Below are 83,467 nucleotides of genomic sequence, written 5' to 3' on the forward strand. Positions count from 1 at the left end.
GGTGTACCGGGGTCTTGCCGCCTCGGCCTTTGCCGGCCAGTTCGTTAGCGCGGCCTGCAATCACTTCGTTCGCGTTCATGTTGCTTTGGGTGCCACTGCCGGTTTGCCACACGACCAACGGAAATTGATCGTCGTGCTGGCCGTCAAGGACTTCATCGGCAGCCTGTTCAATCAGGCGTGCGATGTCGGCAGGCAAGTCGCCATTACGGTCGTTAACGCGAGCGGCGGCTTTTTTGATCAGCACCAGTGCATGCAGTATGGCCAGCGGCATTTTCTCGTTGCCAATGGCAAAGTTGATCAGCGAGCGCTGTGTCTGAGCACCCCAGTAAGCCTCATCCGGTACGTTCACTTCACCCAGGCTGTCGGTCTCGATGCGGCTCATCAGGTCGTTCTCCTAAAGGTTGATCAGTCAGCTTAGGCGCTCAATTGCCACCATGAGTTCAAACTTTAGTTTTATTGGCTTTTGTCGGGTTGCTGAGAACCACTATCAGTCTCGGGGTTGAGTGACACACTTTGTTAGGCGCAGAATGGTCGCCCCTGGGGTACGACCTCGCTCGCTAGATAAAGGAAACTCGATGACTCGTCTTCGCGCCATCTGTGCTGCAGTTGCTCTGGTATGCGCCAGCGGCCAAGTATTCGCCGACGCTGCCAGCCACGCTGCCAGTGCTGAAACGTTCCTCAAGCTGGCACATGCCGACAAACTGGGGACGCCGGTGTACATGCAAGTGCAGCAAATGTTTGCTCAGCGTTTTGAGCAAACCAAAGCGCCTGCTTCGAAAAAAGCGTTGCTGGAAACCTATCAGGCCAAAGCCAACACTGCCCTGGATCAAGCCATTGGCTGGAACAAGCTCAAGCCAGATATGGTCAAGCTGTACACCGCCAACTTCAGCGAGTCCGAGCTTAAAGATCTGGTGAAGTTCTACCAGTCGCCATTGGGTAAGAAAGTCTTGGAAAAAATGCCGCAACTGACTCAACAGTCTGCGCAAATGACTCAGGCCAAGCTGGAAAGCGCAGTGCCTGTGGTCAACAAGCTGTTGGAAGACATGACAGCCGAACTGACACCGGCAGCCCCTGCCAAGAAGAAGTAATCGGAGTCTGAATGAGCATGCAGCAACGTATTGAATCGACGCTGAACGCGTTGCAACCCGAGCATCTGAGCGTGCTAGATGAAAGCCATATGCACAGTCGCGGGTTGCAGACGCACTTTAAAGCTGTGGTGGTTAGCGAGCAGTTCGCCGGGCTCAACCGCGTTAAGCGCCACCAGAAGGTCTACGCTACGTTGGGTGATCTGATGGGCGAGTTCCATGCGTTAGCCTTGCACACGTATACGCCTGAGGAATGGGCGAAAATTGGCACAGCCCCGGCCTCGCCGACCTGTGCTGGCGGATCTCACTGAGTTGGCTTCCTAAGCTGGCTTTTTGCTAGAATCCGCTGCGCGCCGCTTAGTCGGCGCGTTTTTTTTGCATCCGGTTCACCCTTTACGAGGGTAGCCACCTGGAGAGATTCACCATGACTGCGTCAATTGTTGTAGCGGCATTGTATAAATTCGTCACCTTGGAAGATTACGTCGAATTGCGCGAACCCTTGCTCAAGGCAATGGTAGATAACGGCATCAAAGGCACGTTGTTGATCGCAGAAGAAGGCATCAATGGCACTGTTTCGGGGAGCCGAGAAGGGGTTGATGGGCTGTTGGCGTGGCTGAAGAACGATCCACGCATGATCGACATTGATCACAAAGAATCCTACTGCGATGACCAGCCGTTCTATCGGACCAAGGTCAAACTGAAAAAAGAAATCGTGACCCTCGGCGTTGAAGGCGTAGACCCGAACAAAGCCGTCGGAACCTATGTCGACCCCGAGAACTGGAACGCATTGATCAGCGATCCCGAGGTTTTGTTGATTGATACCCGTAATGATTACGAGGTTTCGATTGGCACCTTTGAAGGCGCGATCGACCCCAAAACCACGAGTTTTCGTGAGTTTCCTGACTACATCAAAGCTAATTTCGACCCAGCCGTGCACAAAAAAGTCGCGATGTTCTGCACGGGCGGCATTCGTTGTGAGAAGGCGTCGAGCTATATGCTCAGCCAAGGGTTTGATGAGGTCTATCATCTTAAAGGCGGTATTTTGAAGTACCTCGAAGAGGTGCCACAGCCAGAGTCCAAGTGGCAAGGTGACTGCTTTGTGTTCGATAACCGCGTGACGGTGCGCCACGACTTGAGCGAAGGTGAGTACGATCAGTGTCACGCCTGCCGGACACCGATTAATGCCGCCGACCGTGAATCCGAGCACTATCAGCCGGGCATCAGTTGCCCGCATTGCTGGGACAAACTGAGCGAGAAAACCCGCCGCAGTGCGATTGATCGTCAAAAACAGATTGAGCTGGCCAAAGCCCGCAATCAGCCACACCCGATTGGTCATAACTACCGTAAATCTGCTGAGGCCTAATATGTCTGCGCGCCTGCTCTATGTAATGGACCCGATGTGTTCATGGTGTTGGGGGTTTGCGCCTACCGCTCAAGCACTGATTGAGCAGGCGCAGGCTTCAGGTGTGCAACTGCACTTGGTGTTGGGCGGTTTGCGCACTGGCAGCGGTGCAGCACTTGAGCCGTCCACGCGGCGCTATATTCTTGAGCATTGGCAAGCGGTAGCCGACGCCACCGGGCAGCCATTCCAATTTGAAGGTGCTTTGCCTGACGGATTTGTCTACGACTGTGAGCCCGCCTGCCGCGCAGTCGTGGCCGCGCGCAGTTTGGCGCCGGACTGCGCTTGGGAATTGGTAAAGCTCATTCAGCATGGGTTTTATGCCGAGGGCCGTGACGTGACTCAAACCAGCGTTCTGCTTGAGTTAGCCGAGCAAGCCGGGTTGTCACGGGTTGAATTTGCGGCGGCATTTGACAGCGTCGAGCAGCAGGTGGCGACCGCCGCGGACTTCACGTGGGTTCAAGATTTGGGCATTGCCGGGTTCCCTACCTTGCTTGCCGAGCATAATGGCCAATTGGCCTTGCTGACCAATGGCTATCAGCCGCTTGAGCCATTGTCTGATCTGCTGGGCCGCTGGCTAGAACGTGCAGCGAGTGCGTGATTCTGAGGTTGAGCCGTCCACGACCCACACGCCAGATCGTCTGGGCTGGGCTGATATTCGTCGTTTGGCCCTGCGTCATAAAAAAGCGCTGTGGACAGCCAACGGCGTAGCGGTGCTGGCCACACTTTGCAGTGTGCCCATTCCGTTGTTATTGCCGTTGTTGGTCGACGAAGTGTTGCTGGGGCATGGCGACTCGGCGTTGAAAGTGATGAACCACTGGTTGCCAAATGCTTGGCAGACATCGGTGGGCTATATCGGATTGATGCTGGCGGTGACGTTGTTGTTGCGCGTTGGCGCGTTGTTATTCAACGTTCTGCAAGCGCGGCTGTTTTCGCGGTTGGCCAAAGACATTGTGTTTCGTATTCGGGTGCGTTTGATTGAGCGTTTGAAGCGCATTTCGCTGGCGGAATACGAAAGCCTAGGCAGTGGCACGGTGACGACACACTTAGTCACCGACCTCGATACCCTCGATAAGTTTGTCGGTGAAACCCTGAGCCGGTTCTTGGTGGCAATGCTCACCCTGTTCGGCACCTCGGCGATTTTGCTGTGGATGAACTGGCAATTGGCGCTGCTGATCCTGTTGTTTAATCCGCTGGTGATTTACGCCACAGTGCAGTTGGGTAAGCGCGTCAAACACCTGAAAAAACTCGAAAACGACAGCACGGGCCGATTTACCCAAGCGTTGACAGAAACCCTGGATGCGATTCAAGAAGTGCGAGCGGGTAACCGCCAAGGTTTTTTCTTGGGGCGTTTGCAGCAGCGAGCCCGTGAAGTCAGGGATTTTGCTTCGGCCTCACAGTGGAAAACCGACGCGTCTAACCGGGCCAGTGGTTTGTTGTTCCAATTCGGTATCGATATTTTCCGCGCTGCGGCGATGTTGACGGTGCTGTTCTCTGATTTGTCGATTGGGCAGATGCTGGCGGTGTTCAGTTATCTCTGGTTCATGATCGGCCCCGTCGAGCAGTTGTTGAATCTGCAATACGCTTTTTATGCAGCGGGCGGTGCCTTAACGCGAATCAACCAATTGCTGGCGCGCGCAGACGAGCCTCATTACCCAGGCGGCGTTAACCCGTTCGCGGGGCGTGAAACAGTGGGTATCGACATTCGCGACCTGAGTTTCAGCTACGGCGAAGAACGGGTTCTGGACAACCTCAATCTAAGTATTGCGCCCGGCGAGAAGGTGGCGATTGTTGGCACCAGCGGCGGCGGTAAAAGTACGTTGGTGCAACTGTTACTAGGGCTATACACCCCGCAGGCCGGAAGCATTTGGTTTGGCGGAGTTAAGCAGTCTGATATTGGCCTTGAAACCACCCGTGAGCACGTGGCGGTGGTGTTGCAACATCCGGCATTGTTCAACGACACGGTGCGCGCCAACTTGACCATGGGTCGTGAGCGAACCGACGAAGCCTGTTGGCGAGCACTGGAAATCGCTCAGCTTGACGGCACCATTCTGACTTTGCCCCAAGGTTTGGACAGCGTAGTGGGGCGCTCTGGCGTGCGTTTGTCGGGCGGTCAGCGTCAACGGTTGGCCATTGCGCGAATGGTATTGGCCGAACCGCGGATTGTGATCCTCGATGAGGCCACCAGCGCCCTTGATGCCGCGACTGAAAACAATTTGCACCGCGCGTTAGAGAAATTCCTAAGCGGGCGTACAACGTTGATCATTGCGCACAGGCTGTCTGCGGTGAAGCAGGCCGACCGGGTACTGGTTTTTGATGGCGGTTGCATTGCTGAAGAAGGCGAGCATCATCAGCTGATTGCTGAAGGCGGCCTTTACGCGCAGTTATATGGTCATTTGCAGCAAAGCTGAGGGCGATAAAAAATTCACCTGATGTGTATTTTGAGTGTTATTTAACGCTCTTAGACATCCCTTATGTCGTAAGTTGACCTAGTCTGAATGCTCTGAGGCTTTTTCTCTGGTGTTCATACCCCAGCTTGATGCAAAGGGAACTCATGAAGCTAAAACCTACGCTTGGGACGCCCCGTCTGCTGGGGATTGTTTGGCCCTTTATTGCGGTTGTACTGTTTCAGGCGTTATTGGGCTGTGTGAGTCTCTATATGCTCTCTGCGGTCAGAGGCTATGTGGCCGGTGAGAGCTTATGGTCCAAGGGGCAGAAAGATGCCATCTACTTTCTGAGTTTGTACGCCGACAACCGTAACCCCTCAGCTTACGAGCAGTATTTGCAGGCCATTTCGGTGCCTCAAGGCGGCCACAAGCTGCGAATAGCACTTGATAAAACGCCGCCGGACATGCAAGCAGCACGCGTAGGCATCTTGCAAGGCGGCAATCGCCCAGAAGATGTGTACGGGCTGATTTGGCTATACAAAAACTTCCGTCATTTTAGCTACATGGATCAGGCCATCCAGAAATGGAGTGTGGGCGATGAATATCTGGATAAGCTCGATAGTCTGGCCCAAGAGATGCATCGACTCATCAGCAGCGACCGAGCCTCAGAAGCCGATGTCGCGAACTGGCGGGCGCAAATCTACGCGATCAATAATGCAGTGACTCCAGCCGCCAAGGCTTTTAGCGAAGCCTTAGGCGAAGCTTCGCGATTTATTTTGAAGTTGTTGGTGATCATCAATCTGGCAATGGCGTTGGGGTTGATTTGCTTAGCATTGTTACGCACACACAAGATCCTAGTTCAGTGCCGTGTATACGCCGAAGCGCTTCAGAGGGAGAAAGAGCGCGTGCAAATCACCCTAGAGTCCATTGGTGATGGCGTTATAAGCACTGATGTCGATGGCGCTATCACCTACATGAATCCTGCAGCAGAACGTTTAACTCACTGGCTGTCTGCGCAGGCTCAAGGCGTACCATTGGGGGCCTTGTTCAAGTTGCTTGACGAAAATCGACCAGATGATGACCTCAGGTTGATTGATCATGTGCTCAATGGGCGTTTGGAAGGCAGCAGCGAGCACTCTGGGTTAATTCAGCGTGTGGATGGCAGCACGGTGGCCGTTACGCTGATGGGCGCGCCGATAGTGCATGCCGGCGAGCCCAGCGGGATGGTGTTGGTGCTGCACGATATGACCCAAGAGCGTCAGTACATCGCCAATTTGTCTTGGCAGGCAACCCACGATGCGCTGACGGGCTTGGCCAACCGACGCGAATTTGAGTATCGCTTGGAGCTGGTGCTACAAAATTTGGCCCGCCATCAGGGGCGGCACGCGCTGATGTTTCTCGATTTAGATCAATTCAAGCTGGTCAATGACACGTGTGGTCATGCCGCCGGTGATGAGTTGCTGCGCCATATTTGTACGTTGCTGCAGTCCGGTTTGCGCGAAGGCGACACGTTGGCGCGACTGGGCGGTGATGAGTTCGGCATCCTGCTGGAAAACTGCCCGGCCGAGATGGCCGAAAAAATTGCCGAAGGATTGCGCCATGCGGTGCAAAGCCTACATTTCGCTTGGAAGGGGCGGCCATTTCTGAACACCATCAGCATTGGCTTGGTGCACATCCATCACCCACCTGTAACGCTTGAGGGGGCTATGCGAGCGGCCGACATGGCGTGTTATATGGCCAAAGAGAAAGGGCGTAACCGGGTGCAGGTTTATCACGAAGACGACACAGAAGTGTCATTGCGCTTTGGTGAAATGACCTGGGTGCAGCGCCTTCACGTGGCCTTGGAAGAAAACCGCTTTTGCCTCTATTCACAAGCCATTGTGCCGCTGGGGCATGTGCAAGAGGGCAGCGGTCATATTGAAATTCTTTTGCGTCTGCAAGATGAAAATGGACGCATGATCATGCCCGACAGCTTCATACCTGCCGCCGAGCGTTATGGCTTGATGAGTTTGATTGACCGTTGGGTGGTTGAGAATGTGTTCAAGGTTATCTCCGAGTGCACGGCTCAGGATGCCGGTCGTGCGATGGAAATGTGCGCCATTAACTTATCGGGCACGACCATCGGTGATGATGAGTTTCTGGCGTTCTTGCACGAACAGTTCGAGTTTTACGGCGTCTCGCCTAAGCAGATTTGCTTTGAGATCACAGAAACCAGTGCTATCGCCAACTTGGGCAGCGCCATTCGTTTCATTAATGAGCTCAAGGCCTTGGGATGTCGTTTCTCCTTGGATGATTTTTGCGCAGGGATGTCTTCATTCGCGTATTTGAAACACCTGCCAGTCGACTTTTTGAAGATTGATGGCAGTTTTGTCAGGGACATGCTTGATGACCCCATTAATAGGGCTATGGTTGAGGTGATCAATCACATTGGGCATGTCATGGGTAAGCGCACGATTGCTGAGTTTGTTGAGTCTTCGCACATTGAGCAGGCACTGACCGAGATCGGCGTTGATTATGCGCAAGGTTACGCGGTCGAACGTCCCCACGAGCTGACCTGTGAAAGTGTATGGTTTCGACCCAAACGGCCCAGCCCTTTGGCGGTGAAATTGCCGGGGGCTTTGCGGTAAGTAGTACGGATTCAGGAAAATCACCCTGTCATAAGGAGCTTGGTAGTGACCGAGACATTCAATCGTACGGGGCCTCTGATGGAGGTCACCAGCTACCCCGCGTGGGCTCAGCAACTGGTCTTGGACTGCAGCGAAAGCAAGCGCCGGGTCGTGGAGCACGAAATCTACAAGCGCATGCGCGATAACACACTGAGCGAAAAGACCCTGCGTATTTTTCTGATCGGTGGCTGGCCAGTGGTCGAACAGTTCTCGCTGTATATGGGCCATAACTTGGGCAAAACCCGGTATGGCCGCCATCCGGGTGAGGACATGGCGCGTCGCTGGCTGATACGCAACATTCGAGTCGAGCTTAACCATGCGGACTATTGGGTGAACTGGGCTCAGGCACATGGTGTGAGCCTTGAAGACATGAATGCACAGGACATCCCGGCACCCTTTCAGGCGCTCAATGACTGGTGTTGGCATAGTTGCGCAACGGAGTCGCTGGCCGTGTCGATGGCCGCCACTAATTACGCTATCGAAGGCGCGGTTGGCGAGTGGGCGGCGGTGGTGTGTTCAACAAGTATTTATGAAGAGTCTTTTCCGCAGGAGGGTCGTAAGCGGGCCATGAAATGGCTGAAGATGCATGCTCAGTACGACGATGAGCATCCTTGGGAGGCATTAGAGATTATCTGCACGTTAGCAGGGATGAACCCCTCCCGTGAGCTGCAAAACGAGTTACGTAAAGCTATTTGCAAGAGCTATGACTACAAGTATTTGTTCCTGCAACACTGCCTTGAGTGCGAAGGTGCCCCCGTGATGCGTGAGCAGTGTGAACTCGCTGAGACCTAATGAGCGGTTATAAAAAACCGGAGGTTGCGCGAGCCCACCTCCGGTTATGGTGGGCGATTTATTGCGCGTTGAACGCCTGACCATTGATCCCTGTGCTGTCCGGGCCCATCAGGTACAGGTACACCGGCATGATGGCTGCGGGCTCTGGATTGTTTTGCGGGTTTTCTGCGGGGTAAGCCTGCGCGCGCATGCTGGTGCGAGTTGCGCCGGGGTTAATGCTGTTGGAGCGTACTGTCGAAACCGTTTCAACTTCGTCGGCCAAGGTTTGCATCAGGCCTTCGGTGGCAAACTTTGATACGCCATAAGCGCCCCAATACGCACGGCCTTTGCGTCCGACGCTGCTGGAGGTAAAGATCACCGAGGCGTCTTGCGACAGCTTGAGTAACGGCAGCAACGTACTGGTCAGCATGAATGTCGCATTCACGTTGATATGCATGACGCGATTAAAGTTGTCGCCGGACAACTGCTCCAGCGGCGTGCGAGGGCCGATGATCGAGGCGTTATGCAGTACCCCGTCAAGGCGGCCGAACTCGCTCTCAATCATCGCGGCCAGTTCATCGTACTGATGCGCTAGGGCGGTTTCTAAGTTGAAAGGGATGACGGCAGGTTTCGATTGCCCTGCGGCCTCGATCTCATCGTAGACCTGACTTAGATTGGCCTCTGTCTTGCCCAGCAGAAGTACGGTCGCTCCGTGCGCGGCATAAGCTTTGGCCGCTGCGGCGCCGATGCCGCGTCCGGCACCCGTCACCAGAATGATGCGACCTTGGAGCAGGTCGGGGCGGGCGGAGTAGTCAAACATAAAGCACCTCAAAAAAAGCCCAAAACATAGGCAGCGACTGCGTGTCAGCAGCTGCACATCGCGTTGTCCAAGACTTTGCGCAGCTCGGTCGGATGATCAACCACAACATCTGCGCCCCAATGGTCCGGGTTGTCGTTGGGGTGGATGTAGCCGTAGCGAACGGCGGCTGTTTTGGTTCCGGCATCGCGCCCCGACTCGATGTCGCGTAGGTCATCGCCGACAAACAGTACGCTGGCCGGGTCAAGGTCGAGCATTTTACAGGCCAGGATCAGCGGCTCCGGGTCGGGCTTGCTATGGGTCACGTGATCGGGGCAGATCAGCAGCGCTGAGCGTTCGGCCAACCCCAGCTGCTCCATGATTGGCTGGGCAAAACGCACCGGCTTATTGGTTACAACGCCCCATAGCAAATGCGCTTTTTCAATATCGGCCAGCAATTCGCCCATGCCGTCAAATAGCCTGCTGTGTACCGCGCAATCACGCTGATAGCGCTCAAGAAATTCAAGGCGCAACGCTTCGAAATCTGCTGATTCAGGTGAGATGTCAAACGTGGCGGCAACCATCGCGCGAGCGCCACCGGAAATTTCATCACGAATCAATTTTTCGGCAATCGGTGGCATGTCACGGTCAGCGCGCATGGCCTGGCAGATGGCAATAAAGTCTGGCGCGGTGTCGAGCAGAGTACCGTCCATGTCAAAAAGAACTGCTCTCAAACGCATGCGTTACTCCTCGCGAAGGGTCTGGATCATGTAGTTGACGTCTACATCGTCGGCCAATTTATAGTGCTTGGTCAGCGGGTTGTAGGTCAGGCCGATGATGTCTTTGACGTTCAGGCCCGCCTGACGACTCCATGCACCCAGTTCGGAAGGGCGGATGAACTTCTTGAAGTCATGGGTGCCACGTGGCATCAGTTTTAGGACGTATTCAGCACCAACAATCGCGAACAGATACGATTTTGGGTTGCGGTTAATGGTCGAAAAGAACACCTGGCCGCCGGGTTTGACCATCTGATAGCAGGCGCGAATCACAGAGGCTGGATCGGGCACGTGTTCAAGCATTTCAAGGCAGGTAACGACGTCGAATTGACCCGGCATTTCGAGTGCCAATGCTTCGGCGGTGGTTTGGCGGTATTCAACATTGACGCCAGACTCTAACTGGTGCAATTGCGCGACAGCCAGCGGCGCCTCGCCCATGTCGATACCTGTGACAGTCGCCCCGCGCTGAGCCATGGACTCGCTGAGGATGCCGCCGCCGCAGCCGACATCGAGTACTTTTTTGCCCGCCAACTGAACGCGTTCGTCAATCCAGTTAACCCGCAGTGGGTTGATGTCGTGCAGCGGTTTGAACTCGCTTTCACGGTCCCACCAACGATGGGCAAGCGCTTCGAATTTGGCGATCTCGGCGTGGTCGACGTTGCTCATGGGTAAATCCTCTAAAGCTTAAAAAACGGGGTAAAACTCAGGACCGCGGCCCTGAGATTTGTCATCAATGAGTATGGCTGTTTATGCGCTCGCCCCAGGCTTTGGCAGTTGCGCACAGTTGTTGTTCATCCAGCCGGGTCAGTTGGCGGTCATCGAGCAATTGTTTGCCGGCAACCCAGACGTGCTTCACGCACTCTCGGCCAGTGGCGTAGATCAACTGTGAGACAGGGTCATAGACCGGTTGCTGGGCGAGGCCGCTTAGGTCAAATGCCACCATGTCAGCCGCTTTGCCGACTTCGATCGAGCCAATTTCATTTTCAAGGCCCAGGGCGCGAGCACCATTGAGCGTTGCCATGCGCAGTGCGCGGTGCGCGTCCAATGCTGTGGCAGAACCCGATACGGCTTTGGCCAATAAAGCGGCGGTGCGGGTTTCACCGAGCAAGTCGAGGTCATTATTGCTGGCCGCCCCGTCGGTGCCAACCGCGACATTGACCCCGGCTTGCCACAGACGCTCTACCGGGCAAAAGCCGCTGGCCAGTTTCAGGTTAGATTCTGGGCAATGGATCACGCTGGAGTTGCTTTCTACTAACAGGCTCAGGTCGTCGTCATTGATTTGAGTCATATGAACAGCCTGGAAACGCGGGCCTAGCAAGCCCAAGCGGGCAAGGCGGGCAACCGGGCGCTCGGCATTGTGTTCGACGGCCTGTTGCACTTCAAAGGCGGTTTCGTGCACGTGCATCTGAACAGCGGCATCGAGTTCGTCAGCCATGACCCGGACTTTCTCGAGGTTTTCGTCACCGACCGTGTAAGGGGCGTGTGGGCCAAAAGCAATCTTGATGCGCGGATGGTGCTTCAGGTCGCCAAACAGCTCTACAGCCTGACGCAGGGATTCGTCGGCGGAGCTTGCGCCCGGAATGGGAAAATCAAGAATAGGGAACGCAATTTGCGCGCGGATGCCACTGTTGTGCACGCGCTCGCTGGCCACCTTCGGAAAAAAATACATGTCGCTGAAACAGGTAATTCCGCCTTTGATCTGCTCGGCAATGGCCAGATCGGTCCCGTCTCGCACAAAAGCTTCATCGACCCACTTGGCTTCGGCTGGCCAAATATGCTGTTCCAGCCATGTCATCAAGGGCAGGTCATCGGCCATGCCTCGGAACAAGGTCATTGCCGCATGGCCGTGAGCATTGATCAGGCCAGGGCTGAGCAAAGTATCGGTAAGCTCGCGGGTTTCTAAAGCCGTATGCTTCACGGTCAGCGCGCGCGGCCCAATGAACACGATGCGCCCGTCGCGGATGCCCACGCCATGATCCTTAAGCACGACTCCGGCGGGTTCTACAGGCACGAGCCAGGTGGGGAGTAGTAATAAGTCGAAGGTCAAGGGCTGGGTTGGCATCAAAAACGGCTTCCAGTGCATTATAAAAAGGACGCGAAGTATACCCGAGCGTGTTCTGGGCGGCCTCGCTATAATCGGCGGTTTTGTAGTTGGGTGATAGGGGAAGTCATGCGCGATCGACTGTTAGCCGCAGAAAAGGTGAAGGCTATTGATTGGCAGGGGCAAGCCCTGCATCTGCTGGATCAGCGCATTTTGCCTTTTGAAGAGCAATGGCTGGCCTATACCACTGCAGACGGTGTTGCTCAGGCCATTCGCGACATGGTGGTGCGCGGCGCGCCGGCGATTGGCATCGCTGCGGCCTATGGTGTTGTGCTGGCTGCGCGTGCTCGTCAGGCGGCAGGCGGTGACTGGGTTGCGGCGCTGGAGCAAGACTTCACTTTGCTCGCGAATTCGCGTCCGACTGCCGTCAACCTGTTCTGGGCACTCAATCGCATGCGCGACCGTTTGGCGCGCTGTCAAGACAGAGCCGACGCGTTACAAACACTGGAAGATGAAGCGATTGCCATCCATGAAAGTGATCGCGAAGCTAATTTGACCATGGCGCAGTTGGGTGTTGATGCTATTCGTCGACATCAGGGTAATGCTCAGACCGTTCTGACCCACTGCAACACCGGCGCGTTGGCCACAGGCGGTTTTGGCACGGCGTTGGGGGTGATCCGTGCCGCATGGCTTGAAGGCATGATCGAGCAAGTGTACGCCGATGAAACCCGGCCTTGGTTGCAAGGCTCTCGCTTAACGGCCTGGGAGTTGGCAAACGAAGGCATTCCGGTCATTTTGAATGTGGACTCGGCAGCCGCCCATATCATGAAAACAAAAGGTGTCACTTGGGTGATTGTGGGGGCTGACCGGATTACCGCCAATGGAGATGTCGCGAATAAAGTCGGCACCTATCAACTGGCGGTCAATGCGATGCATCACGGTGTGCGTTTCATGGTCGTTGCGCCGAGCTCGACCATTGACATGGAATTGGCCAGCGGCGACGACATCCCGATTGAAGAGCGTGCAGGCAGTGAGCTGCTAGAAGTCGGTGGTAAGCGTGTTGGGGCGAACGTTCAGGCGTTTAATCCGGTGTTTGATGTAACACCAGCCGATCTGATTGACATCATCGTGACCGAGAAGGGCATTGTTGAGCGCCCGGACGCCACGAAAATGGCTCAGCTAATGTGCCGTAAGCGGTTGCACTAAAGCAGATACAAGCAACAAGTGGTAACCGGCAAGCACGAAGCGAGGGTTGCGGCACTCTTAATCGTGCTATGCGCTGCACACTTGCAGCTTGTCGCTTGAAGCTTGTAGCTGCGAAGCACGCCAATTGTGATAACATCCGGCGGTTTCCAGGGCGCCCTCAAAGGGTTGCCCTTACTGCGCAAATCCGTAGCTTAACTCGTTGATTTGTCGTAAGTCGTTGCGTGGCACGTGGCCAGCGGCGGCGAGCTTCGTTCGTCCCGAATGGATGTGGCGAAGTTTCACCCGAAAAAGGAATCAGGCTTCTCATGGGCGAACTGGCCAAAGAAATCCTCCCGGTCAATATCGAAGACGAGCTGAAACAGTCCTACCTCGACTACGCAATGAGCGTAATTGTCGGGCGGGCACTGCCTGATGCGCGTGATGGCTTAAAGCCCGTGCACCGGCGTGTGCTGTTTGCGATGAGCGAACTGAGTAACGACTGGAACAAGCCGTACAAGAAATCTGCCCGTGTGGTCGGTGACGTCATCGGTAAGTATCACCCGCATGGTGATACGGCCGTTTACGACACCATCGTTCGAATGGCTCAGCCATTCTCCCTGCGCTACCTGCTGGTAGACGGTCAGGGTAACTTCGGTTCGGTTGACGGCGATAACGCCGCAGCCATGCGATACACCGAAGTGCGCATGACCAAGTTGGCTCACGAGTTGTTGGCCGACTTGCATAAAGAAACTGTGGATTGGGTGCCTAACTATGACGGCACAGAACTAATCCCGGCGGTCATGCCCACGCGTATCCCCAACTTGTTGGTCAACGGTTCCAGCGGCATCGCTGTGGGCATGGCCACCAATATTCCGCCGCACAACCTTGGTGAAGTTATCGACGGCTGTCTGGCGTTGATCGACAACCCGGAACTGAGCGTCGATGAACTGATGCAGTTCATCCCAGGGCCAGACTTCCCAACAGCAGGCATCATCAATGGCCGTGCTGGCATTATCGAAGCCTATCGCACGGGTCGCGGTCGCATTTACATGCGTGCCCGTTCGGTCATCGAAGACATCGACAAGGTCGGCGGTCGTCAGCAGATCGTGATCACCGAGTTGCCTTACCAGCTGAACAAGGCGCGTTTGATCGAGAAGATCGCTGAGCTGGTTAAAGAGAAAAAGCTCGAAGGCATTACTGAGTTGCGTGACGAGTCCGACAAGGACGGCATGCGCGTTGTGATCGAACTGCGTCGCGGTGAAGTGCCGGAGGTTATTCTCAATAACCTTTATGCCCAGACCCAGCTGCAAAGCGTTTTCGGGATCAACATTGTTGCCTTGATCGACGGTCGTCCGCGCATTCTGAACCTCAAAGATCTACTTGAAGCGTTCGTGCGCCACCGCCGTGAAGTGGTTACCCGTCGCACTGTATTTGAACTGCGCAAAGCCCGTGAGCGTGGTCACATCCTTGAAGGTCAGGCCGTTGCCCTCTCTAACATCGACCCCGTTATTGCGCTGATCAAAGCTTCCCCAACGCCGTCTGAAGCCAAAGAAGCGCTGATCAGCACGCCTTGGGAGTCGACAGCGGTTGTGGCAATGGTTGAACGAGCTGGTGCCGACTCATGCCGCCCTGAAAATCTTGACCCTCAGTACGGGCTGCGTGACGGTAAGTACTTCCTGTCGCCAGAGCAGGCTCAAGCCATTCTTGAGCTGCGCTTGCACCGCTTGACCGGCCTTGAGCACGAAAAGCTGCTGGCTGAGTACCAAGAAATTCTGAACCAGATTGGCGAGTTGCTCCGTATCCTGAACAGCGCTGTGCGCTTGATGGAAGTGATTCGCGAAGAGCTGGAAGTGATTCGTGCGGAATACGGCGATGTGCGTCGTACCGAAATCTTGGATCATCGTCTCGACCTGACGCTGGGCGATATGATTCCAGAAGAAGAACGTGTCGTGACTATTTCCCACGGTGGTTATGCCAAGACTCAGCCGTTGGCTGCGTACCAAGCCCAGCGTCGTGGTGGTAAAGGTAAGTCGGCGACGGGTGTGAAGGACGAAGACTACATCGCTCACCTGCTGGTTGCTAACAGCCACACCACGCTGTTGCTGTTCTCCAGCAAAGGCAAAGTGTACTGGCTCAAGACCTACGAAATCCCTGAAGCGTCCCGTGCAGCCCGCGGTCGCCCGCTGGTCAATCTGCTACCGCTGGATGAGGGTGAATACATCACCACCATGCTGCCAGTTGAGGACTACACCGAAGGTCATTTCATCTTCATGGCAACCGCTAACGGCACCGTGAAAAAGACCCCGCTGGAATCCTTCAGCCGTCAACGCAGTGTGGGCCTGATTGCCCTTGAGCTAGACGAAGGCGACGTACTGATCAGCGCTGCAATCACCGATGGTGAGCGCGAAGTCATGTTGTTCTCCGATGGTGGCAAAGTGACCCGCTTTAAAGAGTCCGACGTGCGTGCGATGGGTCGTACTGCTCGTGGTGTGCGGGGTATGCGCCTGCCAGAAGGCCAAAAGCTGATCTCGATGCTGATCCCTGAAGATGGCAGCGAGATCCTCACCGCTTCGGAGCGTGGTTACGGTAAGCGCACGGCCATCAGCGAGTTCCCTGAGTACAAGCGTGGTGGTCAGGGCGTGATCGCCATGGTCAGCAACGAACGCAACGGTCGCCTTGTTGGCGCGGTTCAGGTCCAGGATGGGGAAGAAATCATGCTGATTTCCGACCAAGGGACTTTGGTGCGCACACGTGTTGACGAAGTGTCGAGCCTAGGTCGTAACACCCAGGGCGTTACCCTGATCAAACTAGCCAGCGATGAAAAACTGGTCGGCCTTGAGCGAGTGCAGGAGCCATCGGAAGTCGAAGGCGAAGAGCTCGAAGGTAGTATCGAGGATGGCGTTGAGCTCAAGGGCGAAACCCTTCAAGTTGACCTTGACGACGAACAGCCACTAGAGGCTGACGCTGACGAAGAAGAACCGCGGGAATAAGCGGGCACACAGGGGGGCGGATGAAGATTCGCCCCCTTGTTGTATGTGTTGGAGCTGCGTAGCGTAACGAAGCACCGACTTTTGAGCCACCAACAGGTGCGTACCTAAAAGATCGCCGTCACGCTGTGTTGCGCAGGTCTTATTGATTTATTGCATGACCCACCAAATCAGAGTGAGAGTGGATGTGAGCAAACGAGCCTATAACTTCTGCGCAGGTCCTGCTGCGCTTCCTGAAGCCGTCCTGTTGCGTGCCCAGTCAGAGTTGCTCGACTGGCATGGCAAGGGTCTCTCGGTGATGGAGATGAGCCATCGCAGCGATGAGTTCGTGTCCATTGCAACCAAGGCTGAGCAGGATCTACGTGATCTGCTGTCTATTCCCTCGAATTATAAAGTCCTGTTTTTGCAGGGCGGTGCTAGCCAGCAATTTGCTCAGATTCCGCTGAATCTGCTGCCTGAAAATGGCTCGGCAGACTACATTGATACGGGTATATGGTCGCAAAAAGCCATTGAAGAAGCCTCGCGCTATGGCCATGTCAACGTGGCTGCAAGTGCTAAGAACTATGATTACTTCGCGATTCCTGGCCAGAACGAGTGGAGCCTCTCCAAAGACGCAGCCTATGTTCACTACGCGCCGAACGAAACCATCGGCGGCCTGGAGTTTGACTGGATTCCGCAAACTGGCGACGTCCCGCTGGTAGCTGATATGTCCTCGGATATTCTGTCGCGCCCAGTCGATATTTCTCGTTTTGGCATGATCTACGCTGGCGCCCAGAAAAATATCGGCCCAAGCGGTATCGTGGTTAACATCGTTCGCGAAGACTTGCTGGGGCGCGCACGCTCGTTATGCCCAACCATGCTTAATTACAAGGTCGCAGCCGATAACGGCTCTATGTACAACACGCCGCCGACGCTGGCTTGGTATCTTTCGGGCCTAGTGTTTGAATGGCTGAAAGAGCAGGGCGGGGTTGAGGCGATCGGCAAACTCAATGAAGTTAAAAAGCGCACGTTGTACGACTTCATTGATGCCAGCGGCTTGTATAGCAACCCGATCAACACCACTGATCGCTCCTGGATGAACGTGCCGTTCCGTCTGGCCGATGATCGCCTCGACAAGCCATTCTTGGTAGGTGCTGAGGCTCGCGGTCTATTGAACCTCAAAGGTCATCGCTCTGTAGGCGGTATGCGCGCTTCGATCTATAACGCCGTGGACATTGTCGCAGTGAATGCGTTGGTGGCTTATATGGCAGAGTTCGAGAAGGAGCACGGCTAATGTCCGAGCAAGAACTCAAGGCATTGCGCCTGCGTATCGACAGCCTGGATGAAAAGGTTCTCGAGCTGATCAGTGAGCGTGCCCGCTGCGCGCAAGAAGTTGCCCGCGTCAAAATGGGTTCGCTGGCTGAAGGCGAAGTGCCAGTTTTTTATCGTCCTGAGCGTGAGGCACAGGTACTTAAGCGTGTGATGGAGCGTAATAAGGGGCCGTTAGGCAATGAGGAGATGGCGCGGTTGTTCCGCGAAATCATGTCTTCTTGCCTGGCGCTGGAGCAGCCGCTGAAAGTGGCTTATCTGGGCCCTGAAGGGACCTTCACTCAAGCGGCGGCCATGAAGCATTTTGGTCACGCGGTTATCAGCAAGCCAATGGCTGCGATTGATGAAGTGTTCCGTGAAGTGGCTGCGGGCGCTGTCAACTTTGGTGTTGTGCCGGTGGAAAACTCCACGGAAGGCGCAGTCAATCACACGTTGGACAGCTTCCTTGAGCACGACATGGTGATCTGCGGCGAAGTTGAGCTGCGCATTCATCACCATCTGTTGGTTGGCGAAAACACCAAGACCGACAGCATTAGCCGTATTTACTCGCATGCCCAATCGTTGGCGCAGTGCCGTAAGTGGCTGGATGCGCATTACCCGAATGTTGAACGTGTTGCGGTGTCTAGCAATGCCGAGGCGGCGAAGCGGGTCAAGGGTGAGTGGAACTCGGCGGCGATTGCTGGCGATATGGCGGCAGGTCTGTATGGTCTGACGCGCTTGGCTGAAAAAATCGAAGATCGCCCGGACAACTCGACGCGCTTTTTAATGATTGGCAGTCAAGAGGTCCCGCCGACCGGAGATGACAAAACCTCAATTATCGTGTCGATGAGCAACCGTCCAGGTGCACTGCATGAGCTCTTAGTGCCATTCCATGAGAATGGAATCGACCTCACGCGAATCGAGACGCGTCCTTCGCGTAGCGGTAAGTGGACTTATGTATTCTTCATTGATTTTGCTGGCCATCACCGCGACCCATTGGTCAAAAGTGTACTGGAGCAGATCAGCCAAGAAGCCGTAGCACTGAAGGTGCTGGGCTCCTATCCGAAAGCGGTTCTCTGAGGCGATTCACATGAGCGGTGATTTTCTCGCCCTGGCGCAGCCGGGCGTGCAACAACTTTCGCCATACGTCCCGGGCAAGCCTGTGGACGAGTTGGCGCGTGAGCTGAATATTGATCCGGCGACCATCGTCAAACTGGCCAGCAACGAAAACCCTTTGGGTGCAAGCCCCAAGGCGCTGGCGGCCATTCGTGAAGAACTGGCTGAGCTGACGCGTTATCCAGACGGCAACGGTTTCGCCCTGAAAACCTTGCTGGCTGAGCAAACTGGCGTGCAACTGAATCAAGTGACGCTGGGTAATGGTTCTAACGACATCCTGGAGCTGGTTGCGCGTGCATACCTGGCGCCAGGCCTGAATGCCGTGTTCAGTGAGCATGCGTTCGCGGTGTACCCGATCGTGACCCAGGCCATTGGTGCGACGGCGCATGTCGTTCCGGCCAAAGACTGGGGTCATGACTTGCCGGCCATGCTGGGGGCGATAGACGAGAACACCCGCGTGGTGTTCCTCGCCAACCCGAACAACCCGACCGGCAGCTGGTTCAGCGCCGAAGCGCTCAACGAGTTTTTGCAGGATGTGCCTGAGCGCGTGCTGGTGGTTCTGGACGAGGCGTATATCGAGTACGCAGAAGGCAGTGAATTGCCGGATGGCGTGGAGTTTCTGTCGGCTTACCCTAACTTGCTGGTCTCGCGAACCTTCTCCAAGGCTTATGGCCTGGCTGCATTGCGGGTAGGGTACGGTCTGTCGAGCGCAGTCGTGGCCGACGTGTTGAACCGTGTTCGTCAGCCATTCAACGTCAACAGCCTGGCGCTGGCCGCGGCCTGCGCTGCGCTGCAAGATGCCGACTATCTGGCCGAAAGCCGCCGCCTCAACGAGGCGGGCATGCAGCAGTTGCAAGACGGCTTCCGTGAGTTGGGCTTGCAATGGATTCCATCCAAAGGCAATTTTATTGCGGTGGATCTGGGGCAGGTCGCAGCGCCGGTTTATCAAGGCTTGTTGCGTGAAGGCGTCATTGTGCGTCCGGTGGCCAACTACGGGATGCCGAATCACTTGCGTATCACCATTGGTCTGCCAGCGGAAAACACCCGCTTGCTTGAGGCGCTGGCCAAGGTTCTTGCTCGTGGTTGATGTTATATCGGTGAAACCTGTTGCGCCTATTGTAGGTCGGCTGGTGGTTGTAGGATTGGGCCTGATTGGTGGCTCTTTCGCTAAAGGTATGCGTGAAAGTGGCTTGTGCGCCGAGGTGGTCGGTGTTGATCTGAATCCGAAGTCGCGAGCCCTGGCAGTCGAGCTGGGTGTGGTTGATCGCTGTGAGGCTGATCTGGCGGTGGCTTGCCGTGGCGCCCACGTTATTCAATTGGCCGTGCCAATTCTGGCCATGGAGAAAATGCTCGGCTTATTGGCGGGCATTGATCTGGGTAATGCAGTATTGACCGATGTCGGCAGTGCCAAGGGTAACGTGGTGCGCGCTGCAGCTCAGGCGTTTGGTGCCATGCCGCCGCGCTTCGTACCGGGGCATCCAATTGCCGGGTCTGAGCAAAGCGGTGTCGAGGCTTCAAATGCCAGCCTCTTCGAGCGTCACAAGGTTATTTTGACGCCTGTGGCCGAAACCGATCCTGCTGCGCTGGCTCTGGTCGATACGCTGTGGCGCGCACTGGGTGCGGATGTTGAGCACATGCAGGTCGAACGCCACGACGAAGTCCTCGCTGCAACCAGTCATCTGCCGCACCTTCTGGCGTTTGGGCTGGTCGATTCTCTTGCCAAGCGCAATGAGAATCTGGAGATCTTTCGGTACGCTGCGGGGGGCTTCCGCGATTTCACAAGAATCGCCGGGAGCGACCCGGTAATGTGGCATGACATCTTCCTCGCTAACCGCGAGGCGGTGCTGCGCACATTGGATACATTTCGTAGCGACCTCGACGCCTTGCGCGACGCGGTCGATGCAGGGGACGGGCATCAATTGCTGGGCGTTTTTACCCGCGCCCGGGTTGCTCGAGAGCATTTCAGTAAAATCCTGGCCCGCCGGGCATATGTGGACCCTATGAATTCAAATGATCTGATTTTCCTGGCTGAACCAGGTGGCACTGTAACTGGCCAGATCCGTGTGCCAGGCGACAAATCTATTTCGCACCGCTCGATTATGCTCGGCTCGTTGGCCGAGGGCACGACGCAGGTTGAAGGTTTTCTTGAGGGCGAAGATGCTCTGGCAACGTTGCAAGCGTTTCGTGACATGGGGGTGGTCATTGAAGGGCCGCACCAAGGTCGCGTGACCATTCACGGTGTTGGCCTGCATGGCTTGAAAGCCCCGCCGGGGCCCATCTATCTGGGTAACTCGGGGACATCGATGCGCCTGTTGTCGGGCCTTTTGGCCGCACAGAGCTTTGACACGACGCTGACCGGTGATGCATCGCTGACCAAGCGCCCAATGAACCGTGTGGCTAACCCGCTGCGTGAAATGGGCGCTGTGATTGAAACCGCGGCTGAAGGTCGTCCGCCCATGACCATTCGTGGGGGGCATACGCTCAAGGGCGTTGATTACGCGTTGCCAATGGCCAGTGCTCAAGTCAAGTCCTGCCTGTTGCTGGCCGGTTTGTATGCGCAAGGCAAGACCTCTGTCACTGAGCCAGCACCAACACGTGATCATACCGAGCGCATGTTGCGTGGCTTCGGCTACCCGGTCAGCGTAGAGGGCGCTACGGCGTCGGTCGAGTCAGGGCACAAGCTCACAGCGACGCAAATCGAAGTCCCAGGTGATATTTCTTCGTCGGCGTTCTTCCTGGTGGCGGCCTCTATCGCTGAAGGTTCGGATTTGTTGCTTGAGCATGTTGGCATCAATCCGACTCGTACCGGCGTAATCGACATTTTGCGTTTGATGGGGGCAGACATCAACCTCGAAAACCAGCGCGAAGTAGGCGGCGAGCCGGTAGCGGACTTGCGCGTTCGGGCTGCCAAGCTCAAAGGCATCGACATTCCAGAAGAGCTGGTGCCATTGGCGATTGATGAGTTCCCGGTACTGTTCGTTGCCGCTGCCGTGGCAGAAGGTCGGACTGTTCTGCGCGGCGCTGAAGAGTTACGGGTGAAGGAGTCAGACCGTATTCAGGTGATGGCTGATGGCTTGCTGACGCTGGGCGTAAAGTGCGAGCCGACCCCGGACGGCATCATTATTGAGGGCGGTTCAATCGGTGGCGGTGTAGTTCCTGGCCATGGCGACCACCGTATTGCGATGGCATTCAGTATTGCTTCGTTACGCGCCACGGCGCCCATCCGCATTCATGATTGCGCCAACGTTGCGACGTCGTTCCCGAACTTCCTCACGTTGTGCAAGCAGGTCGGTATTCGTGTGTCAGAGGCGCAGTCGTGATGTCGGTGGCGCCAGTCATCACCATCGACGGACCTAGCGGTTCGGGCAAGGGTACTGTTGCAGGTCGCCTAGCCAAGCATTTGGGCTGGGCATTGCTGGATTCTGGCGCCTTGTACCGCTTGCTGGCATTTGCAGCCGTTAATCATGGTGTAGCGCTTGATAACGAGGCATTACTGAGTCAGTTGGCGGCTCACCTTGACGTGCAGTTCGTCGGGGCGACGGAAGGTCAGTCGGCAACTATCGTGCTCGAAGGTGAAAACGTTACGGACGCAATTCGTAATGAGACGGTTGCAAAGGGTGCATCGCAAGTGGCGGCTCTGCCCGCTGTCCGCGAGGCTTTGCTGCAGCGTCAGCGTGCGTTTCAGGAATTCCCGGGGCTGGTTGCTGACGGTCGTGATATGGGAACAGTGGTTTTTCCTGAGGCGCCACTCAAGATTTTTCTGACGGCCAGCGCCGAGGAGAGGGCCCGCCGCCGTTACTTGCAGTTGAAGGCCAAAGGGGATGATGTTAGTCTCCCGCGTCTGTTGGATGAGATACGTGCCCGTGATAAGCGTGACACGCAGCGTGCAATAGCCCCGCTTAAGCCGGCGGCTGATGCCATACAGCTCGACTCTACTGAGTTATCCATCGAACAGGTGCTAGAACGCATCAAGAGTGAAATCGCCCTGCGCGATCTCGCCGGATGATCAAGAGCGCGTGCAGGAGACCAGAAATAGTCCTGCATGCTTTCTTTTATATGAACGTAACCCACATTGTCTGGAGTGTGGTTGATGGGCGTATTCCTTCGCCCTTGAACAACAGGAATTAAAATGAGCGAAAGCTTTGCAGAACTGTTTGAAGAAAGCCTAAAAACCCTGAATCTTCAGGCTGGCTCGATCATCACCGCTATCATCGTTGATATCGATTACCAAGCTGGTTGGGTTACCGTTCACGCTGGTTTGAAGTCTGAAGGCCTCATCCCGCTGGAGCAGTTCCACAACGACGCTGGCGAACTGAACATCAACATCGGTGATGAAGTTCACGTTGCGCTGGACGCGGTCGAAGACGGCTTTGGCGAAACCAAGCTGTCCCGTGAAAAAGCCAAGCGCGCTGAATGCTGGATCGTTCTGGAAGCAGCCTTCGCAGCTGAAGAAGTGGTTAAGGGCGTTATCAACGGTAAGGTTAAAGGCGGCTTCACTGTCGACGTTAACGGCATCCGTGCGTTCCTGCCAGGTTCTCTGGTTGACGTTCGTCCAGTGCGCGACACCACGCACTTGGAAGGCAAAGAGCTGGAATTCAAGGTCATCAAACTTGACCAGAAGCGCAACAACGTTGTTGTTTCGCGTCGTAGCGTGCTTGAAGCAGAGAACTCGGCTGAGCGTGAAGCTCTGCTGGAATCCCTGCAAGAAGGTCAGCAGGTTAAAGGTATCGTCAAAAACCTCACCGACTACGGCGCATTCGTCGATCTGGGTGGCGTGGATGGCCTGCTGCACATTACCGACATGGCTTGGAAGCGCATTAAGCATCCTTCCGAAATCGTCAACGTTGGCGACGAGATCGATGTCAAGGTTCTGAAGTACGATCGCGAGCGCAACCGTGTTTCCTTGGGCCTGAAGCAACTGGGTGAAGATCCATGGGTTGCTATCAAAGCTCGTTACCCAGAAAGCACTCGCGTTACCGCTCGTGTAACCAACCTGACTGACTACGGCTGCTTCGCTGAGCTGGAAGAAGGCGTTGAAGGTCTGGTACACGTTTCTGAAATGGACTGGACCAACAAAAACATCCACCCTTCGAAAGTCGTACAAGTCGGCGACGAAGTGGAAGTTATGGTTCTGGACATCGACGAAGAGCGTCGTCGTATCTCCTTGGGCATCAAGCAGTGCAAATCTAACCCATGGGAAGATTTCTCTGGCCAGTTCAACAAGGGCGATAAAATCTCCGGCACCATCAAGTCGATCACCGATTTCGGTATCTTCATTGGTCTGGACGGCGGCATCGACGGCCTGGTTCACCTGTCCGACATTTCCTGGAACGAAGTGGGCGAAGAAGCCGTACGTCGTTTCAAGAAGGGCGACGAGCTTGACACCGTAATCCTGTCTGTTGATCCAGAGCGTGAGCGTATCTCCCTGGGTATCAAGCAGCTGGAAAGCGATCCGTTCTCTGAGTACGTACAAGAGAACGACAAAGGCGCAATCGTTAAGGGCATCGTGAAAGAAGTTGACGCTAAAGGCGCCATCATCACCTTGGCCAACGATATCGAAGCGACTCTGAAAGCCTCTGAAATCAGCCGTGACCGCATCGAAGATGCGCGCAACGTTCTGAAAGAAGGCGAAGAAGTAGAAGCCAAGATCATCAGCGTTGATCGCAAAAGCCGCGTAATCCAACTGTCTATCAAGTCGAAAGACGTTGAAGACGAGAAGGAAGCAATCCAGAGCCTGCGTGACAAGCCAGCTACCTCTGAGATCGCTGCTGGTCCGACCACTTTGGGCGACCTGCTGCGTGCACAAATGGAAAAACAGAACTAAGTTCTGATTGACCATAGAAAAAGGGCGACTTAGGTCGCCCTTTTTTGTGCCTGTTATTTGGATTTGATGTGCCTGCATTACTGGTTTGGATAAAGCGTGGTTGTAAGTGTGCCTCAGGCCGTTTGTAGCTATATGCCTGAGCACAGCTGTTCAGGCTATTGCTTAGAGATCTGCGAAGATAAGTCAAGATCTGGGCTGTTCAAATTCTTTCGATCATGCTAAAACCTTTGAAGCGCTGACCTAGCTGCTTGAAAAAGAAGGGAAAAATATGACGAAGTCGGAGTTGATCGAACGAATTGTCACCCATCAAGGGCTGCTCTCATCTAAGGATGTGGAGTTGGCTATCAAGACCATGCTCGAACAAATGTCACAGTGCCTAGCAACCGGAGACCGTATCGAGATCCGTGGCTTTGGTAGCTTTTCGTTGCACTACCGGGCACCGCGGGTAGGCCGCAACCCTAAGACCGGACAATCCGTAAGCCTTGACGGTAAATTTGTTCCTCATTTCAAGCCGGGTAAGGAGCTTCGAGATCGAGTGAACGAAGACGAGGAAGACAACATTTAATCTTTTGGGGAATGGGAGTTACAGATGAGTAGCGTTAAGCGTGCAGTTTTGGTGGCTTTTGCGCTTGTGGTCATTTTTGGAACACTGATTTTTGTTCTCGAAAACCAACAACCAACCTCATTGATTTTTCTAGGGTGGAGTGCACCTGAGTTGCCGGCATCAGTGATCTTTTTAGGCGCCTTGTTGCTTGGCATGCTGATTGGGCCTGCACTAGGCTTTATTGCTTACAAGCGAAAGGCGGCCAGACTGAAGCGCAGCTTGTTGCAATCATAAATAGACTAAAAAATTATTAGTCGCGAGGTGGGGAGACTTCCTGAGTATCGACTGGATTTGCTAGCTCTAGGAAAACTCCTACAGCAAGTGAGGCCGCGTATTCTATGTGCCATTTGGTAATACATGCAGAATGCGGCTAATCCTCGATTGCCAGCTTTTTCCGCGCTCATTCAGGCTCAGATATTTAATGTGCCTGCTAATTAGCAATGAATATTTCTGCAGCCGAGCCCGCAATTTCTCATTGAAGGCAGGCTTTGTTGATGAGCCGTACTCCCCCTATCGCCGAGGCGACTTCACGACGCGAAGTAGACATTCTTGATATTTTCCAGATCATTTGGCAGGGCAAGCATGTTGTCCTAATGCTAGGCGCATTGTTTGGCTTCTCTGCTTTTATGTATGCCAGTCTGGTTTCCTCTGAATATCGAGTGATAAGCGTGCTTCGTCCCGCTGCGCTTAACGAGCTAGACGCGCTCAATCGTTCTGGTGTTTACACACTCTCTCCTATTGAAGCTCTAAAAAAGGTGGGCTCAGCACTTGAGTCTTATGGGGTGCGTTTGGAATTTTTCAAAGCTAATCAGGTACTGTTCAGTCACTTGCAGCGACCGGGTGTTACGCTTGAACAAAGTTTTGAATCGTTCAATAAATCTTCGTTGAAGGTCATCGCGCCTGTAAGCGATAAAGCCGATTCGTTGAGTGCACTTGTCCGGTTGGAGTTGAGGTATCCCGAAGATCTAGACGGGGTACTAATCCTTAATAGCTTCGTTGATTACGCAATTAAGGTTGAACGCGAGCAAATTGAGGCTGACCTCAAAGTCATCATTGATAATAGGCTCGCGGAGCTCAAAGGTAAGATCGACGCTGCTCGCTCCGAATATGACATGGGTATGCAGGCTCGTATTGCGACATTGATAGAAACCGATGATGTAAAGCGTTCTATATTAAAGGATGAGCTCGTCGCCCTGCGTAAGCAGCTTAAAGTAGGGCGTATGGACCGTATTGCTCAATTGTCTGAGGCCATTGGTATTGCTCAATCGCTTGGTATACAAAAACCAACAACGCCTGCGGGCTTAGCAGAAAGCCATCGAGCCGGTGATAGCAGTGTCATATATACCGAGATCAACAATCAGCATATTCCGCTCTATTTTATGGGGGTCGAGACTCTAGAAGCTGAAAGGTCAGCCTTATTAAAGCGTAAAACGGATGACTTTACGGATGGGCGTATCGCCCAGATAGCCCGTGAAATGTTTATGCTTGAAAGCAATCGTGAAGTGGAAGTGCTTAACCAGCGTCAAAATGAAGAGGTCTTCTTGAGCGGAGTTCAACCATTTCGAGCTGATATAGTACGCTTGGGTAATTTGAGTAATCTTGAGATCAGTAATATTCAGTTAGTAACAATTGATCGCAAGGCGCTAGAGCCTTTATCCCCGATAAAGCCTAGGAGAATGTTGCTGTTGATACTGGGAGGATTACTTGGCGTTGGCCTGGGTGCTTTGGTTGTTTTATTGCGTAGCGCAGCTGTGGCACGCAGGGTCAACTTTCAAAGCGTAGAGAGTTCCGCAGCTTAACTGACGACGGCGAGCCTATGACATATCCCACTGTGATGCATCACGGTGCTATTAATGGCGTTACGGGGTCGTGCCATCAGCTGCAGATGACAGGCTCCAGCAGCATCTTGATCGACTGTGGGCTATTCCAGGGTGAGGAGGCACATTCTCAGTCCCCGGGCATCAGTTTCTCGCTAGTGGGTATAAAGGCCCTAGTCATCACACATGTTCATGCCGACCATGTTGGTCGGCTACCTTATTTGCTGGCTGCAGGGTTTAAAGGCCCTATCTTGTGCAGTCAACCGTCAGCAAAATTGCTACCCCTTATCTTGGAAGATGCATTCAAGCTAGAGGTGAGCCGAGAGCCGAAGACAATCGAGCGATATCTACAGCGTGTTAGCCAGCAGATAATTGCGCTGCCTTTTGACCATTGGTTCAGCATCGAACAAACAGAAACCCTTCATTTACGAATTCGTTTACAAAGGGCTGGCCACATACTGGGATCGGCGTATGTGGAGTGTGATCTGAAATATCTAAAAACTGGACTGGCGCGACGGATCGTTTTCTCTGGGGATTTGGGGGCACCGCATACACCTTTTCTACCTGCGCCAAAATCGCCAGAGAGTGCTGATGTACTGATCCTTGAAAGTACTTACGGTGATCGTTTCCACGAAAATCGTCTAACTCGACAAGAACGCCTAGAAAGAGCCATCGACAAGGCTTTATCTGATCACGGAACCTTATTGATTCCAGCGTTCAGTTTGGGTCGCACTCAAGAGTTGCTCTACGAAATCGAAGACATTCTCCATCGGAAGACTTTATCGGAAAGTGTTCGTCCTGCACCTGCTGATAATCAATGTCTACCTATTACTTGGCCCAAAGTACCGGTAATTCTTGACTCCCCATTAGCAAGCCGATTAACCAAGGTCTATCGTGAGTTAGAGGATTACTGGAACGCAGAGGCGAAAATTCGTCTAGGTAATGGCCGCAAGCCCTTGCATTTCGGGCAGCTAATCACTGTTGACAGTCATGCACAGCACATGCAGACCGTTAATTATTTAGCCAGTACTGGCCGACCGGCGATCGTCATCGCTGGGGGAGGCATGTGCTCAAGCGGACGAATTGTTAATTACCTGAAAGCCATGCTGACTGACAAACGGCATAATGTGCTTTTCACTGGCTACCAAGCCAAGGGAACCCTTGGAGCGTTGATACAAAAGTACGGTCCATCAGGTGGTTTTGTTGAATTGAAAGGTGAGCGCTGTATGATCCGTGCAGGCGTTAGCACGTTGGGCGGATATTCTGCCCATGCTGATCAGAAAGACCTGCTTAATTTTGTTTCAGGTATGTCTCAATGGCCTGAAGAAATACGTCTGGTACATGGCGAAGAACAGGCAAGAAGAGCATTGGCAACGGAACTGTTGAGCCTGTACCGAGCTCAAAATAAACGTGTCGATGTACTTGTCCCGTCAGACGTGAAGCCGCTTCTGGGAAGCAAGCTGCGATCATCATAGAACCCAGTTGCTTACCATTCGCATATGAGCGGCAGAATGGTAAACCACGGATGAATCCATTAATGAAGTTCCCATGCACATAACAGACACCACAGTCCCCTGCGAACCCAGCCTGCCGAAATCAGACGACTGGTACCTCGTGCAATGCAAGCCTAGACAAGACGAGCGCGCAGAAGAAAATCTCCAGCGCCAAGGCTACGAATGCTCACGCCCGGTTTGTCGACGCGAAAAGCTACTACGTGGCCAAATGAGCTGCGTGAAAGAGTCATTATTTCCAGGTTATTTGTTTATTCATATGCCTGAAGGCGCCAATTGGGCTCCCTTGCGCTCAACCCGTGGAGTTGCACGGATAGTAGCTTTCGGCGGCCGGCCCTTAGCCGTCTGCGAAGAGTTGATTCTCCAGCTACAGTCTCGTGCAGATACGCACATCATCTCCAAATTTAATGCTGGCGACAAAGTCAGCATTGTCGATCACGGCTTTGCAGGCATTGAGTCTATATTCATGTCTATGGACGGCGAAGAAAGGGTCATTCTGCTCATCAATTTAATGAACCGGCAGCAAAAAATTAGTTTGCCTATAACGAGTATTGCCACGCTGTAGGCTTTCGGAGGCAGTTAATTAGCCCATATAAATGAAAATCGTTCTCAGGAAATCGACGATAAATCCTGGGGCGGTAGCGTGTTTGAATTTCTTACTCCCTCTTTATTCCCATGAAGCCAGAGGGAGCGCACAGCAATCGCTAAGGAAGTACTCGCGACATGACCACCTTCCAACGTAAAGGCATCATCCTCGCTGGCGGTGCTGGTACACGTTTACATCCCCTGACACTAGGGGTGTCAAAGCAGATGTTGCCGATTTATGACAAGCCCATGATTTTTTATCCGCTGTCCGTGCTCATGTTGGCAGGCATCCGCGAAATACTAGTCATCTCAACACCTGAAGATCTGCCTAGCTTTAGAAAACTATTAGGTGATGGTAGTCAGTATGGCATTGAGCTGAGTTATGCGGAGCAACCGACTCCAGGCGGCTTGGCACAAGCTTTTATTATTGGTGAGACATTCATTGGCAATAATCCCGTCTGCATGATTCTTGGCGATAATATTTTTTATGGGCATTACTTCTCAGAGAACTTGAGAGTTGCAATGTCGAAAACCTCGGGTGCGACAATTTTTGGCTATCACGTTTCAGATCCTGAACGCTTTGGGGTAGTTGAATTTGACGAAGCGGGACGAGCTATCAGTATTGAAGAAAAGCCAGAAAAGCCGAAATCAAATTATGTGGTTGCCGGTCTGTACTTTTATGACAATCAGGTAGTCGATATCGCTAAAAGTATCCAGCCCTCATTGCGAGGCGAACTTGAGATAACGGATATTAATTGCTTTTACCTAAAGCACAATAAGTTATCGGTAGAAATCTTAGGTCGCGGCTTTGCATGGTTGGATACGGGTACGCATGAGTCATTGCTTGAAGCCAGCTGTTTTGTTCGTACAATAGAGCAGCGACAGGGTTTGAAGGTTGCTTGCCTAGAAGAGATAGCATTTAATTTTGGTTGGATAACGCCTGAACAATTAATGCGCCAAGCAGAAAAATATCATAGAACAGGTTACGGCCGTTATCTTTTGGAACTGTTATCTGAAAGGCATACGCCATGAAGTTTTCAAGTACGCCAATTTCTGGGTTGGTCGTCATTGAGCCCGAAGTGTTCCACGATGAACGTGGTTGGTTCATGGAGAGTTTTAATCTTCAGCGCTTTCGAAATGGATTACAGTCATTGAGTGTTGTGCCACCTGACTATTTTGTTCAGGATAATATTTCTAGCTCTAAAAAGGGTGTGCTCAGAGGGTTGCATTATCAATTAAAACCTTTTGAACAAGGGAAGCTAGTCAGTGTACTACAGGGCGCAGTCTATGATGTAGCCGTGGATTTGCGCACAGAGTCGTCCACTTATGGTGAGTGGTTTGCACTCGAATTAAATGACAGTAATAAGAAAATGCTGTGGATCCCTGGTGGGTTTGCTCATGGGTTTTTAGCATTGGAAGATGATACTCGAGTAAGTTATAAGGTGACACACTTTTATGATAAGGACTCAGAGCGTAGTGTGTTGTGGAGCGACAAAAAATTAAATATTGAATGGCCTGAAATGAGTAATTACTTTTTAAGTGAAAAAGACAGGGCGGCATCTGTATTGGATCAACTCCCTGAATAAAGATGTTGTGGGGGGCTAGACACGCTACGTATAAAGTGTTCACTGGAAAGTTAGATCGGAGTAGCGAAGTTGAAGAGTCACAAGGTTTCAGTGTGCGTTATTTTGTGTGCATGCCTATTGATAGTGCTTGGTGATGTGAGATTCATTATTGGTTCTACAGGTTATTGGATTGTCTGGGGGGCTGTGATATTTACGGGTTTGTTTTTTTCTTCATGTGTAATCAGTCGAAATATTAGTGTAGATTTATTTGTATATTTAACTGGTTTTTTGTTGGTTTTTTTATCGTTTATGTTAAGCGGTTTTGCTAATCAGGATGTGTACACAATTTATCAGGGGTTTAAAATATTCTTTATCGCCTTAGCCTTTTTTTGTATTTATTTGAATGTTCGTGACTTGAGTGAGGCAAGTGTTTATAAGATAAGTGTATTATGCATTGCGGTTGGGCTGGTTTTGTTTTTAATGTCAAAATACGCGCTGCGTGACTTGTATGTAGAGTTAGGTGATGGGCGGCAAGGTAGCCAATTTGCTTATCCAGGAGTACTTTGGAAAACCCCCGTATTTTTTATAGGGTTTGTGGTAGCGGGCATGGTATTTGGTGCTAGAAACAAAGTGGTCTCTCTGTTCGCTTTAGTCGGTGGTCTGTTTTTGTTGAAAGCAGATTCAAGTAGGACGGGTTTTATAATTTTAGCAATGGTAGTTTTACTGTTTGCTGTTCTATGTGCTTACCTAAGACCTAAAACAGCAATTATTTGTTCATTATTATTCTCATTGATCGGTATGGGGGCATTAATACTTTACAGTGGCGGATTTGTATTTTTCAGTCATTCAGAAGAGCCACTTGTATTAAACCGACTCGCTGCCGGAGATCCAATACGCAGTCAAATGCTCGCAGATGGTCTTTTGCATGTAAAACAGTGTTTTCCTCTAGGGTGTGGTTTTGGTACCGCGACCAGTGTGGTGGATGGTGCGGATATGGTGGTACACAATGCTTACCTCTCTTCGCTGGGTGATATTGGTATGTTAGGCTTTGTCGGGATAACAGTGCTTATCATATCGCCTATTTGTTTTTTTATTGCGAGACTCACTTCAGCTAGTTCTAGGGGCATCAGATCGACCTTGAATATTGCCTATTCGATTGCTGCATTTGGGGGCGTGCTAGGATTTGCACTTCTTTTAATGTTGCATCCTTTCAGTACTGAACTCTCTGAATGGGGGATTTGGATTCTGATGGTGTCTTTATTGTCTACCTTTTCTCAGCGAATAACTGCAGTAACAGATGATGAAAAGGTCGCTATATAAGATGATTTTGCAATTTAAAAATGTGAGCTTATTGTTCGTGGCTCAGTTAGTTAGCTATTTGATTCCAATCTTGGAAGTGCCAATTTTGGCCAGAGCCTTAGGTGTGGATGAATATGGTCATATATTACTTATTCAAACGACAGCGCTATTATGTTCGCTTGTGGTTGAGTATGGTTACTCTTTGAGTGGCTCACGGCAAGTAGCGCTAAGTGCGGGTGAAAGGCCATTGCTGTCGAAGATTTATAATGAGGTTATGTCAGCAAAAATAGTGTTGACATTAGCTGTGGTAATTGTATCGCTGTTCGTTTTTTATATCTTTAAGATTGATGTTAATCCTCTAACGGCTATATGGGGGTATCTTTATTTCTTTGCCTTTGGTTTTAGTACTATTTGGCTATTTCAGGGGCTGGAAAGAATAACCTTCCCAGTTGTATTTGAAGTGTGCCTGAGGTTTGTTGGGTTGCTGGTGTTGTATTTATTTATCAGTCAGCCTGAAGATGCTTCGAAAGCACTGATGATTATGTCATCGTTTGCGTTACTCAACACGGTGGTGGGTTTTTACCTTGTTTATAGAGTTCTTGGTAGATTTTCATTTAGTTTAAAAGGTGGGGTGACTCAAATAAAAAATGGTTTTCATAGTTTCTTATACAAGAGTTCTAATAACATTATGATGAGTGCTGGGCCGGCTTTAGTCGGTGTTATGTGCGGTCAGGCCGCTGTAGCAAAATTTGCACCGGCTGAAAAAATAATAAAGGCTTCAGTGGGTTTGGTTGGGCCAGTTCTGATCGGTATTTATCCTTATTTAAGTCGCAAGTTATTAAAAAGCACCTCTATTAATTTAAAACTATCAAGCTTTATCGTGGGGGGGTTGTTCCTTGCAGGCGTTCTAGGCGCAGGAGTTATTTTTGCGTTGGGCGAATTTCTAATAAGTATCATGCTAGGGCCAGGCTTCGAGGAAGCTATCGTGATCCTGCGTATTTTTGTCTTCATCATTCCTTTCAGGATGATGAATCAAGCGATTGGGTTGACGATATTTATGCCTTTAGGGAAAGATCGTATACTCAGTTTTCTATTAATAATTTTTTCAACGCTGTCACTGATTTTAGCTGCGGTGCTTTCGTACGCGTTTCAATTAAAAGGCATTGTATATGGGTTCGTGCTGTCTGAAATTGTTTTTTCAGTAGCGTTAATCTTATGTTCGATGAAAATCAAGCAGGTAGAGAACAGCGTATGCTGACAATTATCACCGCTACTTACAATAGAGCCTACACACTTCCAAGGTTGTTCGAGAGCCTATTAAAGCAAAATGAAATTAATTTCGAGTGGGTTGTAGTAGATGATGGTAGTAATGATGAAACAGATAGATTGTTGAAGGACTTTCAAAGCAGATCGCCCTTTCCTATGAAAGTCGTGAAGCAAATAAATTCTGGTAAACATGTCGCCATCAACACGGGTGTTAGAGCAAGTAGTCGCGAGTGGATCTACTTAGTGGATAGCGATGATGCTCTTCCTGTTGATGCAACAGAAGTTTTTGCAGCAACTTTATTTGAATATGACGATAAGCAAACAGTTGGATATTGTTTCAGGAAGGAGAAATTCTCCGGCGTTATCGTAGGACGACCTTGCCAAGGGGCATTCACAGATCATGACGTAATGACGCCTACTGAAGCGGGAGGTTTATATAGAGGCGATTTGGCATATATTTTTAAGCGAGAGGCTTTGATAAAATATCCCTTTCCTGTGTTTGAAGGTGAAAAGTTTGTTCCGGAGCTATTAATTTGGAATCGGGTATCAGATGAAGGTGTAATCAAGGTTTTTGGTAATAAAACTCTTTACATTTGCGAATATCTAGAGGATGGATATTCTGCAAATTTTTCAAGTTGTTTGCGCCGTAATCCACTCGGTTTTGGTTTGTACTACAAGTACCAGATTGCTCGTGAAAAAAAAATACATAGAAAAGTCAAATGCTTGATCAGATATTTACAGTGCCTAGTATTTAGAATGACTAAAGAGCGTGTTTCTTGACATGAAAATACTTTACATAATTACAGGCCTCGGCGTTGGTGGGGCTGAGCGACAAGTGTTGGACCTAGCGGATCGATTTAGTGATCAGGGGCATTCCGTCGAAATCTGCTACTTAACGGGGCCTGTTTTATTACAGCCGAAAAATAAAAGTGTTAAATTGATTGGGTTGGAGCTGGGTAAGTCGGTGGTTGGTTTTGTCAAGGGAGTACTGAATCTTAGAGCTATTATTAAAGCTTTTGATCCTGATGTTGTTCATGCACACATGTTACATGCCAATTTGTTCTCCCGCGTTGTAAGACTTATTTGCCCTATAAAAAGATTAGTTAATACGGCACACAGCACTAATGAAGGTGGGCGCGTTAGAATGTTGGCATACCGCTTGACCCATCCATTGGTCGATGTGTCTACGAATGTAACGCTTGAAGCAGTCAAGGTTTTTGAACAAAAAAAAGCTTGTCCCATTGGATCTATGCAAGCCGTATCAAATGGAATCGATACAGAGCTATTTAAGCCTGACTCTTTCGCTCGCAACCTTATCAGAACTTCTGAATGTATCAGTGACCATGAAGAGCTTATTGTCGCTGTGGGGCGTTTAGTTGATGCGAAAGACTATAGGAATTTATTGAATGCCTTTAATAATCTTTCGAAGAAACGGCCAAATATTAAGTTGTGGATAGTGGGTGATGGGCCTGAAAGAAAACAGTTGGACGATTTAGTAAGTCACTTAGGCATTGATCATCTTGTAAAATTTTTAGGCGTAAGGTCTGACGTCTCGCGTGTTTATAATGCCGCGGACCTATATGTTCTTTCTTCAGCCTGGGAAGGATTTGGGTTAGTAGTCGCCGAAGCCATGGCCTCAGAATGTGTTGTTGTAGTGACGGATTGTGGTGGAGTGAAAGAGGTCGTTGGTGATTTTGGATTTGTTGCGCCAGCAAAAAACTCTTCAGCTTTATTTAATGCGATGAATGATGCATTGAGTCTTTCGACAGAAAGTGCAGAGAAAATGACCAAAGCTGCACGAGATCGAATAGTCAATATTTACTCAATCGACAAAATAGTTGAGAAGTGGTCTGATATTTATCAAGGTTAGAATAGTCGTGTTTGTTGCTTCGCGTTTAATGCTGGTCAAATACTGGCTATTTAATGAGTTATTACGTCCGCCTTGTTTTTTTAGCAATATTTTTAGTGCGGGCTACGTAGTATTAAAAAAGTATTAATTTTAAGTTTATTAATTGTAATTGTTAGTCGAGTAATTTGAATGGTTAAAAGTATTGCACTAATTGGTACGCTTGCCTCTTGTGTGCTCGGTTTTCGTAAAGATTTAATCAAAGGACTGGTTTCGAAAGGTGTGAAAGTCTATGCTTTCGCTCTTGATTATGACGAAGTGAGTAAAAGTGAAGTAAGATTGCTTGGTGCCGAACCCGTCGACTACACTTTTAGCCGCTCCGGTCTGAATCCTATAGCTGATATTGTTGATACGCTTAAACTTGCGAAGTTAATTAAATCTATTGGGCCTGAATTGGTCTTCTGCTATTTTGCTAAGCCCGTAATTTTTGGAACTATAGCTGCTAAGATCGCTGGGGTTAGCAGGCGAATTGGTATGCTTGAAGGGCTAGGATATGTTTTTACAGATCAGCCTAGTGGTACTCGATTTAAAACTAAGTTTCTAAAAGCTGTGCAAGTTATGCTGTATAGAATTGCATTGCCGAGTTTAGAAAGATTGGTATTGCTTAATGAGGATGATCAAAAAGATCTTGTTGAAAAATACAAAATATCTGTTAAGAAAGTAAGTATTCTAGGTGGGATCGGATTAGATATTTCTCAATACCATTACTCACGGCCCCCCGTCTCCCCTATAACATTTATCTTTATAGGGCGTTTGTTGGCCGAAAAAGGTATTCATGAATTTATTGCGGCTGCAAAAAAAGTTAAAGCTGAATGCTTAGATGTAACCTTTGTTGTTCTGGGTGGTATTGATCATGATAATCCTGGTGCATTGACTGAGGGTGCTCTTGATGAAGTTATTAATAGTGGCTTGATCACTTATCCTGGGCATGTTGAGGATGTTGCAGTCTGGCTTAGAAGTTCGAGTGTTTTTGTACTTCCATCCTATAGGGAAGGGATGCCGAGAAGTACTCAGGAAGCTATGGCGATTGGGCGCGCAGTCATCACTTCTGATGTGCCTGGATGCCGGGATACTGTTGAAGATGGTGTTAATGGGTTTTTAGTAAAGCCCTGGTCTCCTGATGATATTTATTCGAAAATGATGTTTTTTGTAAAAAACAAAGATCAGGTAGTAAATATGGGATTGGCCAGTTATCGAATCGCTGTTAGTTCATATGACGTAAGCTTAGTTAACGAAAAAATTTATTCATATCTTAAGTGATTTTCTGGATTTATGTTTGGATTTGAATTTGTGATGCAGGATGAGCGCTTGCCGATGAAAAAAATTTTTATTACTGGCTCTAATGGGTTTGTAGGTAGTGCAGTGGTCGCACGGTTAGCATCTTCAAAGAACTATAATTTAGAAGTTCCGATGCGCCGGGAGGGCGAGTATGTTGTTGACGGTGTTGTACCTGTATATGTGGGGGCAGACTATCTCACCAGCGGCGACGTACCTTTAATCGGCGTAGATATCTTGGTGCATTGTGCAGCTCGAGTTCATATCATGGCTGATACCTCGACGGATCCGTTGAATGAGTTTAGAAAAATAAATGTCGAAGGTACATTAAAGCTTGCTCAACAAGCGGTGAAGTCGGGTGTAAAACGCTTTATTTTTATCAGCTCAGTTAAGGTTAATGGCGAATCAACAGCGCCAGGAATCCCTTTTTCAGCTCACGATGATCCCGCGCCTGCTGACGCTTACGGGGTTTCTAAGAAGGAAGCCGAGCAGCAGTTAATCTCATTTGGTCAGCGTACTGGACTCGAAATTGTAATTATCAGGCCTGTGCTTGTTTATGGACCTGGCGTAAAAGCAAACTTTCATAGTCTAATGAAGTTGCTCAATAAAGGATACCCATTACCATTAGGTGCGATTAATAATAAGCGCAGTCTAGTGGCTTTGGATAATCTCGTCGATTTGATAGTTACTTGTGTTGAGCATCCCGGGGCTGCGAATCAGACGTTCATGGTTAGTGATGATGATGACATGTCGACAACTGAGTTACTGGTTCGTATGAGCAAGGCCTTAGGTCGTAAATCATATTTGATACCAATACCTTCTTTGTTGCTGATTAAGGGGGCTGCATTGCTGGGGCGTGGCGCAATCGCCACACGTTTATGCGGATCTTTGCAAGTTGATATTAGCAAAACAAAGCATATGTTAGGATGGCATCCTCCCTTATCTGTTGAAGAGGCATTATTAAAGTGTGCTCAGCATTTTCAGGGGCACGCTCAGTAGATATGAATAAGTAGCCAGTATGAGTTTAATGGGATTTTTGATGAATTATTTAATATTGCTTGCTCCTGCTGCCGCGATCTTGGCACTTCTACTGACTGGGTTATTGCGCAGGTATGCCATAGCGCGAAGTATAATTGACGTGCCCACTGAGCGAAGCTCTCACTCTGTGCCAACGCCGCGAGGTGGGGGGGTGGGAATTGTTTTATCTTTTTTGGTAATGTTACCGTTATTGTCAATGTGGGACATTATTTCAAACAATATCTTATGGGGTTTCTTTGGCGCTGGTTCATTAGTAGCGTTAATAGGTTTTCTTGATGATCATGGCCATATCGCTGCTCGGTGGAGGCTACTTGGACACTTCAGTGCAGCAGCATGGATTCTTTATTGGTTCGGTGGATTTCCAAGTATAAATATTTTTGGTATGACTATTTATTTATCATGGCTTGGACATTTGCTCGCGGCTTTTTTTCTTGTGTGGATGCTTAATCTTTATAATTTTATGGACGGTATTGATGGTCTTGCTAGTGTTGAGGCAGTCAGTTCCTGTTTAAGTGCCAGTTTTATATATTGGCTGGTTGGCTATTCGGATCTAGCAGGGATGCCAGTAATATTGAGTATGTCTGTCTTAGGTTTCCTTTTTTGGAATTTTCCCCCAGCTCGGATCTTTATGGGGGATGCGGGGAGCGGTTTTTTAGGCATCATTTTAGCTGGTTTCTCAATACAAGCAGCTTGGCACGACACTAATCTGCTATGGATATGGCTGATCTTACTAGGCGTATTCATAGTCGACGCGACCCTCACTCTGTTTAGGCGTTTTATCAGCGGTTGCAAAGTTTATGAAGCTCACCGTAGTCATGCATATCAATTCGCTTCTCGAAAAGTTGGTAGCCACTTACCTGTGACATTTTCCATTTTAGCTATCAATATCTTTTGGTTATTACCTATCGCGCTATGTGTGGCCTTGCTTGGCTTGAATGGATTGATTGGACTGCTAGTTGCTTACGTGCCGCTTGTTTTTTTAGCCTTTAAATATCATGCAGGAGAATCCGAGCTGTCAGCCAGTTCGCGATAGGGTGACAATTAAACTTATGATTAAACTTTTAGGCGGTTTTTTCTTGTTTGCTGTTTTTCATAGTTATAGAAAGGGTGGCAAAATTTATGGATAGAATACGCTCTTGTTTACTGAGCCTCTCACGGAGGCAAAAGCGGGTTCTACAAGTTGTCACAGATATCGTGCTAGTTTGGCTCGCTTTGTGGTTAGCGTTTGTCGTTCGCCTTGGCCTCGACGATATGATTAACCCTGTCACAACACATGTATGGTTATTTGTTTTCGCACCCTTGGTTGCGATTCCGCTGTTTATTCGCTTCGGTATGTACCGTGCGGTCATGCGCTATTTTGGCAATGATGCTCTGATTGCAATCATTAAAGCGGTCAGCTTGTCTGCGCTGATTTTGGCAGTAGTGGTGTACTGGTACAGCAATCACGACAATGTTGTGCCGCGCTCTATCATCTTCAACTACTGGTGGTTAAGCCTGATTATGCTGGGCGGTTTACGTCTGGCCATGCGTCAATACTTCTTAGGTGACTGGTTTGCCGCTGCGCAACACGTCCCTTTCACCAGTCGTGACGATGGGCTGCCTCGGGTCGCTATTTACGGTGCCGGTGCTGCCGGAAACCAGTTGGTTGCTGCATTAAGGATGGGGCGTCTCATGCGTCCAGTGGCTTTCATTGATGATGATGAAAGTATTTCTGACCGCATTATTTCTGGGCTACAGGTTTTCAGCCCTGACAAAATTCAGCGGATGATTGATCGGACTGGCGCTCAGGAATTACTGCTGGCTATTCCGTCGTCACCCCGCGCACGGCGACGCGAAATATTGGGTTTATTAGAAGGTTTTCCACTGCATGTTCGAAGTGTTCCCGGTTTCATGGATTTGGCCAGTGGCCGGGTTAAGGTTGACGATATTCAGGAGGTAGATATTGCTGACTTGCTAGGGCGTGATGCTGTACCCGCTCAAGCAGAGTTGTTGGAGCACTGCATCAAAGGGCAATGTGTTCTGGTCACCGGAGCGGGGGGATCAATAGGTTCTGAGTTATGCCGCCAGATTCTGGCGCAGGGCCCGACAACCCTATTACTGTTCGAGCACAGTGAGTTCAATCTTTACAATATTCTTTCTGAGCTTGAACAGCAGGTCACTCGCGAGTCACTGTCAGTAAAGGTTTTACCTATATTAGGATCTGTAAGAAACTCGCAGCAACTGCTCGACTTAATGAAAACCTGGCACGTTGATACGGTTTACCACGCAGCTGCATACAAGCATGTGCCAATGGTCGAACACAATATTGCTGAAGGTGTTTTGAATAACGTCATAGGCACCCTCAACACGGCTCAAGCTGCACTCCAGGCGGGTGTTGCGAACTTTGTTTTGATCTCCACTGACAAGGCTGTGCGTCCGACTAATGTGATGGGCAGCACCAAGCGTCTTGCTGAGATGACGCTTCAGGCGCTAAGTCGTGAGGTGGCGCCAGTTTTATTTCGCGATAAGTCAAACGTGGTAAGGGTTAATAAAACGCGTTTTACCATGGTTCGTTTCGGCAATGTTTTGGGGTCTTCTGGCTCGGTAATACCGCTGTTCCACAAACAGATTCAAGCGGGTGGCCCTTTGACCGTCACGCATCCAAAGATCACTCGTTACTTCATGACGATTCCTGAAGCTGCGCAGTTAGTGATTCAAGCCGGCTCCATGGGGCAGGGCGGGGATGTATTTGTTCTAGACATGGGTGAGCCCGTTCGTATTGTCGAATTGGCCGAGAAAATGATTCACCTGTCTGGCTTTAGTGTCCGTTCCGAAAAAAATCTACATGGCGACATTGAGATTGAATTCTCGGGGCTTCGCCCTGGAGAAAAACTTTACGAAGAGTTACTGATTGGCGATAACGTGGTTGCGACACAACACCCAATGATCATGAGTGCTAATGAAGACCTGTTGTCTTGGGATGAGTTGAAGCAAAAGCTAACACAGCTGCTGGATGCCGTTGATCAGGACGACTATTCCCGAGTCCGTCAGTTGTTGCGTGAAACGGTGAGTGGATATGCTCCGGAAGGCGAGATTGTTGACTGGATTTATCTGCAGCACCGTGCAGAACCTCAGTAGTTACACACTCTGCAACCGACACATTTTTGACACCCTCTAACCATCGCCTACGTTTGGAATACAGCTCAGGAAAGCTGTTTCCACTTAACGATGTATTGGAGTGTCACCTATGCGTATTGCCTTAATTCGTTCTATGTTTTTGGCGTTGATGGTTGGTATTTCCGGTGTGGCTCATGCTACGCCCGTGGCGACTGGGAGCGAGCCTGTCGTAGCTGCTGCGGCTTCACCCGATGTACAAGTGATGACGATCAATCTTAATACGGCAGATGAGGCGACACTTCAGCGTGAGTTGTCTGGTGTGGGTGCCGCCAAGGCAAAGGCAATTGTCGCTTATCGTGAAGCTAACGGTGCTTTTGCATCGACCGATGAACTGTTGGAAGTAAAAGGTATCGGCAAAGCTATCTTCGATAAGAATAGGGATCGGGTTGCGGTCAACTAAGTAGAGCTTGACGTTGAAAGGGCCAGTCTTTGACTGGCCTTTTTAGTGTGTGCGGTTGGCGTTATTCGATTGATTGCTTGAGCGTAGTACGTGTCACCTCAAGAATTTTTTCTCTCAATGCATCGCTCTCAGCACTGCGGGCAAGCACCAATGCTCCCACCAAGCTTGCAAATATCATGATGCTCTGCTCATGTGCGTCAGGCCCTTGTAACGAGTTTTCGATCTGCTTGAGCCTTGCGCTGATCACTGCGTCAGTAGTCGGGCTAGCAAGCCCTTGCTGCGCCATTTCTGCGGACATGGTTGGCAGTGGGCATCCCTCGTGCGGTGAGGTTACGTGCCACTGCGAAAGGTAGGTATCAATAAAGGTGTGCAACGGCTGTGGCTGGCAGAAAATCTCGTCACATAGCCCATCAACCTCTGTAGCCGCCTGTTTCAGGGCTTTTTCTACCAGTTCGTTTTTAGAGCAGAAGTGTGCATAAAAACCACCGTGAGTCAGGCCCAATGATTTCATCAAAGGCTGAAGGCCGGTTGCTCCAATGCCATCTCGTCGAAACAGGGCGGAGGCTTCTTTGATAATGCGCTGGTGAGTCAGGGCTTTATGATCATGTGAGTAGCGCATATCTACTGCCTCTTAATAGCATGAACGCATCATAGCCCTGAGCTTTCAGTTTTTGCACAGATGCTTCACGCATTAAGAGAGGCGTTTGCCCCCAGAGCTCATTTTGAATGGGCTCTGAGGACTCTTCCCGCGTCCTACAGGTCCTTTGATTCTTTCGCGTCCATTTCAGCATTGCGTTCAGCGACGCGTTTACGCTGTTCATCGGTCAATTCAACTTTATCGGCAGTGTCCCGTAGAGTCATAAGGCCGCCAACGATGGCTCCGATGACGACGATGAGTATTAGCCAGCCATACCAGGGCATTTTTATCTCCTTGAAGGGCAAGTCACCGAGCAAAAAATTCGCAGGGCGTGTTGCTGTCTATCCTATAGAGTGCGTGAGTGGTCAGTGAATTCATTGTAGGTCGGTAATTTTTTCGTGCGCGCCTGTTCGCTTCTAAATGATTAAAGTCATGAAAATACGATCATCGGGTGCCGAGAGGCAGCGGGTTCCGCTACAATGCGCGCCGATTTCGACCAGCCCGAGAACCCGCTAATGTCCGACTGCCAGACTCCTATCATCGTCGCCCTGGATTACCCGACGCGTGACGCCGCATTGAAATTGGCTGATCAGTTGGACCCGAAACTGTGCCGCGTGAAAGTGGGCAAAGAGTTGTTTACCAGCTGCGCGGCAGAAATTGTCGGTACTTTGCGTGACAAAGGTTTTGAGGTGTTTCTGGATCTCAAATTCCATGACATTCCTAACACCACAGCGATGGCCGTTAAGGCGGCTGCCGAAATGGGCGTTTGGATGGTCAACGTCCACTGTTCTGGCGGCTTGCGCATGATGGCTGCGTGTCGAGAGGAGCTGGACAAGCGCACTGGACCTCAGCCTTTGCTGATTGGTGTGACGGTGTTGACCAGCATGGAGCGTGAAGATCTTGCTGCTATTGGTCTGGATATTGAGCCACAAGAGCAAGTCCTGCGCTTGGCCGCACTGGCTCAGAAGGCCGGTATGGACGGTTTAGTATGTTCAGCCCTTGAGGCGCAAGCATTGAAGGCTGCCCACCCCTCGCTGCAACTGGTGACCCCCGGCATTCGCCCTGCTGGCAGCGCTCTGGATGACCAGCGTCGTATCCTCACCCCACGCCAAGCACTGGATGCGGGCTCCGACTACTTGGTCATTGGGCGTCCAATCAGCCAAGCGGCAGATCCTGCTAAGGCATTGGCTGCTGTGGTTGCAGAAATAGCTTAAGTCTATTTCCCTATGTGCGAGGGGCGGTTTGCCTGTGATGCAAGCCGCCCCTGCCTGTCGCTGCTCGGTTAAACCTTGAGAATCAACTTACCAAAGTTCTCTCCGCTGAACAGTTTGAGCAGCGTTTCTGGGAAAGTCTCTAAGCCCTCAACTATGTGTTCTTTGCTTTTCAGTTGACCTTTGGCCAGCCATACGGCCATTTCTTGCGCGGCAGCGGTATAGCGGTCGGCATAGTCCATCACCACAAAGCCTTCCATGCGCGCGCGATTCACCAGCAGTGACAGGTAGTTGGCCGGGCCTTTAACGGCTTCCTTGTTGTTGTACTGACTGATTGCGCCACAGATGATGACGCGGGCCTTGACGTTCAAACGGCTCAACACCGCGTCGAGAATTTCTCCGCCTACGTTGTCGAAAAACACATCGACCCCCTTAGGGCATTCACGCTTAAGGCTGGCGAGAACGTCCTCATTTTTGTAGTCGATCGTTCCGTCAAAGCCCAACTCGTTAGTCAGATACGCGCATTTATCTTTCCCTCCTGCGATACCCACCACACGACAGCCCTTTAGCTTGGCAATTTGGCCTGCAATGCTGCCCACGGCACCCGCGGCGCCAGAAATAACCACCGTGTCTCCAGCCTTGGGCTGACCTACCTCAAGCAGTGCGAAGTAAGCGGTCATGCCGGTCATGCCCAGCGCCGATAAATACACGGGCAGTGGCGCTCGCTTTGGATCAACCTTGTAGAAGCCACGGGGCTGCCCGATGAAGTAATCCTGAACGCCCACCGCGCCATTAACGTAATCGCCTAGAGCAAAATCTGGATGCTTCGAGGCGACAATTTTGCCCGTACCCAACGCGCGCATGACTTCGTCCAAACCTACTGGGGCGATATAAGACTTACCTTCATTCATCCAGCCACGCATTGCAGGATCAAGCGACAGGTATTCATTTTTAACCACAATTTCCCCATCGGCAGGTTCTGCCACGGGGACTTGCTGGTAGGTGAATGTATCCCTGGTGACGGCGCCGACAGGGCGTTTGGCGAGAAGGAATTGGCGGTTAGTCTCGGCGATCATCGTAAGCACTCATCTATAAAACAAACAATGTTGATAGTCCTTATGGGCGTAGGCGGCAAGCGAATAAGGCTTCACGAATGCTTTTTCATCAATTGAGCTGATAGTGGTAGGCGGGCTTCTATCCGTTCGATAAACAAGGGAGGGCGCTGGGCATGACTAAGCTACGTACAGATTTTTCTTTTGAGGATAATAGTAATGAGCATGATCTTTTCAGGGCGAGTGGTAGTGGTGACCGGGGCTGCGGCGGGTATAGGGCGAGCCACCGCTTTGGCCTTCGCTGCTCAGGGCTTGAAAGTGGTCGTGGCCGATATGAATGTTGCGCACGGTGAAGAGACGGTCGAACACATCAAAGCCCTTGGCGGCACAGCGGTATTTGTGAGCTGTAATGTCGCGCTTGAGTCGGATGTTAAGCGTTTGATGGAGCAAACGCTGAGTACCTATGGCCGCTTGGACTATGCCTTCAATAATGCCGGTATTGAAATGGAACATGGCCGGTTGGCGGACGGTACCGAGGACGAGTTCGATGCAATCATGGGAGTGAACGTCAAAGGCGTTTGGTTGTGCATGAAGTATCAATTGCCGCTGATGCTTAGCCAAGGCGGCGGTGCGATCGTTAATACGGCTTCAGTGGCTGGCTTGGGCGCTGCGCCGAAGATGAGTATTTACTGCGCCTCAAAGCATGCAGTCATAGGTCTGACCAAGTCGGCTGCTATTGAGTACGCCAAGAAAAAAATCCGCGTGAATGCGGTTTGCCCGGGTGTTATTGATACCGATATGTTTCGCCGTGCGTATGAGGCTGATCCCAAAAAGGCCGAGTTTGCTGCGCGAATCCATCCTGTGGGTCGAGTCGGTACTGTCGAAGAAGTCGCGAGTGCGGTGCTCTATTTATGTTCCGATGGCGCGGCGTTCACCACGGGGCATGCTTTGACAATTGATGGTGGGGCATTGGCGATTTAATAGAACGTGGAATGCGCGGGTAGGCGCTGTCGAAGGCTGCAATCTTTTTATATCAAAAGGGATCGCAGCCCGCGCATGGGAAGGATCAGCGGGTTTTCCAGTTCAAAATCATCAATGTCAACACTCCAGCCACTATTCCCCAAAACGCTGAACCGACTGAGAACAAGCTCATCCCTGAGGCAGTGACCATGAATGTCACCAACGCCGCCTCCCGTTCTTTTGACTCCGTCATGGCTATGGTCAGACCGTTGATGATCGAGCCAAACAAAGCCAGTGCAGCAATCGACAGCACCAGCTCTTTAGGGAATGCGGCAAAAAGTGCAGCCAAAGTGGCGCCGAAAATACCGGCAATGCCATAGAAAATCCCGCACCACATGGCGGCTGTGTAACGCTTTTTGGGGTCTTCGTGGGCATGCGGTCCAGTGCAGATAGCTGCGCTGATGGCGGCCAAGTTAATCCCGTGTGAGCCAAAAGGCGCGAGCAGCAGCGAGGCGACACCTGTGGTGGTAATGAGTGGCGAGGCGGGCACCGTATAACCGTCAGCCCGCAGTACCGCCACGCCTGGCATATTTTGCGAAGTCATCGCGACCACAAACAATGGAATGCCGATGCTAATAGTCGCCGCCAGTGAGAATGAAGGTGTCGTCCACACTGGCACCGCCACCTCCAGGGCAAAACCACTGAAGTCTAGAAGCCCGAGTAAGCCTGAAATTAATATGCCAATGATTAAGGCGGCCAGTACTGCGTAGCGTGGCGAGAGACGTTTGATAATCAGATAAGTGAAAAACATCCCTACCACTAGGCCTGTCTGATGCTGCGCCGCAACGAAAATTTCGCTGCCGATTTTGAACAAGATACCTGCCAATAGAGCGGCTGCCAGTGAGCCCGGTATCCGTTTAACCAAGCGCTCGAAGCTGCCGGTTACGCCACAGATAATCACTAGCACGGCACAGGTGATGTAGGCACCGATTGCCTCGTGATAACTAACGCCGCCTAGACTAGTGATTAGCAGCGCTGCACCGGGGGTTGACCACGCAATAGTGATCGGCGTGCGATAGCGCAAGGATAAGCCTATGCTGCAAATAGCCATGCCAATTGACAGCGCCCAGATCCATGACGAGATTTGCCCGCTGGTCAAACCGGCTGCTTGGCCTGCTTGAAACATCAACACCAAAGAGCTGGTATAGCCGGTCATCATCGCGATGAAGCCTGCGACCACCGCAGAGGGTGAGGTGTCGGCCAGTGGGTGCAAGCGCGGCTGGGTGGCGTCGGTCATAAAACGCATTTCCTTGTTATGGGCAAAGTGCTTTGCAAACACTGTTCTTGAATAGAGTCTGAACAGAGGCCAAGCCTAAACGTAAAAGTAACATTTCATTGCAATACAGCCGTGGGCGTAAATGACCGTACAGTCGTGCATACACACAAGCTTGTGTACAATGCGGCCAGTTTTTTGCATTAATTCATTGCTTGCGACGCCCGTTCACGTATTAACGTGACGCCTAATCCGCCGCCGCTTCCCCATTCGAGTGCCCATGAACGAACAGTTGCAGCCTCTCAAGAAATCCTCCCGCACAGGCAAGGCCGGCCGCAGTGGAACCCAAGACGATATCGTCTACGCGCATATTTTCGAGGCGATCCTCGAGCAGCGTTTGGCGCCGGGTACGAAGTTGAGTGAAGAAGCACTGGGTGAAATCTTTGGGGTGAGTCGGACCATTATTCGTCGAGCACTGTCGCGCCTGGCTCATGAAGGGGTCGTGTTATTGCGCCCTAACCGTGGTGCTGTTGTGGCGAGCCCGAGTGTCGAAGAGGCGCGCCAAGTATTTCTTGCCCGACGCTTGGTAGAAAAAGCCATTACTGAGTTGGCCGTGGTCCATGCCACGGCAGATGATCTGTCTGAATTACGCAAAATGGTACAAGACGAGCGTGACAGCTTCTCGCGCGGTGATCGTGGGGCAGGTATTCGATTGTCAGGCGAGTTTCACCTCAAACTGGCAGAAGCGGCAAAAAATGCCCCTCTGATTAGCTTCCAGCGGAGTCTGGTATCGCAGACGTCGTTGATTATTGCTCAGTACGAAAGTGGCACTCGCTCCCACTGTTCCTACGACGAGCACATGCAGTTAATAGATGCCATCGAGGCTCGTGATGGGCCGCTGGCCGTGGATCTGATGATGCATCACATGGACCACATTGACAGCAAGCTTAACCTCGATGAAGAAGGCGCTTCAGACGATCTGCATGCGGTGTTCTCACACCTGCTGCAAATCAAAGGCAAGGGCCATCGCTGATCCGTAGCGGCTTGGAGCTGGCTGCGATCGTTTAAGATCAAAAGATCGCGAGCCAGCGCGCTTCTGCACGGTTTGCGCAAAGGCACATACCTTAACGTTGATGCACCAGATTGCCTGCCGCGTAAGTTTCTTCAACGGTGCGATCGTCACCCAAGGTCATCAACACAAACAACGTTTCGGCAATGTCTTTGGATTGCTGTATGCGATAGCTCATCAGCGGTGTAGCGTTGTAGTCCAGCACTACAAAGTCTGCGTCGGTGCCAGGTTTCAGGGTGCCGATCTTGTCCTCCAAGCGCAGCGCCCGTGCGCCACCCAGCGTGGCTAAATACAGCGACTTGAACGGGTTGAGCCGAATACCTTGTAACTGCATGACCTTATAGGCTTCGTTCAGCGTATTAAGCAGCGAAAAGCTGGTCCCTGCGCCTACGTCGGTGCCTAAGCCAACATTGAGTTTGTGCTTTTCTGCCATCGGCAAGTTGAACAGGCCGCTCCCCAAAAACAGGTTGGAGGTCGGGCAGAAGGCTACCGCGGAGCCCGTTTCAGCCAAGCGCGCGCATTCTTCGTCACACAAATGTACCCCGTGGGCAAATACCGAGCGTTCGCCCAATAGCTGGTAATGGTCATACACATCCAAATAACCTTTACGTTCTGGGAACAACGATTTAACCCACTCGATTTCTTGAAGGTTTTCACTGATATGGGTATGCAAATACACATCCGGGTATTCGCTTAACAGTTTGCCCGCCAGGGTTAATTGTTCTGGCGTACTGGTTGGCGCAAAACGTGGGGTCACGGCGTAATGCAAGCGGCCCTGACCATGCCAACGCTCAATCAACGCTTTGCTGTCGGCGTAGCTGGACTCTGGCGTATCAGTCAGGTAATCCGGTGCGTTGCGATCCATCATGACTTTGCCTGCGATCAGTCGCAGGTCCAGACGCTGCGCTGCCTCGAACAAAGCCTCTACCGATTGCGGGTGCACACTGCCAAAAACCAAGGCCGTTGTTGTGCCATTTCGCAGCAGTTCTTTCAGGAAAATATCTGCCACTTTATCCGCGTGTGTTGGGTCAGCAAACTTGCTTTCGCACGGAAATGTGTAGGTGTTTAGCCAGTCGAGCAACTGTTCGCCGTAGGCTCCAATCATTCCGGTTTGCGGAAAGTGGATATGGGTGTCGATGAAACCCGGCGTAATGAGTGCATCGCTGTAAAAAGTGATGTCGGTGTCAGCTGCCAATGTAGTGAGCAAATCAGTGGCATTGCCCAATGCGGTGATTTTGCCGTCTTCGACCACCAGCAAGCCATCCTCAAAATACTCGTAGGAGGCTTCGATCCCGACTTCGGCAGGGTCGGCAATGCTGTGCAAAATGGCGGCGCGATAGGCTTTACAGGTCATAACAACTCTCAGTGCGTGGCATGGCTGCGTCCTGAAGACGCCAGCAATTGTTTAAAGGTTTCAGTGCCAATCGGCTCGGCGCAGGTGGGGGGCTGGCCGAACTGGGCGTTATAGGTGGCGATGACTTCGCCGGCGATCGAGATCGCGATTTCAATCGGTAACTTGCCTTTCACTTCATTTAAGCCCATCGGACAGCGCATGCGCTGTAAGTGGCCGGCGCTGATGCCTCGTTCGTGCAGACGGTGCTCAAACTTTACGCGCTTGGTTTTAGAGCCAATCAAGCCGAAGTAGGTAAAGTCGTTGCGTTTGAGCAGGGCAGCGCTGAGTTCCAGATCCAGGGCGTGATTATGCGTCATGACGAGGCAGTAGCAACCCGCGGGCAGCGCGTCGATTTCTTCGACCGGGTCTTCAGATACGATTTTTCGTACGCCAGCCGGTATGAGTGACGGAAACTCTTGCTCCCGCGAGTCGATCCAGCGGACACGGCAGGGTAAGCTGGCAAGCAGAGGCACTAATGCGCGGGCCACATGCCCTGCGCCGAAAACGGCGATCTGCGCCTGCACTTGGCCCATGGGCTCAAACAACAGCACGGCCACGCCGCCACAGCATTGACCTAGGCTGGCGCCGAGGCTAAAGCGTTGCATGCGCGGCCCTTGAGTTTGATCCGTGAGCATTTTGCGGGCAATTTCCATGGCTTTATATTCCAGGTGCCCGCCACCAATGGTGTCGAAAATCTGATGAGCGCTGATGACCATTTTTGAGCCCGCATTACGCGGGGTCGAGCCTTGCTCTTCAATGATCGTCACCAGCACACTCGGTTCACCTTGTTGCTGCAAATCGAGCAGTGCGTTCATCCACTTATTCATGCTCACCCCCACGCAAACTTTGACGCATCTGCTCACACCCCCATAACACTCGCTCCGGCGTAGCGGGCGCATCAATATTGGGTTGCAGGCGATAGTCGGCTAGGCTCGCGACCGCATCTTTAATCGCGCACCATGCAGCGATACCGAGCATAAACGGCGGTTCACCTACGGCTTTGGAGTGAAACACCGTGTCTTCAGGGTTTTTGCGGTTTTCGACCAATTTAACGCGTAGATCCAGCGGCATATCGGCCACCGCTGGAATTTTGTAGCTGGCCGGGCCATTGGTCATCAGCTTGCCCTTGTCGTTCCACACTAACTCTTCAGTGGTTAGCCAGCCTGCGCCTTGAAGGTATCCGCCTTCAACTTGGCCAATGTCGATGGCTGGGTTTAACGAGGCGCCCACGTCATGCAGGATGTCGGTGCGGATCATTTTGTATTCGCCAGTCAGCGTGTCGACGATTACCTCGGCACAGGCGACGCCAAAGGCGTAGTAATAAAATGGCCGTCCGCGCGCTTGGCTGCGGTCGTAAAAGATTTTCGGCGTTTTGTAGTAGCCGGTACTGGACAGTGAAACCTGGCCGAAATACGCCTGTTGGATCAACGCGTCAAAGCTCAAAATCTGCTCCCCGACACGCACCAGTCCGTTATGAAAAACCACGTCTTGCTCACTGACCTGATGCTTGCTTGCGGCAAACTCAATCAGCCGCTGCTTGATGATTTGCGCCGCATTTTGCGCCGCTTTACCGTTCAGGTCGGCACCGCTGGAGGCGGCGGTCGGGGAGGTGTTGGGGACTTTTTCGGTATGGGTGGCGGTGATCTGAATACGATTGATGTCTACCGCAAAGACCTCGGCCACCACTTGCGCGACCTTGGTATTCAAGCCTTGCCCCATTTCGGTGCCGCCGTGGTTCAAGTGAATGCTGCCGTCGGTGTAGAGATGGATAAGCGCACCGGCCTGGTTCAGAAAACTTGCGGTGAATGAAATGCCGAACTTAACCGGGGTCAAGGCCAGCCCTTTCTTCAGGATTGGGCTATTGGCATTGAACGCCCTTATCGCCGCTCTTCGCTCAGCATACTGGCTGCTGGCCTCTAAGTCGGCGGTCATTTCATCGAGTAAATTGTGCTCCACCGTTTGGTAATAGTGAGTCACGTTACGGTCAGTTTTGCCGTAGTAATTGGCCTTACGCACCGCCAATGGATCCAAGTCTAAATGGCGCGCGATCCGATCCATGATCTCTTCAATAGCGACCATGCCTTGCGGGCCTCCGAAGCCGCGATAGGCCGTGTTTGAGGCAGTATTGGTCTTACAGCGATGGCCATTAACCGTGGCGTCACCCAAGTAATAGGCGTTATCGGCGTGAAACATGGCACGGTCAACAATGGATCCTGATAAATCAGGTGAATAGCCGCAGTTGCCAGCTAGATCCAATTGGATGCCTTGCAATCGACCGTTGTCATCGAAGCCGACGTCGAACTCACAGTAAAACGGGTGACGCTTGCCCGTCATCTGCATGTCTTCGACCCGCGGCAGTCGCATCTTGGTCGGTTGCCCGGTCAGATGCGCGACCACCGCGCACAAGCAAGCCGGGCTAGCAGCTTGAGTCTCCTTACCACCAAAGCCACCGCCCATGCGGCGCATGTCGACCACGACTTTGTTCATCGGCACCCCGAGTACCTCGGACACCAGTTTTTGGATCTCGGCTGGATGCTGGGTGGAACTGTAAACAATCATGCCGCCGTCCTCGGTGGGCATGACCGAAGAGATCTGGGTTTCTAGATAGAAATGCTCTTGTCCGCCGATATTCAGGTTGCCTTGCAGCCGATGAGTTGCTTGGCTGAGTGCTGCGCTGGAGTCGCCGCGTTGGTGAGTATGGCTATCGAGAACAAAATGTTTGTTGCGCAGCGCCTCAACCACGTCCAGTACCGGCTCAAGGTCTTCGTACTCGATCACTGCAGCCATAGCGGCCTTGCGCGCGGTGTCTAGGTCGCTGGCGGCTACCGCTAGCATGGGCTGCCCATAAAACTCGACGGTGTCGATGGCCAGTAAGGGGTCGCCGGGCAACAGTGGCCCGATGTCTTTGAGGCCGGGAATGTCTTCGTGGGTGATAACCAAACGTACGCCCGCAAAAGCCAGGCAGGGCGAGGTGTCGATTCGGGTGATTCGGGCATGGGCACGATCTGACAAGCGCGCATACAGGTGCAATTGATTAGGAAACTCTAACCGGTCATCTATGTACTGGGCTTCTCCAGTGACATGTTTGGCAGCACTTTCATGTTTGACGCTGTGTCCTACACCTGTTTTTAAGTCGTGTGCAAACAGCGCGCTAAGTTCGGCTTGGGACGGCTCGACTTTATGAAGGTTAGACATAATCCGTCACCCGTGTTTGAAGATCAGAGGTTTGCTGTTCGATGAAGTACTTGCGCAACAGGTTTTGTGCGCACAACAACCGATATTCCTTACTGGCGCGAAAGTCTGAGAGGGGGCTGAAATCCTGTGCCAAGGCGCTACACGCATGTTCCACGGTGGCTGTATTCCAAGGTGAGTTGTTCAGGGCTGCCTCGCAGGCGCTGGCACGCTTAGGCGTCGCGGCCATGCCGCCATAAGCAACACGGGCCTCGATGACCACCCCATTCTCAATGTGCACATTGAACGCAGCACAGACGGCGCTGATGTCGTCATCCAAGCGCTTGGATATTTTGTAAGCGCCAAACAGATGGCTAGACTTGGCGCGAGGGATGACAATTTTTTCGATAAATTCGCCTTCTGCTAGAGCCGTTACTCGATAGTCCAAGAAGTAATCTTCAAGCGCCATCGTGCGACATGCCCCGCCTTTGCGTAATACCAGTTGTGCGCCAAGGGCAATCAGCAGTGGCGGGGAGTCACCAATCGGCGAGGCGTTGGCGATGTTGCCGCCCAAGGTGCCCTGGTTGCGAATTTGTAACGAGGCGAAGCGCTGCAACAGTTCGCCGAAATCTAGGTATTCGGTCTTGAGCACCTGGTAAACGTCGGACAATGTCACCGCTGCACCGATTTCAATGCGCTCATCAAAGCGTTCAATACGCTTTAATTGCGTCACCTGCCCGAGATAAATCATGGTGGGCAGGGCGCGGTGTAGCTGAGTGACTTCTAACGCTAAATCAGTGCCGCCAGCCAGCAGGCGCGCTTGGGGATGCGCGTCATACAGGTGAGCCAAGTCGTCGATGTTGAGTGGCATTAGGCAGCGATTTTCGCCGTTATTGAGCTCATCAGCGCCGGCCGCGTTAATGGCCTTGAGCTTGGCGATAGTCGCCCCCTGTTGCGCATCAAATTGATCCGCGGGGGGCGAATCGCAGGTCTGGGCCGCGGCCGCCAAAATCGGTCTATAACCCGTGCAGCGACACAGATTACCGGCCAATGCTTCGTGGGCCTGATGTGTGTTGGCTTCTACACTGTTTTTTTGCAGTGCAAACAGTGACATCACAAACCCCGGCGTGCAAAAGCCGCACTGGGAGCCATGACAGTCGACCATTGCTTGCTGCGTGCTGTGGAGTTGACCTTGATGCTTGAGGTCTTCGACGCTGATCAATTGCTTGCCATGCAAGGCAGACACGAACGTCAGGCATGAATTTAGACTGCGATAGCGCAGACCTTCAGTGCCTTGATCGTCGGTGTACAGCTCGCCCACGACCACCGTGCAGGCGCCGCAGTCACCGCTGGCGCAGCCTTCTTTGGTGCCGGATTTGTGCAGGTGCTGGCGCAGATAGTTGAGCACCGTTAGATTCGGGTCTAGCGTGTGTTCGGTACGGACAGTTTGGTTGACTAAAAACTGGATCACGGTAGGCCTCGCACTGCATTGTTTTTTTTCGGGCGGGATTAATTGAATCTAGTCATTGCTGACTTTAGGGTCAAGAAATGTGAGTCAGTGATCCCGATGATTGATCGCTTACCGATTTATTTGCGTATTTCGTGCCAATTTCAGCGCCCTAGACACTCTGCTAGCACCGCGCAAGTGCGTTACACTCCGCCGCTTGCATTGATCGAAGATTTTGAAGGTAAAACATGACGTTCAAGGCGCCGGACAGCCTCGCCGAGCAAATCGCTCACCACCTCGCCGAACGGATCATTCGTGGCGAGCTCAAGCCAGGGGAACGCATTCAAGAACAGAAGGTAACGCTGGCACTTAATGTCAGCCGTGGCTCTGTTCGCGAAGCATTATTAATCCTCGAGCGCCGCCACTTGATCGCGATCCTCCCAAGGCGCGGCGCCCACGTCACCGAACTCACGGCGCACAAGGTGCAGAGCCTGTGTACCTTAATGAGCGAGATGTATATTTTGCTCGGCAATGCCGTTGCGCAGCGTTGGACCGTTCCGGCTGACTTAGGGCCGTTCCTGCAAATCCAGCAGCGCTTGGTCGACAGCTTTGAGCGTCAGGACATCAGCACTTTTGTTGAAGACAGCTTCAACGTGATGCGCGCCGCCTACCCATTTGCTGACAACCCGTACTTGCAGGAAACCGTCGAAAACCTACATCCGGCCATGAGCCGCGCCTATTACTTGGCTCTGGAGCAACGCAAAGCTGAGATGAGTGAGTTCTTGGCGCTGTTTGCAGAGTTGCTTGAGGCTGTTTTGGCGCGTGATTTTTCGCAAATTCGTGTAGTACTGAGCCGTTATGCTCAGCGCAGTTGTGACTTGGTGTTATCAGCCTTGACGGTTGCCTAAGCGTGCGCCTCAAGTGCATCAAGCTGGCGGGCTTCAAATCGTTTGTTGACCCGACAACCGTAAACTTTCCTAGCAATATGGCGGCCGTGGTCGGGCCTAACGGCTGCGGCAAGTCGAACATTATCGACGCCGTGCGCTGGGTGATGGGCGAAAGCTCAGCCAAAAACTTGCGCGGTGAGTCGATGACCGACGTCATCTTCAACGGCTCCACAAGCCGCAAACCTGTGAGTCAGGCCAGTATCGAGTTGGTGTTTGATAACACTGATGGAACGCTGCTCGGCGAATACGCGGCTTACGCTGAGATCTCCATCCGCCGTAAAGTGACCCGTGACAGCCAGACCACGTATTACCTCAACGGCACCAAATGCCGTCGGCGTGACATTACTGATATTTTCCTGGGAACCGGTCTAGGGCCGCGCAGCTACTCGATCATCGAGCAGGGCATGATCTCGAAATTGATCGAGTCCAAGCCCGAAGACCTGCGCAACTTTATTGAAGAAGCCGCCGGCATTTCCAAATACAAAGAGCGCCGTCGTGAAACCGAAAATCGGATTCGTCGCACTCACGAAAACCTCGCGCGTTTGACTGACTTACGTGAAGAGCTCGGGCGCCAGCTTGAGCGTCTGCATCGACAGGCTCAGGCGGCCGAGAAGTACCAAGAATACAAAGCCGAGGAGCGTCAGCTTAAAGCCCAACTGTCCGCGCTGCGTTGGCAAGCCTTAAACGAACAGGTTGGGCAGCGCGAGTCGGTTATTGGTGACCAAGAAGTCAGCTTTGAAGCGTTGGTTGCTGAGCAGCGAAACGCCGATGCCAGTATCGAGCGATTACGTGACGGGCACCATGATCTGTCAGAGCGCTTTAATTTGGTGCAAGGGCGGTTCTATTCGGTCGGTGGAGACATCGCACGCGTCGAGCAAAGTATTCAGCACGGTCAGCAGCGTTTGCGTCAATTGCAAGATGACTTGCGAGAGGCCGAGCGTTCACGACTCGAAACCGAGTCGCACTTGGGTCATGACCGGACCATGCTCGCCACGCTGGGTGAAGAACTCGACATGCTGGTGCCTGAGCAGGAACTGACCAGCGCGGCCGCAGAAGAGTCAGCGGCTGCCCTTGAAGAATCCGAAGTCACCATGCTCGCCTGGCAAGAGCAGTGGGAGGCTTTCAATCTGCGCTCGGCTGAGCCGCAACGTCAGTCTGAAGTCTTACAAGCGCGTATTCAGCAGTTAGAAACCAGCATGGAGCGAGTGGCCGAACGCCAGCGCCGCTTGGTGGAAGAGCGCGCCTTACTGGCGGCAGATCCCGAAGATGCTGCGATCCTTGAGCTGAGTGAGTTGCTGGCGACCAGTGAACTGACCCAAGAAGAGTTGCAAGCCAGCGAAGAGCAGCTAATCGAGCGTTTGGAGCAAGTACGCCACGACTTGCAGCTAGCGACCCACAACCAGCAGCAGGCGCAGGGTGAATTACAGCGTCTCAATGGTCGTTTGGCCTCACTTGAAGCATTGCAACAAGCCGCGCTAGACCCGGACGCAGGTGTTGCGCAGTGGCTGCGTGAACAGCAATTGGCTGAGCGTCCACGGTTGGCGGAAGGTTTGCGAGTTGAAGCAGGCTGGGAACTTGCGGTTGAGACAGTGCTGGGCGCTGACCTGCAAGCAGTCTTGGTGGATGATATTTCGCAAGTTGACCTGTCGGCCTTTGCGCAAGGTGATTTGCGCTTATTTAGCGCCGCGACCCAGTCAAACAGATTAGCGGGTAGTTTGCTGGACAAAGTCGACGCTGACTTTGACCTAGCGCCTTGGCTGGGGCAGGTCAAGCCGGTTGAAACCCTTGAGCAGGCGCTGGCTTTGCGGGCGCAACTGGCCGAGGGCCAAAGCCTTATCAGTCGCGACGGCTACTGGGTTGGGCGCAACTTTTTGCGAGTGCGTCGCGCCAGTGAGGCCGAAAGCGGCGTGCTGGCGCGTGGTCAGGAGATCCAGCGGCTGGGCAGTGAGCGCGAAGCGCATGAGACCGCCCTCGCTACCCTTGAAGACACGCTGCAACGCTTGCGTGAGCAACAAGTGGCTCAAGAGGACGCACGTGAGCAGATTCGTCGACGCTTGCAGGATGAAGCCCGTCAGCAAGGTGAGGTCAAAGCCAAGCTGTCTGCCAGTAAGGCCAAGGTTGAACAGCTAACCTTGCGTCGTCGGCGTCTGGACGAAGAGTTGGCCGAGCTTGGTGAGCAGCGTGAGTTAGAGCATGAGCACGTCGGTGAAGCGCGCTTGCGCTTACAAGACGCGCTGGATGCGATGGCAACGGACACCGAGCAGCGCGAGTTGCTATTAGCACAGCGCGACAGTTTGCGCGAGCGTCTAGACCGGATGCGTCAAGAGGCGCGCCAGCATAAAGATCATGCCCATCAGTTGGCGGTGCGTTTGGGTTCGCTAAAAGCACAGCACGACTCAACCCGCCAAGCGCTTGAGCGTTTAGAGCTGCAATCAGAACGATTGGCTGAAAAACGCGAGCAACTCACCTTGAATCTGGAGGAGGGCGAGGCTCCACTTGAGGAGTTGCGCTTAAAACTTGAGGAGTTACTCGACAAGCGGCTCACCGTTGATCAAGAGCTTAAAATTGCGCAGTTGGCCCTTGAAGACGCGGATCGTGAGCTTCGAGATGCTGAAAAGCGCCGAAACCAGGCGGAACAACAATCCCAGTTGATTCGTGGCCAGCTCGAGCAACAGCGCATGGAGTGGCAAGCACTGACGGTTCGACGTACTGCCTTGCAGGATCAATTGTTGGCAGATGGCTATGACTTGCACGGGGTGTTGGCTACGTTGAGCAATGAGCTCAATGAGCAACAGGCCGAAGAGGAGCTGGAGCGGATTGCTGCACGCATTCAACGTTTGGGTGCGATCAACCTCGCGGCCATTGATGAATATCAGCAGCAATCGGAGCGCAAGCGTTATTTGGATGCTCAAGATGCTGATTTGGTCGAAGCGCTGGATACCCTAGAAAACGTTATTCGTAAGATTGATAAAGAAACCCGGAGCCGCTTTAAAGACACCTTTGATCAGATAAATGGTGGATTACAGGCACTTTTCCCAAAAGTTTTCGGTGGCGGCAGCGCTTATTTGGAACTGACGGGCGAAGATTTACTCGATACAGGGGTGACTATCATGGCGAGACCGCCGGGCAAGAAAAACAGCACGATTCATTTGCTGTCCGGTGGAGAGAAAGCGCTAACGGCCTTGGCATTGGTTTTTGCCATTTTTAAACTCAATCCGGCGCCGTTTTGCATGCTTGACGAAGTGGATGCACCGCTTGATGACGCTAACGTTGGGCGCTATGCCAGGCTGGTCAAAGAGATGTCGCAGACGGTGCAATTCATCTACATCACGCATAACAAAATTGCCATGGAGATGGCTGATCAGTTGATGGGTGTGACGATGCATGAGCCTGGTTGTTCACGTCTTGTTGCGGTTGATGTTGAGGAAGCAATGGCAATGGTCGACGCATGAGCTATAAGCAAGTAAGGGTAAAATTTTCTTCACATAAGAAAATCCCTACAGACAAGACTGATGGTTTGTGAAGGTCGGTGGCCACAGAGGTTTAGCGCAAGGTGACAGACGGTGTAAAGTTATCTTTGGTCGTGTTAATTTAGCGTCTAATTTTTACACGTGGGTAAAACGCCATTCAGAACATAGAGTTGGCGCCACGTTTTAAAGGGCTTTAGGCTCTTCTTCATAGAATCATTTTTTTAGGGGCAAGGGATTACATGGAAATCGGTCTGCGCGAGTGGCTGATAGTCATCGGCATAGTGGTAATCGCCGGTATTCTTTTTGATGGCTGGCGCCGTATGCGCGGCGGCAAAGGCAAGCTCAAGTTTCGCCTTGATCGTAGCTTTTCCAATGCGCCCGATGAGGAAAACAGCGCCGAGCTATTGGGCCCGTCACGGGTTCTGGATACCCCGTCTCATAAGGAACCGCAGTTGGATGAGCATGATCTGCCATCGGTCAGCATGCCGCCCCGTGATAAGACCTCCAAGCGTGGCAAGCGCAGCGGTGAGCCTAGCCAAGGCGACTTGAACCTTAATCTTGATCTTGAAGATGACGGTCCGCACTTTAGTGCGCGTGACGATGATGCCCCGGCTGAAAGCAAGCCGCGTGGGCGCCAAGCACCAGCAGCAGCCGGTGTAGAAAGCAAAGAGCCTGCGCAAGCGGCAGAGGAAGTGCTAGTTATCAGTGTCATCAGCCGTGACCCTGCTGGCTTCAAAGGTCCAGCGCTGTTACAGAATATTCTTGAAAGCGGCTTGCGCTTCGGTGAGATGGATATTTTCCACCGTCACGAGAGCATGGCCGGTAACGGCGAAGTTCTATTCTCGATGGCCAATGCTGTGAAACCAGGCGTGTTTGATCTGGATGACATTGATCTGTTCAGCACGCCAGCAGTGAGTTTCTTTCTCGGCTTGCCGGGGCCACGTCATCCCAAGCAGGCCTTTGATGTGATGGTTGCAGCTGCCCGCAAGCTGTCACAAGAACTCAATGGCGAGCTCAAAGACGATCAGCGCAGTGTCCTGACGGCCCAGACCATCGAGCACTACCGTCAGCGTATCGTCGAATTCGAGCGTCGTGCACTGACTCAAAAACGCTGAGCCGCGGGGCCCTGTATTGGCGCCCGCTGAACGCGAAATGAATTAACACTTGAGCAGCTTCGGCTGCTCTTTTGCTTTGTGAGAGAACACCCAATGAACGCCGCCAACACCCGAATTCTAGAGCTGCGCGCTGAGCTGGATCTGCATAACTATCGCTATCACGTACTCGATGAACCGAGCATTCCAGACGCCGAGTACGATCGTCTGTTTCGTGAACTTAAAGCGCTGGAAGCTGAGCATCCGGAGCTGGTAACGCCTGATTCGCCGACTCAGCGCGTGGGCAGTGTGGCGTTGTCAGCATTCACCCAAGTACGTCACGAAATCCCCATGTTGAGCTTGGGGAACGCGTTTGATGAAGCGGATATGCGCGAGTTTGATCGTCGCGTCAATGAAGGCTTGGATTTGCCAGCGGGCGACTTGTTTGGCGGCGGTGTTGAAGTTCAATACAGCTGCGAGCCCAAGCTGGACGGTCTGGCGGTCAGCTTGTTGTATCAAAACGGGGTTTTGGTACGCGGTGCCACCCGTGGTGATGGCACCACAGGCGAGGACATTAGCGTTAACGTGCGTACCGTGCGCAATATCCCGCTCAAGTTGCAAGGCAGTGGCTGGCCTACAGTGCTTGAAGTGAGGGGCGAGGTGTTTATGTCCAAGGCCGGTTTTGATCGCCTGAATGAATCTCAAGCGGCGCTAGGCGGCAAAACCTTTGCCAACCCGCGCAACGCCGCGGCAGGCAGCTTGCGTCAGTTGGATTCAAAAATCACTGCCAGCCGACCGTTAGAGTTTTGCTGTTACGGTCTGGGGCAAGTCTCTGAAGAGTTTTCCGATACTCACATTGGCAACCTCAAACAGTTGCAGCAATGGGGTTTGCCCGTCAGTCATGAGCTAAAGCTGGCGAACGGTATTGCTGAGTGTTTGGACTATTACCGCGATATTGGCGAGCGCCGCGCCTCATTGGCTTACGAAATTGATGGTGTTGTTTTCAAGGTCAACAGCTTGGCTGCTCAGCGTGAACTGGGATTTCGCGCCCGCGAGCCGCGCTGGGCAATCGCCCATAAGTTTCCGGCAATGGAAGAACTAACTGAGTTGCTGGATGTTGAGTTTCAAGTGGGGCGCACAGGCGCGGTGACGCCGGTGGCTCGCCTCAAGCCGGTTAAAGTCGCAGGGGTTACGGTGTCCAACGCCACCTTGCACAACATGGACGAAGTGGCGCGTTTGGGCTTGATGATTGGCGATACGGTGATTATTCGCCGTGCCGGCGATGTGATTCCGCAGGTGGTGCAAGTGGTAGTGGATCGCAGGCCTGACAATGCGCGGCCCGTACACATTCCCGAAAGCTGCCCGGTGTGCGGTTCGCACGTTGAACGCACGCAATTGATCAAGCGCAGCAAGGGTCGCGAAACCATCAGCGAGGGCGCGGTGTATCGCTGCGTCGGTCGCTTGGCCTGCGGAGCCCAACTGAAGCAAGCAATCATTCATTTTGTTTCGCGACGGGCAATGGACATAGAGGGGCTGGGTGAAAAAAGCGTTGAGCAATTAGTCGATGAAGGTTTGGTGAGTTCTCCGGCCGACCTATACATCCTGACTTTTGAACAAATCGTCGACCTAGAAGGGTTTGCCGAGTTATCGAGCAAAAACTTGTTATCAGCCATTGCTGATAGCAAACGCCCGACATTGGCGCGTTTTATCTATGCGTTGGGTATCCCTGATGTGGGGGAGGAGACGGCTAAGGTACTTGCCCGCTCATTGGGTTCATTAGAGCGCGTACAGCGTGCGTTGCCGCAAGTGCTTACCTACCTGCCAGACGTGGGCCTAGAAGTGGCTCATGAGATCCATAGCTTTTTCAGCGACGAGCATAATCAGCAGGTGATTAGCCAATTGTTGGAGCGAGGTCTGGAATTACAGGATCAGGGGGAGTTGGGCGCTGAATTTACAGCCAGCGCGACCTTAAATGGGCTGATCGACAAGCTGCACATCCCTTTTGTTGGGCCGGGCGGGGCGCAAAAGTTGGCCGACAAGTTTGACACCCTTGAGCGTGTGATAAACGCCGATTGGCTAGATATGCGTCAGGCATTACCTGAAAAACAAGCCAAGGCCGTGCGCGAATTCTTCGACAACCCGGATAATGCGCGTTTGGCGCTGGACGTTGAAGCGCAACTGCGCGACTTCGGCATGCACTGGCTAAGTCAGAAAAAAACCGTAGAAGGTCTACCGTTGGCCGGACAGACTTGGGTGTTAACCGGCTCATTAGAATTAATGAGTCGTGACGTCGCCAAAGACAAGCTCGAAAGCCTTGGCGCTAAAGTCTCAGGCTCCGTCTCCGGTAAAACCCATTGCGTTGTAGCAGGACCTGGCGCTGGCTCAAAGTTGACCAAAGCCAACGAGCTGGGCCTCAAAGTGCTGGACGAAGAAACTTTTGTAGCCTTTTTGAAAGAGCAGGGTGTACCGCTGGAGTAATCGTTTGCTGAGCTGCGATCTTTTGATTAGCCAGATCAAAAGATCGCCAGACCCGCGTCTGTGGGATGTCTCGGCCCGAATCCAAGTGCTTGAGCCCATTCATTTTTTTATTCTTGCAGCAATGGTTGTAACTTTTCGTCAGACAGGTACAATGGCGCCGTTCGCTGCTAGGCGGATGTTGTTATGGTGACCCTATCGGTCCCTCCGCAACGATTACCCGTGAACCTGGTCAGATCCGGAAGGAAGCAGCCACAGCGGGAACATTGTGTGCCGGGGTGTGGCTGGTGGGGTTGCCTCCATTCTCTAAGTCCTTGATCCTCCAAGGATTTTAAAATCAAAAATCTCGAAATTTCTCAGTAAAGTAGCCTCTGAGTCGATGGGCTGTGCTGACGATTTACCTTGGTCCAGTTTTGCGATTAAACACTTCAGACGGCGCTATCTCATTGCTAAGTGTTTATAACTGAATGAGAGATTGGTTGCGAACGGCTTTGCTGTACCTTGTATTTATCGTTTAGAACTAAGTAGCGTGCTCTAAGTGAAGGTTTGATGATCGCGAGACGAGTGCTTTTGTTTAACCGTCATGCGCTGAATATGGCTCAATAGAGTGTCTTGATGAGCCGCCCGGCTCAGCGTCGTCTAAATAAATAAGTTTTTGTCGGATGAGCAGAAGTGCTCATTGTGCTATTCCTAATGGTCGGAATAAGCAAGTTGATATTCAATGGTCATCAGTGAGTTCGTTGTTTTTTTCTTTTTGAGTGATGGAGGGTGTAGTTGATTCATTCTCGCTTTGAATGTATGAAATAAATTCGGCATATTTTTTCATGGCGAATCTAGGATGAACATTAACTAAGTACTTTCTGACTGTCGTGCAATAAAATTCATAGTAAAAGTCCTCTTGGCAGTCATGCGTGCCTAAGCAATAACTGATTTGTGTGTGAATAAAAATCACTTTAGCGAAAATAACCCCCTTGTCGTTGGATAGTTGGTTTTGTGCGTCAGCGTCTAGACTGTTGTAATAGCGAAAATCCTCAAATGTATCTTCAAGATGGATTAGGAGTGTTAGGAACTCACCATCAATAGTGATTCGTCTGTGTGGATTAAAGCGATCTTTGAATGTCCATGTCATGGGGTTGCAGTCCGTTTAAGGTGCTGTGTGGGCACCACAATAATTTTAGAGTTATTAATCAATAGGCGTGTTTGCTAAAAACTTGCCCTCCTGAGGTAGTGCGCAGGATGCAGCGTTGGTAGCGCCGTCCATAAAAAACTCAATCCTTCCTGTGGGCGTTTCTTTTGATGGCCACTTCTCAATGTTGTGTGCGAGCTTTTTAATATCTTTTGTGAATTCTGATGTGGGGTAAAGCTCGTAAAGTGTCCGTCCATTTTTTGCCGCACTGCGCGCGTGTTTGTGAGCATGGACGTGCCCGGCATAGTGTAAAAACACGTTGAATTCTTCGGTGTATTCGCGTTGTAGCGTATCAAATGCTCTTCGGCCTTCGCGCATATTCATCACCTTATTGATAACGATTCTGAAGTTGTTTATGCGGTGCTGGCCTCTGAATTGGTTAATAAGTGCTTTGTTACACGCAATGGCTGTCGGTTCATTATTGATAATAAGCAGTATATCGTGTGAGGCGCTCAAAAAATTCAGGGTCGAATGGTTGATGCCTGGTGCGGTGTCAACAATGAGTATGTCTACATTGCTCGATAGAGTGTTGAGCGCATTAACGATGCCGAAATGATGAGCCGAGCTTAAGTTTCGCGTTATATTTGGCAAACTGCTGCCCAGAATTAACGTGATGCCTTTAGGCCCGTTAACAATGACTTCACCCAGTGAGCAGCGGCCTTCAATTAAGTCTGTGAGGGTGTGCCTAGGTATTAAATTCAGCAGCGTTGCAAGACTTGGAAGTTCCAGGTTGGCATCTAAAAGCGCCACTCTTTTTCCACGCTCAGCTAAAGCAACAGAAAGGTTGAGTGAAAGCGTACTCTTGCCAGTTCCACCTTTGCCGCTTGCAATAACGACTGCTTGAGGGGGCTTCATAGAGTTCATAGATGCGTTACTGTGTTGGCTTTCTGAGTGGGCTGCACAGAAAAATTGAAAGGCTCAGTGTGCATTTTTTATTTTTTTATTCTGAACTTGGTGTAGCTGCTTTTAGGTCCAAAGATGCCAGTGTCGCCTGTTAGCCTATAAATAGAAGCTCGAAACAAAGCAGTTGAGAGCGTGCAGTTATAGGATCTAATTTTTTTAAAAGCCCATATCCATCCCCGTTTTTTCTTGTTGCTTATCATAGAGCTTATAACCGTATCGATTAAAAAATTTTACACAAACTTTTGGTAGCGATATGGTTACACACATGAGTTGTTGCGGTAAGTGTCTCGTGGAGCGAATGTGGTGTTCAATCGTGCAAGGCGTATTGACATTACTCCGATGAATCATTGAATATTTCATCGTAACCCCCTCAGCTCGCGAGGGTTAGCCGATTTGATCCTATGCCCTGGATGAGTGGTAGATGTATAAAATTAGCAAGTCATATGTGCATCTGCTTGGTAGTGCCTTAGGGCATAAATATCCTTATGTTGATCAATTAGATGCTTCGTTTATGGGGAAGAGTGATGAGTATATTGATATAACCTTTGTGTATGAGTGGTTAGCTGATTTGGCAGTGAAAATGGGTGATCCTGATCTTGGACTGAAAGTGTTTAATAATAGTCACCCTGCAATGCTAGGTATTTTGGGCTACGCGGTCATGTCATGCGCAACACTGGGGCAAGCGTTGGAGCGGTTCGTGACCTATCATGCTTTAATCAGTGATGGTTCATTGCTGAAGCTCGAATTTCAAGAGCAATTTATCAAGTTGATCGGATTCGAAATAGGCTGTAAAGCGCCTCGGGCCTTTATTGATTCTGGAGCGGCAGTTGTATTGTCATTGATCAAGTGGTTGGTTCCAGATCGTCAGCTCAGTCTTTTAAGGGTAGAGCTTGTATACCCTGAGCCGGAAAAGTTGGATGAGTTAAAGGCCGTATTCGGTCATGAGATCAAGTTTTCCGCAGCCCTGAATAGTTTGATGTTCCCCCGCGAAATTTATGATTACCCTTTGATTTCAGCCTCACCAACGCTCGACAGTATACATTCAGACTTGCTGGGCGCTCAGTTGCAGAAAGTGGTCGGTGGATTGATGTCGGTCAGGGTTAAGAAAATTATTAAAGATGAGTTATTTGCAGGCTGTATTCCGACCCTAAAATCTACTGCGAGGCGTTTAAAAGTGAGCTCTAGAACCTTGCAATATGCGCTGCAAAGCGAGGGGCTATGCTTCACGGCTGTTTTTGATGGCGCGCGCAAAGAGCTTGCTCATTACTTGCTCAAGCACACCCGTTATAGCTTGAAGTATGTGTGCGCTACGTTGGGTTATTGTGAAAGAAGTAGTTTTCATAAATCGTCGTTACGCTGGTTTGATATGACACCTCAGCAGTACCGCAATAACATGGATTTACGGGTCAGTTCTTAAGGTACTGATTGGCGTGTTAAGTTCGGCTTAAAAATTATTGAGATGTTCTTAAACCCATAATTTAGGCTTTGTAAACGTGGAGGGAAGTGTCTTAGTCAGCGGATAACTCTAGATCCAGTAAACGCAGATTTTGGGTGATGTTATAACTTCTTTGGTGTTTTGCGTGCGCTGAGCACTTTACGATCAACAACGGCTTTATAGACATTGCGCACCGTCTATGAGGCTGTCGAAGCGAGCTGCGCTCGTCGCAAGCGGCTCCTTAGGAATCTGCGAGCAGTTTAAAGTGCGCATCGGATGCAATTTTGCCCTTGCTCCGCTAGCATTAGCCCCCTCCGCTTTTTAGACGCGACGGTTATCAATGAGTTATCAGGTTCTTGCACGTAAATGGCGTCCGCGCTCGTTCCGCGAAATGGTCGGCCAGACCCATGTGCTCAAGGCTCTGATCAATGCTTTGGACAGTCAGCGCCTGCACCACGCCTATTTATTTACGGGTACGCGTGGCGTCGGCAAGACCACCATTGCGCGGATCATCGCCAAATGCCTGAATTGTGAAACAGGTATCACCTCGACACCCTGCGGGACCTGTTCGGTGTGTCGCGAAATTGATGAAGGGCGTTTTGTCGACCTGATCGAGATCGACGCCGCGAGTCGTACCAAGGTTGAGGACACCCGTGAACTGCTTGATAACGTGCAGTATGCGCCTAGCCGTGGGCGCTTTAAGGTCTACCTGATCGACGAAGTGCACATGCTTTCCAGCCATTCTTTCAATGCGCTGTTGAAAACCCTCGAAGAACCGCCGCCCTACGTCAAATTCATTTTGGCGACCACCGACCCACAAAAACTGCCAGCAACGATTCTGTCCCGTTGCCTCCAGTTTTCGCTTAAGAACATGACGCCGGAGCGTGTTGTCGAGCATTTGAGTCAAGTGTTAAGTGTCGAAAACGTACCCTTTGAAGACGATGCACTGTGGCTGCTAGGTCGAGCCGCAGATGGTTCGATGCGTGACGCCATGAGCCTTACCGATCAGGCAATTGCATTCGGTGAAGGCAAAGTGCTGGCGACGGATGTGCGGGCCATGCTTGGGACCCTAGACCACGGCCAAGTATTTGATCTGTTGCATGCTTTGATTGAGGGCGATGCGCGGGCGTTGCTGGAGGCGGTACGACATTTAGCCGAGCAAGGCCCGGACTGGAATGGCGTGCTCAGCGAGATCCTCAATGTCTTCCACCGTGTGGCCATTGCCCAGGCGCTGCCTGAGGGCGTTGATAACGGCCAGGGTGATCGCGACCGCGTATTGGCCCTCGCGCAAGCGTTGCCGAGTGAAGACGTACAGTTTTATTACCAGATGGGTTTGATTGGTCGACGCGACTTGCCGCTGGCGCCAGATCCGCGTGGCGGCTTCGAAATGGTCTTGCTGAGGATGCTGGCTTTCCGCCCAGCGGACACCGGCGATGCGCCGAGTCAGCCGCTAAAGCCAGTGGGGATCAGCCAGGCCACAGTTGATTCCGCCTCCACAGTGGCTGGCACGACCGCCGTCGCGCCAGTGAGTGTGCCGAGCGCTGAACCCGCACCGGTGGCTGAAGTAGCGGCGGTGGCTGAAGTTGTCGCGCCAACGCCTCAAGTGATTGCACCAGTGACGGCTGCTCCGGCGCCCGCAGTAGCTGAAATCGACTTGCCATGGAATGACCGCCCAGCGCCCGTGATCGACGATGAGATCACGCCAGAGCCAGTGCTTGAAACGGTCAGTGAGCAACCAAATTTGGCGCCTATGCCGTTGCCAACGCCAGACAGCGCGGTCCCGGATGCCCCGGAGTGGGTAGCTGCGCCAAACGATCAGCCAACGCCCGCGCAAGTCGATGCGGCGTTATCTGGTATGGATCGCGACGATGAGCCTCCTCTGGATGAAGACTACAGCGAGCCGGACATGGACTCAGCGGCTTACAGCTACCTAGACGAATTGGCCAGCGAACACGCGGTCGAGCCGCAACCAGAACCTGAGCCATTACCTGCGGCAATGCCTGCCACGGGGCTGGCCCTTGAATGGCTCAATATGTTCCCCCAACTACCCGTATCGGGGATGACGGCGAGCATTGGCGCTAACTGCACCTTGATTGCAGTGGACGGGGATGACTGGTTGCTGCACTTGGATCCGGCCCATAGCGCGCTGTTTAACTCGACCCAGCAGCGTCGTCTGAATGATGCGTTGAACCAGTTCCACCAACGTACACTCAAAGTCACTATTGAGTTGGTTAAGCCGGAGCAAGAAACCCCAGCCCAAGCGGCCTCGCGCTTGCGAGCAGAGCGTCAGCATCTGGCAGAAGAGTCGATCTACGCCGACCCGTTGGTTCAGCAAATGATTGAGCAGTTCGGCGCGGCCGTTCGCGACGATACGATTCAACCTGTGGACGTTATAGAGGCTCAGGTTTCGTGACGTCCGGGTAAAAATTTACAGCTCGCAAGCATGATGAGTGCGGGTGCATTGTCCAAATAACGTTTGAGGTGATTCCCATGATGAAAGGTGGCATGGCCGGCCTGATGAAGCAGGCGCAGCAGATGCAGGAAAAAATGGCCAAGATGCAGGAAGAACTGGCCAATGCTGAAGTCACCGGTAAAGCAGGTGGCGATATGGTGACCGTGGTCATGACCGGCCGTCATGACGTCAAGCGCGTGAGCATTGACCCAAGCCTGCTCGAAGGCGTGAGTGAAGATGACCGCGAAGTGCTGGAAGACCTGTTCGCCGCAGCCGTTAATGACGCTGTACGCAAGATCGAAGCCAACAATCAGGACAAAATGTCTGGTGTAACCGCTGGCATGCAACTGCCGCCAGGCATGAAGTTGCCGTTCTAAGGTGCTCAAAAATGCCGGGCCCTGAGCCCGGCATTTTTTTGCCTGCTCGGCGGGCATTTGACGCTGGATCAGCCCGCGGGTATAAACCGCCTCTTGTTGTTTTGTCGGACCTTTCTCTATGAGCTTCAGCCCCCTTATTCGTCAACTGATTGATGCCTTGCGGACTTTGCCAGGTGTCGGGCAAAAGACGGCGCAACGCATGGCTCTGCAACTGTTAGAGCGCGATCGCAGTGGCGGATCGCGTTTGGCGCTGGCCTTGAGTCAGGCGATGGATGGCGTAGGTCATTGCCGCCTGTGCAGAACCCTGACCGAAGATGACCTATGCCCGCAGTGTGCCGACGTGCGTCGCGACGACACGTTGCTGTGTGTGGTTGAAGGGCCAATGGATGTGTACGCCATTGAGCAGACCGGCTATCGCGGACGTTACTTTGTGCTCAAGGGGCATTTGTCGCCGCTCGACGGTCTTGGGCCGGAGGCGATTGGTATCCCGCAACTGATGACGCGCATCGCCGAGCAGGGCACCTTTAAGGAAGTGATATTGGCCACCAACCCGACCGTGGAAGGTGAAGCCACCGCGCATTACATTGCGCAACTGTTGAACAGTAAGGGGCTGATCGCTTCGCGTATTGCCCACGGCGTACCGCTGGGTGGCGAACTGGAGTTGGTCGATGGCGGGACCTTGGCGCACTCATTTGCCGGGCGTAAACCGATCGCCTTGTGACGGTAAAACCCCCGCAGGCTGCGCTCTTTTGATCTTTAAAGATCGCAGCCTTCGTACTTCGGCAGCGCCTACCGGTTTACTCAGTCAACGAGAACTCAGTCAGGCTAAATGTCGGTACGCCGATGCTTTGCAACCGCGTTGAACCGCCCAATTCGGGCAAGTCAATAATCGCCGCCGCCTCAAACACCTGTGCGCCCATGCGGCGAACCAGATTTACTGCGGCGATCAGCGTACCGCCTGTGGCGATCAAGTCGTCGACCAGCAGTAGCGAATCACCTTCGCACAAGCTGTCTGCATGGACTTCCAGAAGCGCCTCGCCATACTCGGTCTGATAACCTTCTGCCAGTACGTCAGCGGGCAGCTTGCCCTGCTTACGAAACAGGATCAGCGGTTTGTTAAGTTGATGCGCAAGTACTGAACCGATCAAAAAGCCGCGGGCATCCATTGCGCCTATATGGCTGAAATCAACTTCAACGTAACGTTCGATCAACCTGTCGGCGATCACCCGCATGGCGCGGGGTGATTGATAAAGCGGGGTGATATCGCGAAAGATCACGCCGGGCTTGGGGAAATCAAGCACCGGACGGATGAGGGCTTTGAGACAGAAGTCGTTGACCATGGGGTAAGAAGTTTCCTAGCGGGCTTCGGAGCCGCCAGTATAGGTCTTATCAGACTTCTAGCGAACCGCCAGCCAAAGCGCAGAGCTTGATTGGGTCAAGAATCTTGACTTCTTTGCCCTCGGCGATGATTAGCTGGTTTTCTTGTAAGCGGGTGAATACGCGAGAAACTGTTTCAACGGCCAAGCCTAAGTAGTTGCCGATTTCATTGCGCGACATGCTCAAGCGGAACTGGTTGGCAGAAAAGCCACGGGCGCGGAATCGAGCGGACAGATTTACCAAAAACGTTGCAATACGCTCATCTGCGGTCTTTTTCGATAGCAGCAGCATCATTTGCTGATCGTCACGGATTTCACGGCTCATGATGCGCATTAACTGACGACGCAATTGCGGCAGTTGCACTGAAAGTTCGTCCAGACGCTCGAAGGGAATTTCGCAAACGGGCGTCGTTTCTAACGCTTGAGCGGACACAGGGTAAGTTTCAGTATCCATGCCCGACAGACCAACCAACTCGCTCGGTAAGTGAAAGCCGGTAATTTGTTCTTCGCCACTGTCACTTAGGCTGAACGTTTTAAGTGCACCGGAACGTACTGCATAGACCGAGCCGAACGTATCGCCCTGACGAAACAAAAACTCGCCCTTTTTCAGTGGGCGGCCGCGTTTAACAATTTCTTCTAACGCATCCATGTCTTCCAAATTCAACGAAAGCGGCAAACAGAGCGGAGCAAGACTGCAGTCCTTGCAGTGAGCCTGGCTATGAGCGCGCACTTTTACTGGCTCGGACATCTCTTAAATCCTTGTAGGAAAACACACATAAGATGCAAGGGTAACCCAGTGCGGGAGGTGAGGCCAGCGCGTCAATAGTGTGCATTTTATTCCAGCGCTGAACCCGCTCAAATGCCGTATTAAGAGCCTTGAAAATAGGGCTTAGGCCAATGTCTATTGGACTTTCGCCGCAGTGAGCGTTAGATCACCCGCGAGTAACGCTGACGGCTTTGCTGCCCAAGATAACTATCGAACACCATGCAAATAGAACGCACCAATAATCGTCCTGCAGGTAGTACCGTCAGTTGCTCGCCGTTAAGAGCAATCAAACCATCTGCGGCCATGGTTTCAAGAGCTGACCACTGGCCTGAGAAATACCCCCTGAAGTCGATATTGAATGCCTGCTCGATGCGCGCGAACGACACGTGCAAATTGCAGATAATTTGCTGAATCACCTCCCGCCGAATTCGATCATCCTGATTGCACAGCAAGCCACGACTGATCGAGACTTGCTCGCTACGCAAAGTGTGTTGATAACTCGTAATGTCGCTGTCGTTTTGACAATACAGATCGCCTATTTGGCTGATCGCGGACACACCCAGCCCGATCAAGTCGCAATGACCATGGGTGGTGTAACCCTGAAAATTACGCTGTAGCGTGGATTCCTCCTGGGCTATCGCCAGCTCATCGTCGGGCAATGCGAAATGGTCCATGCCGATGTAGCGATAACCCGCTGCGGTCAGTTGCTCAATAGTTTGCTCAAGCATGTGGAGTTTTTCGGCAGGAGAGGGCAGCTCGCTGGTATTGATTCGACGTTGAGGTTTGAAACGCTCTGGCAGGTGCGCGTAATTGAAGACTGACAAACGATCGGGTTGCAGGCTGATCACTTCCTCAATAGTGCGAGCAAAAGCGTGGGGAGTTTGTTTCGGCAAGCCATAGATGAGGTCGATGTTGATCGAGCGAAACTGCAAGGTGCGCGCAGCATCAATGATGGCGCGGGTTTCTTCTAGGCTTTGCAAGCGGTTGACTGCTCGCTGCACGGCGGGGTCGATGTCTTGCAGGCCAATGCTTACGCGATTAAAGCCCAGTTCGCGCAGCAAGCCCATGGTTGACCAGTCGGCTTCGCGAGGATCAATCTCAATGCCGTAGTCGCCGGAGTCATCGTTGAGCAGATTGAAATGCTGGCGCAAATGGCCCATTAACTGGCGCAGCTCATCGTGGCTTAAAAAGGTTGGCGTGCCCCCGCCAAAATGCAATTGCTCGACGGTCTGCTTGGGATCGAGATGACAGGCAACAAGATTGATTTCCTGTTCCAGTCGCTTCAAATAAGGCTGCGCACGGCCACGGTCTTTTGTGATGACTTTGTTGCAGGCGCAGTAGTAGCAAATATTGGCGCAAAACGGCACATGCACATACAGCGAAAGCGGACGCTGGGCTTTGCGGCTATCGCGCAGCGCGTGCAAAAAGTCGAATGAGCTGATCTGGTCGTGGAACTGCATGGCTGTCGGGTACGAGGTGTAACGCGGCCCGGCGAGGTCGTAGCGGCGAATTAGATCTGAGTCCCAACGAATAGCGTCGAGCATGCGGGCATTCTCCAGGGATGGCTGGCAATGCTCGGGAGTCTAGGGGCAGTGAATTTATCGCACCTTGATTTGTATCAACGCCAGCTCTGGGCAACAAAAATCGACGGGGTTCGTCAATCAGTTCTCTCTTTTGCCGGGTTACCCACTGCGCAAAACCTGTGCGAGGCCAGCGTGGTTTAACGGGGCCTCTAAGATCAAAAACCAGATCAAAAACCACGCAACTCCACCTTTAATGCCCCATCAACCAATGCTGATGTGGCCCGGGCAGGGTCCAGAGGCCGAATAGCATCACGCACACACCACCCGCCATGCGTACGCTGCGCTTTCGCAGGAGGGCGGTCATGCGTTCGGCCGCTAAACCGGTGGCCAACAATACGGGCCATGTACCAAGGCCGAAAGCGAGCATCAGTAAGGCGCTGTCGAGGGCGTTGCCCTGGCTGGCAGACCAGATCAGCGTGCTGTAAACCAATCCGCACGGCAACCAGCCCCATAGCGCACCTAAGAGCAGGGCGCGTGGGAGGCTCGATACCGGTAATAACCGGCCCGCCAGTGGCTGCACGTACCGCCACACACCGCGTCCTAAGCGTTCAATGCGGGTCAGGCCGCTCCACCAGCCCGCAAGGTACAAGCCCATCACAATTAGCAGCAATCCTGCCATAACTCGCATCAGCAGGGCCGCCGGACTGTTAGCCACGGCCCAGCCCGCCAGCCCCATAAGAAAACCCGCTGTGGCATAACTGAGTACTCGGCCCAGGTTGTAAGCCAGTAGCAGCTTAAAGCGTCGGCTGCGTTGCTCTTTGGGGATGGCGAACGTCAGCGCGCCCATCAGGCCGCCGCACATACCCAAGCAATGCCCGCCGCCAAGCACGCCTAAAATAATCGCTGACACGAACAGCGGAGCTAATTCAGACATGGGGCGGCGCTTGCTTATTGGCCGCATGCCGATGGCTGTCTTTGGCCTCATCCACGGCAGCGGTGTGCTGTGGGTCTTCGTCATCAAACAGGATGCTATGGGCGGGGCTGTCCAGGTCGTCGTATTGGCCGCTGTCTACCGCCCAAAAGAAGATGAAGATGGCGATCGCGACGATCAACAGGGCCGCTGGGATCATGATGTAAAGCGCTGGCATAAAGGCTCCAGGCGACCGGTTCAGGCCGGTAGCGGGCGAGTGTTCGGCGTGGGTTGAGTCTGCGCCTGACGCGGCATGCGGGTCAGACGCAGAGCGTTAAGCACCACGATCAACGAACTGATCGACATGCCGACCGCGGCCCAGACTGGTGTAATCCAGCCCAGCGCCGCGAAGGGCAGCATAAGGCCGTTATACACGCTGGCCCACAGCAGGTTTTCGATGATTACCCGGCGTGTCCGACGGGCTAGGCTAAAGGCTTGGACCAAAGCCCCCAAATGATTGGACAGCAACACGGCATCCGCACTGGTTTTAGCCAGGTCGGTGGCCGAGCCCATTGCCACGCTGATGTCAGCGGCGGCCAACACCGGTACGTCGTTCACCCCGTCACCGAGCATCAATACGGTGCGGCCTTGGGCGTGCAGGTCTTTAAGTACGCGTAGTTTGTCATCTGGGCTCAATCCGCCTTGAGCTTCATCAATGCCCAGTTCAGCGGCCACGCTCGCCACCATCGGCGAACTGTCGCCCGACAGCAGTAGCGTGCGCCAGCCGCGAGCGTTGCACGCCGCTAACAGTTTGGGGGCGTCAGCGCGAAGGCGGTCGTCGAGTACCAGCCACGCCAGCACACCTTCAGTGTCACCCAGCAACAACCATTGGCCGGGTTCGTTTGGCATCTCAGGGATCGGGCAGTGGCTCAGTTCGCAGACAAAGCGTGGCTGGCCAATGCGCAAACGGTGCTCGCCAACTAGCCCCTCAAGGCCCAGCCCCGGCGTGCTGTGCACGTCTTTGGCAGCGTGGGGGGCACGGCCAAAAGCCCGGGCAATTGGATGTTCAGAACGGTTTTCGAGGGCGGCCGCGAGGGCGAGGCACTGATCGCTGCTCAGGTCACGCAAGGGTCGAATGCTGCGCAAGGCGAGACGACCCTCGGTCAAGGTGCCGGTTTTGTCGAAGATCACCGTGTCAATTTTGTTCAAGCCTTCAAGCACGTGGCCACGGGTCAACAACAGACCGAGTGAGTGCAAGGTGCCGGTGGCAGCGGTCAACGCGGTTGGGGTTGCCAGCGACAGTGCGCAAGGGCAGGTAGCCACCAGCATCGCTAGAACGATCCAGAACGCTCGATCCGGGTCGAGTTGCCACCAGATAAGGCCAATTGCTAGCGCTGCGATCAATGAGAACAGCAAAAACCATTGCGCCGCCTTGTCCGCGATTTGGCCCAGACGCGGCTTCTCGTTTTGCGCCCGGTCCAGCAAGCGTACGATGGCTGATAGACGCGTATCTTGGCCCAGAGCCAGTACTTGCACCGTTAACACGCCCTCGACATTCAAGGTGCCCGCGGTCACTGCATCGCCCACGTTGCGCGATTGCGGTAGGTACTCGCCGGTCAGGAGTGATTCGTCAATGCTCGATTGACCCTCGACAATCTTGCCGTCTGCCGGCAGGACTGCGCCGGGATGCACCAATACCTTGTCGCCTACTTTGAGTTCACTCAGCAAAATGCGCTCGCTCTGGCCGTCATCACTCAGGCGTAGGCACGAGGCGGGCAATAGGTTGACCAACTGCGCGGTGGCAGCTGCCGTACGCTGACGAGCGCGACGCTCAAGGTAACGTCCGGCCAGCAAGAACAGGGCGAACATCCCGACGGCATCGAAATACAGCTCGCCGACCCCGGTAATAGCGGTCCAGATACCCGCCACGTAGGCACCGCCAATGGCCAGCGACACCGATACATCCATCGTCAGATGACGGGTGCGCAGATCACGCATAGCGCCTTTGAAAAAAGGAGCACAGCTGTAAAACACGATTGGCGTTGTCAGAAACAGCGCAAACCAGCGCAGGATGGTGTGCATCTCTGAGCTAAGGTCGATGTTGAACTCGGGCCAAGTGGCCATGGTTGCCATCATCGCCTGAAACCACAGCAACCCCGCAACACCCAGTTGGCGCAAGGCCAGACGATTGTCGCTGGCCAATTGCTCCGCCGCCCGATCTGCTTGATACGGGTGAGCGGCGTAGCCGATATGGCGCAACTCGCTCAGCACTTCGCTCAAGGGCAGTCGGTTGTCGGCCCAGCGTAGGTACAAGCGATGGTTAGACAGGTTGAGCCGGGCTTCGCTCACGGCGGGTAAGCGCATCAGGTGTTTTTCAATGAGCCAGCCACAAGCGGCACAACTGATGCCTTCGATCAGCAGCGTAGTTTCGGCTTGATCGCCTTCGTGCCTTACAAAAGGTTTTTGCACATCAGGCCGGTCATACAGGGCCAGCTCTTGCGCCAGTTGCACCGGCAACGCCTGAGGGTTGGCAGAGGCTTCGCTGCGGTGCTGGTAGTAGCTTTGCAGTCCTCCGGCCACAATGGCCTGCGCCACCGCTTGGCATCCGGGGCAGCAGAATTCACGGGTCTGGCCCAGAACGTCGGCGCTAAAGCGGCTGCCGGGCGGAACCGGCAGGGCGCAGTGATAGCAGGGAGTGGGAGAGGTCATAGTGTGCGCGCTGGGAGCTTGGTAATATTTTGGAAACGCTGTAATACAGTTACTTCTTGCGATCTTCTGCGCCTTGAATCGGCTCATCGCCGAGCATCAGGTCTTTATCATGATCGACCAGCTCTTCTTCAAACAGGCGCCACGTCTTGCCGCCTGCAACCCCCAGCAGCTCGACAAAGCGACGCCCTTCAACCTTGTCATCCAATTGGCCGGTGTAACGCCCTGGTGCTGATGGGCTTTGGATTAGGATGAGCCCGCGGTCCTTTTCAGGTTGGGTGGGCGAAATCAAGTTCAGCTCCAGCGTTTGCGGCTGGCTGTTGCCTTCGAGCAACAGCACCACTTCGCCGGTCAATTCGTCCAAGCGCAACTTGGCTTTGAGCTGCAGAGATTGACCGAGTAATTCGCGGTCTAGCGAGCGGTTAATCCCCTTGCCAGCCTCGTAGTAATTGTCGTTAACCAAGTTGTCCGGGTTGTTAACGGCAATGCTCACCATCGACAGTGTCAGCGTCACCGAACACGCGAGAATCGCAATAATGATCCACGGCCAAATGTGCTTGTACCAAGGGCTGTAGGCGTTTGCTGCGGGCATGGATAAGTACTCTTAGCGGATAGATGGGCCGATGAATCGGCTCTTGGCTTTAACGTTGATGTCGCTGTTGTCGATATCTTCAAGGGTGAAAAACACCTCGTTGGTGCTGGAGGGCAGTTGCTCGGGTGCAACCGATAACTCCACCGGCAGGCTGACACTGTCGCCTGCTGCGACTTTGATTTCGCGTTTGCCTTGTAGCTGTAAGTCGGGCAAGCCGCTGGCTTGCAGCACGTAGGTGTGGTCGCGCTGGTCCTTGTTCATGATCTTCAAGCTATAGACGTTTTCGACCCGGCCTTCGGCGTTTTCGCGAAACAGCACGCGGTCTTTACTGACATCAAAGCCGACCAGTGAGCGGGTGAAGAAAGCCGCGGCCAGCAGGCCGATCATGGTCAGCAACACCAGTGCGTAACCGATCAAGCGCGGGCGCAGTGTATGGGTTTGCTGCCCCGACAAGTTGTGCTCAGTGGTATAGCTGATCAAGCCGCGGGGGTAGTGCATTTTGTCCATGATGTCATCGCAGGCATCAATACAGGCTGCGCAGCCGATGCACTCAATCTGCAAGCCGTCGCGAATGTCGATACCCGTCGGGCAGACCTGAACGCACATCGTGCAGTCGATACAGTCACCTAGGCCTTGAGCCTTGTAGTCAGCGTCTTTTTTGCGCGGCCCGCGCACTTCGCCGCGGCGTGGGTCGTAAGACACAATCAGCGTGTCCTTATCGAACATTACGCTCTGGAACCGCGCGTAAGGGCACATGTACACGCACACTTGTTCGCGTAACCAGCCTGCGTTGGCGTAAGTGGCGAGCGTGAAGAAACCGACCCAAAAATAAGCCCAGCCATCTGCTTGGCCGGTGAAGAACTCGAAAATTAGTTCGCGGATCGGTGCGAAATAGCCGACAAAAGTGATGCCGGTGACAAAGCCAATCAGCAGCCACAGCGTGTGTTTACTGAGCTTGCGCACGAATTTGTTAACGCTCATCGGCGCCTTGTCGAGTTTGATTCGCTGGTTGCGATCGCCTTCGGTGATTTTTTCACACCACATGAAGACCCACGTCCAAACACTTTGCGGGCAGGTATAACCGCACCACACTCGGCCTGCATACACGGTAATAAAGAACAGGCCAAAGGCCGCGACGATTAATAAACCCGAGAGCAGGATGAAATCCTGGGGCCAGAACGTGGCGCCAAAAATAAAGAATTTGCGTTCGGGCAGGTTCCACCAAACGGCTTGATGACCGCCCCAGTTGAGCCACACCGTGCCGAAATACAGTAAGAACAACAGGCCGCCCCCGACCATGCGCACGTTACGGAAAAACCCGTGGAAGGCGCGGGTGTAGATGGCTTCTCGAGCAGCGTACAGGTCGATGCTGTCAGAGGTTTTAGTGGCTGGCGGCGTGACGTTTTGGACCGGAATTCTATCGCTCATAAGGGCTTACCACGGCAGTGAGATGCCACGGCCAGTACGTGCCAACCGCGGTCAGAAAGTGTTGCAATGGCGCAATGATACCCCTGCGGCTATACCCCAGAGGTGCGACCTTTGGTCGCGTTCCGAAAAGCAAAAAACTGGTATAGGCGTTACGATCAGTCATGACCTAGATCAATTGACTTATGGCGCCGATGAAGTGTCGAAATCTCGAATCAAGGCTCCCATGGGTTGAGTAAAGGCACCCCGGTTGGGATGAAATCTTGCAGATTACGGGTCACGACTGTCATGCCATGCACCAAGGCTGTTGCTGCGATCAGGGCGTCACATTCGTTGCTGCGGTCAGGCAGATGCAGGCGTGCACAACGCCTGGCAACAACGCTGTCAATCGACAAGACACGCCCTGCAAACGCTGGCACCACATGGGTTTCGAGCCAGTTTCGCAAGGGGGCGGCTTGCTGGGGATCTTGGCGCTCCAAACGCAGAATGCCGGTTTCAAGTTCAAGCAGAGTGATGGCTGAAATGTACAACTTAAAGGCTGGCACGCTATTAGCCCAGGCGACCACCGATGGGTTGGCCTGGGTTTTGCGAAGTTCTGACACGACGTTGGTATCAAGCAGGAACATTAGAGGTCCACTGGACGTGACGCGATAATGGCGCGTTCGGGTTCAAATTCAACCGGCGTTGTCTCGGGCATTACGAGCAGATCGACAATGCTGGTGTTTAGGCCGGTGAGTCTTTGGTACTCCTCCATGCATAGTAGTACATGGGCAGGGCGGCCACGATCAGTGATGTAAACAGGTCCTTGCTGCGACGCTTTTTTGGCACCGCTTGTGTCTTGATTGAATTCGCGGCTTGAAATGGTAGTGATGGTCATGGAGTGGTTCTCCTCCAAAAAACGAATGTAGTAACGTTACTACCTTTGAGCAAGCTCGACCATCCCTAAAACGCCGCGTTACTCATTTGGCTCGGCCTCATCAGTGTGGGTCAGGCTGTACACGTAGGCGGCCAGCAGGTGAACCCTGTCGTTGCCTTGTAACTCGGCTTGGGCTGGCATTTGACCTTGGCGCCCGACGCGGATGGTTTGTTGCAACTGAGCGAAGCTCGAACCATAGATGAACCCGCCTGGGTGGGTCAGATCAGGTGCGCCCATTAACGGGTTGCCTTTGCCTTCTGGGCCGTGACAGACCGCGCAGTTGGTCGCGTAGATGGCCTTGCCTTTAAGTGGATCGGCTTTGACTGCTTGCGGTAGCTTGCGCCCGTCAAGGTTGGTCAACACGTAAGCCGCTACGTCACTGACGCCTTGTTCGCCGATGACTTGGCTCCAGCCTGGCATCACCGCATGTCGGCCCGCCATGATGGAGGTCTTGATGTCAGTGGGAGTGCCGCCCCAGCGCCAGTTGGCGTCGGTCAGATTGGGGAAACCATAGGCACCCTTGGCGTCTGAGCCATGACACACCGAGCAGTTAGATGCGAATAAGCGCCCCCCCATTTTCAGGGCTTGTGGGTCTTTGGCGACTTCCTCGATGGGCATGGCGGCGAACTTGGCGAAGATCGGCCCATAGTGGGCGTCTGCTGTGGCCATTTCTTTTTCCCACTCATGTACACCCGTCCAGCCGGTCTGGCCATTGGCAAACTCGGTTTTCTCTTGGTTGTCCAAGTGGTCATAACCCGGTAGCAAGCCTTTCCAGTTACCCAAGCCTGGGTATAACACCAAATAGCCCAGAGCAAAGATGATGGTGCCCACGAATAGCATGAACCACCATTTGGGCAGTGGGTTGTCGTACTCTTCGATCCCGTCGTAGGCATGGCCGACTTTCTCGTCGGTTTCCTCGCTGCGCTGCCCCTTACGCGTGGCCACTAACAACCAGGTCAAAGCGAAGATCGTACCCAGGGTGAGGACTGTGATGTACAGACTCCAGAACTCAGTCATTTCTTTTTACTCCTGGACGCTTGCTCTTGCTCTTGCTCGACGTGCTTGGCGGCTTCGGGGTCGTCTTTGAACGGCAACATCGTTGCGTCGTCAAACTCGGACTTACGTTTAGGGCTGAACACCCACAAGGCCAAACCGATAAACGCCACCATCACCACCAATGTGCCCAGGCCACGAATCATCCCGATATCCATTCAGATCACCGTTTGCTCTTGATGAGAGTGCCCAAGCCCTGGAGATAAGCCACCAGTGCATCCATTTCGGTTTTGCCTTTGACCGCCTCTTTGGCACCGGCAATGTCTGCATCGGTGTAGGGCACGCCAAGGGTACGCAACACTTCCATTTTTTTAGCCGTTTCTTTGCCGTCCAGCGTGCGCTCAACCAGGAAGGGGTAAGCCGGCATGATGGATTCCGGCACCACGTTGCGTGGGTTGTATAAATGCGCGCGATGCCAGTCATCGGAGTAACGCCCGCCAACCCGAGCCAGATCCGGCCCAGTGCGCTTGGAACCCCACAAGAACGGGTGATCCCACACGCTTTCACCGGCCACCGAATAATGGCCATAACGCTCGGTTTCGGCACGGAATGGGCGAATCATCTGCGAGTGACACCCCACACAGCCGTTGGCGATGTAAATATCGCGACCTTCAAGCTCCAACGCGCTACGTGGCTTCATGCCCTCAACCGGGTTGTTGGTTACGTCTTGGAAAAACAGCGGAACGATTTGCGTCAAGCCGCCGATACTCACAGCAACGACCATGAGCAAGGCCATCAGACCAATGTTCTTCTCGATTGTGTCGTGCTTGATCATCAGTGGGCCCCCACGACAGCGATCTGGCTCGCGGCTTCAGCTTGTTGCGGATTTGAGGCGCGCAGCGTGCGCCACACGTTGTAGGCCATAAACAGCATCCCACTGGCAAAAATTGCCCCGCCAATAGCGCGCACCACATAGCCCCAATGGCTGGCTTGCAATGATTCGACGAATGAGTAGCTCAGCGTGCCGTCTTCATTGATGGCGCGCCACATTAGGCCCTGAGTAATGCCGTTGACCCACATCGAGGCGATGTAAAGCACGGTGCCGATGGTGGCCAGCCAGAAGTGAACGTTAATCAGGCGAACGCTGTACATCTGCTGTTGGCCATACAGGCGCGGGATCATGTGGTACATAGAGCCGATGGTAATCATCGCGACCCAGCCCAGCGCCCCGGCGTGAACGTGGCCGATGGTCCAGTCGGTGTAGTGGGAGAGGGCGTTGACGGTCTTGATCGCCATCATCGGGCCTTCAAAGGTCGACATGCCGTAGAACGCCAAAGACACCACCAGAAAACGCAGAATCGGGTCGGTGCGCAACTTATGCCAAGCGCCCGACAGCGTCATCATCCCGTTGATCATCCCGCCCCAGCTTGGGGCCAGCAAGATAATCGACATGGCCATGCCCAGCGACTGCGCCCAGTCAGGCAATGCGGTGTAGTGCAAGTGGTGCGGGCCGGCCCAGATGTACAGAGTAATCAACGCCCAGAAGTGCACGATAGACAGCCGATACGAGTAAATCGGACGTTCTGCTTGCTTGGGCACGAAGTAATACATCATGCCTAAGAAGCCAGTCGTCAGGAAAAACCCCACGGCGTTATGGCCGTACCACCACTGGATCATGGCGTCGGTCGCGCCTGCATACGCTGAGTAAGACTTAAAGAAACTCACTGGTAATGACGCGTGGTTGACGATATGCAACATGGCCGTCACCACAATAAACGCGCCATAGAACCAGTTGCCCACATAAATGTGCTTGGTTTTACGTTGGGTAATGGTGCCGAAGAAGACAATGCCATAGGCCACCCAGACGATGGCCAGCAGGATAGCTAACGGCCATTCCAGCTCTGCGTATTCTTTGCTGGTGGTGTAACCGAGCGGCAAGGTAATGATTGCTCCGACAATAACCGCTTGCCAGCCCCAAAACGTAAACGAAGCCAATGTGTCGGAAATCAGTCGTGTTTGACAGGTGCGCTGCACTACGTAGTAGGACGTGCCAAACAATGCACAGCCGCCAAAGGCAAAAATCACAAGGTTGGTGTGCAAGGGCCGCAGACGACCGAAAGTTATCCATTCAAGGTCAAAGTTCAGTTCGGGCCACACCAGTTGTGACGCAATAAAAACCCCGAGGGCCATGCCAAGGATTCCCCAGACCACCGTCATGATGGCGAACTGGCGGACGACCTTATAGTTATAAGCAGTCCGATTGATTGCTGTGCTCATTGCAAGGTTCCACGGTTTTATAGTTTTTAGGGGCAAAACGATCGCAAGCAAGGATAAAGCATAGGGTTATTGCAACGAAGCCAAACCTAAATTTATCTCTTGAAAGGCTTGTTATAGAGCCTTTTTACTAGGTTGGCAGAGTCAAAATAGCCGCTTAAAAAATGCCAAGTGCAAGGCTATGACAAGGCGACGCTGGGGGAGAAAGTAAAAGAGCAGGCGGGGAATGTCCAGAACATTGTTCACAGTGTTGTATACATCTTTGCGGGGCGGTGTGTCGCCGCTCCCGCAACGAAGTGGATTATTCGGCTGTTTCATCCTCGGATTTGACGTGCGACAGGCTGTACACGTACGCGGCCAGCAATTGCACTTTGTCATTACCTAGCAGTTCGTTTTGCGCGGGCATCTGGCCTTGGCGACCATGACGAATGGTTTGCTGCAATTGCGCCAGACTAGTGCCGTAAATAAACGAGGAAGGTGCGGTTAAGTCCGGCGCGCCCAACAGCGGGTTGCCTTTGCCGTTAGCGCCGTGACAGGCCACGCAGGTGGTGTCGTACGCCTGTTTACCGGCCTGCAGATTGAACGATGTGCCCTGTGGCAGCGCCAGCCCCGCGAGGTCGTGACGAACATACGCCGAGACGTTCTTCACCCCGTTCTCACCCAGCACCTCACCCCAAGCGGGCATCATGCCAATGCGCCCGGCCATGATCGTAGCTTTGATGGTGCCGGCATCACCGCCCCAGCGCCACGACGAGTCAGTAAGGTTAGGAAAGCCAAACGCGCCTTTGGCGTCGGAACCGTGGCATACCGAGCAGTTTGACGCGAACAGTCGACCGCCCATTTTCAGGGCTGCCGGGTCTTGAGCGACCTGTTCCACGGGCATGGCCGCGTATTTGGCGAAAATAGGTGCAAATGTAGCGTTGGCCTTGTCCATCTCTTTTTCCCACTCGCGGGCACCGGTCCAGCCCTCATCGTAACCTGGCAGCAGACCTTTCCAATTGCCCAAGCCGGGGTAAAGAATCAAATACCCGACCCCGAACAGCAGCGTGCCAATGAACAACAAGAACCACCAACGTGGCAGCGGATTGTCGTACTCCTCAATGCCGTCAAAGCTGTGACCCATGGTTTCGTGAGTCTCGCTTTTTTTCTCGCCTTTACGCGTACTGAACAACAGCCAAGTCAGGCCGACCAAGGTGCCAATGGTCAGCACGCTGACGTAAATACTCCAGAACTCAGACATTCTTTTTACTCCTGGACGCTTGCTCTTGCTCGACCTGCTTGATGGCCTGCGGGTCATCCTTGAAGGGCAGCAAGGTCGCGTCGTCGAACTCTGACTTGCGCCGCGGGCTGAATACCCATAGCGCCAGACCGATAAAAGCCACCGCCACCAGCAGTGTGCCCAGCCCGCGAATCGTTCCACTACTCATGTCAAAGACCATGGCTCACCTCTTGCTCTTGATGGCAGTGCCGAGCACTTGCAGATAGGCGATCAACGCGTCCATTTCGGTCTTGCCTTTGACCGACTGCTTGGCGTTAGCGATTTCTTCGTCGGAGTAAGGCACGCCCAGGGTGCGCATGACTTCGAGCTTTTTCGCGGTATGGCGGCTATCCACCGGTGTCGACACCAACCACGGGTAGGCGGGCATTTTCGATTCAGGGACAACGTTGCGCGGGTTGTATAAGTGCGCGCGATGCCAGTCATCTGAGTAGCGAGCGCCGACCCGTGCAAGGTCTGGCCCGGTGCGTTTGGAGCCCCACAAGAACGGGTGATCCCACACGCTTTCACCGGCCACCGAATAGTGCCCATAACGCTCGGTTTCGGCGCGGAACGGGCGGATCATCTGTGAGTGGCAGCCCACGCAGCCTTCGCGGATGTAAACGTCACGACCTTCCAGTTGCAGTGCGGTGTAGGGCTTCATGCCTTCCACTGGGGTGTTGGTCACGTCCTCGAAAAACAGCGGCACGATCTGCGTTAGGCCGCCGACACTCACGCACAAAATCATCAGCAACAGCATCAGGCCGATATTTTTTTCAATTATTTCGTGTTTCATGGCGGACTCCTCAGGCCATCTGCGCAGCAGCGACAACGTCAGCTGGCTCGGCATGACGCACGGTGCGCCACGTGTTGTAAGCCATCAGCAACATGCCGCTGAGGAAGATCACCCCGCCGATCAGGCGCACCACATAACCCGGATGGCTGGCTACCAAGGTTTCGACGAAGGAGTAAGTCAGCGTGCCGTCGGCGTTGACGGCGCGCCACATCAGGCCCTGAGCGATACCGTTGACCCACATCGAGGCGATGTACAGCACGGTGCCGATGGTGGCTAACCAGAAGTGCGCGTTGATCAGGCCGATGCTGAACATCTGCGGGCGACCGAAGACTTTAGGAATCATGTGATACAGCGCGCCAATCGAAATCATCGCCACCCAGCCCAAGGCTCCGGCGTGCACGTGGCCGATGGTCCAGTCGGTGTAGTGGGAGAGGGCGTTTACGGTCTTGATAGCCATCATCGGGCCCTCAAAGGTCGACATGCCGTAGAACGCCAGCGACACCACCAAAAAGCGCAGGATCGGGTCGCTGCGCAACTTATGCCAAGCGCCCGAGAGCGTCATCATGCCGTTGATCATGCCGCCCCAACTGGGGGCCAGCAGAAGCAGCGACATCACCATGCCCAGCGACTGCGCCCAGTCTGGT

Annotated in this window: 75 protein-coding genes and 1 other RNA gene; 43 read left to right on the forward strand and 33 right to left on the reverse strand. The window is 52.6% G+C overall.

Translation table 11 applies throughout. The annotated features are described in order from the left end of the window. On the reverse strand, positions 1-382 hold a 382-nt coding region (locus tag AQS70_RS02000), incomplete at its 3' end, for a lyase family protein (protein ID WP_241492786.1). A 193-nt stretch (positions 383-575) separates the two neighbouring features. Here AQS70_RS02000 and AQS70_RS02005 point away from each other — a divergent pair. The 7 genes from AQS70_RS02005 (at position 576) to AQS70_RS02035 (ending at position 8,329) form a co-directional block, all read left to right on the forward strand. After that, the gene (locus tag AQS70_RS02005) at positions 576-1,088 is read left to right on the forward strand and encodes a DUF2059 domain-containing protein (protein WP_055101267.1); all 513 of its coding nucleotides are present in this window, start codon (positions 576-578) and stop codon (positions 1,086-1,088) included. A gap of 11 nt (positions 1,089-1,099) precedes the next feature. Further along, the gene (locus tag AQS70_RS02010) at positions 1,100-1,396 is read left to right on the forward strand and encodes a BolA family protein (RefSeq protein ID WP_055101268.1); all 297 of its coding nucleotides are present in this window, start codon (positions 1,100-1,102) and stop codon (positions 1,394-1,396) included. A 113-nt stretch (positions 1,397-1,509) separates the two neighbouring features. After that, positions 1,510-2,448 (forward strand): oxygen-dependent tRNA uridine(34) hydroxylase TrhO, encoded by a 939-nt coding sequence (gene trhO, locus AQS70_RS02015; RefSeq protein ID WP_055101269.1) that lies wholly within the window; start codon positions 1,510-1,512, stop codon positions 2,446-2,448. 1 nt (position 2,449) lies between these two features. Next, complete coding sequence (locus AQS70_RS02020; protein ID WP_055101270.1) at positions 2,450-3,085, forward strand: DsbA family protein; 636 nt, start codon at positions 2,450-2,452, stop codon at positions 3,083-3,085. Next, positions 3,078-4,895, forward strand: a complete 1,818-nt coding sequence (locus tag AQS70_RS02025; protein ID WP_055101271.1) for an ABC transporter ATP-binding protein — start codon at positions 3,078-3,080, stop codon at positions 4,893-4,895. The genes AQS70_RS02020 and AQS70_RS02025 overlap by 8 nt, the downstream gene beginning before the upstream one ends. Positions 4,896-5,038: 143 nt before the next feature. After that, entirely contained in the window at positions 5,039-7,498 is a 2,460-nt protein-coding gene (locus AQS70_RS02030) for an EAL domain-containing protein (RefSeq protein ID WP_055101272.1), read from the forward strand. A 45-nt stretch (positions 7,499-7,543) separates the two neighbouring features. After that, positions 7,544-8,329 (forward strand): iron-containing redox enzyme family protein, encoded by a 786-nt coding sequence (locus AQS70_RS02035; RefSeq protein ID WP_055101273.1) that lies wholly within the window; start codon positions 7,544-7,546, stop codon positions 8,327-8,329. Positions 8,330-8,387: 58 nt separating this feature from the next. Here AQS70_RS02035 and AQS70_RS02040 read toward each other — a convergent pair whose 3' ends face one another. The 4 genes from AQS70_RS02040 to AQS70_RS02055 form a co-directional block, all read right to left on the reverse strand. After that, positions 8,388-9,128, reverse strand: coding sequence for a YciK family oxidoreductase (locus AQS70_RS02040; RefSeq protein WP_055101274.1), 741 nt, complete (start codon positions 9,126-9,128; stop codon positions 8,388-8,390). Positions 9,129-9,172: 44 nt separating this feature from the next. Further along, positions 9,173-9,844: an N-acetylmuramic acid 6-phosphate phosphatase MupP gene (gene mupP / locus AQS70_RS02045; RefSeq protein WP_055101275.1), complete on the reverse strand. Its 672-nt coding sequence runs from the start codon at positions 9,842-9,844 to the stop codon at positions 9,173-9,175. A 3-nt stretch (positions 9,845-9,847) separates the two neighbouring features. Continuing rightward, positions 9,848-10,546: a bifunctional 2-polyprenyl-6-hydroxyphenol methylase/3-demethylubiquinol 3-O-methyltransferase UbiG gene (gene ubiG / locus AQS70_RS02050; protein WP_055101276.1), complete on the reverse strand. Its 699-nt coding sequence runs from the start codon at positions 10,544-10,546 to the stop codon at positions 9,848-9,850. Between the two features lie 64 nt (positions 10,547-10,610). Beyond that, the gene (locus AQS70_RS02055; protein WP_055101277.1) at positions 10,611-11,942 is read right to left on the reverse strand and encodes a TRZ/ATZ family hydrolase; all 1,332 of its coding nucleotides are present in this window, start codon (positions 11,940-11,942) and stop codon (positions 10,611-10,613) included. 108 nt (positions 11,943-12,050) lie between these two features. On the opposite strand from AQS70_RS02055, the gene mtnA reads away from it, so the two are divergent. The 24 genes from mtnA (at position 12,051) to AQS70_RS02175 (ending at position 40,742) form a co-directional block, all read left to right on the forward strand. Further along, positions 12,051-13,127, forward strand: a complete 1,077-nt coding sequence (gene mtnA, locus AQS70_RS02060; protein ID WP_055101278.1) for an S-methyl-5-thioribose-1-phosphate isomerase — start codon at positions 12,051-12,053, stop codon at positions 13,125-13,127. Positions 13,128-13,432: 305 nt separating this feature from the next. After that, positions 13,433-16,096, forward strand: coding sequence for a DNA gyrase subunit A (gene gyrA, locus AQS70_RS02065; protein WP_055101279.1), 2,664 nt, complete (start codon positions 13,433-13,435; stop codon positions 16,094-16,096). 184 nt (positions 16,097-16,280) lie between these two features. After that, positions 16,281-17,366 carry a 3-phosphoserine/phosphohydroxythreonine transaminase gene (gene serC / locus AQS70_RS02070; protein WP_055101330.1) on the forward strand — a complete coding sequence of 362 codons (1,086 nt, stop codon included), beginning with the start codon at positions 16,281-16,283 and terminating at the stop codon, positions 17,364-17,366. Then, the gene (gene pheA, locus AQS70_RS02075; RefSeq protein ID WP_055101280.1) at positions 17,366-18,460 is read left to right on the forward strand and encodes a prephenate dehydratase; all 1,095 of its coding nucleotides are present in this window, start codon (positions 17,366-17,368) and stop codon (positions 18,458-18,460) included. Before serC ends, pheA begins: the two co-directional genes overlap by 1 nt. Before the next feature lie 10 nt (positions 18,461-18,470). Next, complete coding sequence (gene hisC / locus AQS70_RS02080) at positions 18,471-19,583, forward strand: histidinol-phosphate transaminase (RefSeq protein ID WP_055101281.1); 1,113 nt, start codon at positions 18,471-18,473, stop codon at positions 19,581-19,583. A gap of 28 nt (positions 19,584-19,611) precedes the next feature. After that, the gene (locus AQS70_RS02085; protein WP_055101331.1) at positions 19,612-21,816 is read left to right on the forward strand and encodes a bifunctional prephenate dehydrogenase/3-phosphoshikimate 1-carboxyvinyltransferase; all 2,205 of its coding nucleotides are present in this window, start codon (positions 19,612-19,614) and stop codon (positions 21,814-21,816) included. Further along, positions 21,816-22,502, forward strand: coding sequence for a (d)CMP kinase (cmk, locus tag AQS70_RS02090; RefSeq protein WP_162233863.1), 687 nt, complete (start codon positions 21,816-21,818; stop codon positions 22,500-22,502). Before AQS70_RS02085 ends, cmk begins: the two co-directional genes overlap by 1 nt. Positions 22,503-22,625: 123 nt before the next feature. Next, positions 22,626-24,320, forward strand: a complete 1,695-nt coding sequence (rpsA, locus tag AQS70_RS02095) for a 30S ribosomal protein S1 (protein WP_019826775.1) — start codon at positions 22,626-22,628, stop codon at positions 24,318-24,320. A gap of 268 nt (positions 24,321-24,588) precedes the next feature. Next, on the forward strand, positions 24,589-24,885 hold the full coding sequence (gene ihfB, locus AQS70_RS02100) for an integration host factor subunit beta (RefSeq protein WP_055101283.1): 297 nt from the start codon (positions 24,589-24,591) through the stop codon (positions 24,883-24,885). Between the two features lie 51 nt (positions 24,886-24,936). After that, positions 24,937-25,158, forward strand: a complete 222-nt coding sequence (locus AQS70_RS02105; RefSeq protein WP_420912329.1) for a lipopolysaccharide assembly protein LapA domain-containing protein — start codon at positions 24,937-24,939, stop codon at positions 25,156-25,158. 260 nt (positions 25,159-25,418) lie between these two features. After that, complete coding sequence (locus AQS70_RS02110) at positions 25,419-26,723, forward strand: chain-length determining protein (protein WP_187331765.1); 1,305 nt, start codon at positions 25,419-25,421, stop codon at positions 26,721-26,723. Between the two features lie 17 nt (positions 26,724-26,740). After that, on the forward strand, positions 26,741-28,216 hold the full coding sequence (locus AQS70_RS02115; RefSeq protein ID WP_055101285.1) for an MBL fold metallo-hydrolase RNA specificity domain-containing protein: 1,476 nt from the start codon (positions 26,741-26,743) through the stop codon (positions 28,214-28,216). Between the two features lie 73 nt (positions 28,217-28,289). Beyond that, entirely contained in the window at positions 28,290-28,817 is a 528-nt protein-coding gene (gene rfaH / locus AQS70_RS02120) for a transcription/translation regulatory transformer protein RfaH (protein WP_082428009.1), read from the forward strand. Positions 28,818-28,975: 158 nt separating this feature from the next. Next, positions 28,976-29,869, forward strand: a complete 894-nt coding sequence (gene rfbA / locus AQS70_RS02125) for a glucose-1-phosphate thymidylyltransferase RfbA (protein WP_055101286.1) — start codon at positions 28,976-28,978, stop codon at positions 29,867-29,869. Next, a complete protein-coding gene (gene rfbC / locus AQS70_RS02130) occupies positions 29,866-30,423 on the forward strand; it encodes a dTDP-4-dehydrorhamnose 3,5-epimerase (RefSeq protein WP_055101287.1) in 558 nt (185 codons plus the stop codon). Before rfbA ends, rfbC begins: the two co-directional genes overlap by 4 nt. 135 nt (positions 30,424-30,558) lie before the next feature. Next, positions 30,559-31,722 carry a hypothetical protein gene (locus AQS70_RS02135; RefSeq protein ID WP_156354962.1) on the forward strand — a complete coding sequence of 388 codons (1,164 nt, stop codon included), beginning with the start codon at positions 30,559-30,561 and terminating at the stop codon, positions 31,720-31,722. Between the two features lies 1 nt (position 31,723). Next, entirely contained in the window at positions 31,724-32,959 is a 1,236-nt protein-coding gene (locus AQS70_RS02140) for an oligosaccharide flippase family protein (RefSeq protein ID WP_055101289.1), read from the forward strand. Continuing rightward, a complete protein-coding gene (locus tag AQS70_RS02145) occupies positions 32,917-33,747 on the forward strand; it encodes a glycosyltransferase family A protein (protein ID WP_082428011.1) in 831 nt (276 codons plus the stop codon). Before AQS70_RS02140 ends, AQS70_RS02145 begins: the two co-directional genes overlap by 43 nt. A 1-nt stretch (position 33,748) precedes the next feature. Continuing rightward, a complete protein-coding gene (locus AQS70_RS02150; protein WP_055101291.1) occupies positions 33,749-34,837 on the forward strand; it encodes a glycosyltransferase in 1,089 nt (362 codons plus the stop codon). Between the two features lie 168 nt (positions 34,838-35,005). Then, positions 35,006-36,133 carry a glycosyltransferase family 4 protein gene (locus AQS70_RS02155; protein ID WP_055101292.1) on the forward strand — a complete coding sequence of 376 codons (1,128 nt, stop codon included), beginning with the start codon at positions 35,006-35,008 and terminating at the stop codon, positions 36,131-36,133. Between the two features lie 12 nt (positions 36,134-36,145). After that, positions 36,146-37,147 carry a UDP-glucose 4-epimerase family protein gene (locus AQS70_RS02160; RefSeq protein ID WP_241492787.1) on the forward strand — a complete coding sequence of 334 codons (1,002 nt, stop codon included), beginning with the start codon at positions 36,146-36,148 and terminating at the stop codon, positions 37,145-37,147. Between the two features lie 40 nt (positions 37,148-37,187). Next, positions 37,188-38,219 (forward strand): MraY family glycosyltransferase, encoded by a 1,032-nt coding sequence (locus tag AQS70_RS02165; protein ID WP_055101335.1) that lies wholly within the window; start codon positions 37,188-37,190, stop codon positions 38,217-38,219. Positions 38,220-38,305: 86 nt separating this feature from the next. Next, the gene (locus tag AQS70_RS02170; protein WP_055101293.1) at positions 38,306-40,303 is read left to right on the forward strand and encodes a polysaccharide biosynthesis protein; all 1,998 of its coding nucleotides are present in this window, start codon (positions 38,306-38,308) and stop codon (positions 40,301-40,303) included. Between the two features lie 109 nt (positions 40,304-40,412). Further along, positions 40,413-40,742: a ComEA family DNA-binding protein gene (locus AQS70_RS02175; RefSeq protein WP_055101294.1), complete on the forward strand. Its 330-nt coding sequence runs from the start codon at positions 40,413-40,415 to the stop codon at positions 40,740-40,742. 61 nt (positions 40,743-40,803) lie between these two features. Here AQS70_RS02175 and AQS70_RS02180 read toward each other — a convergent pair whose 3' ends face one another. Both AQS70_RS02180 and AQS70_RS23035 read right to left on the reverse strand, forming a co-directional pair. After that, positions 40,804-41,361, reverse strand: coding sequence for a TetR/AcrR family transcriptional regulator (locus tag AQS70_RS02180; RefSeq protein ID WP_055101295.1), 558 nt, complete (start codon positions 41,359-41,361; stop codon positions 40,804-40,806). Between the two features lie 134 nt (positions 41,362-41,495). After that, positions 41,496-41,663, reverse strand: a complete 168-nt coding sequence (locus tag AQS70_RS23035) for a DUF2897 family protein (protein WP_082428012.1) — start codon at positions 41,661-41,663, stop codon at positions 41,496-41,498. A 231-nt stretch (positions 41,664-41,894) separates the two neighbouring features. Here AQS70_RS23035 and pyrF point away from each other — a divergent pair, with 231 nt between their 5' ends. Further along, positions 41,895-42,593, forward strand: coding sequence for an orotidine-5'-phosphate decarboxylase (pyrF, locus tag AQS70_RS02185; RefSeq protein WP_162233864.1), 699 nt, complete (start codon positions 41,895-41,897; stop codon positions 42,591-42,593). A gap of 68 nt (positions 42,594-42,661) precedes the next feature. On the opposite strand, the gene AQS70_RS02190 is transcribed toward pyrF, so the two are convergent. After that, positions 42,662-43,666, reverse strand: coding sequence for an NADP-dependent oxidoreductase (locus AQS70_RS02190; RefSeq protein WP_055101297.1), 1,005 nt, complete (start codon positions 43,664-43,666; stop codon positions 42,662-42,664). 195 nt (positions 43,667-43,861) lie between these two features. Between AQS70_RS02190 and AQS70_RS02195 the strand changes: the two genes are divergently transcribed. Next, positions 43,862-44,623: an SDR family oxidoreductase gene (locus AQS70_RS02195; protein WP_055101298.1), complete on the forward strand. Its 762-nt coding sequence runs from the start codon at positions 43,862-43,864 to the stop codon at positions 44,621-44,623. Positions 44,624-44,708: 85 nt separating this feature from the next. Here AQS70_RS02195 and AQS70_RS02200 read toward each other — a convergent pair whose 3' ends face one another. Then, positions 44,709-45,899: a benzoate/H(+) symporter BenE family transporter gene (locus AQS70_RS02200; RefSeq protein WP_055101299.1), complete on the reverse strand. Its 1,191-nt coding sequence runs from the start codon at positions 45,897-45,899 to the stop codon at positions 44,709-44,711. A gap of 256 nt (positions 45,900-46,155) precedes the next feature. Between AQS70_RS02200 and AQS70_RS02205 the strand changes: the two genes are divergently transcribed. Continuing rightward, positions 46,156-46,908, forward strand: a complete 753-nt coding sequence (locus AQS70_RS02205) for a GntR family transcriptional regulator (protein WP_055101300.1) — start codon at positions 46,156-46,158, stop codon at positions 46,906-46,908. A gap of 91 nt (positions 46,909-46,999) precedes the next feature. Here the strand turns inward: AQS70_RS02205 and guaD are convergent, their stop codons facing one another. The 4 genes from guaD to xdhA are packed head-to-tail and all read right to left on the reverse strand — an operon-like array spanning position 47,000 to position 52,979. Beyond that, the gene (gene guaD / locus AQS70_RS02210; RefSeq protein WP_055101301.1) at positions 47,000-48,298 is read right to left on the reverse strand and encodes a guanine deaminase; all 1,299 of its coding nucleotides are present in this window, start codon (positions 48,296-48,298) and stop codon (positions 47,000-47,002) included. An 8-nt stretch (positions 48,299-48,306) separates the two neighbouring features. After that, the gene (gene xdhC, locus AQS70_RS02215; protein ID WP_055101302.1) at positions 48,307-49,164 is read right to left on the reverse strand and encodes a xanthine dehydrogenase accessory protein XdhC; all 858 of its coding nucleotides are present in this window, start codon (positions 49,162-49,164) and stop codon (positions 48,307-48,309) included. Next, complete coding sequence (gene xdhB / locus AQS70_RS02220) at positions 49,157-51,532, reverse strand: xanthine dehydrogenase molybdopterin binding subunit (protein WP_055101303.1); 2,376 nt, start codon at positions 51,530-51,532, stop codon at positions 49,157-49,159. Before xdhB ends, xdhC begins: the two co-directional genes overlap by 8 nt. Continuing rightward, entirely contained in the window at positions 51,525-52,979 is a 1,455-nt protein-coding gene (gene xdhA, locus AQS70_RS02225; RefSeq protein ID WP_055101304.1) for a xanthine dehydrogenase small subunit, read from the reverse strand. Before xdhA ends, xdhB begins: the two co-directional genes overlap by 8 nt. Before the next feature lie 224 nt (positions 52,980-53,203). On the opposite strand from xdhA, the gene AQS70_RS02230 reads away from it, so the two are divergent. The 5 genes from AQS70_RS02230 to ffs all read left to right on the forward strand — a co-directional run bounded on the left by AQS70_RS02230 (position 53,204) and on the right by ffs (position 61,231). Further along, the gene (locus AQS70_RS02230) at positions 53,204-53,863 is read left to right on the forward strand and encodes a GntR family transcriptional regulator (RefSeq protein ID WP_055101305.1); all 660 of its coding nucleotides are present in this window, start codon (positions 53,204-53,206) and stop codon (positions 53,861-53,863) included. Between the two features lie 2 nt (positions 53,864-53,865). Continuing rightward, a complete protein-coding gene (gene smc, locus AQS70_RS02235) occupies positions 53,866-57,354 on the forward strand; it encodes a chromosome segregation protein SMC (RefSeq protein ID WP_055101306.1) in 3,489 nt (1,162 codons plus the stop codon). A gap of 257 nt (positions 57,355-57,611) precedes the next feature. Beyond that, entirely contained in the window at positions 57,612-58,487 is an 876-nt protein-coding gene (zipA, locus tag AQS70_RS02240) for a cell division protein ZipA (protein WP_055101307.1), read from the forward strand. 93 nt (positions 58,488-58,580) lie between these two features. Further along, entirely contained in the window at positions 58,581-60,941 is a 2,361-nt protein-coding gene (gene ligA, locus AQS70_RS02245) for an NAD-dependent DNA ligase LigA (RefSeq protein WP_055101308.1), read from the forward strand. A 193-nt stretch (positions 60,942-61,134) separates the two neighbouring features. Beyond that, an RNA gene (ffs, locus tag AQS70_RS23040) (signal recognition particle sRNA small type) lies at positions 61,135-61,231 on the forward strand. Positions 61,232-61,656: 425 nt separating this feature from the next. Here ffs and AQS70_RS02250 read toward each other — a convergent pair. Together AQS70_RS02250 and AQS70_RS02255 are read right to left on the reverse strand one after the other, a co-directional pair. Next, positions 61,657-62,067, reverse strand: a complete 411-nt coding sequence (locus AQS70_RS02250) for a hypothetical protein (RefSeq protein ID WP_055101309.1) — start codon at positions 62,065-62,067, stop codon at positions 61,657-61,659. A gap of 54 nt (positions 62,068-62,121) precedes the next feature. Next, positions 62,122-62,979 (reverse strand): MinD/ParA family ATP-binding protein, encoded by an 858-nt coding sequence (locus AQS70_RS02255; protein WP_055101310.1) that lies wholly within the window; start codon positions 62,977-62,979, stop codon positions 62,122-62,124. A 469-nt stretch (positions 62,980-63,448) separates the two neighbouring features. Here AQS70_RS02255 and AQS70_RS02260 point away from each other — a divergent pair, with 469 nt between their 5' ends. From AQS70_RS02260 to recR, 4 genes are all read left to right on the forward strand, one after another. Continuing rightward, positions 63,449-64,444 carry an AraC family transcriptional regulator gene (locus AQS70_RS02260; RefSeq protein ID WP_055101311.1) on the forward strand — a complete coding sequence of 332 codons (996 nt, stop codon included), beginning with the start codon at positions 63,449-63,451 and terminating at the stop codon, positions 64,442-64,444. A 358-nt stretch (positions 64,445-64,802) separates the two neighbouring features. Continuing rightward, complete coding sequence (gene dnaX, locus AQS70_RS02265) at positions 64,803-66,875, forward strand: DNA polymerase III subunit gamma/tau (protein ID WP_055101312.1); 2,073 nt, start codon at positions 64,803-64,805, stop codon at positions 66,873-66,875. Positions 66,876-66,952: 77 nt separating this feature from the next. Continuing rightward, positions 66,953-67,291: a YbaB/EbfC family nucleoid-associated protein gene (locus AQS70_RS02270; protein ID WP_055101313.1), complete on the forward strand. Its 339-nt coding sequence runs from the start codon at positions 66,953-66,955 to the stop codon at positions 67,289-67,291. A gap of 118 nt (positions 67,292-67,409) precedes the next feature. Further along, positions 67,410-68,012 carry a recombination mediator RecR gene (gene recR, locus AQS70_RS02275; protein WP_055101314.1) on the forward strand — a complete coding sequence of 201 codons (603 nt, stop codon included), beginning with the start codon at positions 67,410-67,412 and terminating at the stop codon, positions 68,010-68,012. Positions 68,013-68,088: 76 nt separating this feature from the next. On the opposite strand, the gene AQS70_RS02280 is transcribed toward recR, so the two are convergent. From AQS70_RS02280 to AQS70_RS02365, 18 genes are all read right to left on the reverse strand, one after another. Further along, the gene (locus AQS70_RS02280) at positions 68,089-68,631 is read right to left on the reverse strand and encodes an adenine phosphoribosyltransferase (RefSeq protein WP_055101315.1); all 543 of its coding nucleotides are present in this window, start codon (positions 68,629-68,631) and stop codon (positions 68,089-68,091) included. A 49-nt stretch (positions 68,632-68,680) separates the two neighbouring features. Next, positions 68,681-69,415 (reverse strand): fumarate/nitrate reduction transcriptional regulator Fnr, encoded by a 735-nt coding sequence (gene fnr / locus AQS70_RS02285; RefSeq protein WP_055101316.1) that lies wholly within the window; start codon positions 69,413-69,415, stop codon positions 68,681-68,683. A gap of 179 nt (positions 69,416-69,594) precedes the next feature. Next, positions 69,595-70,977, reverse strand: coding sequence for an oxygen-independent coproporphyrinogen III oxidase (hemN, locus tag AQS70_RS02290; RefSeq protein WP_055101317.1), 1,383 nt, complete (start codon positions 70,975-70,977; stop codon positions 69,595-69,597). A gap of 229 nt (positions 70,978-71,206) precedes the next feature. Next, positions 71,207-71,890, reverse strand: a complete 684-nt coding sequence (locus AQS70_RS02295) for a sulfite exporter TauE/SafE family protein (RefSeq protein WP_055101318.1) — start codon at positions 71,888-71,890, stop codon at positions 71,207-71,209. Beyond that, a complete protein-coding gene (gene ccoS, locus AQS70_RS02300; protein WP_055101319.1) occupies positions 71,883-72,104 on the reverse strand; it encodes a cbb3-type cytochrome oxidase assembly protein CcoS in 222 nt (73 codons plus the stop codon). Before ccoS ends, AQS70_RS02295 begins: the two co-directional genes overlap by 8 nt. A 20-nt stretch (positions 72,105-72,124) precedes the next feature. Continuing rightward, a complete protein-coding gene (locus tag AQS70_RS02305; RefSeq protein ID WP_055101320.1) occupies positions 72,125-74,575 on the reverse strand; it encodes a heavy metal translocating P-type ATPase in 2,451 nt (816 codons plus the stop codon). A 49-nt stretch (positions 74,576-74,624) separates the two neighbouring features. After that, positions 74,625-75,164, reverse strand: coding sequence for a FixH family protein (locus AQS70_RS02310; protein ID WP_055101321.1), 540 nt, complete (start codon positions 75,162-75,164; stop codon positions 74,625-74,627). A gap of 12 nt (positions 75,165-75,176) precedes the next feature. Beyond that, the gene (ccoG, locus tag AQS70_RS02315) at positions 75,177-76,592 is read right to left on the reverse strand and encodes a cytochrome c oxidase accessory protein CcoG (protein ID WP_055101322.1); all 1,416 of its coding nucleotides are present in this window, start codon (positions 76,590-76,592) and stop codon (positions 75,177-75,179) included. A gap of 212 nt (positions 76,593-76,804) precedes the next feature. Further along, positions 76,805-77,215, reverse strand: coding sequence for a type II toxin-antitoxin system VapC family toxin (locus AQS70_RS02320; protein WP_055101323.1), 411 nt, complete (start codon positions 77,213-77,215; stop codon positions 76,805-76,807). Further along, positions 77,215-77,466, reverse strand: coding sequence for a type II toxin-antitoxin system Phd/YefM family antitoxin (locus AQS70_RS02325; RefSeq protein ID WP_055101324.1), 252 nt, complete (start codon positions 77,464-77,466; stop codon positions 77,215-77,217). The genes AQS70_RS02320 and AQS70_RS02325 overlap by 1 nt, the downstream gene beginning before the upstream one ends. Positions 77,467-77,544: 78 nt before the next feature. Further along, a complete protein-coding gene (gene ccoP / locus AQS70_RS02330) occupies positions 77,545-78,522 on the reverse strand; it encodes a cytochrome-c oxidase, cbb3-type subunit III (protein WP_055101325.1) in 978 nt (325 codons plus the stop codon). Continuing rightward, positions 78,519-78,716 (reverse strand): CcoQ/FixQ family Cbb3-type cytochrome c oxidase assembly chaperone, encoded by a 198-nt coding sequence (locus tag AQS70_RS02335; RefSeq protein ID WP_055101326.1) that lies wholly within the window; start codon positions 78,714-78,716, stop codon positions 78,519-78,521. Before AQS70_RS02335 ends, ccoP (AQS70_RS02330) begins: the two co-directional genes overlap by 4 nt. 5 nt (positions 78,717-78,721) lie before the next feature. Continuing rightward, complete coding sequence (ccoO, locus tag AQS70_RS02340) at positions 78,722-79,330, reverse strand: cytochrome-c oxidase, cbb3-type subunit II (protein ID WP_055101336.1); 609 nt, start codon at positions 79,328-79,330, stop codon at positions 78,722-78,724. Between the two features lie 2 nt (positions 79,331-79,332). Then, positions 79,333-80,775, reverse strand: a complete 1,443-nt coding sequence (gene ccoN, locus AQS70_RS02345; protein WP_055101327.1) for a cytochrome-c oxidase, cbb3-type subunit I — start codon at positions 80,773-80,775, stop codon at positions 79,333-79,335. Between the two features lie 298 nt (positions 80,776-81,073). After that, a complete protein-coding gene (gene ccoP, locus AQS70_RS02350; RefSeq protein WP_055101328.1) occupies positions 81,074-82,012 on the reverse strand; it encodes a cytochrome-c oxidase, cbb3-type subunit III in 939 nt (312 codons plus the stop codon). After that, positions 82,005-82,199 carry a CcoQ/FixQ family Cbb3-type cytochrome c oxidase assembly chaperone gene (locus AQS70_RS02355; RefSeq protein ID WP_055101337.1) on the reverse strand — a complete coding sequence of 65 codons (195 nt, stop codon included), beginning with the start codon at positions 82,197-82,199 and terminating at the stop codon, positions 82,005-82,007. Before AQS70_RS02355 ends, ccoP (AQS70_RS02350) begins: the two co-directional genes overlap by 8 nt. Before the next feature lie 15 nt (positions 82,200-82,214). Then, entirely contained in the window at positions 82,215-82,823 is a 609-nt protein-coding gene (gene ccoO / locus AQS70_RS02360) for a cytochrome-c oxidase, cbb3-type subunit II (RefSeq protein WP_055101329.1), read from the reverse strand. 10 nt (positions 82,824-82,833) lie between these two features. Further along, on the reverse strand, positions 82,834-83,467 hold a 634-nt coding region (locus AQS70_RS02365; RefSeq protein ID WP_187331766.1), incomplete at its 5' end, for a cbb3-type cytochrome c oxidase subunit I.

The organism is Pseudomonas endophytica, assembly GCF_001411475.1.
Classification (GTDB): Bacteria; Pseudomonadota; Gammaproteobacteria; order Pseudomonadales; family Pseudomonadaceae; genus Aquipseudomonas; species Aquipseudomonas endophytica.

Excerpts from the sequence above, each read along its gene's own strand:
- AQS70_RS02005 (WP_055101267.1), top strand. The coding sequence starts at position 576 with ATGACTCGTCTTCGCGCCATCTGTGCTGCAGTTGCTCTGGTATGCGCC.
- AQS70_RS02010 (WP_055101268.1), top strand. The coding sequence starts at position 1,100 with ATGAGCATGCAGCAACGTATTGAATCGACGCTGAACGCGTTGCAACCC.
- trhO (WP_055101269.1), top strand. The coding sequence starts at position 1,510 with ATGACTGCGTCAATTGTTGTAGCGGCATTGTATAAATTCGTCACCTTG.
- AQS70_RS02020 (WP_055101270.1), top strand. The coding sequence starts at position 2,450 with ATGTCTGCGCGCCTGCTCTATGTAATGGACCCGATGTGTTCATGGTGT.
- AQS70_RS02030 (WP_055101272.1), top strand. The coding sequence starts at position 5,039 with ATGAAGCTAAAACCTACGCTTGGGACGCCCCGTCTGCTGGGGATTGTT.
- AQS70_RS02040 (WP_055101274.1), bottom strand. The coding sequence starts at position 9,128 with ATGTTTGACTACTCCGCCCGCCCCGACCTGCTCCAAGGTCGCATCATT.
- mupP (WP_055101275.1), bottom strand. The coding sequence starts at position 9,844 with ATGCGTTTGAGAGCAGTTCTTTTTGACATGGACGGTACTCTGCTCGAC.
- ubiG (WP_055101276.1), bottom strand. The coding sequence starts at position 10,546 with ATGAGCAACGTCGACCACGCCGAGATCGCCAAATTCGAAGCGCTTGCC.
- AQS70_RS02055 (WP_055101277.1), bottom strand. The coding sequence starts at position 11,942 with ATGCCAACCCAGCCCTTGACCTTCGACTTATTACTACTCCCCACCTGG.
- mtnA (WP_055101278.1), top strand. The coding sequence starts at position 12,051 with ATGCGCGATCGACTGTTAGCCGCAGAAAAGGTGAAGGCTATTGATTGG.
- gyrA (WP_055101279.1), top strand. The coding sequence starts at position 13,433 with ATGGGCGAACTGGCCAAAGAAATCCTCCCGGTCAATATCGAAGACGAG.
- pheA (WP_055101280.1), top strand. The coding sequence starts at position 17,366 with ATGTCCGAGCAAGAACTCAAGGCATTGCGCCTGCGTATCGACAGCCTG.
- hisC (WP_055101281.1), top strand. The coding sequence starts at position 18,471 with ATGAGCGGTGATTTTCTCGCCCTGGCGCAGCCGGGCGTGCAACAACTT.
- cmk (WP_162233863.1), top strand. The coding sequence starts at position 21,816 with ATGTCGGTGGCGCCAGTCATCACCATCGACGGACCTAGCGGTTCGGGC.
- rpsA (WP_019826775.1), top strand. The coding sequence starts at position 22,626 with ATGAGCGAAAGCTTTGCAGAACTGTTTGAAGAAAGCCTAAAAACCCTG.
- ihfB (WP_055101283.1), top strand. The coding sequence starts at position 24,589 with ATGACGAAGTCGGAGTTGATCGAACGAATTGTCACCCATCAAGGGCTG.
- AQS70_RS02110 (WP_187331765.1), top strand. The coding sequence starts at position 25,419 with ATGAGCCGTACTCCCCCTATCGCCGAGGCGACTTCACGACGCGAAGTA.
- AQS70_RS02115 (WP_055101285.1), top strand. The coding sequence starts at position 26,741 with ATGACATATCCCACTGTGATGCATCACGGTGCTATTAATGGCGTTACG.
- rfaH (WP_082428009.1), top strand. The coding sequence starts at position 28,290 with ATGCACATAACAGACACCACAGTCCCCTGCGAACCCAGCCTGCCGAAA.
- rfbA (WP_055101286.1), top strand. The coding sequence starts at position 28,976 with ATGACCACCTTCCAACGTAAAGGCATCATCCTCGCTGGCGGTGCTGGT.
- rfbC (WP_055101287.1), top strand. The coding sequence starts at position 29,866 with ATGAAGTTTTCAAGTACGCCAATTTCTGGGTTGGTCGTCATTGAGCCC.
- AQS70_RS02140 (WP_055101289.1), top strand. The coding sequence starts at position 31,724 with ATGATTTTGCAATTTAAAAATGTGAGCTTATTGTTCGTGGCTCAGTTA.
- AQS70_RS02145 (WP_082428011.1), top strand. The coding sequence starts at position 32,917 with ATGTTCGATGAAAATCAAGCAGGTAGAGAACAGCGTATGCTGACAATT.
- AQS70_RS02150 (WP_055101291.1), top strand. The coding sequence starts at position 33,749 with ATGAAAATACTTTACATAATTACAGGCCTCGGCGTTGGTGGGGCTGAG.
- AQS70_RS02155 (WP_055101292.1), top strand. The coding sequence starts at position 35,006 with ATGGTTAAAAGTATTGCACTAATTGGTACGCTTGCCTCTTGTGTGCTC.
- AQS70_RS02160 (WP_241492787.1), top strand. The coding sequence starts at position 36,146 with ATGTTTGGATTTGAATTTGTGATGCAGGATGAGCGCTTGCCGATGAAA.
- AQS70_RS02165 (WP_055101335.1), top strand. The coding sequence starts at position 37,188 with ATGAATTATTTAATATTGCTTGCTCCTGCTGCCGCGATCTTGGCACTT.
- AQS70_RS02170 (WP_055101293.1), top strand. The coding sequence starts at position 38,306 with ATGGATAGAATACGCTCTTGTTTACTGAGCCTCTCACGGAGGCAAAAG.
- AQS70_RS02175 (WP_055101294.1), top strand. The coding sequence starts at position 40,413 with ATGCGTATTGCCTTAATTCGTTCTATGTTTTTGGCGTTGATGGTTGGT.
- AQS70_RS02180 (WP_055101295.1), bottom strand. The coding sequence starts at position 41,361 with ATGCGCTACTCACATGATCATAAAGCCCTGACTCACCAGCGCATTATC.
- AQS70_RS23035 (WP_082428012.1), bottom strand. The coding sequence starts at position 41,663 with ATGCCCTGGTATGGCTGGCTAATACTCATCGTCGTCATCGGAGCCATC.
- pyrF (WP_162233864.1), top strand. The coding sequence starts at position 41,895 with ATGTCCGACTGCCAGACTCCTATCATCGTCGCCCTGGATTACCCGACG.
- AQS70_RS02190 (WP_055101297.1), bottom strand. The coding sequence starts at position 43,666 with ATGATCGCCGAGACTAACCGCCAATTCCTTCTCGCCAAACGCCCTGTC.
- AQS70_RS02195 (WP_055101298.1), top strand. The coding sequence starts at position 43,862 with ATGAGCATGATCTTTTCAGGGCGAGTGGTAGTGGTGACCGGGGCTGCG.
- AQS70_RS02200 (WP_055101299.1), bottom strand. The coding sequence starts at position 45,899 with ATGACCGACGCCACCCAGCCGCGCTTGCACCCACTGGCCGACACCTCA.
- AQS70_RS02205 (WP_055101300.1), top strand. The coding sequence starts at position 46,156 with ATGAACGAACAGTTGCAGCCTCTCAAGAAATCCTCCCGCACAGGCAAG.
- guaD (WP_055101301.1), bottom strand. The coding sequence starts at position 48,298 with ATGACCTGTAAAGCCTATCGCGCCGCCATTTTGCACAGCATTGCCGAC.
- xdhC (WP_055101302.1), bottom strand. The coding sequence starts at position 49,164 with ATGAATAAGTGGATGAACGCACTGCTCGATTTGCAGCAACAAGGTGAA.
- xdhB (WP_055101303.1), bottom strand. The coding sequence starts at position 51,532 with ATGTCTAACCTTCATAAAGTCGAGCCGTCCCAAGCCGAACTTAGCGCG.
- AQS70_RS02230 (WP_055101305.1), top strand. The coding sequence starts at position 53,204 with ATGACGTTCAAGGCGCCGGACAGCCTCGCCGAGCAAATCGCTCACCAC.
- zipA (WP_055101307.1), top strand. The coding sequence starts at position 57,612 with ATGGAAATCGGTCTGCGCGAGTGGCTGATAGTCATCGGCATAGTGGTA.
- ligA (WP_055101308.1), top strand. The coding sequence starts at position 58,581 with ATGAACGCCGCCAACACCCGAATTCTAGAGCTGCGCGCTGAGCTGGAT.
- AQS70_RS02250 (WP_055101309.1), bottom strand. The coding sequence starts at position 62,067 with ATGACATGGACATTCAAAGATCGCTTTAATCCACACAGACGAATCACT.
- AQS70_RS02255 (WP_055101310.1), bottom strand. The coding sequence starts at position 62,979 with ATGAAGCCCCCTCAAGCAGTCGTTATTGCAAGCGGCAAAGGTGGAACT.
- AQS70_RS02260 (WP_055101311.1), top strand. The coding sequence starts at position 63,449 with ATGTATAAAATTAGCAAGTCATATGTGCATCTGCTTGGTAGTGCCTTA.
- dnaX (WP_055101312.1), top strand. The coding sequence starts at position 64,803 with ATGAGTTATCAGGTTCTTGCACGTAAATGGCGTCCGCGCTCGTTCCGC.
- AQS70_RS02270 (WP_055101313.1), top strand. The coding sequence starts at position 66,953 with ATGATGAAAGGTGGCATGGCCGGCCTGATGAAGCAGGCGCAGCAGATG.
- recR (WP_055101314.1), top strand. The coding sequence starts at position 67,410 with ATGAGCTTCAGCCCCCTTATTCGTCAACTGATTGATGCCTTGCGGACT.
- AQS70_RS02280 (WP_055101315.1), bottom strand. The coding sequence starts at position 68,631 with ATGGTCAACGACTTCTGTCTCAAAGCCCTCATCCGTCCGGTGCTTGAT.
- fnr (WP_055101316.1), bottom strand. The coding sequence starts at position 69,415 with ATGTCCGAGCCAGTAAAAGTGCGCGCTCATAGCCAGGCTCACTGCAAG.
- hemN (WP_055101317.1), bottom strand. The coding sequence starts at position 70,977 with ATGCTCGACGCTATTCGTTGGGACTCAGATCTAATTCGCCGCTACGAC.
- AQS70_RS02295 (WP_055101318.1), bottom strand. The coding sequence starts at position 71,890 with ATGTCTGAATTAGCTCCGCTGTTCGTGTCAGCGATTATTTTAGGCGTG.
- ccoS (WP_055101319.1), bottom strand. The coding sequence starts at position 72,104 with ATGCCAGCGCTTTACATCATGATCCCAGCGGCCCTGTTGATCGTCGCG.
- AQS70_RS02305 (WP_055101320.1), bottom strand. The coding sequence starts at position 74,575 with ATGACCTCTCCCACTCCCTGCTATCACTGCGCCCTGCCGGTTCCGCCC.
- AQS70_RS02310 (WP_055101321.1), bottom strand. The coding sequence starts at position 75,164 with ATGCCCGCAGCAAACGCCTACAGCCCTTGGTACAAGCACATTTGGCCG.
- ccoG (WP_055101322.1), bottom strand. The coding sequence starts at position 76,592 with ATGAGCGATAGAATTCCGGTCCAAAACGTCACGCCGCCAGCCACTAAA.
- AQS70_RS02320 (WP_055101323.1), bottom strand. The coding sequence starts at position 77,215 with ATGTTCCTGCTTGATACCAACGTCGTGTCAGAACTTCGCAAAACCCAG.
- AQS70_RS02325 (WP_055101324.1), bottom strand. The coding sequence starts at position 77,466 with ATGACCATCACTACCATTTCAAGCCGCGAATTCAATCAAGACACAAGC.
- ccoP (WP_055101325.1), bottom strand. The coding sequence starts at position 78,522 with ATGACTGAGTTCTGGAGTCTGTACATCACAGTCCTCACCCTGGGTACG.
- AQS70_RS02335 (WP_055101326.1), bottom strand. The coding sequence starts at position 78,716 with ATGGATATCGGGATGATTCGTGGCCTGGGCACATTGGTGGTGATGGTG.
- ccoN (WP_055101327.1), bottom strand. The coding sequence starts at position 80,775 with ATGAGCACAGCAATCAATCGGACTGCTTATAACTATAAGGTCGTCCGC.
- ccoP (WP_055101328.1), bottom strand. The coding sequence starts at position 82,012 with ATGTCTGAGTTCTGGAGTATTTACGTCAGCGTGCTGACCATTGGCACC.
- AQS70_RS02355 (WP_055101337.1), bottom strand. The coding sequence starts at position 82,199 with ATGAGTAGTGGAACGATTCGCGGGCTGGGCACACTGCTGGTGGCGGTG.
- ccoO (WP_055101329.1), bottom strand. The coding sequence starts at position 82,823 with ATGAAACACGAAATAATTGAAAAAAATATCGGCCTGATGCTGTTGCTG.